This is a genomic window from Rothia sp. HMSC078H08 (assembly GCF_001808955.1).
Taxonomy (GTDB): domain Bacteria; phylum Actinomycetota; class Actinomycetes; order Actinomycetales; family Micrococcaceae; genus Rothia.
This window is the reverse complement of sequence record NZ_KV795257.1, coordinates 1-115,343: the sequence shown is the minus strand read 5'-3', so window position 1 is coordinate 115,343 and position 115,343 is coordinate 1. Positions and strand designations below refer to the sequence as shown.

General features: G+C 59.6%; 86 protein-coding genes and 1 tRNA gene (1 of these 87 running past the window's edge). 40 read left to right on the top strand and 47 right to left on the bottom strand.

The features are described from left to right. From HMPREF2528_RS07320 to HMPREF2528_RS07225, 20 genes are all read left to right on the top strand, one after another. Positions 1-457, top strand: the 3' end of a protein-coding gene (locus tag HMPREF2528_RS07320; RefSeq protein ID WP_210397112.1) for a GTPase Era. The gene continues 701 nt to the left of window position 1, outside the view; the window shows 457 of its 1,158 coding nt (coding positions 702-1,158); its start codon lies off the left edge, out of view; it ends in the stop codon at positions 455-457. Between the two features lie 82 nt (positions 458-539). Next, entirely contained in the window at positions 540-1,979 is a 1,440-nt protein-coding gene (locus HMPREF2528_RS07315) for an LCP family protein (RefSeq protein WP_070543527.1), read from the top strand. A 404-nt stretch (positions 1,980-2,383) separates the two neighbouring features. Further along, a complete protein-coding gene (gene leuA, locus HMPREF2528_RS07310; protein ID WP_070543524.1) occupies positions 2,384-4,132 on the top strand; it encodes a 2-isopropylmalate synthase in 1,749 nt (582 codons plus the stop codon). Positions 4,133-4,343: 211 nt separating this feature from the next. Next, positions 4,344-4,877: a hypothetical protein gene (locus tag HMPREF2528_RS07305; protein ID WP_246823911.1), complete on the top strand. Its 534-nt coding sequence runs from the start codon at positions 4,344-4,346 to the stop codon at positions 4,875-4,877. 232 nt (positions 4,878-5,109) lie between these two features. Continuing rightward, positions 5,110-5,958 (top strand): undecaprenyl-diphosphate phosphatase, encoded by an 849-nt coding sequence (locus HMPREF2528_RS07300; RefSeq protein ID WP_070543522.1) that lies wholly within the window; start codon positions 5,110-5,112, stop codon positions 5,956-5,958. A gap of 158 nt (positions 5,959-6,116) precedes the next feature. Then, a complete protein-coding gene (gene mshC, locus HMPREF2528_RS07295) occupies positions 6,117-7,424 on the top strand; it encodes a cysteine--1-D-myo-inosityl 2-amino-2-deoxy-alpha-D-glucopyranoside ligase (RefSeq protein WP_070543520.1) in 1,308 nt (435 codons plus the stop codon). Between the two features lies 1 nt (position 7,425). Continuing rightward, a complete protein-coding gene (locus tag HMPREF2528_RS09305; protein ID WP_256370683.1) occupies positions 7,426-7,548 on the top strand; it encodes a hypothetical protein in 123 nt (40 codons plus the stop codon). A 230-nt stretch (positions 7,549-7,778) separates the two neighbouring features. Continuing rightward, positions 7,779-8,855: a tRNA (adenine-N1)-methyltransferase gene (locus HMPREF2528_RS07290; protein WP_070543518.1), complete on the top strand. Its 1,077-nt coding sequence runs from the start codon at positions 7,779-7,781 to the stop codon at positions 8,853-8,855. A gap of 140 nt (positions 8,856-8,995) precedes the next feature. Continuing rightward, complete coding sequence (gene arc / locus HMPREF2528_RS07285; RefSeq protein WP_070543516.1) at positions 8,996-10,822, top strand: proteasome ATPase; 1,827 nt, start codon at positions 8,996-8,998, stop codon at positions 10,820-10,822. A 138-nt stretch (positions 10,823-10,960) separates the two neighbouring features. After that, positions 10,961-12,784: a depupylase/deamidase Dop gene (gene dop / locus HMPREF2528_RS07280; protein WP_070543514.1), complete on the top strand. Its 1,824-nt coding sequence runs from the start codon at positions 10,961-10,963 to the stop codon at positions 12,782-12,784. A gap of 190 nt (positions 12,785-12,974) precedes the next feature. Continuing rightward, on the top strand, positions 12,975-13,169 hold the full coding sequence (locus HMPREF2528_RS07275) for a ubiquitin-like protein Pup (RefSeq protein WP_005506016.1): 195 nt from the start codon (positions 12,975-12,977) through the stop codon (positions 13,167-13,169). 29 nt (positions 13,170-13,198) lie between these two features. Next, on the top strand, positions 13,199-14,671 hold the full coding sequence (pafA, locus tag HMPREF2528_RS07270; RefSeq protein ID WP_070543511.1) for a Pup--protein ligase: 1,473 nt from the start codon (positions 13,199-13,201) through the stop codon (positions 14,669-14,671). Between the two features lie 204 nt (positions 14,672-14,875). Further along, positions 14,876-15,934 (top strand): FKBP-type peptidyl-prolyl cis-trans isomerase, encoded by a 1,059-nt coding sequence (locus HMPREF2528_RS07265; protein WP_070543509.1) that lies wholly within the window; start codon positions 14,876-14,878, stop codon positions 15,932-15,934. A 114-nt stretch (positions 15,935-16,048) separates the two neighbouring features. Next, a complete protein-coding gene (locus HMPREF2528_RS07260; RefSeq protein WP_005508667.1) occupies positions 16,049-16,444 on the top strand; it encodes an FKBP-type peptidyl-prolyl cis-trans isomerase in 396 nt (131 codons plus the stop codon). A gap of 129 nt (positions 16,445-16,573) precedes the next feature. Then, positions 16,574-18,859: a WYL domain-containing transcriptional regulator gene (locus HMPREF2528_RS07255; protein WP_070543507.1), complete on the top strand. Its 2,286-nt coding sequence runs from the start codon at positions 16,574-16,576 to the stop codon at positions 18,857-18,859. 437 nt (positions 18,860-19,296) lie between these two features. After that, the gene (gene tatA, locus HMPREF2528_RS07245) at positions 19,297-19,542 is read left to right on the top strand and encodes a Sec-independent protein translocase subunit TatA (RefSeq protein ID WP_005506024.1); all 246 of its coding nucleotides are present in this window, start codon (positions 19,297-19,299) and stop codon (positions 19,540-19,542) included. A gap of 133 nt (positions 19,543-19,675) precedes the next feature. After that, positions 19,676-20,557 (top strand): twin-arginine translocase subunit TatC, encoded by an 882-nt coding sequence (tatC, locus tag HMPREF2528_RS07240; RefSeq protein WP_070543505.1) that lies wholly within the window; start codon positions 19,676-19,678, stop codon positions 20,555-20,557. Positions 20,558-20,835: 278 nt separating this feature from the next. Next, positions 20,836-23,892, top strand: coding sequence for a DEAD/DEAH box helicase (locus HMPREF2528_RS07235; RefSeq protein WP_070543502.1), 3,057 nt, complete (start codon positions 20,836-20,838; stop codon positions 23,890-23,892). Between the two features lie 243 nt (positions 23,893-24,135). Continuing rightward, positions 24,136-25,314 (top strand): hypothetical protein, encoded by a 1,179-nt coding sequence (locus HMPREF2528_RS07230; protein WP_005506030.1) that lies wholly within the window; start codon positions 24,136-24,138, stop codon positions 25,312-25,314. 134 nt (positions 25,315-25,448) lie between these two features. Beyond that, complete coding sequence (locus tag HMPREF2528_RS07225) at positions 25,449-26,183, top strand: polyprenol monophosphomannose synthase (protein WP_005506032.1); 735 nt, start codon at positions 25,449-25,451, stop codon at positions 26,181-26,183. A 200-nt stretch (positions 26,184-26,383) separates the two neighbouring features. On the opposite strand, the gene HMPREF2528_RS07220 is transcribed toward HMPREF2528_RS07225, so the two are convergent. The 6 genes from HMPREF2528_RS07220 to HMPREF2528_RS07195 form a co-directional block, all read right to left on the bottom strand. Further along, on the bottom strand, positions 26,384-26,722 hold the full coding sequence (locus HMPREF2528_RS07220; protein WP_005506034.1) for an RNA polymerase-binding protein RbpA: 339 nt from the start codon (positions 26,720-26,722) through the stop codon (positions 26,384-26,386). Between the two features lie 189 nt (positions 26,723-26,911). Next, on the bottom strand, positions 26,912-27,907 hold the full coding sequence (locus HMPREF2528_RS07215; protein ID WP_005506035.1) for an SPFH domain-containing protein: 996 nt from the start codon (positions 27,905-27,907) through the stop codon (positions 26,912-26,914). A 78-nt stretch (positions 27,908-27,985) separates the two neighbouring features. Further along, positions 27,986-28,435 carry an NfeD family protein gene (locus tag HMPREF2528_RS07210; protein WP_070543500.1) on the bottom strand — a complete coding sequence of 150 codons (450 nt, stop codon included), beginning with the start codon at positions 28,433-28,435 and terminating at the stop codon, positions 27,986-27,988. Positions 28,436-29,048: 613 nt separating this feature from the next. Next, positions 29,049-30,122, bottom strand: coding sequence for an anthranilate phosphoribosyltransferase (gene trpD, locus HMPREF2528_RS07205; RefSeq protein WP_070506294.1), 1,074 nt, complete (start codon positions 30,120-30,122; stop codon positions 29,049-29,051). 103 nt (positions 30,123-30,225) lie between these two features. Further along, positions 30,226-30,579, bottom strand: a complete 354-nt coding sequence (locus HMPREF2528_RS07200; RefSeq protein ID WP_044150446.1) for a HesB/IscA family protein — start codon at positions 30,577-30,579, stop codon at positions 30,226-30,228. 291 nt (positions 30,580-30,870) lie between these two features. Further along, positions 30,871-32,265: a M20/M25/M40 family metallo-hydrolase gene (locus HMPREF2528_RS07195; RefSeq protein ID WP_070543498.1), complete on the bottom strand. Its 1,395-nt coding sequence runs from the start codon at positions 32,263-32,265 to the stop codon at positions 30,871-30,873. A 136-nt stretch (positions 32,266-32,401) separates the two neighbouring features. Between HMPREF2528_RS07195 and HMPREF2528_RS07190 the strand changes: the two genes are divergently transcribed. Further along, the gene (locus HMPREF2528_RS07190; protein ID WP_070543496.1) at positions 32,402-33,061 is read left to right on the top strand and encodes a DUF3043 domain-containing protein; all 660 of its coding nucleotides are present in this window, start codon (positions 32,402-32,404) and stop codon (positions 33,059-33,061) included. A 128-nt stretch (positions 33,062-33,189) separates the two neighbouring features. Here the strand turns inward: HMPREF2528_RS07190 and HMPREF2528_RS07185 are convergent, their stop codons facing one another. The 7 genes from HMPREF2528_RS07185 to HMPREF2528_RS07155 form a co-directional block, all read right to left on the bottom strand. Continuing rightward, positions 33,190-33,834 carry a DUF6318 family protein gene (locus HMPREF2528_RS07185; RefSeq protein ID WP_070543493.1) on the bottom strand — a complete coding sequence of 215 codons (645 nt, stop codon included), beginning with the start codon at positions 33,832-33,834 and terminating at the stop codon, positions 33,190-33,192. A gap of 277 nt (positions 33,835-34,111) precedes the next feature. Continuing rightward, positions 34,112-35,200 carry a quinone-dependent dihydroorotate dehydrogenase gene (locus HMPREF2528_RS07180; protein WP_070543491.1) on the bottom strand — a complete coding sequence of 363 codons (1,089 nt, stop codon included), beginning with the start codon at positions 35,198-35,200 and terminating at the stop codon, positions 34,112-34,114. 93 nt (positions 35,201-35,293) lie between these two features. Next, positions 35,294-36,082 carry an isoprenyl transferase gene (locus HMPREF2528_RS07175; protein WP_070543488.1) on the bottom strand — a complete coding sequence of 263 codons (789 nt, stop codon included), beginning with the start codon at positions 36,080-36,082 and terminating at the stop codon, positions 35,294-35,296. A 106-nt stretch (positions 36,083-36,188) separates the two neighbouring features. After that, positions 36,189-37,016 carry a DNA repair protein RecO gene (recO, locus tag HMPREF2528_RS07170; RefSeq protein ID WP_070543486.1) on the bottom strand — a complete coding sequence of 276 codons (828 nt, stop codon included), beginning with the start codon at positions 37,014-37,016 and terminating at the stop codon, positions 36,189-36,191. Between the two features lie 169 nt (positions 37,017-37,185). Continuing rightward, positions 37,186-37,461: a hypothetical protein gene (locus HMPREF2528_RS07165; RefSeq protein ID WP_005509088.1), complete on the bottom strand. Its 276-nt coding sequence runs from the start codon at positions 37,459-37,461 to the stop codon at positions 37,186-37,188. A 386-nt stretch (positions 37,462-37,847) separates the two neighbouring features. Further along, a complete protein-coding gene (locus HMPREF2528_RS07160; protein WP_012903553.1) occupies positions 37,848-38,807 on the bottom strand; it encodes an L-lactate dehydrogenase in 960 nt (319 codons plus the stop codon). A 276-nt stretch (positions 38,808-39,083) separates the two neighbouring features. Beyond that, positions 39,084-40,703, bottom strand: a complete 1,620-nt coding sequence (locus HMPREF2528_RS07155; RefSeq protein ID WP_070543485.1) for an amidohydrolase — start codon at positions 40,701-40,703, stop codon at positions 39,084-39,086. A gap of 340 nt (positions 40,704-41,043) precedes the next feature. On the opposite strand from HMPREF2528_RS07155, the gene HMPREF2528_RS07150 reads away from it, so the two are divergent. Then, entirely contained in the window at positions 41,044-42,129 is a 1,086-nt protein-coding gene (locus tag HMPREF2528_RS07150) for a 2,3-butanediol dehydrogenase (RefSeq protein WP_049362194.1), read from the top strand. Between the two features lie 202 nt (positions 42,130-42,331). On the opposite strand, the gene HMPREF2528_RS07145 is transcribed toward HMPREF2528_RS07150, so the two are convergent. Further along, positions 42,332-42,417, bottom strand: a tRNA-Leu gene (locus HMPREF2528_RS07145). A 222-nt stretch (positions 42,418-42,639) separates the two neighbouring features. Here HMPREF2528_RS07145 and pepN point away from each other — a divergent pair. Beyond that, positions 42,640-45,312, top strand: a complete 2,673-nt coding sequence (gene pepN / locus HMPREF2528_RS07140) for an aminopeptidase N (RefSeq protein WP_070506310.1) — start codon at positions 42,640-42,642, stop codon at positions 45,310-45,312. Between the two features lie 388 nt (positions 45,313-45,700). Then, the gene (locus HMPREF2528_RS07135) at positions 45,701-46,954 is read left to right on the top strand and encodes an HIRAN domain-containing protein (protein ID WP_012903558.1); all 1,254 of its coding nucleotides are present in this window, start codon (positions 45,701-45,703) and stop codon (positions 46,952-46,954) included. 165 nt (positions 46,955-47,119) lie between these two features. On the opposite strand, the gene HMPREF2528_RS07130 is transcribed toward HMPREF2528_RS07135, so the two are convergent. From HMPREF2528_RS07130 to HMPREF2528_RS07105, 6 genes are all read right to left on the bottom strand, one after another. After that, a complete protein-coding gene (locus HMPREF2528_RS07130; RefSeq protein WP_070506312.1) occupies positions 47,120-48,310 on the bottom strand; it encodes an LCP family protein in 1,191 nt (396 codons plus the stop codon). A gap of 326 nt (positions 48,311-48,636) precedes the next feature. After that, positions 48,637-48,891: a type B 50S ribosomal protein L31 gene (locus tag HMPREF2528_RS07125; protein ID WP_005506069.1), complete on the bottom strand. Its 255-nt coding sequence runs from the start codon at positions 48,889-48,891 to the stop codon at positions 48,637-48,639. A 252-nt stretch (positions 48,892-49,143) separates the two neighbouring features. Continuing rightward, entirely contained in the window at positions 49,144-50,022 is an 879-nt protein-coding gene (locus HMPREF2528_RS07120) for a TrmH family RNA methyltransferase (RefSeq protein ID WP_070543483.1), read from the bottom strand. Continuing rightward, positions 50,019-50,807 (bottom strand): ABC transporter ATP-binding protein, encoded by a 789-nt coding sequence (locus HMPREF2528_RS07115; RefSeq protein ID WP_070543481.1) that lies wholly within the window; start codon positions 50,805-50,807, stop codon positions 50,019-50,021. The genes HMPREF2528_RS07120 and HMPREF2528_RS07115 overlap by 4 nt, the downstream gene beginning before the upstream one ends. Positions 50,808-51,053: 246 nt before the next feature. Beyond that, the gene (locus HMPREF2528_RS07110; RefSeq protein WP_005506073.1) at positions 51,054-51,797 is read right to left on the bottom strand and encodes an SDR family oxidoreductase; all 744 of its coding nucleotides are present in this window, start codon (positions 51,795-51,797) and stop codon (positions 51,054-51,056) included. 72 nt (positions 51,798-51,869) lie between these two features. Continuing rightward, positions 51,870-52,586: a beta-ketoacyl-ACP reductase gene (locus HMPREF2528_RS07105; RefSeq protein ID WP_005509097.1), complete on the bottom strand. Its 717-nt coding sequence runs from the start codon at positions 52,584-52,586 to the stop codon at positions 51,870-51,872. Between the two features lie 286 nt (positions 52,587-52,872). Here HMPREF2528_RS07105 and HMPREF2528_RS07100 point away from each other — a divergent pair, with 286 nt between their 5' ends. Next, positions 52,873-53,100: a hypothetical protein gene (locus HMPREF2528_RS07100; RefSeq protein ID WP_005506080.1), complete on the top strand. Its 228-nt coding sequence runs from the start codon at positions 52,873-52,875 to the stop codon at positions 53,098-53,100. Positions 53,101-53,286: 186 nt separating this feature from the next. Further along, on the top strand, positions 53,287-54,015 hold the full coding sequence (locus tag HMPREF2528_RS07095) for a metal-dependent hydrolase (protein ID WP_070506316.1): 729 nt from the start codon (positions 53,287-53,289) through the stop codon (positions 54,013-54,015). Positions 54,016-54,801: 786 nt separating this feature from the next. On the opposite strand, the gene abc-f is transcribed toward HMPREF2528_RS07095, so the two are convergent. Beyond that, positions 54,802-56,400, bottom strand: coding sequence for a ribosomal protection-like ABC-F family protein (abc-f, locus tag HMPREF2528_RS07090; RefSeq protein ID WP_070543479.1), 1,599 nt, complete (start codon positions 56,398-56,400; stop codon positions 54,802-54,804). Between the two features lie 291 nt (positions 56,401-56,691). Between abc-f and HMPREF2528_RS07085 the strand changes: the two genes are divergently transcribed. The 3 genes from HMPREF2528_RS07085 to HMPREF2528_RS07075 are packed head-to-tail and all read left to right on the top strand — an operon-like array spanning position 56,692 to position 58,917. Further along, the gene (locus HMPREF2528_RS07085; RefSeq protein ID WP_049347599.1) at positions 56,692-57,333 is read left to right on the top strand and encodes a biotin transporter BioY; all 642 of its coding nucleotides are present in this window, start codon (positions 56,692-56,694) and stop codon (positions 57,331-57,333) included. A gap of 32 nt (positions 57,334-57,365) precedes the next feature. Beyond that, positions 57,366-58,253: an energy-coupling factor ABC transporter ATP-binding protein gene (locus tag HMPREF2528_RS07080; RefSeq protein ID WP_070543477.1), complete on the top strand. Its 888-nt coding sequence runs from the start codon at positions 57,366-57,368 to the stop codon at positions 58,251-58,253. Then, positions 58,243-58,917 carry an energy-coupling factor transporter transmembrane component T family protein gene (locus tag HMPREF2528_RS07075; protein WP_070543475.1) on the top strand — a complete coding sequence of 225 codons (675 nt, stop codon included), beginning with the start codon at positions 58,243-58,245 and terminating at the stop codon, positions 58,915-58,917. Before HMPREF2528_RS07080 ends, HMPREF2528_RS07075 begins: the two co-directional genes overlap by 11 nt. Before the next feature lie 79 nt (positions 58,918-58,996). Here the strand turns inward: HMPREF2528_RS07075 and HMPREF2528_RS07070 are convergent, their stop codons facing one another. After that, on the bottom strand, positions 58,997-59,851 hold the full coding sequence (locus tag HMPREF2528_RS07070; protein ID WP_049341268.1) for a DUF4253 domain-containing protein: 855 nt from the start codon (positions 59,849-59,851) through the stop codon (positions 58,997-58,999). Positions 59,852-60,392: 541 nt separating this feature from the next. Between HMPREF2528_RS07070 and HMPREF2528_RS07065 the strand changes: the two genes are divergently transcribed. Next, positions 60,393-60,893 carry an HD domain-containing protein gene (locus HMPREF2528_RS07065; RefSeq protein ID WP_049356986.1) on the top strand — a complete coding sequence of 167 codons (501 nt, stop codon included), beginning with the start codon at positions 60,393-60,395 and terminating at the stop codon, positions 60,891-60,893. An 81-nt stretch (positions 60,894-60,974) separates the two neighbouring features. On the opposite strand, the gene HMPREF2528_RS07060 is transcribed toward HMPREF2528_RS07065, so the two are convergent. The 6 genes from HMPREF2528_RS07060 to HMPREF2528_RS07035 all read right to left on the bottom strand — a co-directional run bounded on the left by HMPREF2528_RS07060 (position 60,975) and on the right by HMPREF2528_RS07035 (position 66,735). Continuing rightward, a complete protein-coding gene (locus HMPREF2528_RS07060) occupies positions 60,975-61,553 on the bottom strand; it encodes an Ltp family lipoprotein (protein ID WP_049347590.1) in 579 nt (192 codons plus the stop codon). Between the two features lie 233 nt (positions 61,554-61,786). Next, complete coding sequence (locus HMPREF2528_RS07055; protein WP_012903572.1) at positions 61,787-62,116, bottom strand: metal-sulfur cluster assembly factor; 330 nt, start codon at positions 62,114-62,116, stop codon at positions 61,787-61,789. 40 nt (positions 62,117-62,156) lie between these two features. Then, positions 62,157-62,915, bottom strand: coding sequence for a Fe-S cluster assembly ATPase SufC (sufC, locus tag HMPREF2528_RS07050; RefSeq protein WP_005509109.1), 759 nt, complete (start codon positions 62,913-62,915; stop codon positions 62,157-62,159). 19 nt (positions 62,916-62,934) lie between these two features. Further along, positions 62,935-64,209: a Fe-S cluster assembly protein SufD gene (gene sufD, locus HMPREF2528_RS07045; RefSeq protein WP_070506326.1), complete on the bottom strand. Its 1,275-nt coding sequence runs from the start codon at positions 64,207-64,209 to the stop codon at positions 62,935-62,937. Next, entirely contained in the window at positions 64,209-65,666 is a 1,458-nt protein-coding gene (sufB, locus tag HMPREF2528_RS07040) for a Fe-S cluster assembly protein SufB (protein WP_070543473.1), read from the bottom strand. The genes sufD and sufB overlap by 1 nt, the downstream gene beginning before the upstream one ends. A gap of 220 nt (positions 65,667-65,886) precedes the next feature. Continuing rightward, positions 65,887-66,735, bottom strand: coding sequence for a helix-turn-helix transcriptional regulator (locus HMPREF2528_RS07035; protein ID WP_005506111.1), 849 nt, complete (start codon positions 66,733-66,735; stop codon positions 65,887-65,889). A gap of 177 nt (positions 66,736-66,912) precedes the next feature. Here HMPREF2528_RS07035 and HMPREF2528_RS07030 point away from each other — a divergent pair, with 177 nt between their 5' ends. From HMPREF2528_RS07030 to HMPREF2528_RS06995, 8 genes are all read left to right on the top strand, one after another. After that, positions 66,913-68,046, top strand: a complete 1,134-nt coding sequence (locus HMPREF2528_RS07030; protein WP_070543471.1) for an ABC transporter ATP-binding protein — start codon at positions 66,913-66,915, stop codon at positions 68,044-68,046. Beyond that, positions 68,043-68,993, top strand: a complete 951-nt coding sequence (locus tag HMPREF2528_RS07025) for an ABC transporter permease (RefSeq protein ID WP_070543469.1) — start codon at positions 68,043-68,045, stop codon at positions 68,991-68,993. Before HMPREF2528_RS07030 ends, HMPREF2528_RS07025 begins: the two co-directional genes overlap by 4 nt. A 703-nt stretch (positions 68,994-69,696) precedes the next feature. After that, positions 69,697-71,799 (top strand): transketolase, encoded by a 2,103-nt coding sequence (gene tkt, locus HMPREF2528_RS07020; protein ID WP_070543466.1) that lies wholly within the window; start codon positions 69,697-69,699, stop codon positions 71,797-71,799. Between the two features lie 172 nt (positions 71,800-71,971). Beyond that, positions 71,972-73,075, top strand: coding sequence for a transaldolase (gene tal / locus HMPREF2528_RS07015; RefSeq protein ID WP_070543464.1), 1,104 nt, complete (start codon positions 71,972-71,974; stop codon positions 73,073-73,075). Between the two features lie 277 nt (positions 73,076-73,352). Beyond that, on the top strand, positions 73,353-74,900 hold the full coding sequence (gene zwf / locus HMPREF2528_RS07010) for a glucose-6-phosphate dehydrogenase (protein ID WP_070506339.1): 1,548 nt from the start codon (positions 73,353-73,355) through the stop codon (positions 74,898-74,900). Beyond that, complete coding sequence (locus HMPREF2528_RS07005) at positions 74,897-75,883, top strand: glucose-6-phosphate dehydrogenase assembly protein OpcA (protein WP_070506340.1); 987 nt, start codon at positions 74,897-74,899, stop codon at positions 75,881-75,883. The genes zwf and HMPREF2528_RS07005 overlap by 4 nt, the downstream gene beginning before the upstream one ends. Further along, complete coding sequence (locus tag HMPREF2528_RS07000) at positions 75,876-76,970, top strand: 6-phosphogluconolactonase (protein ID WP_070506343.1); 1,095 nt, start codon at positions 75,876-75,878, stop codon at positions 76,968-76,970. Before HMPREF2528_RS07005 ends, HMPREF2528_RS07000 begins: the two co-directional genes overlap by 8 nt. Before the next feature lie 117 nt (positions 76,971-77,087). Then, positions 77,088-77,435: a type II toxin-antitoxin system HicB family antitoxin gene (locus HMPREF2528_RS06995; RefSeq protein WP_012903584.1), complete on the top strand. Its 348-nt coding sequence runs from the start codon at positions 77,088-77,090 to the stop codon at positions 77,433-77,435. A gap of 147 nt (positions 77,436-77,582) precedes the next feature. On the opposite strand, the gene HMPREF2528_RS06990 is transcribed toward HMPREF2528_RS06995, so the two are convergent. The 18 genes from HMPREF2528_RS06990 to leuS form a co-directional block, all read right to left on the bottom strand. Then, complete coding sequence (locus tag HMPREF2528_RS06990; protein ID WP_070543462.1) at positions 77,583-80,216, bottom strand: hypothetical protein; 2,634 nt, start codon at positions 80,214-80,216, stop codon at positions 77,583-77,585. 447 nt (positions 80,217-80,663) lie between these two features. After that, a complete protein-coding gene (locus HMPREF2528_RS06985; protein ID WP_070543772.1) occupies positions 80,664-83,027 on the bottom strand; it encodes a DUF6493 family protein in 2,364 nt (787 codons plus the stop codon). Next, on the bottom strand, positions 83,020-85,935 hold the full coding sequence (locus HMPREF2528_RS06980; protein ID WP_070543460.1) for an endonuclease: 2,916 nt from the start codon (positions 85,933-85,935) through the stop codon (positions 83,020-83,022). The genes HMPREF2528_RS06985 and HMPREF2528_RS06980 overlap by 8 nt, the downstream gene beginning before the upstream one ends. Before the next feature lie 78 nt (positions 85,936-86,013). Beyond that, on the bottom strand, positions 86,014-88,785 hold the full coding sequence (locus HMPREF2528_RS06975; protein WP_070543458.1) for a DUF6493 family protein: 2,772 nt from the start codon (positions 88,783-88,785) through the stop codon (positions 86,014-86,016). A 96-nt stretch (positions 88,786-88,881) separates the two neighbouring features. Beyond that, entirely contained in the window at positions 88,882-90,291 is a 1,410-nt protein-coding gene (locus HMPREF2528_RS06970; protein WP_070543456.1) for an SWIM zinc finger family protein, read from the bottom strand. Between the two features lie 187 nt (positions 90,292-90,478). Next, positions 90,479-90,736: a preprotein translocase subunit SecG gene (gene secG / locus HMPREF2528_RS06965; RefSeq protein ID WP_005506130.1), complete on the bottom strand. Its 258-nt coding sequence runs from the start codon at positions 90,734-90,736 to the stop codon at positions 90,479-90,481. A gap of 108 nt (positions 90,737-90,844) precedes the next feature. Further along, on the bottom strand, positions 90,845-91,309 hold the full coding sequence (locus tag HMPREF2528_RS06960; RefSeq protein ID WP_044143857.1) for a hypothetical protein: 465 nt from the start codon (positions 91,307-91,309) through the stop codon (positions 90,845-90,847). A 198-nt stretch (positions 91,310-91,507) separates the two neighbouring features. Further along, positions 91,508-92,284, bottom strand: coding sequence for a triose-phosphate isomerase (gene tpiA / locus HMPREF2528_RS06955; RefSeq protein WP_005509126.1), 777 nt, complete (start codon positions 92,282-92,284; stop codon positions 91,508-91,510). A 244-nt stretch (positions 92,285-92,528) separates the two neighbouring features. Then, on the bottom strand, positions 92,529-93,119 hold the full coding sequence (locus HMPREF2528_RS06950; protein ID WP_070543454.1) for a G-protein coupled receptor family protein: 591 nt from the start codon (positions 93,117-93,119) through the stop codon (positions 92,529-92,531). A 69-nt stretch (positions 93,120-93,188) separates the two neighbouring features. After that, positions 93,189-94,070 (bottom strand): DUF6318 family protein, encoded by an 882-nt coding sequence (locus HMPREF2528_RS06945; protein WP_070543451.1) that lies wholly within the window; start codon positions 94,068-94,070, stop codon positions 93,189-93,191. Positions 94,071-94,072: 2 nt separating this feature from the next. After that, positions 94,073-94,672 carry a DUF6318 family protein gene (locus HMPREF2528_RS06940; protein ID WP_070543449.1) on the bottom strand — a complete coding sequence of 200 codons (600 nt, stop codon included), beginning with the start codon at positions 94,670-94,672 and terminating at the stop codon, positions 94,073-94,075. Between the two features lie 12 nt (positions 94,673-94,684). After that, positions 94,685-101,581, bottom strand: coding sequence for a DUF6531 domain-containing protein (locus HMPREF2528_RS06935; protein WP_246823910.1), 6,897 nt, complete (start codon positions 101,579-101,581; stop codon positions 94,685-94,687). Between the two features lie 281 nt (positions 101,582-101,862). Next, positions 101,863-102,714: a DUF6318 family protein gene (locus HMPREF2528_RS06930; RefSeq protein WP_070543447.1), complete on the bottom strand. Its 852-nt coding sequence runs from the start codon at positions 102,712-102,714 to the stop codon at positions 101,863-101,865. 16 nt (positions 102,715-102,730) lie between these two features. Beyond that, positions 102,731-103,321: a DUF6318 family protein gene (locus tag HMPREF2528_RS06925; RefSeq protein ID WP_049341307.1), complete on the bottom strand. Its 591-nt coding sequence runs from the start codon at positions 103,319-103,321 to the stop codon at positions 102,731-102,733. A 424-nt stretch (positions 103,322-103,745) separates the two neighbouring features. Next, positions 103,746-104,969: a phosphoglycerate kinase gene (pgk, locus tag HMPREF2528_RS06920; protein ID WP_005506145.1), complete on the bottom strand. Its 1,224-nt coding sequence runs from the start codon at positions 104,967-104,969 to the stop codon at positions 103,746-103,748. 342 nt (positions 104,970-105,311) lie between these two features. Beyond that, on the bottom strand, positions 105,312-106,316 hold the full coding sequence (gap, locus tag HMPREF2528_RS06915; protein ID WP_012903599.1) for a type I glyceraldehyde-3-phosphate dehydrogenase: 1,005 nt from the start codon (positions 106,314-106,316) through the stop codon (positions 105,312-105,314). A gap of 609 nt (positions 106,317-106,925) precedes the next feature. Next, positions 106,926-108,044 carry a DegV family protein gene (locus tag HMPREF2528_RS06910; RefSeq protein WP_210397108.1) on the bottom strand — a complete coding sequence of 373 codons (1,119 nt, stop codon included), beginning with the start codon at positions 108,042-108,044 and terminating at the stop codon, positions 106,926-106,928. 228 nt (positions 108,045-108,272) lie between these two features. Continuing rightward, positions 108,273-110,768, bottom strand: a complete 2,496-nt coding sequence (leuS, locus tag HMPREF2528_RS06905; protein WP_070543445.1) for a leucine--tRNA ligase — start codon at positions 110,766-110,768, stop codon at positions 108,273-108,275. A gap of 233 nt (positions 110,769-111,001) precedes the next feature. Here leuS and HMPREF2528_RS06900 point away from each other — a divergent pair, with 233 nt between their 5' ends. Beyond that, entirely contained in the window at positions 111,002-112,042 is a 1,041-nt protein-coding gene (locus HMPREF2528_RS06900) for an alpha/beta fold hydrolase (protein WP_070543443.1), read from the top strand. Between the two features lie 9 nt (positions 112,043-112,051). Further along, the gene (locus tag HMPREF2528_RS06895) at positions 112,052-113,179 is read left to right on the top strand and encodes a glycosyltransferase family 4 protein (protein ID WP_070543440.1); all 1,128 of its coding nucleotides are present in this window, start codon (positions 112,052-112,054) and stop codon (positions 113,177-113,179) included. A gap of 192 nt (positions 113,180-113,371) precedes the next feature. On the opposite strand, the gene HMPREF2528_RS06890 is transcribed toward HMPREF2528_RS06895, so the two are convergent. Beyond that, positions 113,372-115,343, bottom strand: a 1,972-nt coding sequence (locus HMPREF2528_RS06890) for a hypothetical protein (protein WP_168160861.1), incomplete at its 5' end; no start/stop codon positions are given.

Here is a 115,343-nt window from a genome sequence, read left to right as displayed (position 1 = left end):
TATCCCGGTGTCTGCTGTGAAGCATTTCCAGGTGGATGCGGTCGCTGACCTGCTGGCGCAGTACACTCCGCTGTCGCCGCCGCTGTACCCGGACGGTGAGCTGACCGATGAGCCGGAGGCAACCCTCATTGCGGAGCTGGTGCGTGAGGCAGCTCTGGAGGGTGCCCGCGAGGAGCTGCCCCACTCGATTGCTGTGACGGTTGAGGAGATGCAGTTCCGTGAGGGCCGCCCGGCGGATAACCCGCTGCTGGATGTGCACGTGAACCTGTTTGTGGAGCGTGAGTCGCAGAAGTACATCATTATCGGTAAGGGCGGCTCGAATCTGCGCAAGATTGGTACGAAGGCTCGTGAGCAGATTGAGGCGATGCTCGGTACCCGCATTTACCTGAATATTCATGTGAAGGTTGCGAAGGAATGGCAGTCTGACGCGCGTGCGTTGAATCGCCTGGGATTCTAGTAGTTTTCCTACTCATTCGGCGCTCATAGGGAAGAGTGTTACTCTGAGAAAGCACTTGCTCACCGGCAGAAAGAGAAAAGGTATGCCCCAGGCACCTCGTTTACGAAGCACCGGTCGTCATATGCGCACGACGGTGATGACTTCAAATCGCAATAAGTGGATTGCTCTGCTTACTGCTTGCATGCTCGTCATTGTTGTTGGCTTTGGTGGCGTGTTGGCTCTGCGTATGCGCAATAATCTGCATACTCAGGAGCTGAACATCAGCAATTACAAGGACGGCCTGGAGAACGGCGCTTTGGACATTCTCGTGATTGGTTCCGATACCCGTAAGGGCAATAACGGCGCGTACGGTAATGAGGATGACCGCAATTCTGAGGCTCGCGCGGACGTGATGATGCTTCTGCAGATCAGCAAGGACCGCAAGAACGTGAGCGTGCTGTCGTTCCCGCGTGACTTGATGGTTGATGTGCCGCAGTGTACTGACCCTGAGAGCGGCACCGTGTACCCGGCTGAGGAGAACGTTCAGATTAACGAGTCTCTGTCTCGCGGTGGTGCCGGTTGTACTGTGGCGACCATTAGCAAGCTGACCGGCGTGAATATTGACCACTTTATGCTGGTGGACTTTAACGCTGTGAAGGAGCTGTCGAAGGTTGTTGGTGGCGTTCAGGTCTGTGTGGACGCTCCGATTGATGACGAGTACAGCGGTCTGAAGCTTCCTGCGGGTACTTCCACTGTTGAGGGTGAGCAGGCTCTTGCGTTTTTGCGTAGCCGCCACGGCTTCTCGGATGGTTCCGATATTGGTCGTATTCAGGCTCAGCAGGGCTTCTTGTCTTCGCTGCTACGTAAGGTGAAGAGCGAGGGTACTCTGTCGAATCCAGGCCGTCTGATTAACATTGCTGAGGCGATTACTCAGAACGTGACGGTGGATAAGAACCTGGGCAATATCAGCACTCTGGTGGGTGTTGGTGCGGCTCTCGGCGGCGTGGACCTGTCGAATGTTGTGTTTGCGACGGTGCCGACTGAGCCGTGGAGCCAGGATGAGAACCGCCTGCAGGTTTCTGCGGATGCTGCGAACGTGTTCCAGCGTCTGCGTGATGATAAGTCGCTGAAGGAAGAGAAGGCTCCGGAGGCACCGGCTACTTCTGCCGCTCCGGTTCAGCTCGATCGTACGGTTCCGGTGAACGTGTACAACGCGACCGGTCTGGATGGTCGCTCGGCTACAATCGCTTCGGTGATTGAGGGCCTAGGCTACACGAATGTTACTCCCGGTACTTCCGCTAACCCGACGAACTTCACCACGGTGTTCTACTCGACCGGTTACGAGGCGGAAGCGAAGGAAATCGCCGCGAAGCTGAACGTAACCCGCGTGGTGGCTACTGAAGAGGTTCTGGGCGTGTCGGTGACGATTGGTACTGACTTCCCGTCCGGTGAGGCGATGGAGAAGCAGGAGGCTGCGATTGCGGGTAACGCGACCGGTCAGACTGCTGATCAGCACAAGTGCCAGACTGCTTTCGCCTACTAGGTTGTAGCTAGTAGAACATAGCGCAGATACGTGAATATTGAGTGAAGGGGCGTAGCGCCAGAAATGGTGGCTGCGCCCCTTTGTCGTTGATTCTTTCCAGATGATGGACGGCTTCCCGGGTGCCCTGCCACCGCCTCCGACCCCTGTGATAGCGTGGAGGCATGACTATTGACGGTGAGAGCAAGCGCGGGGTTACCCGCCAGGCAGTGAACCTGCTGCTTATTCGCCGGAACGGGGCACGCTAGAATCTGCCGCAACCGTTCCGGCTTTTTGACGCGGCATCTCACCTTCGCATCCTTTCTGATGCACCGCCTTGACCACGGCTGCCGGGGACCGATACCCGGCACGGTACGAGCCCCACAAGTGGGGTAGAGCGAGACGGACCAACCAACAGGAAATTCATCATGAAAAACCACCAGAAGCCCAGCCCCATGCCGGTACACAAGTACCGCCCTTTCCACGAGCAGATTGTTGTTGACCTGCCGGACCGCACTTGGCCGGATAAGGTCATTGAGAAGGCTCCGCGCTGGTGCGCAGTGGATCTGCGTGACGGCAACCAGGCGCTGATTGACCCCATGGACACCGACCGTAAGCTTGCGATGTTCAAGCTGCTGGTGAAGATGGGTTACAAGGAAATTGAGGTTGGTTTCCCTTCGGCGTCGCAGACTGACTTTGATTTTGTGCGCACTCTCGTTGAGGACGGCCACATTCCTTCGGATGTGACCATTCAGGTTCTGGTGCAGGCGCGTGAGCACCTGATTGCCCGCACTTTTGAGGCGATTGAGGGCGCACCGCAGGCGATTGTGCACTTCTACAACTCGACCTCCGTTCTGCAGCGTCGCGTGGTGTTCAACCAGGATCAGGAGGGCGTGCTGGATATCGCCCTGCAGGGTGCGCGCCTGTGCCGCAAGTACGAAGAGCAGATGATCTCTGACACTAAGGTCATCTATGAGTACTCGCCCGAGTCTTTCACCGGCACTGAGCTGGAGTACGCGGCTCGCGTGGTGAACGCTGTGGCTGAGGAACTGGAGGTCGGTCAGAACGGCCGCGAGCTGATTGTGAACCTGCCCGCTACCGTTGAGATGGCTACCCCGAACGTTTACGCCGACTCTGTCGAGTGGATGGACCGCAACCTGAACCACCGCGAGCACATTGTGCTGTCGCTGCACCCGCATAATGACCGCGGTACCGGCGTGGCTGCTGCTGAGCTGGGTTACCTGGCGGGCGCTGACCGTATTGAGGGTTGCCTCTTCGGTAATGGCGAGCGCACCGGTAACGTTGACCTGGTGACGTTGGGCCTGAACATGTACACCCAGGGTGTGGATCCGCAGATTGATTTCTCTGATATTGACGGTATCCGTAAGACTGTTGAGTACTGCAACCAGCTGAAGGTGCACGAGCGTTCGCCGTATGGTGGTGACCTGGTGTTCACCGCGTTCTCTGGTTCTCACCAGGACGCTATTAAGAAGGGCTTTGAGGCTCTGGAGCGTACCGCTGCTGAGGCTGGTAAGACCGTGGATGAGGTTTACTGGGAGGTTCCGTACCTGCCGATTGATCCTCGCGACCTGGGTCGTACCTATGAGGCGATTATTCGTGTGAACTCGCAGTCCGGTAAGGGCGGTATGGCGTACCTGCTGAAGCAGGATCACGGTCTGGATTTGCCGCGTCGTGCTCAGGTTGAGTTCTCAAAGATTGTTCAGGCTCGTACTGACGCTGAGGGCGGCGAGATGACCAGCGAGAAGCTGTGGAACATCTTCGCGGATGAGTACCTGCCTGCTGCTGATCCGCAGAACCGTTGGGGTAAGTACCGTATTGAGTCGATTAACATTGATTCGGCTGATACTGGTGCGACCAATCTGCGTGTTGGTCTGAACATTGATGGCCACACCTACACCCGTACTGCTTCGGGTACCGGTCCGGTGGATGCTCTGCAGAACATCCTGTCGGGCGAGGGCGTGGATATTCGCGTGATGGATTATTCGGAGCACACCATGTCGTCTTCGTCGACTGCTAACGCGGCTTGCTACGTTGAGGCTGCTGTTGGTTCTCGCGTGCTGTGGGGTATTGGTGTGGACAGCTCGACGACTCGTGCGGCTTTGAAGGCGATGATTTCGGCTGTGAACCGTGCGCTGCGTGATGAGCGCCAGGCGTAGGCGATAGCGTACATGCTTTGTGCAAGGTTTTCGGGTGACCGTTAGCCGCGCATGAAGCGGGGGCGGGACGCATACTGGGAGTATGTATCCCGCCCCTTACGCGTTTAATGTGCGCAGGTGTTGTGTGCATCGGCGTGCTGTGGGGCGAATAGTCTGCAGAGAGGAACTCTCATGAAAAGCTACGAATGCTGCTAGTGATGACCCGTTTGAGGTGCAGTATGCGCAGGCGCGGGTGCATCCGTACCAGTTGTTGTTGCGCGATATTTTGGATGCCGAGTTTGCGGTGCTGTACCTGAGTGAGGAGGAGTTCTCGTCCCGTACGGAGCCGCCGCAGGATGTGCGCCGGCCCGGTGAGCATCGTGGTGAGGAGGAGAGCTTCAGCGCCTGGGCTTTGGCGGATCAGCAGCAGCCGCTGGCTCGTAAGCCTGCTCTGGTGGGGTGGGTTCCGACGGATGACCCGAATGCCGGTAAGGTCCCCAGTGATGTGTTTGAGAATGTTGACCCGCAGACTGGTTATCTGAGTCCTTTCGATTGGGATGCGGATGATTCGGCGTGGTTTGAGTGGGCTAAGCCGCTGATTGCGGTGGGTACTCACCTGGGTGGCACTCATTTTTATGCGCAGGCTCTGCCGGAGGGTCTGACGGCTCGTTATATTGAGTTCGATGAGTTTGATGTGCTGAATTTTGGGTGCGGTAGCGCTGTTTTTGATTTTGAGACTGGTGTTTTTGACTGGTCGTGCGGCTAGTACGCTTGCGCCGGTGACGCACCTTTGACGCGCCGGAGAGCGCGCATTTGAGGTGTTTGCGCGGCCTCCTTGAACCGTGGAGGGGCCGTGGATAAGCCCCGGATGTACCGCGGTGTACCCCCTGAAACGGTACCCTGAGCGTTTCACAGTGTGGACGGGGCGGTTTGCGGAAGTTCCACATCACCTTCGGCGAACCGCCCCGGGCGGGTGCGCCTCCTGTATCCTTGAATGCGTGGAATGGATTCAAGCAATTATTTTGGGCTTCGTTCAGGGCCTTACCGAATTTCTGCCGATTTCATCATCGGCGCATCTGAACATTGTTGGTCAGATCCTGCCGGAGAGGGCTGACCCGGGCGCCGCGTTTACCGCAATCACCCAGCTGGGTACTGAGACTGCGGTTCTGATTTTCTTCTGGCGCGATATTGTTCGCATCCTGAAGTCCTGGTTCGGGTCCTTGACCGGCCGCGTACCACGTAACGACCCGGATGCCCGCATGGGTTGGCTGATTATTATCGGCTCCCTGCCCATCGGCGTTCTGGGCCTGCTGCTGGAAGACTACATTGACACCCAGTTCCGCAGCCTGTGGATTGTGGCGACCATGCTGATTGTCTTCGCGGTGTTCCTGGGTCTTGCGGACCGTTTCGGCCGTGAGCAGCGTGAGCTGAAGGACCTGACTGTCCGTCACGGTATTCTGTATGGTTTCGCACAGGCGTTGGCGCTGATCCCGGGTGTTTCCCGTTCGGGCGGTACGATTACTGCGGGTCTGTTCATGGGTTACACCCGTGAGGCTGCGGCTCGTTACTCGTTCCTTCTGGCTCTGCCGGCAGTGTTCATGTCTGGCCTGTACAAGACGTTCAAGGTGTTCACTGGTGCTGAGGCGACTGGCTACTACGGTATCCCCTCGACTATCGTTGCGACTCTGGTCGCGTTCGTGGTGGGTTACCTGATGATTGGCTGGTTCTTGAAGTACGTGTCTTCGAAGTCCTACGGCATTTTCATTTGGTACCGCATTGCGCTCGGTATCCTGATTTTCGTTGGCCTGGGCACTGGCGTTCTGAACGCTACTTCTTCGGCGTTCTAAGGCTTTAGCCCTCAGCGTGATATGACATACCCGTCCGTGAGTTTCTCACGGGCGGGTATTCTTATTGGAGTAGATTTTTTGGCATCCGCATGCCCTGAGGTTGGGCGGCGGGTGTGGCGCGTCCACCGGTTGTGGGCGTTTTTACAGAAAGGAAACCCATGCGAGCTTGGGATGCCCCCGCCTCTGTGACTCTGCCCGGTCAGGCTGCGCTGCCGCGCATTTTTGATACTTCTGCCGGTGAGATTGTTCAGGTTCAGGAGGATAAGGCGGCGAGCCTGTACGTCTGCGGTATCACCCCGTACGACGCGACGCATATGGGTCACGCCTCCACCTATGTTGCTTTTGACTTGCTGCACCGCGCCTGGCTGGATGCGGGCGTGCCGGTCACCTACGTGCAGAACGTGACCGATGTGGATGACCCGCTGCTTGAGCGTGCGACCGCCACGAACGTGGATTGGCGTGAGCTGGCTGAGGATCAGACGGAGCTGTTCCGCACCGATATGAAGGCGCTGAACGTGATTCCGCCGGCGCACTATGTGGGTGTGGTGGAGTCCATTGAGTGGCTGTTCCCGCTGATTGAGGACCTGTTCCGCCGCGGTCTGGCGTACCGCGTGCCCGGTTTCACGGACGAGCAGGGTGTGGTGCATCCTGACGGTGACGTGTACCTGGATCTGAAGGCCGTGCGTGAGCTGCCCGCGAATGCCGAGGGCTACTCGTGGGCGCCCGGCGAGGTCTGCCACTTGAGCCGTGATGAGATGCTGGAGATTTTCGCTGAGCGCGGCGGCGACCCGAACCGTGCCGGTAAGCGTGACGCACTGGATCCGCTGCTGTGGCGTGTTGAGCGTGAGGGCGAGCCGAGCTGGGATGCCGGCGAGCTGGGCGCGGGCCGCCCCGGCTGGCACATCGAGTGCACGATGATTGCCCGCCGTTTTGTGGATGGTTCGCTGACCGTTCAGGCTGGCGGTAACGACCTGACTTTCCCGCACCACGACCTGGGTGCGGGCCATTCGTGGGCTGTGTCTGCACGCCCGCACGCTAAGCATTACGCGCACACCGGCATGGTCGGTTTGGATGGCCACAAGATGAGCAAGTCCCGCGGCAACCTGGTGCTGGTTTCGCGCCTGCGCGCCGCCGGTGAGGACGCGAACGCGATTCGCCTGGCGATTATGGGTCAGCACTACCGTTCGGATTGGTTCTGGACCGACGAGCTGCTCGAGCACGCGAAGGCCCGCCTGGATACCTACCGTCACGCGGTGTCGGTGGCCGAGGGCCGCGAGGGTTCGAGCGATGAGGCGGCGGTTGAGCTACTGACCGCTGTGCGTGAGGCGCTCGGCGAGGACCTGAACGCTCCGGCGGCGCTGGCTGCTGTGGATGCGTGGGCTGTGAAGGCTCTGGCGGACACCACCGTCGGTGGTGGCGCGCTGGTGCGTGACATCCTGGCGGCACGCCTGGGCGTGGTCCTCTAAGATGGCTTCGTCGGTTATGGAGGAGCTGTACGCTCTTCGCCCGTATGACCGTGAGACGGTCGATGCGCTTGCCGCAGAGATGTTAGCTGAGGTTCGCGCGTACGAGGCGCAGAAGGAAGCGTAGGGCTTCTGAGGGCAACAAAAGGGGTGGGTGACTCTGGAATAACTCCAGGGTCACCCCCCCCTTTTGCGTTTAACCGGTTGTAGAACCCGATGACTGGTTATCACGCCCGCGGGGTAATGCGCCACAGCCGATTTGCAGACTCCGCTAAAATAGAAAAGGATTTTTTCCGTCCACAGTTCGCCGCGACGGCGAACAGCACAGACTGACCCAAACCCGAGGAGAACCACCCCGTGAGCAGCGGCACCCACACCCCTACCGGCGCAATCAACCGCCGCGGCCCCTTCCGCCCCGGCGAGCGCGTCCAAATCACTGACGAACGCGGCCGCATCACCACCATCACCCTCGCCGAAGGCGGCGAATACCACTCCCACAAGGGCTTCCTCAAGCACGACGACCTCATCGGCGCACCCGAAGGCACCGTCATCGCCAACACTCACGGCATCCTCTACCAGGCGCTGCGCCCCCTCTACAAGGACTTCGTGCTCTCCATGCCGCGCGGCGCAGCCGTCGTCTACCCCAAGGACGCCGCCCAGATCATCGTCAAGGCAGACATCTTCCCCGGCGCACGCGTCGTCGAGGCCGGCGTCGGCTCCGGTGCACTGTCCATCGCGCTGCTGCGTGCAGTCGGCGACTACGGTTGCGTGCACTCCTTCGAACGTCGTGAAGAGTTCGCAGACGTCGCCCGCGGCAACATCGAAACCATGTTCGGTGGACCCCACCCGGCGTGGAAGCTGAGCATCGGCGACCTGCAGGACACCCTTCCGCAGGTTGAAGAGCCCGGCAGCGTCGACCGCGTCGTACTCGACATGCTCGCACCCTGGGAATGCCTGGACGCTGTAGCGGAGGCGCTCGCACCCGGCGGCGTGCTCATCTGCTACGTTGCGACCGTGACCCAGATGTCCCGCCTGGTTGAGGGCATGCGCCTGGACGGCCGCTTCACCGAACCCGAATGCGACGAAACCATTGTGCGCGGCTGGCACGTGGAGGGCCTGGCGGTCCGCCCCGACCACCGCATGGTTGCACACACCGCGTTCCTGGTCGTGGCTCGTCGCCTGGCTGACGGTGCGGTGCGTCTGGCACCGAAGCGTCGCGCGTCCAAGACTGATTTCTCTGAAGAGGATATGAACGCGTGGATTCCCATGAACGTGGGTGAGCGTGAGGTGACCGATAAGAAGATTCGCCGCGCAGCCCGCGATGCGAAGAACCTTGCCGCTCACGCCGCACGCGCGAACGAGATTGCGCTCGAACAGAACGGTACCGCGCAAAACGACAGCGCAGCAGCTGAGGCGACTGAATCCGCCGAATAATTTGAACCACCTTTGACCTGCGGGGGCACGGGCGTTGCCTGGAGCCCCCGCGGTGCACTCACCGGGCTACTCGCCTTACCTAATACCCCGTATCCGCAGCGAGTAGCCACCGATTAGGACGAACAGCTAAAGGAGCTACCGTGTCCACCCACGAATCTGCAGATCAGGCAGGAACCCCCCAATACGGCACCGCCCACAGTGCAGCCAGCGCGGCACCGCACTACTCGGCTGCTTTCGGGTCGACCTCCCTGCCCGGCAGTCAGCCCGTCAGCGCGCAGGAGTATGACGCCGTGCTGCGCCGACTCTCCGCGGCGGAGGCAACCCGCGACAATATGAGCCGACAGATTCGTGGTGCGGGGGAGAAGAACCGCAAGCTCGTCGAGGCCATCACCAGCATGCGCTACCAGGTGGAGCGTCTGCGCGCGTCCCTGTCGCAGAACGTTATGCCGCCGCTGAATTCGGCGATTGTGCTGGCGGTGCATGAGGGTCAGACCATGACCTACGAGCAGGTCGCTGATGATAAGACCCCCGCCGAGATTGATACGTACCTGGATGTTCAGGTGAGCGGCCGCATGATGCGTATTCCCGTGTCCCCGCTCATTGACCTGTCGACGCTGACCCCCGGCATGACCGTGCTGCTCAACGACAAGACCGAGGCGGTGCTCGCCCTGGACACCGAGCCCTTCGGTGACGTGGTGACCGTGCGTGAGGTGCTGGATGAGCAGCGCGTGCTGGTTGATACGTCCTCGGGTGCTCAGCAGGTGGCGCGCGTGGCTGGTTCCCTCGACATTGAGCAGCTGCGCACCGGCGACGCGGTCACCCTCGACACCCGCACCCGCATGCTGACCTCGCAGGTTCCCGCCTCCCGCTCGCAGGAGCTGGTCCTGGAAGAGATTCCGGACGTCACCTACGAGCAGATTGGTGGCCTGGGCGCGCAGATTGAGCAGATTCGCGACGCGGTGGAGCTGCCCTACCTGCACCCCGAGATTTTTGAGCGCTACCACCTGGCACCGCCCAAGGGTATTCTGCTCTACGGTCCTCCCGGTAACGGTAAGACCATGATTGCTAAGGCTGTGGCGAATTCCCTGGCGGCTCGTGCGGCTGCGCTGAACCCGGGTTCGGCTACTCGCGGCTACTTCTTGAACATTAAGGGCCCCGAGCTGCTCGATAAGTTCGTCGGTGAGACGGAGCGTCAGATCCGCGATATTTTTGTTGCCGCCCGTGAGAAGGCGGAGGCGGGCCACCCGGTCGTCGTGTTCTTTGACGAGATGGAGTCGCTGTTCCGTATGCGCGGTTCGGGTCGTTCCTCCGATATTGAGACGACCATCGTGCCGCAGCTGCTTGCCGAAATTGACGGTGTGGAGTCGCTGCAGAACGTCATTGTTATTGGCGCGACCAACCGTGAAGACCTGATTGATGCCGCCGTGATGCGCCCGGGCCGACTCGACCTGAAAATCCGCATTAACCGCCCGGACGCCGCCGGTGCGGCAGAGATTTTCGGCCTGTACCTGACCGAGGACCTGCCCCTGGACGTTGCGGAGGTGGCAGCCGCCGGCTCGACCCGCGCCGCCCTGACCGCGATGATTGCGGCGGCGGCAGGTCAGCTGTACGCGCGCACCCCCTCCACGGCGTACGCTGTGGCGACTGTGGATTCTTCCATGGTCGTTGGTTCTGGTGCGAGCGCGAACCTGTCCACTCACACGCTGTACCGCGGCGATTTCGCTTCGGGCGCGGTGATTCGCAATATTGTGGATCGCGCAAAGAAGGCGGCGATTAAGGAGCAACTGCAGGCGCTGACTGCCGGCGATAACGCAGCGGGTGTGGGTATTGGTACCCGCCACCTGCTGGAGGCGGTACGCGCCGAGTTTGAGGATCAGGTGGACTTGCCGCCGCTGCCCGATATTGAGGACGCGCTCACCGTTGCCGGTGTACGTGGCCGTCTGGTGTCGGTGGAGCCGCCGCGCTAAACCGAGCGCCCGCGCCATGAGTCGGACGGCGCGCACCCGCTAACCTGCGCGCTCAGCCCACACCTCGCGCTTACCCCGCTATACAACCGGCATTACCGCAGGTCCAGACTTTATATAGGAACCCTTCAGGAGAAACCCATGAACTCCACCCCCAGCTACGGCGTGCACCGCATTATGGGTGCCGAAACCGAGTACGGCGTCATCGCGCCCTCCGCACCGGGCACCAACCCGACCGTGCTGTCCGCACTGGTGGTCAACACCTACGCCAAGCTCGCCTTCCGCCGCGGCGCCGCCTTCCGCGAGCAGCTGCAGCGCCGCGCCCTGGCGGATGAGCTAACCGCCGAGCAGGCACGCCAGGCAGAGAACTACTCGACCGAACCCGCACCCGCCGCCCCCGAGGGTCAGTGGCTGGGCGAGTCCGAGTCGCCGCTGCGTGATGCGTTCGGTCAGGTTCAGGACGCCTCCACCGCCCACTCAAGCCAGATGACGCACACCCGTACCGAGCTGACCAGCGAAGACATCGCCCTGGAGATTATGCGTGAGGCGGGCGTTCAGGCACCGGGTGAGCCCGCTGAGCCGCGGAGCGCCCTGGATGCGCTCGCCGGTGTACACGGCCGCGGTGGTTTCCCGGAGCGTCTGGATTGGGACCGCGTGACCATGAACGCGATTCTGCCTAATGGTGCGCGCCTGTATGTGGATCATGCGCATCCGGAGTATTCCTCGCCGGAGGTTCTGACCCCCGCCGACGCGGTGCTCTATGACGCTGCCGGTGACGCGCTGGCGTACGAGTCGCTGGTGGAGCTGGGCAACCACGCGCAGGATTTGCCGCAGGTGAAGCTGTACAAGAACAACACCGACTCGAAGGGCCAGTCGTACGGCGCCCACGAAAACTACCTGATTAGCCGTTATGTTCCGTTTGAGCAGGTTGCGGATGCGCTCCTGCCCTTCTTTGCGACCCGCGCGATTTTTACGGGTGCGGGCCGTGTGGGTATTGGTACACACGGTGAGGTTCCGGGTTTTCAGATTAGTTCGCGTGCTGATTTCTTTGAGCGCACGATTGGCCTGGAGACCACGATTCGCCGCCCGATTGTGAATACGCGCGATGAGCCGCATGCGGATGAGTCGAAGTACCGCCGCCTGCACGTGATTCCGGCGGACGCGAACCTCTCGCACTACTCGAACCTGTTGAAGTTCGGCACGGCGGCGCTGGTCATGAACCTGATTGAGTCGCACAGCGAGCAGCACCCGGTGCTGCCGGGTGTGCGTCTGTCCGATCCGGTGGCGGCGATGCACGCGGTCAGCCACGACCTATCGCTGTCGGTTCAGCTGCCGTTGGCGCCGTCTTCGGCGACCCTGCCGAACCCGGTGTCCACGAGTGGTTCGGCGAGTGCCCTGCAGATTCAGCGCGCCTACTATGAGGCATCCCGCGCGCACGAGGAGTCGAACCCGGCAGGTGTGGATGCTGCGACCGCGCAGATCCTCAACCTGTGGGGTGAGGTTCTGGATGCCCTGGAAACCAACCCGCTCTCGCTGGCGGATCGTCTGGATTGGGTGGCGAAGTATGCGCTGGTGCGCGGTTATGTCGCTCAGGGCGTAGATTATGCGAATCCGAAGTTGAAGGCTTTGGATTTGCAGTACGCTGATATTGACCCGTCGAAGAGCCTGTATCACCGTCTGGTGGCGCGTGGCCGTATGCGCACGCTGTTCTCTGCGGAGCAGATTGAGCGTGCGACGACCGAGCCGCCGCGTGAGACGCGCGCGTTTTTACGTGGCACGCTGATGTCCCGCTGGCCGGAGGAGATTCTGGGTATTAACTGGGATACGGTCTCGTGCCGCGGCAGGTATTCGAAGGATCTGACTCGTTTTACGATGATGGAGCCGACCCGCTACGGTGCCGCCCAGGTGGAGCCGCTGCTGGATGAGGTAAACCATTCGGATGCGTTGCTGAACCGCCTGCGCTAGCAGCACACCCCCTAAACCCACATAAACTCACATTCTTCCCCGGGGCGAATACCCCCATTCAGAAGAGTAAAAACCACATAACCCACAGGCGGGGTGCAGTAAGGTCCGGGTACCAAAACCCTTATACCCCGCACCCAACCCCACTAAAAACTTATTTGTCCACAACCGAAAACCCCTTGAGGAGAGAACCATGAGCCGCGAACGCATCAGCGCACAGCAGACCGAAACCACCGCAGCCGAGCAGGAGCAGGAACTGACCCTCGCCGCCTCCCACGTTGTCTCTGACGTGAGCGAGGTCGACGACCTGCTCGACGAAATTGACGGCCTGCTCGCTGAGAACGCTGAAGATTTCGTCACCGGCTTCGTCCAGAAGGGCGGCGAGTAACCGGCGCACCTGCGCGCCGGGTCAGCATCATGGAACACCGTATTTTCGGCATTGAAAGCGAATTCGGGCTCAGCTACGTCCCGCACGGGCTCGGTCGGCTGAGCATCGAAGAGTCCGCCGCCGCCCTTTTCAAGCCCGTCCTGGATCAGTGGCGTTCAACGAACGTCTTCCTGCCCAACGGCGGTAGGCTCTACCTTGACGTGGGTTCGCACCCCGAGTACGCCTCCGCCGAATGCGGCAGCATTGACGAACTGCTCGCGCAGGAACGCGCCGGTGAGCTGCTTTTCGCTGATCTGGCGCGTACCGCCCGCAAGCGCCTGCTCGCAGGCTCGGAGGGCCGCCCTCTCGACGGTGAACTGTACCTGTTCAAGAACAATGTGGATTCGGCGGGCAACTCCTACGGCAGCCACGAGAACTACCTGATCAGCCGCAAACTGCAGTTCAACGACCTGATTGCCCAGCTCGTGCCGTTCCTGGTGACCCGCCAGATTCTGGTCGGTGCCGGTAAGACCCACCCGAACGGCGGCCCGGTGCCCGGTTCGACCGACCCGGCGTCCAGCACGGGTGTGCCTTCGTATTCGTTCTCGCAGCGTGCCGACCATATTTGGGAGGCGGCGTCCACCTCAACTTCGCGCGCTCGCCCGCTCATTAACACCCGCGATGAGCCGCACGCGGACGCTTCGAAGTTCCGTCGCATGCACGTCATTAATGGCGATTCGAACATGGCGGAGCCGACGACCCTGCTGAAGATTGCCAGCACCGACCTGGTGCTACGCATGCTGGAAGACCGCTTCCCGGTCACCAGCCTGGATATTGTGTCTGTTCCGGCGGCTCTGCGCGCTATCAGCCACGACCTGACCGGCACCGCAACCTTCGAAACCACCGACGGTAAGCACTACACGGCGTTGAGCGTTCAGCGTCACTACCTGGATGCGGCACGCCAGTACGTGCAGCAGTACGGCGCGCACCACCACCACGTGGAATACGCCCTGGACCTGTGGCAGCGCACCCTGGACGCTATCGAGTCCGGCGACTACAGCAGCATTGACACTGAGATTGACTGGGCGATTAAGAAGAAGCTTCTGGATGCGTATATTGCCCGTGCCCGCGCGGCTGGTCAGCCTGCCGATTATGCGAGCGCCCGCATCCGTCAGCTGGATTTGGCGTACCACGACATCGACCCGGAGCGTAGCGTCTTCCACGCGCTGGTTCGTCGCGGTGCGGTCAAGCGCATCCTGCCTGAGGGTGCCGCGGAGGCGGCGAAGACTCAGCCGCCGAACACTCGCGCTCTGCAGCGTTCGCGTTTCATTAATGCGGCGGTTGCGGCGGGGGAGCAGTTCACCGTGGATTGGGTGCATTTAAAGCTCAACGCCTACCCGCAGCACACGCTGGTGTGTAAGGACCCGTTTGCTACCGGCAGCGAGGAGCTGGAGGAGGTGCTGAGCCTGTTGGCGTCTAAGGCGCGTCAGCATCAGGAGGCGGCATTTCCGCCGCCCTGCTAAACAGCATTGCTAGAAACTCTCTGATGAGGGGAAACCCGCCGGCGGTCAGGGTTGTCAACCTTCGGGAACGCCTCGGCCGCGACACAGCCTGAACACAGCTACGTGCCGTAGCATAAAACAGCTAAACCTATACCTGTAAACTGTTCTGTGGCACACGGGCACTCACACGCCCCACTCTCACAGAAAACCCCAGAGGATAACACTATGACCAAACGCTCTAAGCTCACTATTTTCGGTGCCAGCGCGGCTGCTCTCGCGCTTGCACTGTCTGCATGTGGCGCGCAGTCCAGCGGCGACCTGTCTAAGGTGAAGTACACCTTGAAGAACGCGACCGCTGAGCCTGAGGCGTCCTTCGCGACCCCCTTTGCCGCTTCTAGCCCCTCCGCGTACGTGATTGAGGAAGGTAACGGCGAGTCCATCAACGATGGTGACTACGTGCTCGTTGAGGCTGCCGTGTTCAACGGCACCGACGGCAAGCTTAACGGTTCCACTTACTCCAGCGAGCCGATTCTGCTGCCGATTAACGATCAGCTGAAGCAGGCTGCACCGCAGGTGTACGAAACCCTGAAGAAGATTAAGGTTGGCGGTTCTTTCTCGTACACTACCAACGTTCTGCAGCAGCGCAGCACCGCGGGTGTGACCACTACGACCGCTTCGCCCGGCGCCGCAACCAACGTTGAGGTGTACACCGTGAAGACGAAGCTGCCCAAGTACGCAACCGGTAAGGCTGTTGAGGCTGACCCGTCGCTGCCGTCCTTCACCCTGGATGAGTCCACCGGCAAGGCTGAAATTAAGCTGCCCGATAACAAGCCGGAGGTCACCGAGCTGACCGCTAAGACCCTCATCGAGGGCGAGGGCGCCGAGGTCAAGGAAACCGACACCGTGTACGTGCGCTACATTGGCGTGCAGTACTCCGACGGTAAGGTCGTTGACGGCAACTACGCCGCCGCCACCCCGATGGGCATCTCCCTGCAGGGCGTTATCAAGGGCTGGACTCAGGGCCTGAAGGGCAAGAAGGTCGGCTCCCGCGTTGAGCTGGTCATCCCGGCGGACCTGGCGTACGGTAACGACACCGGCGGTTCCAAGCCTTCGGGCACTCTGGTGTTCGTTGTTGATATTCTGGGTGCGGAGGAGAACCCGCAGACCCTGCAGCGTGCTCAGGCGGCTTCTAGCGCAGCTGCTGCGGAGGCGTCCGCTTCGGCAACCGCTGAGGCTTCTGCGACCGCAACCCCGGCAGCGTCCGCTTCGGCAACCGCACAGTAGCCCGGCGCCCACATTTTTATATAGTGTTTTATACAGCGCTCGCCGCTTATCCTGTATGGGCGGCGAGCGCACCCACTATTTCGATTCATTTCGAACCAATCAAAGGAGACACCCATGTCTTTCGGTCAGCGTAACCTCGACCGCGAAAAGCCTGAAATCGATTTCCCCGAGGGCGACGCCCCCACCGAGCTGGTCATCACCGACCTGATTGAGGGCGCAGGCGCTGAGGTTGTTCCCGGCTCCCGCGTGCTCACCCACTACGTTGGTGTGGCATTCTCCACCGGTGAAGAGTTTGACGCGTCCTGGAACCGCGGCGAGCCGCTGCCGTTCCAGGTGGGCGTTGGCCAGGTTATCCGCGGCTGGGATGAGGGCCTGCTCGGCATGAAGGTCGGCGGCCGTCGTCGCCTGGAGATTCCCGCCGACATGGCGTACGGTGACCGCGGCGCTGGCTCGGTCATTAAGCCCGGCGAGTCCCTGATTTTCGTGGTGGACCTGCTGGACGTCCGCTAAGGACTAGCCAGGTTCTCGCGTAAGAGACGTGTAGCCCGGTGCTTTCTCCCGTTTGTGGGAGGGGCACCGGGCTTTTGCGTACCCGCACGCAAAGTAAGTGCCGCGGAACACACACGGTATGATTGAACCATGTCCACCGCAGCTCAGCTTTACATGACTCTTCACCGCCTCGCCACCGCCGCCGAGGCACCCGACACCGCAACCCGAACCCAGGGCATCAGCCGCAACGAGCTACTGACCCTGCTCGGTGTCAAGACGCGCGCGAACGGCTCCCTCAGCGAGTCGCAGGAACGCGCCTTTGAGCGAGCCAAGCAGACCCTGCGTGATGCCGGCGCGCGCATCACCCACGTGACCACGGACCTGGGGGAGCGCTACCGCCTCGAAACCAGCGACGCCGCACAGCTGCCCGCCTGGAACCCTACCGCTGAGGAATTCCGCCTCATCAACACCATCCTGCGCGGTTGGGAAGGCACCGAACTGCAGGATGACGCCTACCGCATCCTGCGCAAGATTGCGCTCACGAGCGAGCACCTCACCGATGAGGCGCTCGCCGCCGCAAAGATTCAGGACCCGAAGACCGGTAAGCGTCAGCGCGCGAAGAACCTGTACAGCTACCGTGAGCCCCTTCAGCGCATTTACTTTAGCGATAACCCGCACCTGAACGAGCTGTTTACCGCCTATGCGGAGCGTAAGACGGTCACGTTCACCTACCAGACTGCCGCCGGTGCGACCCGCACGCAGGAGAAGGTCAGTGTTGCCGGTATTGGTTACCGTTACGGCACCTGGTACTTTGTCGGCTACTACACTGAGAGCGCGGCGCGTAAGGAGTACACGTTCCGCGCCAGCCGTATTCAGAAGCTCACGATGCTTTCGCGTATTGATTCGACCCCCATTAACGCGACGTTCAATGCCAAGAACTGGCTTGAAGACATTAAGGGCTACGAAGAAAGCCTGATTGTTGCCGAGGTCAACGCCGATTCCACGCTGTCGGCGCCCTTCACCGTGCCCTCGTACGGCACGATTGATAGCGCCGTGGCGGCGACGAGCTACAGCTGCGTTATCGAGCCGCCCGCCGAATCTGAGGACGCGCCCACCCGCCAGCGTGATAGCTACGCCGCCCAGCAGCAGCTCTTGCGCACCCTCACCGACCTGCACAGCGGAGCGGTCGAGGACCCCGGCACGTGGAGCAAGATTGACCAGCGTAACCGCAATAATGTCCTCGATGCCCTCGTCGACCTGATTTTGGGTCTGCACCGTGCCGACCGCTGGGCGAGCGCCCACGGTGAAGAGCCCATGCCATTGAACCAGCTCAACGCCCTCTACAGCGTGGACACCGACAAAAACCGCGACCTCGGCAAGACCATCATTCCCGAGATTTTCGCGCAGGTAGACACCGTACCTTTCGACGCCGACCCCAAGGACCCGGACGCCCTCAAGCCCAGCTACATTAATCTGCTGCCGGACTTTGGCGGCGCGACCCCGCACACGCTGCTGAACTACGCCCGCCTCACCGACACTGAGCTCGCTATCCTCGTTTTCACCCTGTCCGCCGCAGATATTCTGCACCCGGCGGATGCGCGCCTGGGCAGTATCCGCCAGGCGCTCGCCGCCGCGTACCCGAACGCGCCCGTTTATGCGCAGCACCTGTGCTTCGCCCCGGAGGAGCCTCTGCTGCAGGAGGCGACTGCCGCCCTGAGCAGCGGCAACGCCGTGACCATTGGTTACGGTACCTCTGAGCGTGCCGCGGATCGTCTGGTGGATCCGTATGCGCTGGTGTTGCACCGCGACCACATGTACCTGCATGCGTGGTGCCGTACCGCTGAGGAACGCTACTATGCCGCGCGTGGTGAGCAAGTCCCCGAGTACGTACCCGAGGCTTTTGCTCACGCAGCCACCGGCGAGGCAGGAAACAGTGAGACTGCCGACAGCCAGGCGGGAAACAGCGAGGTGGCGGATTATGAGGCAGGGGAGAAGACCCCCACTTTCTGGCGTAACTTCCGCCTCACCCGCATCAACCACATCCACGAGGCGGGTGCGGGTCGTGCCCACCCGGTCACCGGTGACACCGTCCCGCATTGGCACGCGCAGCAGCACAGTACTCAGACCAACCCCTTTGCTGAGTTGCGTATTCACCCGACCGAGCATATTCCCAGCGGCGAGCCGCTCGATACTCTCACCGCAACGTACATGCGTCGAAGCACCCACCACGTGAAGAAGGCTTCACGCACCCAGTACGTGCGTATTCACTACTACAACAACGCCCACGGCGCTGGCGATAAGAACATCCTCGACACCGTCATCGCGCACCGAGGTGCCCTCGAACTGGTCGGTCCTGCGCACCTGCGCGCGGCGTTGCTTGACCAGTTGCAAACCCTCAACGCGAGCAGCCGCAGGGGTGTGCCCGCAGAAAAATAGAACTTCACCCACAAGCAAAAACACCCTAAAAACCCATCTAAGGCGCCAAAACATTAACCTAAAACTTGTATAATGGTGCTCATGTCTTGGTGGTTCTGGATTTTGCTATGGGGCGCGCTCATCATCTGCTCGCTCCTCTATTTGGCATGGTTCACCTACAAAGCACTCACTCGCGGTTTCACACTCCTTGACGAAACCGTAACCTGGGTCGAGTCAATCGAGGGACAATTCGACGCAGCGCAAGCGAACGCAAGCCGAAAACTCCCACGAGACACCACCCTCGGGGTATTCACACCCATCACCGAGGCATACAATAACTACGAACAAGGTAAGCAGACACGCAGGTCTGAGCGGATCAAGCGACGGGTCTCCCGACGAGATCGACTCGGCCAACCTCAAAACATCGGAGACCTGCTCTAACAGAAAGGCACACCACCATGGGCCAGATTTTCAGCCACCCCGCGACCATCATCGTCGTTATCCTCCTCATCGTCCTGCTCTTCGGCGCACCCAAGCTGCCCGGCATGGCACGCAGCCTCGGCCAGTCCATGCGCATCTTCAAGACCGAAGTTGAGGGTCTGAAGAACGACTCCAAGAAGGACCCCCGCGAGAAGGACGGCGAAGAGGTCGTCACCGCTGAGGTCGTAGACAACGGCAAGGACGGCAAGACCGAAACCAAGTAACGGTCCCGCCACCGATGCACCAAACCCGTGCCAGCCCACCGGCCGGCACGGGTTTTGCGGCACCACCCCATAAACACCCCACCAGACCCCCTCAGCCGAATCACACACGGCACCGACACCCAGAGGACACCACGTGGCAACACCCGACCAGGACGTGCGCAACCGCAAAATCAATCCTGAAGCACGCATGGAACTCAAGGAACACCTGCGCGAATTCCGCGACCGCCTCATCAAAGCGGCTATCGCAACCATCATCGCAGCCATCATCGGTACGGTCTTCCTCTACCAGCCTTTCATCGAAATGATCTCTGCACCCCTGCAGCAGATCAACGCAGAAACCGGCCGCAACGCAAACCTGAACTACGGTAGCGTCGCATCTCCTTTCGACCAGCTGCTGAAGGTCGGTATGTACATCGGCCTGGTGATCGCCTCTCCCGTCTGGCTCTACCAGGCGCTGCGATTCCTGCTTCCGGCACTGCACACCAAGGAGAAGAAGTATCTCTTCGGCTTCCTCACCGCATCTATTTTCGCGTTTGCCTGCGGTGTCGCCATTTCGTACTTCACCCTCCCCGGCGTGGTCTACGCACTGCTGAAGTTCACCCCCGTCAACGAAAGTAACTACATTGACGCGGGCGTGTACATCTCCTTCATCCTGAAGTTCGTTGTGACGTTCTCCTGCGCGTTCATCATCCCGGTGATTCTGGTTGGCATTAACATGCTCGGCCTCATCCGAGGCAAGACCATCCTGAAGTCCTGGCGTTGGGTTGTCGTGCTCGTTGCAGTGATTGCAGCGCTGACCGCACCCGGTAGCGACATCATGATGATGTTCGTGCTCATGGCGCCGCTGCTGATTTTCTTCTTCGCAGCGATCGGCATCTGCATGATCAACGACAAGCGCCGCGACCGCAAGCTTGCCAAGCTGGCACAGGGGTCGGATGAAGCAAGCCTGAACACCGCAACCAGCAGTGAAGACCTGGCGAAGATGGGTTACTTCGAGGAAGAGAAGACTTCCTAACTAAATAGTTCGCATTGAGCGACGTAGCCGCAAGGGGCGGGGTACAGAGAACCTGTATCCCGCCCCTTTCGCATGCCCAGACATACCCAGATTAGAGTGCCCAGATTCGCATGCCGGGAAAGCTTCTAACGTCGGCTCGCACGGCACCTCCATAGCGAGATTCACAGGGAGCGTTATACCGCGCCGGATGCGCTCGCTGTTCGCCCATACCGGATTAGTGCCCGTGCAGGATGCTTTCTGGAGGCTCGCGGCGGGCGAACCGTTACACTGGACATACTATGAGCAAGCACCACGCACAGTCCGACGCACACACTTCTAACGCTTCTAACGCACAGACCCCGGCGGAGCGCACCGACTACGCTGCCGCCTACACCGCATCCCGAGAGCGCGCCGCCTACGCAAAGACCGCCCTCGGCGCTTTTGAGGCGTCCCTTGAATTTCCGCTGGATGATTTTCAGCGTCAGGCGTGTGCCGCCGTGGAGGCGGACCGCTCCGTCCTCGTTGCCGCGCCCACCGGTGCCGGTAAGACCATTGTGGGTGAGTTCGGTATCTACCTGGCGTTGCGCCGCGGCATGAAGGCGTTCTACACGACCCCCATTAAGGCGCTGAGCAACCAGAAGTACCACGACTTTGTGTGCGCGTACGGTGAGGATTACGTGGGTCTGCTCACCGGCGATACGAGCATTAACACGGAAGCACCCGTGGTCGTGATGACCACCGAGGTGCTGCGCAACATGCTCTACGCCAACTCGACCACGCTGACCGGCCTGGGCTATGTGGTCATGGATGAGGTGCACTACCTGGCGGACCGTTTCCGTGGTGCAGTGTGGGAAGAGGCGATTATTCACCTTCCCGAGCATGTGAACGTCATTTCCCTGTCGGCTACGGTGTCGAACGTTGAGGAGTTCGGCGCGTGGCTGGATACGGTGCGCGGCGGCACGGACATTATTGTTTCGGAGCACCGCCCGGTGCCGCTGTGGCAGCACATGATGGTCGGTCACCGCGTGGTGGACCTGTTCGTACCCGAGGACAACTCCGCACAGGGCAAAAACCACACCCAGGGCAAGAACCAGGAGCCGGAGGAGAAGCTCTCCCGCAAGCAGGCGAAGAAGGCACAGAAGGCTAAGCAACGCGGCGCATCCGTGGAGGCGGGCGCTAACCCGCTGCTTGCCGGTCTGCGCCTGAACCCGCAGCTGAAGGCGCTACGCCCCGGCTTCCGTTCGAGCCCGGGCCGCGGACGCTACGGCGGCAAGCGTGAACGTTTCCGTCACCGCCGTGAAGGCTGGCTCAATGAGACGTTCAGCAGCGGCGAGCGCGGCGGCTCGAACCGTCGTGACCGTTTCAGTAACAACCGAGATTTTGATGCGCGCGGTGAGCAGAAGCCTCTGCGTCCGCAGCGCATTACCCGCCCGGAGATGGTGCGCGCCCTCGACAAGCAGGGCCTGCTGCCCGCAATCTGCTTTATCTTCTCCCGTGCCGGTTGCGACGGCGCGGTCAGCCACTGCGTATCCGCCGATATTACGCTGACCACCCCCGAACAGCAGCAGACCATCCGCGCCTACATTGCGGAAGCGACCGCTCACCTGGACACCCGCGACCTGAACACCCTCGGCTACTACGAGTGGCGTGACGGCCTGATTCGCGGTATCGCCGCACACCACGCCGGCCTGCTACCCCTATTCAAGGAGGTCGTCGAAACCCTCTTCGCCCAGGGCCTGATTAAGCTGGTCTTCGCCACCGAAACCCTCGCACTGGGCATCAACATGCCCGCACGCACCGTGATCTTGGAGAAGCTCACCAAATACAACGGTGAATCCCACGTAGACATCACCCCCGGCGAGTACACCCAGCTAACCGGACGCGCAGGCCGCCGCGGCATCGACATCGAAGGCCACGCCGTGGTCATGTGGCGCCCCGGCATGTCCCCAGAACACGTGGCAACCCTCGCCTCAACCCGCACCTACCCGCTGAACTCCTCATTCCGCCCCACCTACAACATGGCGGCAAACCTCATCGCCTCCTACGGCGCCGAACGCACCCGCAAAATCCTAGAATCCTCCTTCGCACAGTTCCAGGCAGACAAATCGGTCGTGGGCGTCGCCTCCCGAGTACGCAAAAACGAAAGCGCCCTAGAAGGCTACCGCGAAGCAATGGCATGCCACCTGGGCGACTTCACCGAATACGTCCAGCTCAGCCGCCACATCGCTGAACTGGAAAAGAAGGCATCCAAGAGCAACGAACGCCACGCCCGCGCGCAGGCACACCACAGCATCCAACAGCTACTGCCCGGCGACATCATCTACATTCCGCACGGCCGCTCCCGCGGCTACGCAGTCGTCATCACCCGCTCCGATTCTCACGCCGACCCGCGCATCGGCATCGTCACCGAGGACGCGCACCAGCGCACCGCCTCAACCCGCGACTTTGAGGGTGCCGTCGAACCGGTCTCACGCATCAAGATTCCCAAGCGCCTGAGCCTCAAGACCCCCAAGGAACGCCGCGACACCGCAAGCCGCATGCGCCAGGCGCTCTACGACGGCCGCGCCCCGCGTGCGCTCGCGCAGCAGAACATTCCGGCTCGTCAGAACAGCATTGACGCGCAGCTGGAGGCTCTGCAGGCTCAGCTACGTAACCATCCGTGCCACGGCTGTTCCGACCGCGCGAACCATATGCGCTGGGCCGAACGCTGGCAGAAGCTCAACTCCGAAACCGAAGGGTTGCGCCGTCAGATTGCGCGTCGCACCAACACGATTGCGCAGGTCTTCAACCGCATTTCGCGCCTTCTGGAGAGCTACGGCTACGTGGAACGCACCGAGGACGGCGAACTGTCGCTGACCACCGGCGGCCAGGCTCTGCGCCGCATCTACGGCGAGCGCGATCTGCTGACCGCCCTGTGCCTGGATGCGCACTTCCTCGACGGCCTGGAGCCCGCCGCCATCGCTGCAACCGTTGCCGCGCTAACCTACCAGGGCAAGCGCGACGCGGTGGAGTACCTGGCGCACTACCCGCACCCGTCCCTGCGCGCACCCATTGCGACGATTACGCAGCGCCTCGCCGACCTGAACGCAGCCGAGGAACAGTTCAAGGTCAACCCGACCCCCGCATGCGACTTCGGCCTGGTCGAGCCCATGTACGCCTGGGCGAACGGCGCGCACCTCGCAAAGGCAATCGAGGACACCGGCCTTGCCGCCGGCGACTTCGTACGTTGGGCAAAGCAGGTACTGGACGCCCTGGACCAAATCGCGCACATCCGCTCACTGGACCCGGTCATTCGAGCCCGCTGTGAAGAAGCGATTGAGGCGGTACGCCGCGGCGTAGTCGCCCTGGACGTCTAGCCCGCGCCTTAGCTACACCGTACATAGTGCTACACCGCGCCCGACCAGTTCGGGCCACCACCCCCGCTACTGTGCATTGTTCTACATCATCTAAGTTCCGCCTCATCTAAGGACGAACGAACTACCACAGGCAGCGGGGGTGCTTCTATACTCAAATGAGACGCTCAGCTAAGCTACGCGAGCACAATCGACGTGCCCGCCCTCGTGTGCGCTCCGGCGCGCCTCAATGGTGAAAGGATTCTAATGTCTACCCGTATTTTCGTAGATGGTAGCGTGTACAGCCCCGTCGACCCGTACGCAACCGCAATGCTGGTCGAGGACGGCTTCGTCCGCTGGGTTGGTTCCGACTCCGGGGCACGTTCTATTGCTGACGAGTCCGCCACCATCACCGAACTCGACGGCGCCCTGCTGACCCCCGCCTTTGCACGCGCACTGGCACCGGTCGCAGGCAAAGAAGCACCCGAAATCCTCGACTACCTGCAGGCATACCGCGCAGCCGGCTACCACACCCACACCCTGCTCGCCGGCATGGAAGACGTACCCGACCTCGTCTCCGCACTCAGCTACTACAGCGCCGAACACGGTACCCCCGACATCCGCCTCATCCTCAACGCCACCGGCATTGAAACCGACGAGCTCATCAGCGCTATCAAGGCACTACGCCCCCTCACCGAAGGCGAACGCGCCGTCAAGGGCCTGCAGCTGGTCGGTATCTCTGTCGCACCCGACGAGGCACCCGCAGCAGCACAGGTAGCCGAAGACGCCGCACTCCTGCTCTCCATCGACGCATCCACCGGATTCACCACCGCAGCCGACGCAGCGCTCGCCGTACGCGAAACCCGCCCCTGGCTCTCCATCCGCCTCGACGCAGCAATCAGCACCCCGCAAGACCCCATCACCGACGAATACCTCACCCAGCTGGCAGAAGCACGCATCAACCTCGGCCTCAGCGTCTGCGAACCCGAAGAAGACGAAACCGCCAACGACACCGTCCAAGCACTCCTCGCACACGCCGGGGGAGAGGTACGTGAGTCGGTAGCTTCCGTAGCCCGCCGCGCAAACGCAGCAGGCACCTCCATCGCGCTGGGTTCTGATGCTCAGCTGTACGCACCCGGCGCCTGGTCCCTCATCCGCGAACTCGTCAACGACGAACACGGCATCTCCGCACGTAGCGCCTTCGCCGCCCTCACCCGCGGCGTATACCGCCTCGCCCACGAAGACAACCCCTTCACCGGCCAGCTCACCCCCGATACCCCCGCATACGTCGCACAATGGCGCGTCGAAGCCCTCATGGTCCAGGCACCCGACTCCCGCGTCGCGTCGTGGAGCACCGACCCCCGCGCTCGCATTCCGTTGCTTCCGGTGCTGGATGAGGATTCGCCTCTGCCCATCCTGGAATCTATTTACACTGAAAGTAACTAATTTTTTAGCTTATCAGCACCTTTTTAGGCAGTTTAGGGGCAGTGGAAGCCCCCGCTGGTTCAGCTGCCCACATGTTTACCCGGTATACTGGATATCTACACTGCCTGTTTTATATGCACCTGTGAGGGAGTAATATGCGCGTTCTAACTGTCATCCCGACGTATAACGAGAAGGAGAACCTGCCCGTCGTGGTAGAGCGTCTTCGCAAGGCAGCTCCCGAGGTGGACATTCTCGTGGTGGATGATAACAGCCCCGACGGCACCGGCCAGATTGCTGATGAGCTGTCGGCTAAGGATTCCCAGATTCACGTTCTGCACCGCACCGTTAAGGACGGTCTGGGGGGCGCATACCTCGCCGGCTTCGATTGGGGCCTTGAGGCAGGCTACGACATTCTGATTGAAATGGACGCTGACTGCTCGCACCAGCCTGAGCAGCTTCCTTCCCTGGTTCGTGCAGTGGAGGCGGGCGCTGACCTGGCTATTGGTTCGCGTTACGTGCCCGGCGGCAAGACCAAGAACTGGCCGGCTCACCGCCAGATTCTCTCTCGCGGCGCTAACCTGTACACCCGCCTGATTCTGGGCACCTCCATCAAGGACATTACCGCTGGTTTCCGTGCGTACCGTCGTGACGCTCTGCAGCGCCTGAACCTTGACGGTATTGACTCGAAGGGCTACGTGTTCCAGGTGGATTTGGCGTGGCGTTCTGAGCAGGCTGGTCTGAATATTGTTGAGGTTCCGATTACTTTCGTTGAGCGTGAGATTGGCGCTTCGAAGATGGACGGCAACATTATCTTCGATTCCATGTCTAAGGTGACTCGCTGGGGTCTGACCAACCGTGTTCAGAAGCTCAAGAAGGCTCTGGGCAAGTAAAACATCCCTCGTTCTGAGACTTATACGAAAGGCCGGGGCGGATACATAACGTATCCGCCCCGGCCTTTTTCTGTTTTCTCTGGCACTCTTTCCTGGCTCACGTATCGACGAAGCCACCACCAAAAGAAGAAAGCCCGCTCAGAGCGCAAATGGCTCTTAGCGGGCTTCTACAGCCTTTCTACGGCGTGTCTACAGCGCTTTTAGAGCGCGTAGTGCTTGCGGTAGTATTCCAGGCGGTCTTCCAGGGTCTTTTCCAGCTCTTCGATGCTGCGACGTTCCATGAGCATGTCCCAGTGGGTACGTGCGGGCTTCTCTTCTTCGGCGTCTGCGGTGGAGTCGCCGTTGACGAGGTATGCTTCCTTGCCGGACTTTGCGGTCCATACCGAGGGGATTTCTGCCTCTGCCGCGAAGGTCACGAAAACGCGGTCACCGTCTGCGGTACGGTATTCGACGCGCTGGCGGGGCGCGGGCTGTACGTTCGATTCGGTTTCCATCGACTGGGAACCCAGGCGCATACCGCGCAGGCTACGATCGCTCATTTTTCCTCCAGTGTCGTCGGGTGCGCCTTGTGGCGCTTTAGGCATAACGTTGGGCGGGGGAGAGCTATTCCCTCGAACGTTTACAAAACATCCATTATATCGGTAATAGTCTCCACCCGCCCAGCGTGGTGGTGTTTATTCGGCGTGATTTTTGGTGATTCGCGCCTTTTTATGCGTTAGATTCCGCGTTTAGCCGTTGATGCCGTAGCTTCCGGGGGCCTGCGGTGCGCTCTTGGGAGCCTCTGCTGCGGGCTTCTTCGGTGCGTCCGCAAGGTCGGATGCGGGCAGGGTGCCGAATGCGTTGCCCAGGCCGCGCAGTGCATCGCCCAGTTCGGTCGGGATGAACCAGAGCTTGTTGGCGTCGCCTTCGGCGAGCTTGGGCAGGGTCTGCAGGTACTGGTAGGTGAGCAACTGCTGGCTGGGGTTGGATTCGTGGATTGCGGCGAAGACCTTCTGCACGGCTTCGGCTTCACCGTTTGCGCGCAGGATTGCGGACTGTGCGTCACCTTCCGCACGAAGGATCTGTGCCTGCTTTTCGCCCTCTGCACGCAGGATGGCTGCGCGGGATTCACCTTCTGCGGTCAGAATGTCGGACTGCTTCTGGCCTTCTGCGGTGAGGATTGCGGCGCGGCGGTCACGCTCTGCACGCATCTGCTTCTCCATGGAGTCCTGGATGGACACCGGGGGCTGGATTTCCTTGATGTCCACGCGGGAGACGCGCAGGCCCCAGCGGCCGGTGGTGGAGTCGAGTACACCTCGCAGTTCCGCGTTGATCTGGTCGCGGGAGGTGAGGGTCTGCTCCAGGTTCAGGCCACCAACGACGTTACGCAGGGTTGCGCTGGTCAGCTCGTCCACGGCGCGAATGTAGTTGGTGATTTCGTAGGTTGCCGAGCGGGGGTCGGTGACCTGGAAGTACACGACGGTGTCGATACCAACCACGAGGTTGTCTTCGGTAATCACGGACTGCGAGGGGAAGGAAACCACCTGTTCGCGCAGGTCAATCAGGGGCAGCACGCGGTCAACTACGGGGATGACGATGTGCAGGCCGGGGTTGAGAACGGCGTGGAACTTACCCAGTCGTTCAACGATGCCGGCTCGTCCCTGCGGGATGACGCGCACGGTCTTTGCGAGCATCGTCAGTACGAAGAGGATGAGTAGGACCGTCAAAATAAGGCTGATAGGCATTGTTTCTCCTTATCGGTGAGTTATATGGTGTGTTTTTGGTATCTGAACCTGCTTCTAGAGCCGGTATTCAGATGGGTCTTAGGTGTGGGGGAGAGGCTCTACGATTGCGGTAGCGCCCTCAATGGCTCGTACCCTCGCGTGTGATCCGGCAGGGAGCGTTCCGGAGGCGGTGCGCGCCGTCCAGGTATCGCCGGCCAGTACCACCAAACCGGTTTCACCAGTCACATCTTGAGTGACGCGCACCTCAGCGCCAATGAGTGCTTCGGCATTAGTGACAGCTCCGGTAGCTGATTTATTGAGTTTCTTCAGCAGCGGCGGGCGCAGGCCAAGAACCAGAATCAGGCAGATAACCACGAAAATAACGGTTCGAATCAGCATGTTATCCACGAAGGGCGATATTGCTGCGGTGACGCCTGCGCTGATCGCCAGCATGAGAAAGAACAGGTCGAGGCTGAGCATTTCTATGACGGCGAAAACGAGGGCGAGTGCAACCCAGAGTGTCCAGGGTGTCTCAAAGAGCCAATCCACGAGTTTTCTCCTTTGATGTACATCAACCGGCGTGGTTGACATTGAATCTGCATACGAGGCGACAGCACCTTCGTGATGCGGGGTATATCCATTATTTCAGGTGGATTGAGTACTGGCGACGGTTATGGTGACTGAGTGAGGTTAATACATGAACTGTTAAGACTTTATTTAGATACGGGGAATCTTTGGTTCATTCTAGACCTCCCTAAAAAGCCGATAATATACATTATGTAAAGTAGACCTATTTTTCACTACCCCACCGACGGTTCACCGGTGCTTTCGATACTCTGGCTGGCACGGGTCGGTCGAGCCTGCGCTCCTCGTGGTGCGACTACGCTGTCCTCGTCCGCTGTTCTACGTTCCGGGCACCTCGGCTTTCTCGACGCTCAGCTACACGCTCGAACTCTCTACGCCGCTCACATCTCCTCGTCGTTCCGTTAAGCGACAGGCACCCGAGACCCCGCACCCTTCGGTGCACTCTGTTCGTCTCGGGTGCCTGCTATCTATCGATTTCTAGAGGATTTCTAGAGCTTTCGACCCCCAGAGCTCCTAGCCCTTCTCAGCTCGGCTTCTGAAATCAGCCCCGAGGCTCTCGCCTCTGGCTACTGATTCCCTAGCCCTCCGCGTGCTTTTCGCTGAACTCTACCCAGGCGTTGAGCACTCGCTCCGCTGCACCGGATGCAATGGACTCGCGCGCATCGGCCAGGGCCTGAGTGAAGCGCGTCTCAAAGCTCTCACCGTTGGTCGGGCGGTAGGCCACCAGGCCTGCGGCCGCGTTGATGAGCACGGCGTCGTGAATAGCGCGCAGCGGGCTCTTCGGGGACTCCCCCTCCCCCGCCAAAATGGCGCGGAACACACCCGCGTTGTACTCGGCGTCGCCGCCTCGCAGCTGCTCCAGCGGTGCGTTCTGCAGGCCGTACTCGGTCGGGTCAAAACGGTACTCGGTCAGTTTGCCGTCTACAGCCTCCCACAGGCGGCTCGTGGTGGCGATGGTCAGCTCGTCCAGGCCGTCGTCTCCGCGGAAAATCAGGGCGTGATCGCCGCGCTCGGCGAAGACGTGAGCCATCTTCTCAGCCATGACCGGGTTTGCCACGCCAATTGCCGAGGACTTCACGCGGGCCGGGTTGGTCATGGGGCCCAGGTAGTTGAACGCGGTCGGAATACCCAGCAGGCGGCGGGTCGGGCCCACGTGGCGCATGGCCGGGTGGAAGGTCATGGCAAACAGGAACGTGATGCCGGTCTCGCGAGCGCACTCGGCGACGGCGGGAATGGGCATGTCGAGGCGGATTCCGAGGGCTTCGAGGACGTCTGCGGAGCCGGATTTGGAGGTGGAGGCGCGGTTGCCGTGCTTGACGACGGTTGCACCGGCTCCTGCGATGACGAGGGCGGCCATGGTGGAGATGTTGACGGTGTTTTGCTGGTCGCCGCCGGTGCCGACGATGTCTACGGCGTGGGGGTCGATGTCGACGGTCTCGGCTTTGGCGATCATGCCGGCTGCGAGCGCGCCGAGTTCTTCGGGGGTTTCGCCCTTGGAGTGGAGGGCGGTGAGGAAGGATGCGAGGATTGGCTGTTCGGTTTGGCCGGTCATGATTTGGTCCATGGCCCAGGCGACTTCGGTGTCGCTGAGGTTCTGGTGCTTAATCAGTTGGTTGAGGATGTATTTCCAGGTGATTTCGTGCGTAGTCATGTTTTAAGTGTAAAACCCCCGTCGCGTATCTGCACGGTTGGGTGCAGTATGCGAGACGGGGGTTTGTTAGGCGTGTTGCGCTTTAGTGGTGGGTGTCTTCGGTTTAGTGGAAGGAGTCACCGCATGCGCAGGAGCCTGCTGCGTTGGGGTTGTCGATGGAGAAGCCCTGCTTTTCGATGGTGTCTTCGAAGTCGATGGTGGAGCCGTCGAGGTAGGGTGCGCTCATCTTGTCGACGATAACCTCTACGCCGTCGAAGTCGCGGACTGCGTCGCCGTCGAGGACGCGCTCGTCGAAGTAGAGCTGGTAGATGAGGCCGGAGCAGCCGCCGGGCTGGACGGCGATGCGCAGGCGCAGGTCGGTGCGGCCTTCCTGTTCGAGGAGGGTGCGGACCTTGGTCTGTGCTACTTCGGTGAGGTTGACGCCGTGGGTCGGCAGTTCGATGGTGGTTGCACTCATTGGTGTTGTCCTTTTGTTTTGTTGGTTGCCCGTGTGCGTCGCGTGTGCGTCGCGTGTGGGTGTTTTAGCCTTCACGATACGCGCCCGGGTGTTTGATGTACAACCTAGGGTGTGCATAGTTCGCCGGGGGCGTGAGTGTTGATGTGGGGGCTTGACAAATAATTCTGCTTCTAGGATACCGAAAAAGTGGGGGTTGGGGTTTGTGACCCTTCTCCCCCACTTTTTGTGGATGTTTCTCCCCCGCGCTTCTTGAAGCTTTCTAGCCGAGTGGGTGCTGGTCAGCGAGCGCGTTTAGCGAGCGCCGAGTGCGCTGAGCAGCAGTGCCTCCGCCAGGATTGCGTTCTTGAAGTCCGGGATGTACAGGGACTCGTTGGCGCTGTGGGCGCGGGTGTCGGGGTCTTCCACACCGGTGACCAGAATCTGTGCCTGCGGGAAGGTCTGCTTCAGGTCGGCGATGAACGGAATGGAGCCGCCCATGCCGGTCTGCACGGGTTCCAGGTCCCAGGCGGCGCGCATGGCGTCCAGAGCGGTCTGCGCACCGTCTGCGTCCACCTCGGTCGAGAAGGGCATGCCGGAATCCACGGCGGTGTAGCTGACCTCGGCGCCGTGGGGTGCGTGGGCCTTGATGTGCTCGGCGAGCGCGCGGTGTGCGTTTTCGGGGGTGTCGCCGGGTGCGAGACGGGTGCTGATGCGTGCTCGGGAGAGGACTGCCAGGGTGTTGGAGGAGGTTGCGATGGAGGGGATGTCCATGCCGATGACGGAGATGGCCGGCTGGGTCCACAGACGGGAGGCGACGGTTCCGGTGCCTGCGAGGGGTACGGAGTCGAGGATTCCGGAGTCGTTGCGGAAGTCCGCTTCGGCGTATTCGAGTTCGGGTTCGGGGGCTCGGTGTAGGCCTTCGACGGCTACGGCGCCGGTGGCGTCGTGCAGGGTTGCGAGGAGCTGTGCCATGAGGGTGTGTGCGTCGAGCATGGGGCCGCCGAACATGCCGGAGTGGATGGCGTGGCTGCCGACGCGTACTTCGATGTCGCCGGATGCGACGCCGCGCAGGCTGGTGGTGAGTGCGGGTACGCCGGCGCGCCAGTTGGCGGAGTCTGCGACGATGATGTAGTCGGCGGATAGTTCGTCGCGGTAGGTGTTGAGGAAGGAGACGAAGGAGGGTGAGCCTGCTTCTTCTTCGCCTTCGATGAAGAGTTTCACGCCGAGTTTGAAGTCATCGCCGAGGGTTTCGTTGATGGCTGCGAGCGCGGCGAGGTGTACGAGGATGCCTGCTTTGTCGTCTGCTGCGCCGCGGCCGTAGAGGCGGTCGCCCTTGCGGGTGGCGACGAAGGGTTCGATGTTCCAGAGGTCGAGGTTGCCGGCGGGCTGTACGTCGTGGTGGGCGTAGAGCAGGATGGTCGGGTAGCCTTCGGCGGCGGGGCGCTGGGCGATGACGGCGGGCATGCCCTGCTTTTCGGTGCCGTCGGCGGTGGTGTAGGTGGCGCGTTCGATGCGTGCGTTGTCGAAGCCTGCCTTGCGGGCGAGTGCGGCGGCTGCTTCTGCACTGCGGTCGACCTGGGTGAGGTCGTGGGATTCCCAGGCGATGGAGGGAATGGCGACGAGGTCGGTGAGGGTTTGTAGGGTGGCTTCGAATCGTTCGTTGATTGCGTCGTTGAGGGCGCTGTGGTGGGTGAATTCAGTAGTCATGTTTCTACCTTACATCGCGGGGTGTGGGGGTGTGTTATTCGGGGTCTTGCGGTGGGGTGGGGCTGTGGTGTTTCAGGCTCTGACGTGGTTTTGTTGTGGAGGGGGTGTATCTGTGTGTGTCGGGTATGATGGGAGGGTGTTTGGTCGTAAGAATAAGAAGGCTGAGACTGAAGCTGCTCAGCCGCAGGTTGTAGAGGAGCCGCAGGCTCCGGTTGATCCGAAGTTTACCCCGAAGAAGGGCCGTCCGACTCCTTCGCGTAAGGAGCGGGAGGCGGCTCGTCATAGGCCTCTGGTGGGCGGCGGTGATCATGCGCTTGCGAATGATCGTGAGGCGCGTGCTGAGCTTCGTCGTCGTGAGCGTGAGGATAACGCTAAGCTTCGTGCTCGTCAGAATGAGGCGTTGCGTGGCGGTGATCAGCGTTTCTTGCCTCTTGTGGATCAGGGTCCGCAGCGTCGTTACATCCGTGATTATGTGGATGCGCGCCGTAACCTGGGCGATTTCATGCTGATTGTTCTGTTGGTTCTGCTGGTTGGCGGCTGGATTGCTCAGGGTGTGGCTGGTACGTCTACTGCGGCGGCACCGATTTATTACGGTTCCGTGTACGCAATGTATGCGCTGATGATTCTGTGGGTTGTTGACTACTTCATTTTGTGGCGCAGCCTGAAGAAGAAGCTGATTGCTAAGTTTGGCGAGGTTCAGCGTGGTTCTGGCATGTATGCGTTTAACCGTGTGATGATGATTCGTCGTATGCGCCGCCCGGTTCCGATGGTGAAGTACGGCGAGTACCCGCGCTAGTTGTTAGTGCCCTGTGGCGCGGTCCCGTGTTGGGGGTTGTGTTTGTGGGGTGTGGGGAGAGGTCCTGATTGTTTGGGCCTCTCCCCTAGTTTTATGCCCGCTACCCTCTTATGCGGCGAATGTAACGCTTAGACGTCGATTTGGGAGTAGAGAATCTGCCACCTGCCGTCGCGGTGTTCGAGGGCGAAGATGTAGATTTCTTCTTCCTTGTCGCTGCTCCAGGTTTCTTGGCGACCATCTGGTTCCACGTCGGTTTCTTTGTCCCATTCGTGGCGGGTTTTCAGGCGGTAGGTTTGGTCGTCCTCGGTCCAGGGCTCGCCGACGGGCTTGAAGTATTGGATGCCGTCGATGACCCAGCCGCCGCGCCGGTAGAGTGCTTCTATTTCCCGGTAGATTTTGAGTTCTCCGTCGTTTGTCGAGGAGAGGAATTCGCGTGCTTTGCTGTAGTCGCCGGTTTGGATGCCGTAGTTAATCCACTGGTTCCAGGCGTCCATGGTTTTGCGGATGCCGGCGGCGGTCTTTTCGCGGTAGCCGTCTTCGGGGGCGTTGGGTTTGGGAACGTTTTGGGCGGGGCCTTTGGCGTCTGCTTTGCGGTATTCGCCGGCGCTGTTGCCGGTGCTTGAGCTACTGTTGGTGGCGGCCCTGCCGGAGGCGGTGGATCCGTCTCCTGCAGTTGTGATGTCGTGCGGCACGCAGGCGGTGAGTAGGGTGCCGAGGCCGAGGAGCGAGCCTCCGGTCAGCATCGAGCGGCGGTTCAGCGCGTTGGGGGTCATGGGTGGTCCTCCACATCGTTGTAGTGCATGATTTCCCGTCTATCTCCATTATGCGGGGGTGCGCGCCTAGAACCCGTTATTGGTCTATTCCCATCGTCCGGTTGTTGCCCGGTTGTTGCCCGGTTGTTGTTCGTCCAATTACGCGAGCTGTTTGCCCGCGCAGAAACGCAAAAGGGGGCACCGCATCCACCCCAACGGGTAGAGAACGGTGCCCCCTCAGCACGCCGGGAGCGTGAGGCTCCCTCCCCCGCCAGTTACCCGGCGAGGCGTAAACCTTTTAGCGGCGAGCGCGGCGCAGCTTCACCAGGCCGCGGTTAATGTGTGCCGCCCAGAGCGGGCCCTCGTACAGGAAGGCGGTGTAGCCCTGCACCAGGTCGGCGCCAGCGTCCAGGCGTTCCTGCACGTCCTCGGCGGTGGTCACGCCGCCGACGGAGATGATGGCCAGGTCGTCGCCGATTTCGCGCTTGAGCAGGCGCAGCACCTCGAGGGAGCGGGGCTTCAGCGGCGCGCCGGAGAGGCCGCCGGCACCGATTTCCTTGACCTTGGTCATATCGCTGGTCAGGCCCAGGCCTTCGCGGGCGATGGTGGTGTTGGTGGCGATGATGCCGTCCAGCTTCAGCTCCTTGGCCAGGGCCGCCACCTCGATGATGTCCTCGTCGACCAGGTCGGGTGCGATCTTGACGGTGAGGGGTACGTGGCGGTTGGGGCTGACGCGGTCTGCCTCCTCGCGCACGGCGGTGAGCAGCGGGCGCAGCGACTCGATAGCCTGCAGGGTGCGCAGGCCGGGGGTGTTCGGGGAGGAGACGTTGACAACCAGGTAATCTGCCTGCGGTGCCAGGGTGCGGGTAGAAATCAGGTAGTCGTCGATAGCGTTCTCGAGCTCAACGACCTTGGTCTTGCCGATGTTCACGCCGATAACCGGGCGTACGGCGCCGCGGTATTCGGTTTCGAGGTCTGCGCGGGCGGCGGCTACGCGCGGGCCTGCCGCTGCGGCGCCGTCATTGTTGAAGCCCATGCGGTTGATGACGGCCTTATCTTCGACGAGGCGGAAGAGGCGCGGCTGCGGGTTGCCGGGCTGCGCCTGACCGGTGATGGTGCCGATCTCGACGTGGCCGAAGCCGATACCAGCCAGCGCGGCAATGCCCTTACCGCCCTTGTCGAAGCCCGCGGCCAGGCCGAAGGGCGAGGGGAAGGTGATGCCCATGACGGTGGTTGCCAGTTCGGGGGCGGGCTGGAAGTACTTGCGCAGCGCGCGGGTGATGCCGACGTTGCGCAGGGTCTGAACGCCCCAGAAGCCGACGTGGTGTGCCTTCTCGGGGTCCATGCCCTTGAAGAAGATGTTGAAGAAGGTCGGGTAGATGCGCATTTGTTCTCCCTAGTGTTGGAGGGTATGGGTGGTTTGTGGGCGGCGAACCGGGTCGTCGCGTTGGGGCGCTAACGCCTGGGCTTAGTGGTCGGCCTACTCGGCGGCGATGGCGTCGACTGCGCCCCCGTAGCGGCGGTCGCGGCGCGCGTACTCTTCGACGGCTTCCCAGAGGGTGCGGCGGTCGACGTCGGGCCAGAGCACGTTCATGAAAATCATCTCAGCGTAGGCGCTCTGCCACAGCAGGAAGTTCGAGATGCGCTGCTCACCGGAGGAACGCAGGAACAGGTCAACGTCGGGTAGGTCGGGTTCGTCCAGGTACTTCTGGATGGTCTTTTCGGTGATGCTGCCGGGCTTGAGCTTGCCCGCGGCTGCGTCTGCCGCGATGGCTGCGGCCGCGTCAGCAATTTCTGCGCGGCCGCCGTAGTTCACGCACATGGTGAGGGTGCAGACGGTGTTGTCGATGGTTTCGCGCTCGCAGAGCTCGAGCTCTTCGATGACGCTCTTCCATAGCTTGGGTCGGCGACCGGCCCAGCGGATGCGCACACCCCAGGTCTTGAGGGTTTCGAGCTGGCGCTGCAGCACCTCGGTGGAGAAACGCATGATGAACGCGACTTCGCTGGGTGAGCGCTTCCAGTTTTCGGTGGAGAACGCATAGGCGGTCACGTACGGGATGCCCATTTCGATAGCGCCCGCAACAACGTCCAGCAGTGCCGCCTCGCCGGCGCGGTGGCCCTCGGTGCGGGGCAGGCCGCGTTCGTTGGCCCAGCGCCCGTTGCCGTCCATGACGACGGCGACGTGCTGGGGGATGAACTTCTTCGGGATGGGAGGCGGGGTTGCCCCGGTGGGGTGCGGGGGCGGGGGTACGGGCTGGGTGCGTGCCATGTGTGCCTTTCTTCCCTGGCGGGGGTTCTCCCCCGGGGTTGTCTGCCGAGTTATGCTGTTAGCTATTTTACCGTGGCACGGCACGCATGGGCGGGCGCTTCGGGTGTTATTTTGCGGGGGTTTCCGCCTCGAGCGCCCCGAAGGTTTTGAGAGGGTGCTCCAGCAGATTTTGGGTGGTGGCGAGGTAGAGTTTGAGGATTTTATCGGCGGTTCCGCGGGGTGCGGCGTCGATGGTTTCCCAGGCGCTCGGGTTGGGGCTGGCGGCGGCGAGCGCGTAGGCCAGGTCTTCGGCCGTGAGAGCGGTGAGGGGCGCATCAGTGGCGGGGGCGCACTTCGGGCAGAGGACGGTGTACTGGCCGTAGGTGTGGGCAGTGTGGAAGGCAAGGTATCGGCCCGGGGCTTCCGCCGTGCCCTCCCGAGCCGTGGCTTCGGGCGTAAGTGGGGTGCCGCATCGGGTGCATCGCTCGCCGATGAGGGGCCAGCCGGAGCGGTCCATGGCGCGGGCCAGGTAGCGGGTGAGCACGCGCTGGGGGGTGTGCTGCGCGTGGGCTAGGGTTGCGAATGCCCCGTGGGTGAGCGTGTACAGTTCGGTGGTTCCGGCGTTGTTTTGGGTGAGGTCTTCGGCGAGTTCGGCGATGGTGGAGGCGCACGTGTACGCATCGTAGTTCGCCATGATGGGTGCGGTGTAGGCGTGCAGGGTCGCCGCCTGGGTGATGGTGTGCAGATTAGTACGACCGCGGCTGAAGGACAGGTCGGTGTGCATGAACGGTTCGAGTCGTCCACCGAATTTGGAGGTGGGTTTGCGTACGGCTTTGGCGACGGCGTGGGTGATTCCGCCGTCGCGGGTGAGCATGATGATGATGCGGTCGGTTTCGCCGAGTTTTTGGGTGCGGAGGATGAGGGCGGCGTCGCGCCAGGTGCGGGGTTCGCTCACGGGTGTCTCCGTTCTCGGTACATGCTCGGTAGGTGCGTGGTGGATGCTCAGTAGATGCTGAGGGCAAGATCTACGCGGGTGTTGTGGGTACGGTTCGACCCCTGCCGTATTACCCCGCGTAGGGGGTACCGGTCAGGGGTCGGTTCGTAACGTATGGGCGAGGCGCTATTTAGTCCTCGTACTCAATATCGTCGTCGATGTCGTCTTCATCGTCGAGGATTTCTTCAAGGTCATCCTCGTCTTCATCACCGTAGACGCTCAAGGGAGTGACCTCGTTGTACGCCTCGAAGAGGGCATCTTCGTAGGCTTCGAAGGCGTTGGCGATTTCTACGTATGCCTCATCGACGGCAGAGTCGTGCTCGCCGGTTCGGTTGACGACGGCGGTCAGGTGCGCCTCCAGCGCGTCAAGGAGGCGGGTGAGTTCGGTGCGAGGATCAATGCTCATGCCATTTATTCTACTACCTACAGGCCGATGGTGTGCGCCGGGCGGTCATGCGGCGGTTTAAACGCGGAACTATGAACGGGTGCGGCAGGTAAATCAGCGGGTAAATTCGGTGGCGTGAAGAGAACACCAAAGCCAGAGCGGTAAGCCCAGGTTGGTCGAGTCAGGCTCGGCAAGCCAGATTGGTCAAGCCAAGCAGCACGCGGCGCATCAAACCCCGCATAAAAACCTTACAGACACAGCGAACCCGCCGTCCCCAGGTCCCCTACCCCTCAAGAGGCGGGTGCCGGGTGCGGCGGGTTCTTCTGTCGGTTAGCTCAGCTTGACGCTGCACCTACTGAATGTTTGCTTCTTACGGGTTGAGCCCGAGAGAATGAGAAGCCGGGGTTTTAGAAGCCCAGGGATGCTGCGGATGCGCGGATTGCCTCAGCGGATGCCTTCAGCTGTGCCAGCTCAGCCTCGTTCATGGGAACCTCGAGCACGCGCTGGATGCCCTCACGGTTGACGATGGTGGGCAGGGACAGTGCAACGTCCTTGAAGCCGTACAGCTCGCCTGCAATGGTGGTGGAGACGGGCAGCACTGCGTTCTGGCCGCCGAGGAATGCCTCAGCGATACGTGCGCCGGAGATACCGATTGCGTAGTTGGTGGAACCCTTGCCCTCGATGACCTTGTATGCTGCGCGCATAGCTTCGGTTGCCAGTTCTGCACGGACCTCTTCGGTGAAGACGGGCTTGCCGTCCTGCTCCCACTCGGTCAGGGGAACCATACCGATGTTTGCTGCGGACCAGACGGGGAACTCGGAGTCGCCGTGCTCGCCAACAACGTTTGCGTGAACGCTCTTGATGGAGACGCCAGCCTTGTTAGCAATCAGCCAACGCAGGCGGGAGGAGTCCAGAACGGTACCGGAGGACAGCACGCGGTTTGCGGGCAGGCCGGTAATCTTCTGGGCCACAACGGTGAGAACGTCACAGGGGTTGGTGACGAGCATGATAATCGCGTTGGGTGCTACGGACAGAATGTTCGGCAGCAGCTTCTCGAGGATTGCGACGTTTGCGCCTGCCAGTTCGAGGCGGGGCTGACCCGGCTTCTGGCGAGCACCAGCGGTGATGATGACCATGTCGCAGTCGCGCAACAGCTCGATGTCGTCGCCACCGGTTACGGTTGCTTCGTGTGCGAACATTGCACCGTGTGCGATGTCCAGTGCTTCAGCGTGTGCGCGCTTGCCGTCGATGTCGTACAGGACGATTTCGTCTGCGGAGCCGCGGACCATAGCTGCGTATGCGGTTGCGCTACCGACGCCGCCTGCACCGATGACGCCGAGCTTGGTGGGGTTGTTGACACCGTTCATTGCTGTATGCCCTCTTTTCGTGAGAGTTATCCGTGTGGTGCGAGAGGATTCTCGCGTGGTCTATAAGGAAGCGGGTGTGTGCCTCGGGGTTGAATTTCCTTGGGCGGGCGTCCTTCCCCGGTGAGCTTGCTTCGTTATGTTCTATTATGCCGCAGATTTTGCGTTTTGTGTTGGGTTATTTTGCTTTTTTCGATGGGTGCTGGTGACTTTATGGGCTATGAGGGGTGTTTTTCACTCACAAAACCAAATAATGACGTTCTGACCTTTTGAGCAAGCTCACATGCCGCTAAAGTAGCCCTCCACATCCACGGCGCCGCCGGAAGCCTCAAAATCAGCACGAACCGCATCCGCCAGCTCGTCGTCGACCAGGAAGTCCAAAGCCACAGACGCCAGACCGAACGCCGCATCCAGAGCAGCATCCACCGCCGCCGGAGTGTCAGCACAGTGCGCGAACTCCACCGTGTGCATACCGGTACCCTCGGGCGCAATCTGAATCAGCGGGTGAATACCGGGCACGCGCAGGCTCACATTACCGAAATCAGTAGAAGCCGCCAGGGTGTCACTGACCGTTCCGGGCGGGTACGGGTGGCGACCCACCGAACGCTGAGCCGAAACCCAACGCTTCAACAGCGGACGGTTCGTACGCACCGGCATGGTCATCGGCGAAGAATCCCACGTCACCTCCGCACTCACGCCAGCCATGAGCGCCGCACCGCGCAGCACCTCCTCAACCCGTCGCGACAGCGCACGCAAAGTCGGCGCGTACTTAGAACGGATATTAATATGCAGGCTCGCGGAGGCAGGAATCAGATTCGGGGCGTCCCCGCCGTGGTCAATAATCGCGTGAATACGGTCAGAACCGGGAATCTGCTGACGCAACAAACCCAAACCCTGATACGCCAGATTCGCCGCGTCCAGGGCGTTACGACCCATAAACGGGTGCGAGGAAGCATGCGCGCTCACGCCCGTGTAGGTCACGCGACATTCACGGCGACCCAACCACGCCTGATCAGCCACATCGATAAAGTAGGGGTGCACCATAATGGCGGCATCCACCTGCTCGAACGCGCCGGCACGCGCCATCAGCTCCTTACCGGCATCGGACTCTTCGGCAGGAGTGCCGTAATAGAGGACCCTACCGCTAAACGCCTCGGGGCCGGTGGCGAGCGCATCCGCCAGGGCAAGGAAAGCGCCCAGGCCGGATACCGCAATGACGTTGTGACCGCAGCCGTGACCGATGCCCGGCAGCGCGTCATATTCGGAGAGAATCGCGATGGTGCGGTGCTTGGCAGGGTCATAGTCGGCGCTGGTGAGCTCCACTTTGAACGCGGTATCCAGACCGAAGGCGGGGTACTCGATCTTGAGGTTCGGGTTACTGAGGTTCGGGTAGGCCTCGCGGACCGCATCAACGAGCGTGCGGGAGGCGAAATACTCCTCGTAGGCAGTCTCAGGGTGCGTGTGAATCGCCTTGAGAATTGCGGTCAAAGAATCCGCGCGGGTGGCTACGGAATCGGCGAGGTCGCGGCGAATATGCGCCAGCCCGCTATCTTCATCGAGGCGGTGACCGTGATGCGCGCCGTGCCCCTTTCCATGACCGTGCCCCTTTCCATGACCGTGGCGCTCGCCGTGGCTACGTTCCTGCTCGGGCTGACCATGGTCGGCATGTTCCCGCTCGGGATGCGCGTGCCCGCGCTTGCGGCGGTGCTCAGCGGCACGCTTACGCCGCTCGGTTTCGAGGGCAAGAATCTCGGAGTACTCGCTACCGCGCACGCAATCAGCGTCGGGCGCGTCGTAGTGGCGGGTTATTGCGGCGGGTCGGTTCGGTGCCGTTCGACCGGAGCCGTCAGAAGTGGGCTGGGTGTGGGCGGCGGTGCCCTGTGCGTTCGCGTCAGTCATGCTTCTACGCTACCGTCTGCGCTCGCCGGGCGCTAGATGCTCGGGCGTGATGGAGTCGAAAACACCCAAAAAGAAATATCTGTCACATAAAAGAAATTTTGTATATATCCTAGGAATCTTTGATTTATAGGAGTAGCGTTAAGCACATGGGAGCGACAATCCAGCCGCACCCGTCACCATCCGGCGCTAGCGATGCGAATGCCGGCAGGACAGTTCACAACCGGTCCAAACCATGTCGTTTGGGCCTCTGTCAATACAGTGACAGACCCAAGGACGCGAACCGTACCGGCAAGCACACACCGCAGTGAGCGCCACAACCACGCTAAGGAGCTCCAATCCCATGAAGGCAGCACGCTTCTACGACCGTAACGACATCCGCATTGAAGACATCCCCGCACCCGAAGCAGCTGCGGGCGAGGTTCTGATTAAGGTCGCCTGGTGCGGCATTTGCGGTACCGACCTGCACGAATACCTGGACGGCCCCATCTTCTGCCCCCAGCACGGTCACCCCCACCCCATTTCTGGCGAGGACTCCCCCGTCACCCTCGGTCACGAATTCTCCGGTGTTGTTGAGGCACTGGGCGAAGGCGTAGACGACCTTGAGGTTGGCGACCACGTTGTCGTCGAGCCCTACATCATTCGTGATGACGTCTACACCGGCCCCGACTCCAAGGACTACCACCTGTCTAAGGACATGAACTTCATTGGTCTGGCAGGTCGCGGTGGCGGTCTGTCCGAGAAGGTTGCCGTCAAGCGCCGCTGGGTTCACAAGATTCCTAACAACATTCCCCTGGACGAGGCTGCACTGATTGAGCCCCTGAGCGTTGGCTACCACGCTGTTGAGCGTGCAGGCGAGTTCGAAGAGGGCGCATTCGCACTGGTGACCGGTGCTGGCCCCATCGGTCTGCTGACCTCCGCAGTTCTGAAGGCTAAGGGCGCTAAGGTTATCATCTCTGAGCTGTCCCCGCTGCGCCGCCAGAAGGCTCTGGACTCCGGCGTTGCTGACTACGCTTTCTCCCCCGCAGAGGTTGACGTTCTGGCTGAGATTCACAAGCTGACCGACGGCCGTGGCGCTGATATCGCGTTCGAGTGCACCTCCGTTCAGCCCGCACTGGACCTGATTCTGGATGCTCTCAAGCCCACCGGTAAGGTCGTCATCGTCTCCATTTGGGGCAAGCCCGCTTCCCTGGATGTTCAGAAGGTTGTGCTCAAGGAGCTCGATATCCGCGGCACCATCGCATACGTGAACTCCCACCCGGAGACCATCAAGCTCGTTGAGTCCGGCAAGATTGACCTCAAGCCCTTCATCACCGGCAAGATCGCTGTGGAAGACCTGATTGACAAGGGCTTCGACACCCTGATCAACCACAACGAGACCGCTGTGAAGATTCTGGTCACCACCGACCCGGAGCGTCTGGCTGAGTAATCTCTCTGAGTGCTGAGTAATTCAGTTTCAGCTGATGCAGCTACTCTTCTAGCTTCCTTAGCGTAGCTAGTGTGGGGTGAGGTTCCTTTCGAGGAGCCCCACCCCACTACTTTTTTGTGCGCTTTTTACCGGGTGCACAAAACCGGGAATACAAAACCGAGCATACAAAAATCCCCGGTTCCGAAGAACCGGGGATTATCTGTGCGCGAGGGGGGACTTGAACCCCCACCCTCTAATACGAGGACTAGCACCTCAAGCTAGCGCGTCTGCCTATTCCGCCACCCGCGCAGGTGACTTTCGAACGTTTTCCTTTCGGTGCCGTTCGAAGCAACACGTAATACTATACGGGCTTTCTGGATACTCCGCAAATCGAAAGAGCATGTTCTGCGTCACACATTCGAGGTTGGTTAGTTCCCCACACCCCGGGTGATCTTCTCGCACCTTGAGTAATATGACCGGCACGCCCACTCAACTGCCATATTTTCGGTCATAACGACTAGAATAAAAAGCATGAATAATGAGAACCTCTCCCGCGAAGAAGCCGCAGAACGTTCGGCTCTCATCAGTGTCGACACCTACGACGTGCATGTCGACCTGACTAACGCCAAGGACCCCGAATTCGAGTCCTACCCCACCGTCACCACCGTCCGATTCTCCTGCAACACCCCCGGTGCAGAAACCTTCATCGACTACATCCACCACAGCGTCGACTCCGTTAAGCTCAACGGCACCGAACTGACCCTGGCTGATGTCGTCAACGGCGCACGCATCACCCTGTCCAACCTGCAGGCAGAAAACGTACTCACCATCCACGGTCGCTCCTACTACTCCCGCTCCGGCGAAGGTATGCACCGCTACTTCGACCCCTCCGACGGTCGCGTCTACCTGTACACCCAGTACGAGCCCTCCGACTGCCGCCGAGTCTTCCCGAACTTCGAGCAGCCCGACCTGAAGGCAGTCTTCAACTTCCGCATCACCGCGCCCAAGGACTGGGTCGTCAGCTCCAACGGCGTACTCGAAAGCCAGGTCGTAGACCCCACCGACGACTCCATCACCAAGCGAGTCTTCTCCCCCACCGCCAAGATCTCCACCTACATCACCGCAATCGTTGCCGGCGAATACTTCACCGCAACCACCACCTACAAGCCCAAGAGCAAGGTCAACAGCGGTGACATCCCCCTGGTCGCATACTGCCGCCAGTCCCTCAAGCCGCACTTCGACTACGACCACATCTTCATGGTCACCAAAAACGGCCTGGACTTCTTCCAGGACCTCTTCGACTACCCCTACCCGTACCCCAAGTACGAGCAGGCATTCGTGCCCGAATACAACATCGGCGCAATGGAGAACCCCGGCCTGGTTACCTTCACCGAAGACTACATCTTCGTCTCCGGCGCAACCGAGGACGACCTCGAAGGCCGCACCAACACCATCTGTCACGAAATGGCACACATGTGGTTCGGCGACCTCGTCACCATGAAGTGGTGGGACGACCTGTGGCTCAAGGAATCCTTCGCAGACTTCATGGGCACCCTCGGCGCTAAGGAAGCCAACAACTTCAACGACGCATGGGTCACCTTCGCGAACAATCGCAAGGCATGGGCATACATGCAGGACCAGCTGCCCACCACCCACCCCATCGTCGCTGACATCCCCCACCTGGAAGCAGCATCGCAGAACTTCGACGGCATCACCTACGCAAAGGGCGCATCCGTGCTCAAGCAGCTGGTCGCCTACGTCGGCTTCGACACCTTCATCGAGGCAGCACGCGTGTACTTCAAGCGCTTCGAGTGGGGCAACACCTCCCTGAACGACTTCCTGCAGGTACTCAACGAGGTGTCCGGCCGCGACATGCAGGCATGGGCTAACGCATGGCTGCAGACCTCCGGCGTGTCCGCACTGGGCACCAAGCGCGTCTACGGCGAAGACGGCCAGCTCACCGACCTGATCCTCACTCAGGAACTGCCCGCACAGCAGCCCGCAGGTCTGGGCCGCCCCCACGTTGCAAAGCTGGAAACCTTCGCGCTGACCGACGGCAAGCTCGTCTCCACCGGCCTGCTCTCCCTCGAGTACCCGGCAGAGCCCGTCTCCGAGCACCGCGTGGAGCTCACCGACGAGCAGAAGAAGCTCGTTGGCGAAGCTGACCTGCTCATGCTTAACGCAGAAGACCACACCTACGCCAAGGTTGCTCTGACCGACGAAGACGGCCTGCAGGCAGCTATCGAAGGTGTCTCCACCCTCGAATCCGCGCTCTCCCGCGGCCTCATCTGGGGCTCCCTCTGGGAGAACGTGCGCGATGCACGCCTGCCCGTCACCACCTACGTCGACGCAGTCGTACGCAACGTCTCCAAGGAACCGAGCGCATCCCTGCTGGGCACCATGGTCAACAACGCACAGGTCGCTATCGCAACCTTCTCCGCACCCACCGGCCGCGAGCGCCTCTACGACGCTCTCTACGACGCATTCGCAGCCGCACTGGCGCAGGCTAAGCCCGGCTCCGACGAACAGCTGATTCTGCTGCGCGCCCTGATTTCGGTCTCCACCAACGCGACCAAGGGTGAAGAGCTCTGCCGCGATATTGCCCGCGGTGCTTTCGAAGACACCACCGGCGATATTGCTGACGCAACCGGCATTCCTTACGACCAGAACCTGGGTTGGAGTGCACTGGGTGCGCTCGCAAGCCGCGACCTGGTGACCGTTGAGGATCTGGACCGTGCGGCGAAGTACAGCCCCTCCTCGATCTCTTCGAATGGTTACGCGTACGCGATTGCTGCCCTGCCCTCTGCTGAGCGTAAGGCTGCCGCGTACAAGACCATCATGGAAGACGAGTCGCTGTCGAACGACGCTCTGGCCTCGACCATTAACGGTTTTGCTCGTGGCCCGGTTGAGCTGCGTGAGTCCTACTACGACTCCTACTTTGAGGCTCTGTTGCCTCTCTGGGCGTCTCGTTCGATTGGTATGGCGACCCGCATTGTACGTGGCCTGTACCCGAAGGCTCCGTACAACACCGGCTCCACCGAGGGTCTGGGTGTTGAGGGCAACCCCTCCGTGGCGCTGGCTCAGCGTTGGCTGGAGGCGAACCCCGAGGCTCCTTCGGCTCTGCGTCGTCTGGTTCTGGAGGCTCAGGACCACGGCCACCGTTCGATTGTGGCTCAGAAGTTCAACGCTTCCCTGCAGAACTAAGCTGCATGGTTTGAGTAGCTGAGGCGGGGTGTGGACCGGTGCCTAGACTAGGTTCCGATCTCCCCCGCCAGGTTCTCAAACTGATTGATGTAGACCGCCGCTTGGCACTTACCCGGTTGTGAACCGGGTGGTGTCGAGCGGTGGTCTTTTTCGCGGCTTTCTCAGCCGAAATTTTTGTTTCGGGAGGCTCCACGCGGAGGGTTCGCGGCCCTTTAGTGCGGCGACGTGAGCCATCGTTACCGGGGCTGATTCCCCCAAACGCAAAACTATATGCACCCGGTGCTAAAAGACAGATAAATGTCACCCGTTTTTGTGAGCTGTCCGCTCTGAAAGCATGAGAGAATAGACTAGGTATCCGCTCGCTTAGACATATCAGAAGGAGTTTTCAGTGGTCGATTACGCACTCGGTGACCGCGGTAGCGTTGACATCGTCACCGATGATTACTACGAAGCAGAAACCCTCCAAATTTTCGAGGAACTGCACATCGACCGTGAACGGATCTGGTACGGTGAAGCGCGCCTGGTTCCCGAACCGGATAACCCCTACGAGCCCAATAGCATCGCCGTCTACATTGACGAATTCAAGGTAGGCCGCATGAGCGTGGAGGACTCCGCCGCGTACTGGGATTCCATTACCCGCGTGGTCGCCTCCGGCTACGAACCTATCGCGCATCTGCAGCTCTCCGCTGTTGCCGTACGCGCTGAAGGCGGCAGCATGCACGTGAAGAGCACCGGTGTGCTCTCCCTGTCCGCACCCGGTTCTCTCTTCCCCCTCAACGACGCACCGACCCGCGCAACCCTGCTGCCCCAGGGCCCGTCCATGAAGGTGCTCGACGAGAAGGAACACTCCGAATACCTGCACAGCATCCTGCCGCCCAGCGGTGAAGGCCGCGTGATCCTGACCCTGGAAGCGAACCAGCTCAAGACCTCCGACGGCCGCGTTGTTGACAGCGTGGAGGTGCGCCACGACCGTAAGCTCGTGGGCCGCCTGAGCACCCAGATGTCTGAGCAGCTCGCACCCGTGATTCGCTACGCGTTCGAGAACGACCGCCTCACCAGCGCATGGGGCACTATTCGCGGTAACACCCTCGAGCTGTCCCTGACCGTTCAGGCTGCACGCCCTGCCGATATTCCGCAGGAATGGTACGAGACCCTGCCCAACAACGTTCCGGCTCTACTGCCCGTTGGTGAAGACTACGAGGTGCCCCCGGCATTCGTGCCCACCGAAGGCGAACGCCACTACCTGGAGTCCTCTGCACAGCAGGCGCCGAAGAAGCGTCGCGGTTTCATGAGCTCCCTGACCGGTGGTTCCTCCGCCCCCGAGTCGACCCGCAGTGAACCCGCCGCAGAGAAGCCTGCCATCGAATACAGCCTGGAAGAAGAGGAGTACTACGAGCCGAACGAGCGTGACCGCCTGCTGAACCTGATCAAGGGTGCAGGCCTCGCCGTTCTGGTCGCCGGCCTGATCTCGATACTGTGGACCCCGATGCTCGGCATCCTCATCGCTATCCTGGGTGGCGCTGTCGCGGCTGTAGCATTCTACTTTGGTCGTCAGCCCTACTACGATGACTACGAAGCCTACGACGAATACGAGGACGAAGAGGCTACCGAGGAAGAGGAAGAGCCCGAATCGAAGGCATAAGCCTCTCCCCTCAGAACATACGCACAAAGGGCGGCTACCCACCATTACGGTGAGGTAGCCGCCCTTTCACGTACCCTGTTTTCCCAGGAACGGTTAACTAGGAACGGTTAAACACAGCGGGGGTGAAAGCGCATACAAGCGTTCACCCCCGCAAGGAGTTAGATCTTAGTCCTGACCGTAAGTAGCCATGAACTGATCCATCGTGTCATTCTGCAGTGCGCTTGCCAGGTGGGCATTTGCAGCCTGGTTAACCAGAATGATTGACTGACCGTCATAGGACCAACCCGGGCCAGCGTTCGGCAGAGTGGTCATGCGCATCGTAGTGTCACCGCTGGTCAACACCGGAGCCGCAATCTGAGCAATCTGCGCCGCATTCAGACCGGAGTCCACACGCATGTAATCAGTCAGAGACTCGATAGAAGACTGGAAAGAAGCAACATTGCTCAGCGCGCCCTTAGCCTTCATCGTGTTGTATAGGCCGCGCAGGAATGCACGCTGGTTACGAACACGCTGGTAGTCACCATCAGCGAAAGAGTAACGTTCACGAACAAAGCTCAGAGCGCCACTGCCGTTGAGGTGCATCAGACCCGGGGTAAAGGTCCAGACATTACTGGTGAATGCGAAGGGAACCTGGACGTCCACGCCACCAATGGCATTCACGAGAGACTTGAATCCTTCAAACTCAATTTCAGCCACATGGTCGATCTTGACGCCCACCAGGTTTTCGATGGTAGCAACCTGTAGGGAAACACCGCCGTAGTTTAGCGCCGCGTTCACCTTAGCCGTACCGTAACCGGGAATATCAACCCAGGTGTCACGCATAATCGAGATGATGTACACACCCTTGCCGTCAGCCGGGATGTGCATCAGCATGATGGTGTCCGCACGGGAACCGCTCACCAGAGCTGCATCAGCACCAGTACGGGTATCGCTACCGAGCAGCAGAATGTTCTTGCCGGGTCCCTTAATAACGCCGTAATTGTATCCGTTGTCCAAGATACCGTCGCCGTCCTTATCGTGTTCGCTGGCGTTCGCTGCAAGAGCCGCAGCGGCATCGGCGGTGCCGTTAGCGTTGGTACCGTTCTTGCCGGTATCCGAGTTGGTGACGGTCGGAGCCTTCAGCTCCGTCACGTTGAGCTTCTTAGCCTCGCCAAGCTGCTCCTTAATTTTGCTGAGGTCTTCATCCACCTTAGTGATGGAATCAAACTTCTCGGTCTTGCTATCCCAGGTGTGGCCAGCACGCCAAATAAAGAAACCAATACCGAGGGTAATAACCAGCAGAAGAATCAGCAGGATCAGCAGAATACGCTTGACCCATTTCTTCTTCTGCGACGGTTCAGAGTGAGCGTCGCTCATTAAGTTGTCCTTTGTTTGAGGTGGTGATACGCGAGACGCGCAGCGCATCCAGCGAAGTCTCTAGAATACAGAGAACCGGAAAATAACCCGCCGATATGGGGCTGTGCTGGATGGCACAGAAAATGCACAGCTCGCAAAATACTTTCCCATTGTAACGCCGTCAGCGGGTCTACGCACCGGTGAACGAAAGGTTTTACATTACAACTTTCCTCACGTTCACGCGAACCATTCTGCTACCCGCATAGAACGCGCAATGCCCCGCCTCCCTGAAAACCAAGGAGAACGGGGCATTGATCTCGCTAAAAAGCAAAACTGGGAAAGAAGATTTACTTCTTGCCGAAGTTGCCGAAGCGTGCGTTGAAGCGCTCGACGCGACCTGCGGAGTCCATGATGCGCTGCTTACCGGTGTAGAACGGGTGCGACTCGGACGAGATTTCAACCTCGACGATCGGGTACTCGTTGCCGTCTTCCCACTTCTCGGTCTTGTCCGAGGTCATGGTGGAACGGGTCAGGAAGACCTTGCCGGATGCGAGGTCGCGGAACAGAACCAGGTTGTAGTCCGGGTGGATTTCTGCCTTCATTGATTACCTTCTTCTGCTACTGGATTTTGCCAGTAGCCCTTATATAGATGGAGTAGGTTTTTCGATGTGCAGCTATCGAGAAAATCTCAGAGCGCATCACCATTGTGCCCGCATAGGGCGTGCACAACCCATTAAGGGTACCACCTTCACGGATTAAATCCCAGTACGTTCCCTCACAGGCACCAACCCACACACCGCGAGGGCACCCGAAGAAGGCACTCACGCGGGTTAGGAACCAGGTTAGAAGTCAGTTTATGAACGTGGGCGGGTCTCCCAGAATGCCACAGCGCTCGCCGCCGCAACGTTCAAAGAATCCACACCGTGCGACATCGGAATCATCACCGTATCATCACACGCCGCCAAGGTGCGGGGCGACAGTCCGTGCCCCTCCGTGCCCAGAATCAGCGCAAGCTTCTCATCCCGGCGAGCAGACAGCTCCTCCAGGGTCAGCGAGTCCTCCTCCAAAGCCAACGCCGCGCTCTTAAAGCCCAGATCGTGCAGGGTCTGCAAGTCAGCAGGCCACGACTCCAGGCGAGCCCACGGCACCTGAAAAACGGTACCCATCGACACTCGAATCGAGCGGCGGTACAGCGGATCAGCGCACCGCGGAGTCACCAGCACAGCATCCACGTTCAGCGCGGCAGCCGAACGGAAAATAGCGCCCACATTCGTGTGGTCCACGATATCTTCCAAAATCGCCACGCGAGAGGCACCCTGCAGCAACTGCTCCAGAGGCTGCGGCGCCGGGCGAGCCATCGCCGCCAACGCGCCACGATGCAGATGAAAACCGGTCACCTGCTCCAGCTGCTCCTCACTGCCCACATATGCGGGAGTTTCAGGATGGGCGCGCAGAACATCCGCCAAATCATCAGCCCACTTCTCACTCATCAGGAAAGAAACGGGCTGATGACCGGCAGCGAGCGCACGACGAATCACCTTCGAAGACTCCGCAATGTAAATACCCCACTGCGGCTCCATGGCGCTACGGAGCTTCACGTCGGTCAGCTGCGTGTAGTAGCGCAAAGCCTGCTCGGGTGCCTGCGCCAGAGCCGTGACCGACTCAATGGCGTAGACACGCTCGGCACGCTCAGCAATCTGTTCGGCGCTCAGCTGCTTCGGGGCACGGCTCATGCGCGCTTGAACGCGGAGTAACGACCCGCGGAGGTGACGGTCAGAGCCAGATCCATGTCGTAGGTTGCTGCGAGGTTCGCCTCGGTAATGGTGGACAGGATCGGGCCGGCGGCGACCACGCCACCGTCACGGACCAGTAGAGCGTGGGTGAAGCCCGCCGGGATTTCCTCGAGGTGGTGGGTGATGAGCACGGTAGCCGGTGCGTAGGGGTCGGCGGCAAGTGCGGTCAGACGCTCGACCAGGTCCTCACGGCCGGAGATGTCCATGCCTGCGCCGGGCTCGTCCAGCAGCAGCAGTTCGGGGTCGGTCATGAGGGCGCGGGCAATCAGTGCACGCTTACGCTCGCCGTCGGAGAGGGAGCCGAAGGTGCGGTCAGCGAGGGTGTCGACACCCCATTCAGCCAGCAGCTCGGTGGCGCGCTCGTCGTCCATGACGTCGTATTCTTCCTTCCAGCGGCCGGACACAGCGTACGCTGCGGTCACGACAACGTCGGAAACCTTCTCGTTGGCGGGAATCTGGTTTGCCGAAGCACCGGAGGACAGACCAATGCGCGGGCGCAGGTCGAACACGTCAACAGCGCCGAGGGTCTCGTCAAGGATTTCAACCTCGCCGCTGGTCGGGTGCAGGCGGGCTGCCGCAACCGACAGCAGAGTGGACTTACCGGCGCCGTTGGGGCCCAGAACAACCCAGCGTTCACCTTCGTTCACAGTCCACGAAACGTTGTTAAGGATGGGGCGGCCGCCGCGAATCACGGAGACATTCTGAAGGTTGAGTACGGTGCTCATGGTTCTTCTTCCAGTGAGTTAGATGGATGGGATGCGCCCCTCACCCCGCAACCCGTGCCGGGTTATCGGAGCGGTTGGCGCATAGTGCGCGGGTACCCCACATTGGGTTTCTCGCGCAAAATCTTAGAAGCTATAGGAGCCTTAGGGGCTATAGGTGCCGCCGCGTCAGGGGCGGCGCGCCTCATCAAATGTACCTTGTCAGAGGGGCGGGCGCATCCGCAACGGCACCTATAGCGGCTGAAGTTATTAGTCGATGAAGCCGCGTGCGCCGCCGACCAGCTCAACGTGGCCGGTCTCAACGTCTGCGGTGACCATCTTCGCGATTTCCTGCGCGAACTCGTTGACGGTGTAGAGCTTGCCGGCGGTCTCGCGGCGCTGCTCGATAGCGCCGGGGTGCAGGCGGTTCAGCAGGGTCGCGGTGACGGTGCCTTCAATCATGTCAGCGGACACGACGACCAGGGAGATACCCTTCTCGGAAAGTGCGGGGATCTCGGCGATCAGTGCGTCTTCGCCTGCGCGCTTGGACTCTGCGACGGGCTTGTACTCGTCCATGGTCTCAACCTCGCGGATGAAGTGCGCCTGGTGGCTGGTCACGAACACGATGCGTGCGCCTTCGGGCATCTTCTCTGCAGCCAGGCGTGCCAGGTTCAGCTGTGCGTCACGGTTCAGGCGCATTGCGTAGTCTTCGCCCATGCCGGTTTCCATGCCGCCCGACGCGTTCAGGATCAGGTAGTCCAGGGAACCGAAGGTCTCCACGGCGGTGTTGACGAGATTCTGCAGGTCCTCATTGTTGGTCACGTCAGCCTGCACTGCGATTGCCTTGCCGCCAGCCTCTTCAATAGCCTTGACGATCTTGTTCGCGCGCGGTGCCTTGGAGCGGTAGTTCACCACAATGTTCGCGCCCTCAGCGGCAAGAATCTGTGCGGTGTCTGCGCCAACGCCGCGGGAGGAGCCGGTAATGATAATGGTCTTGCCGGTCAGCTGTGCCATAGTTTTATGTCCTTAAAGTCTAGAAAGGGTGCGCCCACGCTCAGGCGCTTCGTGCAGTCCGTACGGGTGGGGTTAGTGACCCATACCCAGGCCGCCATCAACGGGGATGACAGCGCCAGAAATGTAGCTAGCCTCATCGGATGCGAGCCAGCGAATCACGCGAGCGACCTCTTCTGCCTCCGCGAAACGACCAGCCGGGATGGACGCGAGGTAGTTCTTCTTGGTCTCTTCGGGCAGAACCTCGGTCATTGCGGTGTTAATGAAGCCCGGTGCCACCACGTTAGCGGTGATGTTACGGCCGCCCAGCTCACGGGTGATGGAGCGTGCCATACCGACCAGTGCAGCCTTAGATGCGGAGTAGTTGACCTGGCCGGGGGAACCGTACAGACCCACCACGGAGGAAACCAGGATGATGCGGCCGCGCTTGAGCTTCAGCATGCCCTTGATGGCGCGCTGAACCACACGGAAAGAACCGGTGAGGTTGGTGTCGACCACGTCGGTGAAGTCGGATTCCTTCATGCGCATCAGCAGCATGTCGCGGGTGATACCTGCGTTGGCGACCAGCACCTCCACGGGGCCGAATTCTGCTTCAATTTCCTTGAAAGCTTCGTTAATGCTGTCGGCATCGCGTACATCTGCCTTGACGGCGAAAAATTCTTCGGGGGCTTCACCGCTGCGGTAGGTGATGCAGACGTTGTGGCCTGCTGCCTGGAATTCCTTGGCAATTTCGTAGCCGATGCCTCGGTTGCCGCCGGTGACCAGCACGGTCTTGGGAGTGTTCTCGCTCATGAGCTTCCTTGATGAGTCGACCCCTCACGATTGGAGCCGATGCAGCGACTCCGCGGTTGGGGTGTGGACGGATGGACAGACAAACCCTATTTTACCGCGTTTTAGCGCAAAGGTGCCGCAGGCTACACTCCACTCTTGAACACTGAACACCTGCTCCCCTTCTTTTACATGCCTCATCGGGCGCGTACACTAGCTGAAGCGGAACAGCCCGCACCCCTTTTCTGCCCGGTCGCGCGGGCACGGAATAACACCGCACGTCGAGGCGCAATAGTAAGGATAAGAAGACATGGATCTGCTCGGTTCACTTTCTCAGGATGCACAGCCCGAGTACGCCAAGTGCTCCCGCAAGGGCTGCCAGCAGGCGGCAGAATTTCAGCTGCTCTGGAACAACCCAAAGGTGCACACCCCCGAGCGTCGCAAGATCTGGTTGGCGTGCTCCGAGCACGTGGGCTGGCTGGAGAATTACCTGCGCGAGCGTGAGTTCTGGAAGCAGACTCTTCCGTTTGAGGGGTAGTGCCACTTGAGAGGTGATGTCGCTTGAGGTGGCGCCGTTTGAGGGATAACCCCGCTTATCGAAAGTAATTTCGATATATGCTATATTTGTTCTAATTAGTTCGAGTGAATATCCCGGCACCCAGGCAACCACACTCGCAGGGCAATCACACTCGCTGAGCAATCGCATTCAAGGAGGCACCTCCCCATGATGGGCTATTCGCACACCGTCAGCGCCGCAGCTGGCTGGCTAGTGCTCGTCGAGACGGGAGTAGTGCAGGTTCCAGATACCCCCACCCTCATCGTGACCACCCTGGCGTGCGCCGGTGCGGGTATGCTACCGGATATTGACCACCACAACGGCAGTATCGCCAACTCCATTCCGCCCATTTCACGCTGGGTAGCACGCATTGTCGGGGCGGTCAGCGGCGGACACCGCAAGGGAACGCACTCCATTTTGGGTCTGATAGCTTTCTGGGCGGTTGCCTATTTCAGTGCCAACCTGAGCTACAACGGAATCCCCTGGGCCTCACTGCTTCTTGCCGCATTCTCGGGCGGTCTAGCCTTGCGCGTGCTCGGCGCACCGGGTGGATGGATCGGCGCCGTTGCCCTCGGGTACGCAGCCTACACAACCGATTCGCTGGCACTGCTCCCCTGGGCTATTTCGGTCGGCGCGACCATTCACCTCATTGGCGATCTACTGACAACCCGCGGACTGCTGCCCCTCTACCCCATCGTCATCAAGCCCCTGGTGGCGTCCCCCCTATGGAAAAAGAGCGGCTACATGGCACTGCCAATCCTGGGTGATGCCGGCAGCGTACGCGAGAAGGCACTCGTTCTAGCACTGACCGGGTACGTCGCCTGGTACGCGGCAGCCATGATGGGCTTTACCGAATACCCTCTGCAAATGTTCGGACTGGGTATTCACGCCGCATAACGTGCCGCATAACTAAATTCTCACCAAGGACAGCAAAGCGCCCCGTCACTTCCCTACGGAAGCGGCGGGGCGCTTTTCTAATCCTTATCCCGACCTATCGGGGCGAGAGATTAAGCGTCCTGGATGGGCCAGAAGACGTCAACCTCAACGTTCTCTTCACCAGAGGTGGGGTACTTCTCGAACTCAGTGTTGTGCATTGGTAGTTCTCCTTCGTGAGCGGGCGGGAATCTCTTCTCCCCCGCGTTAGCTCACCATCGGTAGTGAGCCCTAATGTTTCGCGTTTGCGTCCTCGCAGTGGCGGGAACAGTTACAAGTCTACGCCCCATGCATGTTGTGTTTCTACCATTTTTCCCACAATGTATGTAGAGACACATGAAAAATTTAAAAAGCCCACACAGACCCCCTGAAATATCGCCCGAGAGCTTTTCTTTCCCTCAGAAAAACCCACAAGACAACATTATTTCCCGTCAAATACGCCGCGAGTTTGGTGTGTCAGAACCCACAGTTCCCATGCACAGGAACGCAATAACAGCACACACGCTCAGAAAACAATACAACCCCACGGCTCAGGTCACATTTTTCCGCACTATTCACGAGAAAAATACCGGCAATATCTCCGCAACACATTTTCAGAACACAAAAATACGCCCTGGACAATACACCCCAGACAATACGCCACAAACAATACCCACCAGACAATAAAACAACGCGCAATACACGCAAAGAGGCCCCGGCACCACACGGTACCGGAGCCTCCTCCATGCTTTGATGTCAGCGGATATTGCTTTAAGCCAGCGAAATCAGATCCTGGTAATCCTTCGACCATAGGTCCTCCACCGCATCCGGTAGAAGCAGCACACGCTCAGGATCCAGCGCCTCCACGGCACCCTCATCGTGAGAAACCATCACGATAGCGCCCTGGTACGCCTTCAACGCGTTCAGAATCTCCTCACGCGAGGCGGGGTCCAGGTTGTTGGTCGGCTCATCGAGCAGTAGCACATTCGCACTCGACGCCACCAGGGTCGCCAGGGACAGACGGGTCTTCTCACCGCCGGAAAGCACACCGGCAGGCTTATCCACGTCATCACCGGAGAACAGGAACGAACCCAGAATCGTGCGCACGCGGGTGTCATCCAGATCCGGCGCGGCAGACTTCATGTTCTCAAAGACAGTGCGGTCGCCATCAAGAATTTCGTGTTCCTGCGCAAAATAGCCCAGCTTCGCGCCGTGACCGTACACAACCTCACCCGTATCAGGCTCGGTGGAACCAGCCAGCATGCGCAGCAGAGTGGTCTTACCGGCACCGTTCAGGCCCAGCACCACCACTCGCGAACCGCGGTCAATCGCCAAATCAACGTCCGTGAAAATCTCCAGAGAGCCATAGGACTTCGACAGGCCCTGCGCAGAGAGCGGAGTCTTACCGCACGGCGCCGGATCCGGGAAGCGAATCGCCGCAACCTTATCGCTCTGACGCTCCTCCTCCAGGCCGCGCAGAAGCTTCTCAGCACGCTTAATCATCTGCTGAGCGGCAACAGCCTTCGTCGCCTTCGCGCGCATCTTATTCGCCTGCTCCATCAGAGCATTCGCCTTCTTCTGCGCATTCGCACGCTCACGCTTGCGGCGGTGCTCATCCTGCTCACGCTGAAGCAAGTAGTTCTTCCAGCCCATGTTGTACTGGTCAATCACGCAGCGGTTCGCGTCCAGGTAGAAGACGCGGTTGACGACCAGCTCCATCAGGTCAACATCGTGGCTAATGACCATCAGGCCGCCCGAGAAGTTCTTCAAGAAGTCACGCAGCCACATGATGGAGTCAGCATCCAGGTGGTTGGTCGGCTCGTCCAGCAGCATGGTGTCTGCATTGGAGAAGAGAATACGCGCCAGCTCCACGCGGCGACGCTGACCGCCCGACAGAGTGGACAGCGGTTGGGCGAGCACACGCTCCGGCAGGTCCAGGTTGGAGGTGATGACCGCCGCCTCCGACTCAGCCGCGTAGCCGCCGCCGGCAATGAACTCAGCCTCAAGACGGTCGTAGCGGCGCATACCCTTAGCGCGCACCGCCGGGTCCTCACTCGCCATATCGTCCTGCGCCTGACGCATCTTGCGCGCCACACCATCCAGGCCACGCGCCGAAAGGATGCGGTCACGCGCCAGCTGGCTCATGTCATCCACCTTCGGGTCCTGCGGAAGGTAGCCGATAGTGCCACTGCGGGTCACCGTGCCGTCAGCGGGCAGGGTCAGACCGGCAAGCACCTTAGTCATAGTGGTCTTACCAGCACCGTTGCGGCCCACCAGACCAATCTTGTCGCCCTTATCGATGCGGAAGGTGACCTCTTCCATGAGCAGGCGCGCGCCTGCACGCAATTCGAGGTTCTGTACAGCAATCATGGGTGCCTTTCCGGATGGCGGTCTGGTGTGTGGGTTGATAGTGCTCGGTAGGCGGGATTCGCTGGGTTAGAAGCGGCGAGCGCGCAGAGCACCTCATCAATTTTAGTGCAGGTGTGCCGAGTGCGCATGTGGGGCACCTTTTGTTTTTGTGGTGTGCGGTGTACTATACATACCGGACACCATTCATAGAACATTGTTCAAAACTGGGTTGTGACAAGCAGTCAACCACCGCCACCCTCAACTCTGTAGAAAAATCTGCAGAGCAATACGTATCAAAGGAGTACCACCCCAATGACCGATTCCGTGCGCGAATCAGCCCAGGAACCCCAGGCAACTCAGGCACCGCGCCGTAACGTAGCGGCAAAGACCTCCCTCGCCACCGATCTCTCCCTCATCGCAGTGTTCGCGGGCTTCATCGCCGCGCTCGCCATCATGCCCGCCGTCAGCTTGGGCGGCGTTGCGGTTCCCTTCACCTTCCAGACCCTCGGCATTTACATCACCGCACAGGTGCTCGGCGGCAAGCGTGCCACCGCCTCCGTGGCGCTGTACCTGCTGGTTGGTTTCGCTGGCCTGCCCATCTTCGCTAAGGGCGGCGCCGGTTTGGGTACGCTCGCCTCCCCGAGTGCCGGCTACCTGCTCGGCTTCCTGCCCTTCGCCGCTATTGCCGGTACCCTCGCATACCTGCTCACCCGCAACACCCGTTCGGTTGGCGCGACCTTCCTTATGGCTCTGGTCGCGAACTTCTGCGGTTTTGTGGTTCTGACCGCCTGCGGTATCGCCGGTATGATGGTGAACGCCCACATGACTTTTGACGCCGCGTTCAGCGCGGCAATGGTATTCGTTCCCTGGGATCTGGTGAAGTCCACAATCGCGGTTCTGGTTGGTTTGTCGGTACGCCGCGCCTTCCCGTCCCTGGCTTCTGCCCAGCGTTAAAAGCACACAATGTGCCACACGAGAGGATAGCTATGTTTTTTCGCCGCTCCACGCGCCAGCCTGCACCGCAGCAGGTGCAAGGCGAGCAGGCGGTGAGCGCCTCTACCAGCATGCCCGCCCTTGAGCTTGAATCGGTGAGTGTTTTCACCGAGCTGCCCGAAGGCGGGCATCGCCGTATCCTCAAGGATGTGAGCCTGCAGTTCACGGCGAAGCGCACCGCAGTGCTGGGTCTGAACGGTAGCGGCAAGTCCACCCTACTGGGGCTTTTCAATGGGCTCACCCACCCGGATGAAGGTATTGTGCGCGTGAACGGTGTCGACACTCTGGAGACACCGAGCCGCGGCTCGATGGGCGCTCGCGGTCATTCGCAGGGCGCTTTTGAGGGCGTGGGCATGCTCTTCGCCCAGCCGGAGGCGCAGCTGATTATGCCCACCGTTGCCGAAGATATTGACCTGAGTCTGCGCCGTGCCGCCACCGTTGAAGGTAGTGCCCTCAGCGGTGAGCAGCGCCTCGAACGAATTCGTGAACTGCTCCGCGAGCGCGGCCTCGAACATCTTGAAAACCAGAGCGTTTTCACCCTCTCAGGAGGCGAAAAGCAGCTGGTCGCTCTCACCAGCGTGCTGGCGGCGCGCCCGCAGATTCTTCTGCTCGATGAGCCGACCACCCTGCTGGATTTGCGCAATCGCGCGCGGCTACTCAAGCATTTGGAGTCGCTGGATCAGATGCTGGTGCTCAGCACGCACGACCTGGATTTGGCGGCGTCCTGCGATGAAGCCGTGATTATTCATGACGGGCATATGCTTGCTCAGGGGGATGCTGCGCAGCTGGTGCAGCAGTACCGCACGTGGTGTGCCGAGGGGTTCCCCAACGAGGGTGCGACCGAAGGTCTGGATTCGGCAGGAGGCGCGCATGGGCGCTAACACGCCGCGCGTGAATCCTCGCCCCGCCGGCCAGGGCTCGGATTTCATCCCCGGTACTCTGCTGGTGGGTTTCTACCAGCCGTTGAACACGCCGGTGCATCGGGCGCCGCTATGGTTCAAGGGCACGCTCTTCTTTGGGCTGTTTCTGCTGTTGGCGGTGACCGGCTGGCAGGTGGCGCTGGTGGCTTTGGTTGCCTCCACGTTCTGCGCGTTGTGGGCTGGTGTGCCCGCCTCCCAGCTGTGGCTGGTGGTTCGTACGCTGTCTCTGCTGCTACTGATTATGGTCGGCTATTACGTGTTTACGGGCCAGTACGCCTCCGGCGCGGATGCTATCGCGACTATGCTGACGGCTTTTTATGCGTCCCGCGCTCTGCTGGTGAGCACTCCCCTGCCGGTTCTGATTGATGGCTTTGTGAGGCTGTGTTCGCCGTTGCGTTTCGTGGGTCTTTCCCCAGAGCGTCTGGGTCTGCTGATTGCGTTGATGGTCCGGTCGATTCCGGCGCTCATGGACCGTTGGGGTGCGTTGCGCAGGGCGGCAGTGGCGCGTAACCTGCCCAAGCGCATGTATTGGCGGTTGCTGATTCCGTGGGTGGTGCAGGCGGTTGATTACGCGACGGCGACCGCTCGTGCTTTGCGGGCGCGACACGTGGACGAGCTGAAATAGCGCAGATACGCGAGAGGGGCGGAGTGAACCGTGTAGGTTCATCCCGCCCCTTCGTTTTAACTCGCCTAGCTAGGCTGGTTTAGGGCGTTTCAATGAGGAGCACCGCCGGGAGCTGCTCCCACCACAGGTACCAGTCGTGCTGACCGTAGAGCGCCTCCACGAGCTTGTCGAAGCCGCGGTAGACACGCACCGGCATCGCCGAGGAAACCATCGTGTGCTCGACCGCCAGGATTTCGGCGTCGCGGCGGGTTGTGACCGGCACCGGCGTGTAGAACTCGATAAAGTCTGAGGCGATAACAGCCGGGTAGGCGTCGTCGCGTTCAAACCAGTAGCGGGCAATGGACAGCATCGCCTCGGGGCTGGGACTGGAATCCCACCCGCCAAAGGGCAGGTAGGCGAACACCCCGGATGCGTCCCGCAGCGGCAGGTCCATGATGAGCAGTTCCGCGGCGCTGTCAATGTCGGTGGCCTTAACCTTCTCATTGATGATGCCGGCGGTCAGTTCGAAGGGGTACTCCGCTTTCAGGGGCGTGCCAATATCGTCTTCGCCGAGTTCGCCGTTCTCCATGAGGCGGCGGTAGGTCTGCAGGTAGGTGCTCTCGTTCAGGTGCCGGAACGCCTCGTGCGCGGCGACTTCTACACCGACTTGATCCAGGTAACGATGCTGGTCGGTGATGAGCTCGTGTGCGTACCGCTTGACGGTGTCGGCGGTGATGTCCTGTACTGGGGTTGAGGTACGTAGGGAGACGTTATTCTCAATGGTCCCGAGCAGGGTCGGGTCGAGGGCAACCACGATGGGGGTTGTTCCCCGGTTCTTGCCCTCGTAGAGGTGTTCGAGGTATCGCCGGTTAAGTTCGGCTCGTGGGGCGCCGTGGCGGATTCGCTCGTGTGGGTAGGGATACAAAGCGACGAAGCGCTCGTAGAGCTCTGCCATGGTGTTCTCCGATGTTTGGTTGCCCCCAGTTTATCGCGTATTTTCGCACAAAAATACGGGTTTTTGGATGTTTTATCAGGCCGCGGAGGGCGAGCATTTTTTTCGTTTGATGAGTGTGTATTGGTGTGTGCTAAACACGCTTAAACTGCCTTTGTGTTGGGCGGTTTGAGCACCTGTTTTCGCCAGAAAAAGTTAGAAATTTTTTTGCCACCATATGAGATTTTGGGCGAGTTACACCGGGCGGCGCCAAAGGGTACGGCAGACACTTTCGCGGTGGTGCGGGGCGCCTCCTGCGGGTCGGTATCCGCTGCAGAACTCTGGTAGAACAGGCACCAAGTTTATGATTTGCAGACATAAAGCACCCTATTTTCTTCTTCGGCGCGTCATATTTGACGTATTAAGGGTGTTTCGGGCGAGTTCCGCCACCGCAGCCCCACAGCTGGCGTAGAGTGTTGGTACCAGCTACCACCCGTGCCGCGTTGGTGCGGAAAACGTCGCTGAGACCATCAACTCGCAGGAGTTCAAACCAACGGAGGTTCTCATGTCGAATAACTACTACAAAGAGATGGTTCGCCTGGCAGACAGCATCGCTGATAAGGCGCATGAGGGGCAGACTGACCGTAACGGCTGGCCCTACATCTCCCACCCTCGCCGTGTGGCTCTTGGGGTACGTAAGCTTGCGTGTGAGTTGGCTGCCGCGACTCACCCTGATATTTCTTTGGAGGAGCTGAAGGCTGAAGCGCAGATCGTGGCGTTGCTGCATGACACGGTGGAGGATACCGGCGTTTCCCTCGCATATCTGGCTCGTCACTTCTCGGCGCGTATTGTGGATGCGATTGAGGCCTTGACCCGCCGCCCGGGTGAGTCGCGTGAGTCGTATCTGAGCCGGGTGCGTGTGAATGATTTGGCTCGTCTGGTGAAGCTTGCCGATATTGCGGATAATACTGACCCGCAGCGTTTGGCACTTCTGGAGGAACCGACTCGTACCTGCCTCATGATCAAGTATGAGCACTCGCTGAAGCTGCTACACCTGAACGACTAGGTTCAGCGCTAACCGAAAATAGAAGCCGCCCGGTATGGATTGTGTTCCATGCCGGGCGGCTTCTATGAATCATCTATTGAATTAGCTCAGGTGAGAGACTGCGTAATCAGCTTCTTCCTCGGTGAAACCTTCAACGGAAGAAGTCAGCTGAGAACGGATTGCTTCAGGAGACATGTTCATCGTCTTCTGGTAGCTCTTTGCGCTCTCCAGGGCATTTGCGTTCCAGTCAGCCTTCATATTGTCCACAGCATACTGAGCAGCTTCAGGAGTGAACTTTTCGAATTCACTGGTGAGCTGGTCGTAGATACGCTGCTTGGACATGTGCATGGTGCGAGAATAAGACTCCGCCTTCTTCAAAGCAGACTTATATTCAGTGGGAACGCTGTTATCATTCTGCTTTGCGTTGGATTCCGCCCCAGCTACGGGAGAGGATTCAGTACCAGTTTTCTGAGAAGCCTCAGTAGTAGCAGCAGAAGAATCAGCAGCTGCAGAAGATGAAGAAGCGCTCGCACTCGTAGACTTGCTGGAGCCGCCGCCCATCATCGAAGCGCAACCGCCAAGAAGAACAAGAATAACGAGAGTGATAAACCACCAACGGAGGTAGAAAGGCTTCTTCTTAACGTAGACAGAACCGTCAGCGGCAATAATCTTTTGTGCCATGATTTCCTTTCGGCATCCTCAAGCAGCCATTGCATAAGGAGCCTAAATATGATGTGAGTGTATGATTCACAAGGAAATATACTTGACCCCCCATTGTCAAAGTGGCAAAAATTGGCGTTGCTCAGAACAAGCATCCACTGCTCACATATCTGATATCGCACAAAAATACCCGCCCGGTGCCGAAGGCATACACCTTCCGCACCGGGCGGGTACCTTATCTGCGAGTCAGGAGCTTAGATGTTGAAGCCCAGCGCGCGCATCATATCGCGGCCGTCCTCAGTAATACGCTCCGGGCCCCACGGCGGCATCCAAACCCAGTTCACACGCCAAGAATCAACCAGGTTCTCCAGGTTGCTCTGAACCTGCTCCTCAATAACCTCCTGCAGCGGGCACGCCGCGGTGGTCAGAGTCAGGTCCAGAATGAGGGTTCCATCCTCATCCCAGCGCAGACCGTAGAGCAGACCAAGGTCAACAATATTGACGCCGAGCTCCGGGTCAATGACCTCCTTGAGGGCTTCCTCAATTTCTTCCTGAGGAACACGAACCTGCACAGTCTCAGTCATAGTTCTATCTTTCTATCAGAATCCGATAAGGAGAAGAAGCTTACTTCTTACCCACGTAAGAAACGTAGCCCTCTTCTTCCAGGCGGTCAGCCAGCTCGGGGCCGCCCTGGTCAACCATCTTGCCGTCCACGAACACGTGCACGAACTGCGGCTTGATGTAGCGCAGAATGCGGGTGTAGTGGGTAATCAGCATGACGCCCATGTCGTTAGCCTCGTGCGCACGGTTCACGCCCTCAGACACAATCTTCAGTGCGTCAACGTCCAGACCGGAGTCGGTCTCGTCCAGGATGCCGAACTTGGGCTTGAGCAGCTCCAGCTGAAGAATCTCGTGGCGCTTCTTCTCACCACCGGAGAAGCCCTCGTTCACGTTACGTGCGATGAAGTCGGGGTCAATCTCCAGGTTCTTCATGGCTTCCTTAACGTCCTTGGTCCAGGTACGCAGGGAGGGAGCCTTGCCGTCCACAGCGGTCTTAGCAGAACGCAGGAAGTTGGACATGGTCACACCGGGAATCTCAACCGGGTACTGCATAGCCAGGAACAGGCCTGCGCGTGCACGCTCGTCCACGCTCATCTCGGTGATGTCCTCACCGTCGAGCAGGATCTGACCGGAATCAACCTGGTACTTGGGGTGGCCAGCAATGGTGGAAGCCAGAGTGGACTTACCGGAACCGTTCGGGCCCATGATTGCGTGAATCTCGCCCGAGTTGATGGTCAGGTTAACGCCCTTCAGGATGGGCTTGGTGGTTTCGTCGTCGAGGATAACCGAGACGTGAAGGTCCTTGATTTCAAGAGTAGACATTGATTTCTCCTGGTAAAGCTTAGTTGTTGCTGAGGGCGAGCTCTGCCTCAAGGGCCTCGGTGAGCTGCTCTTCAAGTTCGGGGACACGGATCTGCTGAATGATCTCATTCAGGAAGCCGCGCACGACCAGACGGCGTGCCTCAGCCTCCGGAATACCGCGAGCCTGCAGGTACCACAGGTGCTGCTCATCGAGCTGGCCGGTGGTGGATGCGTGGCCGGCGCCCTCAATCAGGCCGGTCTCAATCTCCAGGTTCGGCACGGAGTCAGCGCGGGGGCCAACTTCCAGCAGCAGGTTACGGTTCAGCTCGTAGGTGTCGGTGCCTTCTGCATCCTTACCAATCAGAACGTCACCAACCCATACGGAGTGCGCACCCTTACCCTGCAGCGCACCCTTGTAGGTCACGCGGGACTTGCAGTTGGGTACGGAGTGGTCCACGAACAGGCGGGACTCAATGTGCTGACCTGCGTCTACGAAGTACAGGCCGTACATTTCAGTCTCAGCGCCGGGAGCGGTGAACTTGGTGGAGGGGGTCACGCGCACCAGATCGCCACCGAGGGACACCACAACGTGCTTGAAGCGTGCGTTACGGCCCAGCTTAGCGTAGTGTGCGGAGGCGTGGATTGCGTCGTCAGCCCACTGCTGCACGGAAACAACGTTCAGCTCAGCCTCGTCGTTCACCACGAACTCAACGTTCTGTGCCAGGACGGTGGAGCCGGTGTGGCGCAGAACCACGACAGCCTTCGAGAAGGGCTTAGCCTCAATCACGATGTGCTGCGCGGCTGCCTCGTTGCCGGTGCCGGTGATGTCGATTTCCACGTGCTCAGCCAGTTCAGCTTCGGCGGGGATGGTCACCACGGTTGCTTCGGTGAAGCTGGACCATGCGTTTGCTGCCACACGGTCCTCGGGGATACCTGCGGAGCCGATGCGTGCATCCTCGCGGGAGACGGTCTCAACCTGAACCTGCTCGGGTGCGGTCACCTTCGGTGCCGGTGCGGTGCCGGTCAGCTTCTCCAGGTGCAGGCCGCCCAGACGCTTCAGCGGGGTGAAGCGCCAGTCCTCTTCACGACCGGTCAGGGGTGCGAAGTCCTCCACGTTGTAGGAGGTCTTACGCTCTGCACGGGATGCTTCGAGTACCTTCTGGACGTTGTTCGGGTTGGAGCCCTGGTGGTGTGCCTCGGTGGCACGGTACAGGGTGTCATCGTGGGCGAACTCGGTGGCGAGCTTCTCGCCCTCCTGGTCCATGCCGGGGATGATCGGGGAGTGGTAACCCAGGGTTTCTTCGTTGGTCGGCATTAGCCCACAGATCCTTCCATCTGAAGTTCGATCAGGCGGTTCAGTTCGAGTGCGTACTCCATCGGCAGCTCACGTGCGATGGGCTCAACGAAGCCGCGGACAATCATCGCCATTGCTTCTTCTTCGCTCAGGCCGCGCTGCATCAGGTAGAACAGCTGGTCCTCGGAGACGCGGGAAACGGTCGCCTCGTGACCCATGGTCACATCGTCCTCGCGCACATCCACGTAGGGGTAGGTGTCGGAGCGGGAGATGGTGTCCACCAGCAGTGCGTCACAGACCACGGAGGACTTGGAGTGCTTAGCACCCTCACGAACCTGAACCAGGCCGCGGTATGCGCTACGGCCACCGTTACGTGCCACGGACTTGGACACAATGGTCGAGGAGGTGTTCGGTGCAATGTGAACCATCTTCGAGCCGGTGTCCTGGTGCTGACCCTCACCCGCGAATGCGATGGACAGGGTCTCACCCTTAGCGTGCTCGCCGACCATGTAAACAGCCGGGTACTTCTGGGTGACCTTGGAGCCGATGTTGCCGTCCACCCATTCCATGGTGGCGCCCTCGTGCGCAACCGCACGCTTGGTCACCAGGTTGTAGACGTTGTTCGACCAGTTCTGGATGGTGGTGTAGCGAACGCGTGCGTTCTTCTTCAGCACAATCTCAACCACTGCGGAGTGCAGGGAGTCGGACTTGTAGATGGGGGCGGTGCAGCCCTCAATGTAGTGAACGTAGGAGCCTTCGTCCGCGATGATCAGGGTGCGTTCGAACTGGCCCATGTTCTCGGTGTTAATGCGGAAGTACGCCTGCAGCGGGATCTCCACGTGGACTCCCGGGGGAACGTACACGAAGGAGCCACCGGACCATACGGCGGTGTTCAGCGCGGAGAACTTGTTGTCACCAATCGGGATGATGGAGCCGAAGTATTCCTTGAACAGTTCGGGGTATTCGCGCAGACCGGTGTCGGTGTCGACAAAGATCACGCCCTGCTGCTCCAGGTCCTCACGGATCTGGTGGTACACGACCTCAGACTCGTACTGTGCAGCCACACCCGCGACGAGGGAGTTACGCTCCGCCTCGGGAATGCCCAGACGCTCGTAGGTGGTGCGGATGTCCTCGGGCAGTTCCTCCCAAGAAGCCGCCTGACCCTCGGTCGAGCGCACGAAGTACTTGATGTTGTCGAAGTCAATTTCGGAAAGATCCGCGCCCCAGGTGGGCATGGGCTTACGCTCGAAGAACTTCAGCGCCTTCAGACGCATATCCAGCATCCACTGGGGTTCGTTCTTCTTCGCAGAGATGTCGCGCACGACGTTCTCGTCCAGGCCGCGCTTTGCTACCTGGCCTGCTTCGTCGGAGTCTGCCCAACCGTACTCGTAGTTGCCAATGCCCTCGAGTTCGGGGTTCATCTCCAGGATCTCTGAAATGACGGTGTCGTTGGCGTTCTGCCCAACTTTCTCAGTCATTACGGCCTTTCTTCGATGGTTATTACATTTCTCGCCGCCACCTGCCGGTTGCAGGCGCGGTAGTTGAGGGGGCTGATGCCGCGCTCGACCACGGCGTTTAACGCAGCGTGGGGCGGGCGGGTTCCAGCGTGCGGGTCGCATCCTTGAGGGGTTCATCGGGGTGCGCCGCGGGGTACTGCGGTAAGTGTTACGCGGAAGGTTTCTCTAGGAATAGGTTTCTCTAGGATTCTTCTGCGTTCTTCTCACCCTCGGCGGTGACACGGTTCAGGGGCACGTGCGTGGTACACACGTGAGCACCCGAAGCCATGGTTGAAAGCCTACGGACATCAACGCCGAGCAGGTCAGAAATAATCCCGGTTTCCTGCTCACAGAACACTTGGAAGTCTCCAGCGAGGTCACGTACCGGGCAGTGCCCCTGACAGAGCTGAATACTTGCCAGAAAATGCTCGGGAACGGTTCGTCCTGCAGGAGGCGCGGTGACCTGAGCGGTCGCCACGAAACCGTCCTTGCTCATTGCCTCTGCGAGCGCCTGCGCTCGGGCTGCCACATCGTCACCGGCGGCTTCTACGACGGGGCGGTAGCGGGCTTCCATGTCTGCGGCGCGGGCGGAGGCGAAAGCTTCGAGGGCTTCCTGGCCGACCGTGTCGCGGAGCATTTGCAGGGCATTGCGGGCAATGATTAGGTAGTCGTTGCCGAGGCGTTCGTGGCCCTGGGGGGCGATCACGTAGCGGCGGGCGGGTCGTCCAGCTCCGGCGCCGTGCTTTTTGATGGGTGCGACCTCGATCATGTTGTTGGATTCGAGGGCGTCGAGGTGGCGGCGTACCGCTGCGGGGGTGAGGCTGAGGAGCTCACCGAGGGTTGCTGCAGATACGGGGCCATTGTTAAGGACTTCGCGTAGGACGCGGTCCCTGGTGCGTTCTTCTGCCTCGGCTTTGCGCTTGGATGTGCGTGCCGCGGAGGACTTTGTACTGGAAGCACCAGTAGAGCCCGAGGCGGCAGTTCGGGTGCCGTTTCGGGTCTGCGCCTCGTTCATTGAGGCGCGCTGAGGGGTCTTATTCACGGAATACACAAATAAAGTATGTCCTAATTAGTTTTTCTTTGGCTAGTTAGGTACCCCTACTTGCTAGCTTTTCTACCTTAAAGCGAACTTTTGGGTCGTAACGAGCGTGCCTTAGACGTGAGTTAGGGCATAAGATGAAGGGGGCACACACACGCTCATCATCGAAAAAATCGAAAGTGACTGTCTATGGAGACCACCACCGCGGGCCAGCAGGACCACCCGGGGCGTGCATCCGCCGTGTCAACGGCACACGCTGAGCACCACACGGAGCCCAGCGCCTCCCCCACCGCACGACGACGCATCATCGCCGAAGAACCGGCGCTCAGCATTAAAGACCTCATCAAAGAGTTCAAGCCCTCACGCGCCTTCCGCACCAAATACCCCGAACGGCTCACCGCCAGCGGGCTCTACCGCGCCGTCAACAAGGTCAACCTGCGCGTCTTCCCCGGTGAAGTGGTCGTCCTGCTCGGTGCTAATGGCGCTGGCAAAACCACGACCCTCGCCTGCGCTCAGGGCCTGCTCAAGCCAACCCGCGGTACCGTGCGCCTGCTCGGAGAAAACCCGCTGCAGGCGGACCCGGAGCTACGCGCCAAGGTCGGCATTATGCTCCAGGACGGCGGCCTGCCCAACGCCATGCACCCCATCCCGCTGCTCGAGCATATTTCGACCATGTACACCGACCCGTACCCGGTCGAAGAGCTCGCAGAACGCCTGGGCATTGACGCTTTCAACGGCACCACGATTCGCCGCCTCTCGGGTGGTCAGAAGCAGCGCGTCTCTCTCGCCGCCGCCCTCATTGGCCGCCCGGACGTGCTCTTCCTCGACGAGCCCTCCGCAGGTCTGGATCCGCAATCCCGCAACGTTGTCTTCGACATTATTCGTGAACAGCGTGAACTCGGAACCGCAATCGTGCTCACCACGCACCTGATTGACGACGCGCAGAAGCTCGCCGACTACGTCTACATCATTGAAAACGGCACCACGGTTCAAGAAGGTACCGTCTCCGAGCTCATCGCCAGCGACGGCACGAACCGCCTGCAGTACACCCTGGATGCACCCACCCCCACCCGTGAGCAGCTGCTGCCCGCGCATCTGCGTGCCGGTGTGGAGCTCATCGAGAAGGTGCCCTACACCCCGGCTCGTGACGGTGCACCCTCCGTACCCGGCGCGTATGAGCTGGTCGGCGCACTGCGTCCCGAGCATCTGGCGGCATTCACCTCAGCGCTCGCCGAGCGTTACCTCATGCCGATTTCCCTCACCATGGAACCGAAGACTCTTGAGGATGTCTTCCTCGACATTTCAGGACGTGATATCCGATGAGCAACACCGCACGCACTAACAATAACCGGGCAGCAGAAAACCAAGTAAAAGAAAAGCCTGCAGAAGAGAGCCGAGCAAAAGAGAACCAAGCGGAAGGGAACCGAATGGAAGAACGCACCGCGAACACCCGCTCCGCCGTAGACACTCGCCCCAGGGTCTCTTCTATTGACGAAGACGAGGAGTACATTCCCCCGCGCGCGAACTACCCGCTCGTGCGCGTGATCGAGCAGGGCCGCTACGAGACCATGGCGATGCTCCGCAACGGCGAGCAGCTGATGCTCAACATTATTTTTCCCGTCATGGCGCTTATTGCGTTGCGGTTCACCGGTCTGATTGATGAGTACGCGAACTCGGTCGGGGTCTCCCGCATGGACGCGGCGGTCCCCGGCGTTCTGGCGCTCTGCGTGATTTCTACGGCGCTGTCCGGCCAGGGCATTGCCACCGGTTTTGATCGCCGCTACGGCGTGCTGCGGTTCCTGGCGACCACTCCCCTGGGCCGTAACGGCCTGATTATGGGCAAGTGCATTGCGGTGCTGGTGGTCGTGGCGATTCAGTTCACCCTGGTGGCGGTTCTGGGGTACGGCCTGGGGTGGCGCCCGGACGCTATCGCCGTCTCCCGCTCCATCATCACGATGATCATGGGTGCTGGCGCATTTACGGCGCTGGGCCTGCTCATCGCCGGTACGGTGCGTGCGGAGGCGACCCTCGCCATCGTGAATATCGCCTGGGTGATTCTTGCCGGTGCCGGCGGCGTGGTGTTCCCGCTGAAGTCCTTCCCTGACTGGTACGCCGGGGTTGTGGCGTGGTCGCCCTCGGCGGCTCTGGGCGACGCGCTGCGCGGCAACTTCATTCAGCATCAGTGGCTTGCCGAACCGCACTGGGTCCTCATTGTGTGGACCGTGGTCATTGGGTTTGTTGCCTCACGTAAGTTCAAGTGGTCCGACTAGAGGCAGCGCAAATACAGACAGCGCAAGCGCAGACAGTGCAAGAGCAGACAGAGCTTCTTCTCATCGCAAATTAAAAGACGGGCGCCGGATATGTTCCGATCATATCCGGCGCCCATACATATAACACAAACCTTTAGTCTCAACCACGCACAAAGTGCACGGTCCGAGACTAAAAGAAAGCACCCTCCTCCAGAACCTTTTATCTCACCACCACAGTAAGATAATCAACGGTTCTTACGCGGAGGAGGGGCTTCAATCACCGAGATGCAGACCGACCCAACCACTGTTTCGGTCTACAACCTTCCTGCTCAACCTTAACATGAGCTTCACCACTTACACAAAAATTGTTACGTTACTGAACAATATTCAGCGCATAGCTCAGAAACACAGCTCAAACGTGCACCGCGAAATCCGCGGAGCCCGCGTTGTAGCGTCGCTTTTTTCTCCATCTCAGCCCCGTATCACCCTGTGAATGTCTGCATTCACACACCGGATACTTCCGCCCAGTGAACTATCCTGTTAAAACGAAAGGGTCGAAACAAACCTCCAGGCTCCCCGCACCTACCGGGTACTTACCAAGGCACCTACCCGGGTACCTACCGGCGCGGGAATAAGCGCCCCCGAAGGCACGTTACACCCGATGAACAGCGCGCTAGCACACGCCTGCTGGCGCATCCACTCACGTTGTGAAAGGACACCCCACGTGGCAGAAAACCTCCAGTGGACAGAAACCGATCAGCGAGCCGTTGACACCGCCCGCATCCTTGCCGCCGACGCCGTGGAGAAGGTCGGCTCCGGCCACCCCGGCACCGCGATGAGCCTGGCCCCGGTCGCCTACCTGCTGTTCCAGAAGGTCATGAACCAGGACCCGGCCGACGACCGCTGGGAAGGCCGCGACCGCTTCATCCTGTCCCCCGGCCACACCTCCCTCACCCTGTACACTCAGCTGTTCCTCGGCGGCTACGGCCTCGAAATGAGCGACCTGGAAGCCCTGCGCACCTGGGGTGCCCTCACCCCCGGCCACCCCGAATACAAGCACACCAAGGGCGTAGAAATCACCACCGGCCCGCTCGGCCAGGGTCTGGCATCCGCCGTTGGCTTCGCCTACGCACAGCGTCGTATGCGCGGCATGTTCGACCCCGAGGCTGCCCCGGGCACCTCCCCCTTCGACCACCACGTCTACGTCATCGCCTCCGAGGGTGACGTGCAGGAGGGCGTGACCGCCGAGGCGTGCGCGCTCGCAGGTCACCAGGAGCTCGGCAACCTGATTGTCGTCTGGGACCGCAACCACATCTCCATTGAGGAAGACACCGACGTTGCCTTCACCGAGGACGTAGCAAAGCGCTACGAGTCCTACGGTTGGGATGTTCAGCGCGTGGACTGGACCCGCACCGGCGACTACGTTGAGGACGTCGCAGAACTGTACGCCGCTATTGAGCGCGCGAAGGCTGTCACCGACAAGCCTTCCTTCATTGAGCTGCGCACCATCATCGGCTACCCCGCCCCCACCAAGCAGAACACCGGCGCAGTACACGGCTCCAAGCTCGGCGCCGATGAGGTAGCCGCAACCAAGGAACTGCTCGGCTTCGACCCCGCCAAGAGCTTCTTCATCGAGGAGAACGTGCTGGCACACACCCGTCAGCTGCGCGAGCGCGGCGCTGCGGCACACAAGGCATGGGACGAGAAGTTCGAGGCATGGGCTAAGGCTAACCCCGAGCGCGCCGAACTGTACAAGCGCCTCGTTGCAGGCGAACTGCCCGCGGACTACAAGGCTGCCTTCCCCGTGTTCGAGGCTGGCACCTCCGTGGCAACCCGCGCGGCATCCGGCACCGTCATCAACGCTATTGCTGACACCTTCCCCGAACTGTGGGGCGGCTCCGCTGACCTCGCCGGCTCGAACCTGACCACCATCAAGGGGGCAGAGTCCTTCAACCCGGCATCGCGAACCACCGAAGACTGGACCGGTAACCCCTACGGCCGCGTGCTGCACTTCGGTATTCGTGAGCATGCTGCCGCAGCAATCGTTAACGGTATTGTGCTCTCCTCCCCGACCCGCGCATTCTCGGGCACCTTCTTCGTGTTCTCCGACTACCAGCGCCCGGCCGTTCGCCTCTCCGCACTGATGGGCGTTCCCTCAGTGTACGTGTGGACCCACGACTCCATCGGCGTGGGCGAAGACGGCCCCACCCACCAGCCGATCGAGCACCTCTCCGCCCTGCGCGCCATCCCCGGCTTCGACGTGGTTCGCCCCGCGGACGCTAACGAAACCGCCGTCGCATGGCGCACCATCCTGGAGAAGTCCGACCGCCCCGCAGGTATCGTGCTCTCCCGCCAGAACCTGCCCGTCTGGGCTCGTGAAGACGTGCACGCAGACGCTGAGGGCGAGAAGTTCGCTTCCGCTGAGGGCACCGCACGCGGCGGCTACATCATGGCTGACACCGAGGGCACCCCGGACGTCATCCTGATCGCTACCGGTTCCGAGGTTGAGCTCGCTGTTCAGGCTCGCGCAACCCTCGCAGAGCAGGGCATCGCGGCTCGCGTGGTTTCCATGCCTTCACGTGAGTGGTTCGCTGAGCAGGACGCAGAGTACCGCGAGTCGGTTCTGCCCTCCTCGGTTGCAGCCCGCGTCTCCGTCGAGGCTGGCCTGGCAATGAGCTGGTACGACCTGCTCGGCACCGCAGGCCGCGCCGTATCCATCGAGCACTTCGGTGCATCCGCCGATGCGAAGACCCTGTACCGCGAATTCGGTATCACCGCGGAGGCTGTCGTGGCTGCCGCTAAGGATTCCATCGCCGCCGCTAAGTAGGCAGTAACAACGCCGCGGTAACTGCCGCGCACACTGCACTCCCCCTTGTACGGGTGGGGTGCGGACGCAACGGGTAGGCTCCGGCTGACCGCTCAGCCGGAGCCTCCCGCCGCCCAGTAGTTTTCACTGTTATCTCAAGTTTCAATTTCGACAAAGAATCGAAGGTTTTCACATGTCTGAGTCCACTCAGAAGCTTTCCGACGCCGGTGTCTCCATCTGGCTTGACGACCTCTCCCGTGAGCGTCTGACCAGCGGCAACCTCGCCGAACTCATCAAGACCCACAACGTCGTCGGTGTGACCACCAACCCCACCATCTTCGCTGGCGCGCTCTCCAAGGGTGCCGCATACGCTGAGCAGATGCGTGAACTTGCCGCCGCTGGCGCAAGCGTTGAAGAGGCAGTCTTCGCCGCAACCTGCGACGACGTACGCGCAGCCTGCGATGTGTTCGCACCCGTTTACAAGGCATCCAACGGTTTTGACGGCCGCGTCTCCATCGAGGTTGACCCCCGCCTGGCACGCGACGCCGAAGGCACCGCCAAGATGGCACGTGAACTCTACGAGCGTGTAGGCCGCGAAAACGTCATGATTAAGATCCCCGCAACCCAGGAAGGTCTGCGCCCTATCGCAGAGACCCTGGCTGCTGGCATCAGCGTGAACGTGACCCTGATCTTCTCCCTGACCCGCTACCGCGAGGTCATCAACGCCTACATGCTCGGCCTGGAGCAGGCGCTGGAGAACGGCAAGGACCTGTCCACCATCCACTCGGTCGCATCCTTCTTCGTCTCCCGCGTAGACACCGAAATCGATGCACGCCTCGAAGCTGCCGGCGGCGACGCTGTGCAGCTCAAGGGCAAGGCAGGCCTGGCAAACGCACGCCTCGCCTACGAGGTGTTCGAGGAAATGTTCTCCTCCCAGCGTTGGGCACGCCTGCAGGCACACGGCGCGAACGTACAGCGCCCGCTGTGGGCATCCACCGGCGTGAAGGATCCTTCGCTGCCGGATACCCTGTACGTCACCGGCCTGGTCGCACCCAATACCGTGAACACCATGCCCGAGGCAACCCTGAACGCTGTTGCTGACCACGGCGAAATCACCGGCAACACTATCGTTCCGAACTACTCCGAATCCAACAAGGTTCTGGACGCTATCGGTGCCGCAGGTGTCTCCTACACCGAGGTCGTGGAGAAGCTCGAGGTTGAGGGTCTGTCCAAGTTCGACGTCTCCTGGGAAGAGCTGCTGCAGACCGTCCGCGAGGCACTCGAGCAGGCCAAGTAGCCGCACCCCAGTAGCCATCGAAAATATAGCGTGGCACTAAACACTGTCGGTGTGCACCGCCCGATGCGCACCGCGGCACCGCATCCTAATCCGCCGGGGTTCCCGCCAGAGCTTCACCGTTCGGGGAATCTCGGTGAATTAGGGTGCCACTGAGACAATCCCGTCAAAACCGGTACAATACAGGGTACACACCTTCCAGAATGCGGCATCGCCTCCGCGCGACAAGGTACGAACCGCGCGCCGCACGAACCAACCAAGGCAATCAAAGGAATATATTGTGACTAACGGTCATGAAGCGAACCCCCTCAGGGACACTCGCGACCGCCGCATTACCCGCATTGCGGGGCCGTCCGCGCTCGTCTTCTTTGGCGTAACCGGTGACCTGGCCCGCAAGAAGCTGCTTCCGGCAGTGTATGACCTCATGAACCGCGGTTTGCTCCCGCCGAGCTTCGGCCTTGTCGGCTTCGGCCGCCGCCCCTGGAGCGATGACGACTTCCGCGCCTACGTGCGTGAATCTGTTGAGGCAAACGCCCGCACCCCCTTCCGCGAGGACGTATGGAACCAGTTCCAGCAGGGCATGCGATTCGTTGAAGGTGCCTTCAACGACGACGCAGCCTATGAACAACTCAAGAGCACCCTTGCCGAACTCGACGAGCGTGGCGCTCACGGCAACCACGCCTTCTACCTCTCCATCCCCCCGAAGGCATTCGAGCAGGTCCTCACCAAGCTCGCCGAACACGACCTCGCATCCCGCGATAACGACACCATCAACCCCGTCGACGGTTGGCGCCGCGTGGTCATTGAGAAGCCCTTCGGCCACAACCTTGAGAGCGCACGCGAGCTGAACTCCATCGTGGAGGCAGTCTTCCCGCCCGACGCCGTGTTCCGCATCGACCACTACCTGGGCAAGGAAACCGTTCAGAACATCCTGGCGATGCGTTTCTCCAACCAGATGTTCGAGCCCCTCTGGAACTCCCACTACGTGGATCACGTCCAGATCACCATGGCTGAAGACATCGGCATCGGCTCCCGCGCAGGCTACTACGACGGCGTGGGTGCGGCCCGCGACGTCATCCAGAACCACCTGCTGCAGCTGCTCGCTCTCACCGCCATGGAAGAGCCCCTCAGCCTCGACGCTAAGCACCTGCGCGCCGAGAAGGCGAAGGTCCTCGAAGCAGTCCGTATCGACGACCTGCCGAACTCCTTTGCACTCGGCCAGTACGCCGCAGGCTACCAGGGCGGCGAGCACGTCAACGGCTTCTTCGACGAGAACGACATCCCCGCAGACTCCCGCACCGAAACCTTCGCAGCGCTGAAGGTGTCCATCGCAAACCGCCGCTGGGAAGGCACCCCCTTCTACCTGCGCGCCGGCAAGCGCCTGGGCCGCCGAGTCACCGAAATCGCCGTGGTCTTGAAGAAGTCCTCCGACCGTCTCTTCGGCGAACGTGAAAACCCGCAGGTCGGCCAGAACGCCATCGTCATCCGCGTGCAGCCCGATGAAGGCATGACCATCCGATTCTCCGCGAAGGTGCCCGGCACCCAGATGGAAATCCGCGACGTCAACATGGACTTCGGCTACGGCCACTCCTTCACCGAAGAGTCCCCCGAAGCCTACGAACGCCTCATCCTGGACGTTCTGCTCGGCGAGCCGCCGCTGTTCCCCCGCCACGAAGAAGTTGAGCTCTCCTGGAAGATCCTCGACCCCTTCGAAGAGTACTGGGAAGAAAACCGCATTAAGCCTGAACCCTACGAGTCCGGTTCGTGGGGTCCGCGTTCAGCACACGAGATGCTTGAGCGTGACAACCGCGCTTGGAGGCGCCCGTGATCTCGCACCTGCATAACACCACCGTTTCCGCTATCAACAAGGAACTGAGCAACCTGGCTGCAGCCAACGGTAGCCTCAGCAGCGGACGAGTACTCACCCTCGTTGTCCTCGCGGAAAAGGGCCACTCCCGCGAAGCGATGCGCGCCGCAATTCGTGCCTCCCACGAACACCCGAGCCGCATTATCATGCACATCTCCCACGACCCGCTCGACCCTGACCAGCTGGATGCAGAAATCCACCTGGGCGGCGACACCGGCGCATCCGAGATGATTGTTCTGCGCGGCTGGGGTAGCGCATCCCGCCCGACTGAGGCACTGATTTCCGGTCTGCTACTGCCTGACTCCCCGATTGTGGTCTGGTGGCCGCACTCGGTTCCGGAGAACCCAGCACAGCACTCCATCGGTCGTATCGCTCAGCGTCGTATCACCGACTCTGCGCGCGCTGAGGACCCGAAAGAGGCTCTCAAGCACCTCGCCGAGGTGTACCGCGCCGGCGATACCGACCTGGCGTGGACCCGCCTCACCCTGTGGCGCACCCAACTGGCTGCGCTCCTGGAGCAGATGCCCTCCTCCCCCGTACGCCGCGTGGTTGTGTGGGGTTCGAGCAAGTCCCCGTCCGTGGTGCTGCTCGGTACGTGGCTCGGCTGGAAGCTTGAAGCGCCCGTACACCTCGCCACCATCGGCGCGGCAAACCGCGGCCTGTACCGCGTCAGCATTGAGCGTGAAGACGGTTCCGTGACGATGTTCCGCCCCGGCATTTCCGTGGCGACCATCTCCACCCCGTACGCACCCGACCAGCAGATTGCGTTGCCGGTGCGTACCCTTGCCGAGTGCATCTCTGAGGAGCTGCGCCGCCTCGACCCGGACGACACCTACGGTGACGTGCTGAAACAGGCGCTGTGCACCGTCACCCTCGTCGATGACACCTGCCAGCCTGAAGACATGCTGGATCTCGAAGAATACCCGGAGGTTTTCGATGCCTAAGATTCAGAACATGGGCGCATCCACCCCCACCCTGGTGGCGCACCCGACCCGCGACGCTCTCGCAGCGGACGCGGTGACCCGCATCCTCGACATCATTGAGCATGTGCTCTCTGAGCGCACCATCGCCCACATTTCGCTGACCGGCGGCACGATGGGTATCGCCACCTTGAAGGCGTGGGCTGAGAACGAGCGCGTGAAGGATATCGACTGGTCCCGCGTGCACTTCTGGTTCTCCGATGAGCGTTACGTGCCCGAACGCAGCCCCGAACGTAATGACGGCCAGGCTATTGAGGCACTGCTCGCTCCCCTGCTCTCGCACGGCCTGGTTGTGGGCAATGTGCACCGCATGGGCCCGTCCGATATTTTCACCGGCCTTGAGGCTGCCGCCGAGCACTACGCTTTTGAGATGCGTGACTACGCCGGTTCTGCACCGGCTGTGACCGTGCAGATGCCCGAGGGCGCGACCGAACTTCCGTTGACTGGCGGTCACGGTGGCGGCGCGGGTCACGAGCATGGCGGCTCCGGCGGCTGTGGTTGCGGTGGCGGCGGCTGCGGTTCGTCCGCTCCCGAGCAGTCCATCGAAGAGACCACCCTGGACGAATTTGATGCTGAGGCTGCTGAGCCCGCAGGTGGTTGCGGATGCGGCGGCGGAGGCTGCGGTGGTGGCGGTGGCGGCCAGTGGCCCGCACCGGTCTTTGACATCACCCTGCTGGGCATGGGCCCGGACGGTCACATTGCGTCCCTGTTCCCGGGCCGTAAGCAGGTTCTGCTGGGTACCGGTCTGCCGGAGGATCCGGTTGAGGGCGGTAAGGCTGTAACCGTGATGGTTTCTGATTCGCCGAAGCCGCCGGCTGAGCGTGTGTCGGTGACCCTGCCGATTATCAATAATTCGCGTCACGTGTTCTTCCTCATCACCGGTGAGGATAAGCAGGATGCGACCGGCCGCCTTCTGGCTGGCGCGAAGCTGGACGCTGAGGATCTGAACGCGGAGCTGCTGCTGGAGACCCCGGCGGTGGGTGCGCGCGGTAAGAAGCAGACCTTGATTTTTGCAACCGAGGAGTCGCTGGCTCCTGAGAACCGCCCGTAAGGTTCGGTTCTGAACTGCATTGGATAAAGGGTGGAGCCCCGGATAGACATCTATCCGGGGCTTTTCTCTATGGTTTTAAGTCACCCCGAAATGGTACTAGAAGTGGTACCATGAAGTATGCCGAGTCACACTCTCCCCCGCCAGGAGCTCTACACCTACCGCGTCGAGTGGTCTGAAGACGACCAGGAATTCGTCGGAACCGTAGCCGAATTCCCCAGCCTCTCATACCTGGCCCCAACCTCTACCGAGGCATTCGCGGGTATTCGAGAAGTCGTCGCCGATACCCTTGAGATTCTTGAAGAAGATGGCCGCGAGGCACCCGAACCGTTCTCTCTGCGTTCCTTCTCAGGACGATTCAACTTGCGTGTTTCACCGCAATTGCATCGTCGTCTGGTTCAGCAGGCAGCGCTTTCTCACCAGAGCCTGAACCAGTACGTGAGCCAACAGCTCGAAGCGGTCGCCTAAGTAAGCCTGTACATCTTCATCATCCAACGAAGATTCCAAAATGTTATGACATGACAAAAGAGTGGAGCCCCGGATAGTTTCGACTATCCGGGGCTCCACTCTTGCTACGCCCGCCTACTGTTCAGCAGCGGCAGGATTCTGCGGTTTCTAATTCTTCAGCTGCTGTGCCTGCGGCTGGGCTTCCTCCGCTTCGCTCTCAAAGCCCACGTACAGTGCCGCCAGCGACGGAACCGTCGCCTCCAGCACCTCCTGCGCCTCCTCAGCGGTCGAGGTGAGCTTCGCGCCGGTCAGCTGCAGGTACTCGCGCACCGTCATGGGCTGCGCCCAGTCAAAGTGCTCACGCACGGCGGTGATGTTCGCGCCAGACTGCAACACGTTAATGCCGTGGGCAAGACCAATATCCGTCACCTTCACGATGGCGTCGGTCTCCTCCGGGATGTCGTACGGGTCGCGGTTCTGCAGGTCCACGATGAACGGAAGCACGCCGCGGCTCTCAGCGCGCAAGGTGAACTTGGTGTGCACCTGGCTCACCTCGTGCACCTCGCCCACACCCACGGCGGGCACCACCATGAAGCCCGCCTGCAGGTCGTTCACCGCGGCCAGGGTGTGTGCCTCCCCGAAGCCGGAGTACAGCTGCACCACCGGCACGAGGTAGCACACCTCCGCCTTGAGCGCCTTGCGAGCCTCAATGTCGATGTACTCCCAGGCGCCGCCGGTACCGTCCGTAATGTCGCCGGAGTGGTGCGCGTAAATGGCGCCCTGGCTGTTTTTCACGGTCTGCGACCAGTAGCTGATCTTGTCCATGTAGTTGCCTTCGGCATCGAACATCATCAGCGACAGGTCAATGTCCACGCCCTCATCCCAGAAGCAGAAGAGGCGAATCACGCCGGTGGGCGGCAGGTGCACCGTCGAGGTGTTGTAGCGGCCCATACCGTCCAGGGAGGGGCGGGCACTGCGTGTGTTCAGCGGCATAATCGTATCACCCACCTGCTCGGGCAGGTAGATGCTGGTCTCGGCAAGACGGCCGGACAGGCCAATCTCGACCAGGCGCTCCAGCAGGTCCAGCACGACCGGGCTGTACTCGCGCGCCGGAATCATGGTGGCGATACCGGTCTTGGACAGGTTCATGCGCTGCGGGGCGGCAGGCTGAGTCTTCTGAGCGGACGCCGCGCGGCGCTCCTCGCGCTGGCTCGCGGCAGGTTCGGAACCGACCGGGATAGAAGGCAGCGGGTTCTCCGGGCCGGAATTATCCCCAAAGAACGAGCCCAACGGGTTCGGGATGCCCGCGTTCTGCATGAGGTTCTGAACCCTCGCGACGCCCTCCGGGTTGCGGCGCGCATAGTCAGCCATCTCCCGGTCCTCCTGCACCGCCACCGGGTTGGCGGGGCGCTCCTTGGGCGGGTTCGCGAGCGCGTTACGCTGCAGGGTCACCAGGTTGCGGATTTGCACCAGGATGGGCGCGGAAACGCGCGGCGCCACGGCGGCGAACGCGTCAAAGATGATCTGCTGGCCGGGGCTCGGCGCGGTGTCGATGCCGTAGCGGGGCGCTTCGAAAGCATCCAGGGCGCGCACCAGCTGGCGTGCAAACACGCCGGGGCGGGTCGAGAGCAGACGTGCCACGTTCTGCGCATCCCGGGTGGCGTAGGCGCGGTCCACCAGCGACTCGAAGCTGTACACCTCACCGCGGTACAGGTCGTCAGCCCAGCGGCTCAGCGCGGTCAGTGACGGGTAGTCACCGGGGTGAATCGCCTTGACGAGGCGCTTGTACATTTCGGCGGCAGGCGCGCTGTCGTAGCGGGCACCGACCGGGTCAGCCTCCAGCACCCGGTTGAGCAAGTGTGCGATGCGAGTGCGTTCGCTGCGGCGCAGCTTCAGGCGCGGCGCGATGCTCAGGCTCAGGTCCCCCACCGTGCCGTTGAAACGCAGACGCGAGTAGGCGGCGGCGAGGGCGAGCGCCTCCTTCATGGTGCGCAGGTGCTCAGCGTCTTCGGGGTGCAGGCAGGCGGCGATGAACACGCGGTTTTCGCGGCTGGTGTTCTCCGGTCGGGCAGCCGGCAGGGCGTCATGCTGGGCGAGGAAACGGCGCAGCGCCACCAGGTCGCGCTGGTCGGTCTGGTTGTACGCCTGCTGCTGACCGAGTAGCTGCCGGTAGAGTGCACCCGCCATAATCAGGGCGTTCTGCACGCCGCTGACCATCTGCAGGGGTCGGCGGTTGCGTTCCATGCTCGTGAAGTTGGCGCGGCTCATCGGCTGCTGCCACTCGTAGGGCACATAGTTCTCGGGCAGGCCGCCAACGATGCGCTCGGTGCCGTCCGGGTTGTAGTACGGGTTGGAGAGGTAGTGCATGATCTGCTCGGTGTAGCGCTGCTCTTCGGGGAGCGCCAGGGCGCGCAGATCAAAGTCGCGGCGGAACACGCGGCCGGGACGGTACCCGTACTCGTAGGACCAGATGGTCAAGAACAGGGCAAATTCGTTGGCGCTGACCTTCAGCGCCTGGGCGAGGGATTCCTCGCTGAGGGTCAGGCCGCAATTGCTCAGGGCGGACACTCGCCCCAGGTCGGTGTCGAATGCGCCGGAGTGGTGCAGGTCGTTAATGCTCGAGTAGTTCGAGCGGTAGTAGGGGCCGTACAGGTCGGTGAAGACGTACACGCCGTAGCGGCGCATCAGGATGAGGCGCACGAGGGGGCTGAGGCCCTCGGGCGCTTCGCCGTGAAGGTAGGCGGATTCGTTGAGGTAGGGTGATTCCTGCAGGTAGGGGGATGCGTCGTAGGGAGTGGTCACGGGTCGTCCTTTCCGTTGGTCTCACCCGGCTGTCACCGTCGGTGGTGTGTCTATGTTCTTATCGTAGCGGCGTGGGTGCGGGTTGTCGCTGGGTTTGGTCATCGGTGACCTGCGGGGGTGTGTATTCGCGGGGGCAACAGGCGGTTACGTAAGCGGAGCCTGGGCGGTGTTTATCCGTCGCCTGCTTATCCGCCGAGTGCTTGTCCATCAGCCGCGTGGGAACGGGGGTTAAAAGAAAAATGGCGGGAAGCGAAGAATCCGACAAATATAAGAAAAAGATATTTCAGAAAGTAGGACTCTTCATGATCCGCCATTACCTATAGAGTACTCCCGCCCCGCGACGGTGGTCAAGCCGTTTCGTCACCGAAGCATGCTCGGGGGTTTTTACCCGCCGGTGAGGCTCTAGCTAAGGGGCAAGTAGCCTCACCGGCAGGTAGGTTTTTCGGGCTAGGACTCGCCCGATAGCGCGAGCGCGGCCTCGCGGGCGGCAAGCGCCTCCTCCGTCTCGCGGGCAGGCACGGCAGCCAGGGCACGCAGGCTCTTCGCCAGCACGGTAGAGCCCTTCATTTTCGGTTCCAGCTCGGCGGGAATCTCAACCGGCGTACCGTACAGTTCGGCAAGCTCCACCGCAAGCTTCACAACGGACGCACCCTGACCCACCTGCGGAGCCAACGGAAGAATCCGGCGCACCGTCTGGAAGACGGACCACCCCGCCAAGGGGCTCAGCGAAGCGGCATCGTTCAACGTCTGCACCAGGCGATTCGCCCCGAACCAGCCGTGCTCCAGGAGGTACCCGAGCTCACTGGCGAAAAGGTGCGCATCCCAGTTGCCGCGGTCAATGAGGGAGGCAATCGTCTCCGCCGTCAACGCGCGACGCTCCGGGGCGTACACTACAGAAGCCCACGCCAGGAAGTTATACGACGGCACACCCAGAGTACGCTCCGCCGCACCGAGCGTCTGCATAACCTCCTCAAAACCGTGAAGACGAGAGAACTGATACACGCTCAGCAGCGGCTTATACTGCGCCGCCAGAAGGTCCGGGTTGTGGCGCATCACCCAGGCGTACCAGCCGCATACTAGGGCAACAGACGGCACCTCGGCATGTTCCAGGGAACGCCCCGGATACTCCACACAGGCACCAGCCACCGTGTATGCCGCCGCCGTGAACGTGCTCCGCTCCGTGGCTAGCTCCTCCCCCGGCACCTGCCACAGCTCATAGGTGGAATCATTCACCTCATACTCGCCGTGCAGAACCTTCGGAAACGCCTCACGGTACGACTTGAAACGAATCACCGTGCGCTCAAAAGAACGCTCCACCGCAGGCAGCGGCTCAGCCAGCAGAGGCGCAAAGCCCTGCCCAGCCGCACCCTCGCTACTATAGGGCTGATCCCCGAACGCAACGCGAAGCTGCTCATGGAATAGTGCCGTGGGCGAACGGTACGCCCAATATTCGCTACCCTTGCGCGGGTACCCCTTGAAATGAAAATCAGCACCCTGAAAACGACCCGTGTGCTCGGTGAGTGCTGCCTGCGGGTCAGGGTCTGGGGCGTACGCATGCTGAATCAGCAGACGGTACGCCAGATACCGCAATTGGTCGCGACCGTCATGCCAGGCACGGCTCAGGTAGCGGCGCAGATGCTTCTGAAAAGCGGGGCTGAACTCAATGACTCGCCCCTCCTGATGCGCCCGATGCAGATAGTTCAGCAGCGCCGGGATGCGGCGGACAGACTGCTCCCTCTCGTTGAGGTGGTAGAGGGCGAACAGCAGCTCTTCGCAGTCCCGGTCGTTACGATTAGCATCCCGGGTAGCTTCGGAGGCGCGCCCAGCCTGGGGCGCCGCGTTGAGGGCGGCGTTCACCTCCGAGGCTGAGAGCCCAAGGGCAGGGACATCCGGGATCTGCACGCTACGGGGCGGCTGATCTGAGGCAGACTGGGTGCAGGCGAGCTGAGCCGAGCCAGACTGAATCGAACTAGGCTGTGCAGGCACAGTGTCAGGGCACAGCTTCTGGGCACGATCGCGCAGCTCCAGAGGAAGAACCTCCACAGCATCCTGCGCGTAAACAGACACCTCCCCGGCACGTTCCGGTACCGCCCGGACACTCAACTCAAGCACCTTCAAACCGGCAGTCATCAGCTTCTTCTCACGCCGGAACAGCAACTGCGCGACGGCAGGTAGAGCCTCCGCCACCAGGGTTTGAAGCTCACCAGCAGTCAGTGGCAGCAGACCGGCAGGGGCAGAACCGCCAGACGGCGCGCAGATCTGCAGAACACTCTGCAGCATCTGCGCGCCCACGGCAGCCGTGGTCGCCACCGGCGAAGCCAACAACGCCGGAATCAGCGCACCGTGCCGAGCATAGGATTGCGCCTGACCCACCAAAGCCTGCTTACGTTCAGCACCGCGCAGCCCCTTCGGAACCGCCGTCAGAGCCTCAAAGGCACGCGAGAAAACGCGGGCGTTCTGCGGTGCATAATCACGTAGCAATGCCTGAACGCACTCCTGCTCAATCCGGGCTCGATACTGCGGAAAACGCTCCGCCAAATACACCAGCAAATCATGACCGCAAATAGTTAGCTGCGCATCATAAATAAACCAGAGTGCTAGACCATTCGAGGGTATGGCGCCCTCCACGGTAAACAGCGCCCAGATTTTTTCCCAGTGTTCCGGATGCTCCCTGAAAAACTCGGCAATCACCTCATCATCCATAGAGCGCATGGAACGACCCGGCACAATACGCCACAGGAACTCCTGCAGGTATTCGGCGCTCCACGCAGGCGCCGCAGGATGCACGCTTTCAGGCACAGTATTAGGCACCGCTCTCACCCAGTAGCGCGAGCGTAGCTTCGCGGGCAGCAAGCGCCTCCTCAGTCACGCGCGGGGTCACCGCAACCAGGGCGCGCAGGCTCTTCGCCAGCACCGTGGAGCCCTTCATTTTCGGCTCCAGTTCGGCGGGGATTTCAACCGGCGTGCCGTACAGTTCGGCAAGCTCCACCGCCAGGCGCACATAGTCGCCGCCCTTCGTCAACCCGCCAACCATCGGCAGCAGCAGGCGCAGAACCTGCAGCACACGCCAACCCGCCAGAACACCGATAGACGACACCTCACGCAGGGTCGCCACCAGGCGGTTAGGAAGAACCATCCCGTCCTCCAGAGCCCACTTCAGGGTCTCTGCGAAGGTGGATGTATCCAGCAAGCCCGCCTCAAAGAGCGCCGCGATGGCTTCTGCCGCCGCCAGACGGTACTCGGGGTTCTTCGCGCTCGCCACGTAACCGAGCAGGGTGCAGGAGGGGGCGCCCACCTGCACGGTGGACTCCCTCAGCGCGCGCATGAGCACGGGGACGGGGTTTACGGTCTTCTCCTCAACGCACTGCGAAGCGGCAAACAGGAAGTATGCCGAAAGCAGGTCCGGGTTGTTCTGAAGCAGCCAGGACGCCCACTCGGTGAGCGCCGGGAGGAAGTCACCCAGCCAGCTGTCAACCCTGTCGAGATTCAGCAGATACACGAAGGGGATCAAGGCGGTGTTAAGAGCTTCGTAGGCGATGGCTTCCTTGGGGCTCATGCCAGCGGTTGCGTGGCTCAGCGCCTCGCGAGCCTCATCCGCGGTATCCGCAATGTCGCCCTTGACCTGCCACATGGGCTGGTACTTCACGAATTCCTCAACGTTAAAGTTTTCGAAGCCTGCCTCGCGGAGACGACCCGACCTGCTGGCCTCCTGGTATTCCCAGACTCGATCATTGTCGAGACCGCGGTTGAAGCCGCTCCAGGGCATATCCATGCCAGAAACAGTGCGATAAGTCCAGTCACTGTAGGTCAGCTGGCGGGCGGGTAGTGGTGCGCTCAGCAGGCGCACTGTACGACCATCCGTGTGGTACTCTCCCCCGGCGGCGACGGCACGCATCTGCTCGCGGAAGATCTCGTAGAGGTCACGGTAACCCTTCAACGGCTTGTAGTCAGCATTCCAGAGATGGTGTTTATTCTGAATAGTCAGACGTATCATCTCTTCCTTGCCCAGGAGCGCGTTACTCGGGCGGGCTCGTGCAACCATCTCACTACGGTCGGAATACTGCAGGAGCGGCGTCAGCTCGGGTAGCTCCCACGACTCGTATCCCGCGGCCTCGGCGTTAGCTTCCAACACGGCGCAGAGCGCAGGCATGTACGCGACGTTGTTGTAGCTGTAATGGTCAGCAATTTTGCGCAGGGTACGAAGCTGCTGCTGATCTGCCGGTGCCAGTTGTCCGGTTGCGGCAAAGTGGTAAAGACGAGCCAGGTTCTCTCCCCGAGTGCTGGGAGATTCGTCCCCGGTCATTCGACTGGAGTTTGTGTTCGACTCCTCCGTAATGAGGGTGCAGAACTCTTCCAAATTTGCCATGGATGCAACAGGTTCTCGGTGCTCAACGCCGGGCAACAGCACCGGCGGTACCTCTATGGAAGCGCCCGCCGCCTCCGCCGCCTCCGCCTGGGGCAGGCGGTCTTCGGGCAGGCAGGCTTCCGCGGCACCGCGCAGTTCCAGGGGTAGCACCTCGTAGGCTTCGAGGATGCGGTCAGCAACATAGTTGGCGAGCGCCACCTGCTCGGCGGTTTGCGCCTTCTTACGCTTGGCTTTACTCAAACCAGCGTACTGGGTGGCGATGAGCTTGAGCAGGCGCAGGGCGCCGCGCTGAATCTTCTTTTCGGTGCGGTAGAGGTTCGCGCCGAGTGCGTCGATGAGCTGTTCCAGGTCGACCTGTTCGAGGGGCTGCAGATCGGGGGTCTTCTGCAGGGCGGCGGGTGCGCAGGCTTTGAGCACGTTCTGCAGCATGGTCTGAGCGAATCCGACGGAGGCACTGGGCTCTGCGGTGAGGACAGCCATGAGCTGCCCGAAGCGTGCCCGGTTTTCTGCGTCGGTGGGCTGCAGATCGGTGTAGACGGAGTGGAACGCAGCCGAGTTGAATGCGCTGAAATCGCTGGTCAGGCCACGTAGCAGGGCGTCCAGAATCTCGTCGCGAATGTCGAAGTATTCGCCCATGAGGCGGCACAGTTCCGCGCTTTCACCCATGTAGTTGCCGTAGCCCTTGAAGAGCACCCCCTCGGTGCGGAAGACCGCCCAGAACTCCTGGTCGAGCAGGGTCATGTCACGGGTGAAGAAGGTTTTGAGCTGGGCGTGGTTGCTGGCGCTGTCCTTCTTCACGCAGGGCAGGGCCTCGTGCAGGAAAAGGACCAGGTATTCGGGGGCATCGCAGCTCAGATTGCGGGCGCGAAGCAGCGTGTAGCAGGTTTCCCAAATTTTCTTCGAGCGCGCCCAAGAGTTCGGGAGGCCCTCAATAAAACGCAGAATCCACTCCTCGGGGCGTTCAGAAGCGCCGAGCAGGAACGCGTCAATCAGCCGCTGGTCGGGTTTACCTTCCCAGAGAAGGGTGCGCATGGTTCGTCCGGCGGAGCGGTGGTATTCCCACGGGTCACCGTCGGGGGTGCGCACGAGCGCCCCAGCAACGTAGGCGGCAAGCGGGGTGCGGTTAATGTGGTCGCTACCGATCACGCTCTTGGGGGTGAGGGTTCGGGCGAGGGAGGCGCGCTCCTCCTCGGTGGAGCCGCTGATGACGGCGTGGTATTCCTGCACGTCAGTTGATTCTGCCGCCATGAGTGCTTTGAGGGCGGCGCGGCGCTCTTCGAGGGTGCGCTCACCTGCGTTGTGCTCACCGGCGCTGCATTCGTTAGGGTTATGCGGCTGGGCGGTATCAGTCATTGGTACCTGCTTTCAGAGTTGATGGTGAATGGTCGTGAAAAGTTGAACGGAAGTGTCGAATGAGGGCTGGTTGAGCGGTTAGCCCTGCACCTGGTTGAGGATATTCCGGGCGTACCGCGCCTTCTGCGAAGAACCAGTCAGCGTACCCAACCAGGCACGCAGCGACTCATCCACGAGCTCCGCACGGGTGGCAGGGTCGAGAGTCGCCAGCGCCTGGCTGAAAGCACCCAGTAGCTTGCCGAGCGAGTTCGCCCCGGTATCCAGGTGCGGTATGAGGCGCGCGAAGAAGCGCACCGCCGCCCGTGCATCCAGCTGAGCGAAGTCGGTGAGGGCAAGCGCCCAACGGTTCAGCATCGCCAGCGGCACAAAGTTCACGAAGCCTGCGGTGGCATCCTCGAGGCTGAGCTGGTCGTCCAGCACGCGGTGCATGATTTCCACAGCGAGGGAACGAATCTCAACGCGCTGCTCCGAGAAGCCCGCGGCAAACACGAAGGCGCAAGCGGGACCCCACACGCCGGGGTGCGCCGCCAACGCCAGGTAGAGTTCACGGTCGAAGGTGGAGTGATCCAAGATGTACCAGTTGCTGCCGGCGCAATAGTACGCCAGCGGTTCTGCCCGCGAGGGGTAGAGCAGGGCGTATTGTCCTTCTTCGTCGTGGTGGGCGGTGGCGAGGCCGCGGAAAGCATTCAGCTCGGGGGTAGAGGCGCCGTCCATCACCCCGTTCAGCTGAAGGCCCCAGCTTGTTTCTCTCTGGGATACCGTGATGGATTCCAGGTAGGGGTTGACGCGCCCGGTGGCGAGGGTGCCGTCGAGGGCGGAGCGGAGCACGCGAATCTGTGTAGGCGCAGAGCGCGGAGCGTCCTCTTGAGCGTTCTTCACGTATTGCTCTTCAAGGCTTTCAAGCAGGGTCAGCGCCTCAGCACGGCGGCTCTGTGCATCCTGCCGCTGCTCGTCGGTAGCGTATGGAGGCAGCACCTCCGGCACACGCACACGCAACAGCGCCGCCGTGAAATCCTGGCGCAGGATGGGGGCTCCATCAGCCAGGTTCTTGGCGTACCGGCGTACCAGGGTATCCGGATGCACCCACCCGCCGAGCAGTTCAGGGGTGGCGAGCGGCGTGTAGCTCTGCCTGCTCTTCAGCGCGCCGAGGGCATCCTTGAAGCCGGTGCTGAAGAACGCGGCGTGGCGGGAGTACATGTAGTGCAGGTTCGGCACCGTACCGGGGTCTTCCCTCGGGGTCATCTCCGATGCCTTCGGGCGCTCACGCAGCTTCCCGGCGGCGGCAAGAACCGTCAAATGCGCGCGCATGTCGAACCATTCCAGGCCCCAGTGGTTCAGCTTTTTCAGGCAGATAGGAACAAGCTGTTCGAGCAGGTTGGGGCTCTGCGCGATGCCGTCGGCGCTGAGCAGGTAGGCGGTGAGCAGTTCCAGCTCCAGCTCGCATCCGGCGTGCGTTTCGGGCTGGTCCACTTCGTTGAGAGTGTCGGGGGTGGCGCAGGGCGCGACCTGGTGGTGCAGCAGCGCACGGGCGCGTTCTTGCACGTCAGATGCGGTAACGGGGCGCACGGGGGTGTCCCAGTACCGGTGGATTACGGCGCGGGAGGCGGCGAGCGCCTCCGCGGCGGCGGCCTCAATATCAGCGGCTTCAGTGAGGGCGGTGCTTTCGGTACCGCTCCCCTGGCTATTCTCCGGGCTGTACCCATCTTCGAGGAGCGGCGAGCCCTCTTCCTGAATCTGCGCCACAACCAGCGGATCGAGCTGGGGTCGGTAGTCGCGGTAGAGTTCGCGGGCACGCTCGGCGAACACGATAGTCTCGGCGCTCGCGTTGTCTGCAGCGCCCGCCTGCACCCATTCTTCGAGGTGGTTGAGGGCGGCGGCTTGAACCTGCGCGTGGGTGTGGCTGAGCGCCATGACCACAGCGTCTTCGCAAGCGGCAGCATCGAGGGTGCCCGCCCGGTACAGCGCCTGGAGCATGGTCAGGATTTTGAGTGCGTTTGCTTTAGTTCCGGCGCATACGGCGGGTGCCGCGTAGGCGAAGGCGGTGGCGTCCAGCGCCTGCGGGTTTTTGCTCCAGAGGCGGTGAATATGCTGCACACCAAGGGTTACGCTCGGGCCGATGGGCGAGGAGAAAAGCGTCAGAAATTCGCTCTGACGTGCCGCAATTTCTTCGGCGGTGAGTTTGAGCCCGGTGACCAGTCGCGAGAACCAGCCGACCCGGTACGCCGGGAAGTCACTCATGAGGGAGCTCAGGAGCGCATCAATCAGGCGGTCACGGCTAATCAGCCCGGTTTCGCTGGCTTCGATGAGGGCGCAGGACCAGCCGGGGTTGTTGACCTTCTGCCCGGGCTTGTAAGAGTCACGCTGGGTGAGGGATACGTCCCGGTTACCTTCGACGGCGAGCATGCCCCAGATGAGTTCTTCGCGGAGCTGTTCGTCCTCGCGCAGCAACGGGAGGATCAGCTCACGGTCGCAGTTGATGAGGGCAGTGTAGTATTCCTCGTTGTGTTCGAGGCACGCCCCACCGTAGAGCTCAGCTAGGCGCATGGCAACGCCTCCGGTGAACCAGCCGAACTCTGCGTAGGCTTTGACGCGGTCCTGCGTGACGGTTCCGGGCTTATTTTTGCCGACCTCAGAGCCGAACGGGGTGCTAATAATGTCGAAGTACTGCCAGCGGCGGTAAATCTGTTCGAGGGTGCCGCCGACCGCCAAAATGTTGGCGAGGTTGCGGTTGAAGTGCATGATGTCGCTCCAGGTTTTCTGTTGCCTGAGGAGCGGGTAAATGACTTCACCGGGGAGCGGCTCGGTGATAACACCTTCGGGGAAGGTGTGCGTTTCGGGGCGTTTGCTCATGGTGGTCTTTCGGAAGGAAGCTGAAAGGAACTCTCGCGGCAGAAATTGTGCGGCTCAGATTTTCGCCGCAAGAGTTTAGTGCGGTGCGTGGTGTGTCTAGCCGGCGGCGTGTTCGCGGTAGAGAATACTGACCGCCAGCGCGTGTTTGCAGGGGCCGCGCGTACCGCGGTACTTCAACCACCAGGGGCAGGAGCAGAGGTACCCCTCCACGGCGTACGGGTCGGCGGGTAGCGTCACGGTGTACGTGTTCTCGCCGCTGCGCACACTGTACTCGCCGGTGCCGTGCTCGCCCGCACCGACCCGCTCAATGGCGCCGGAGTCGGCAAGCTTTTTCGCGCCGACCAGGCGCGGGTGCATGGCGGTCAGCGCCTCCGGATGCACGGGCAGCGGGCGGTGGAAATACTCACCAGCGTGCGCGTCAAAACCAACCTGACCGGAGGAAGCCAGCAGGGCGAGGGCGTCGCGGGTTGCTGCCTCGTCCAGGCCGGCGCGGGCAGACATGACGGGCACGTCAATGCGCGGCTCGAAGGAAAGCAGCACGCTGAGCATGTCAGCGTTCTGGGCGGTGTTCGGGTTAGACAGCGCCTGCAGCACGGACCCCTCACCTGAGAATCCGCGTGACTTTTCGGGGCTCAGACCAATACTCAGGCGTGCGCCGGGCAGGTGCGCCACCCACACGCTGGGCACGGGCGCGTTACCGGCGCTCACGGGCTCACTGTACGCGTCCAGGCGCTGAATGTGGCGGATGAGCGGCTCAAGCACACGCAGACGCTCGGGGCCCGCCACGCATACAGATCCGGCGGTGGCGCGGGTGGCAAGGCGCAGGGAACGCACCGCGCGGGTCGCCCACAGGACCGCCTTGGTGCTGGAGTTACGCGGCAGGGAGTGGATGAAGGTTCGGGCGGCGGCAGCGTCCAGGCTGTGCACGGGGCTCATGCGGGATGAGAGCATCTGCGTTTCTGCAAAGCCCTTGAGCCAGCGGATGGGCAGCGGCACTTTTTCTTCCATGACGGAGCCGTCAAGGGTGGTGGTGAGTAGCCCATCATCGCCAACGTTCAGGTGGATGGGCTCCCCTGCCCTGAGGGAGGCGAGCGCGGCGCGCAGGGGCGGGTTGACGTCTACGTTGGTGACGCCTACGGCGCTGTGGCTGGCGTCGAGTGCGCTGGAGTCAACGTCGAGGCGCGCGTACACTCCGCAGCAGGCGCTGAAGGATTCGAAGCGCAGGCCTTCGGCGGTGCTGGTGACGACGGGGTCTGCGGCGCGTAGGGCTCCGGCGAGGGAGCTGGGCGGCACGTAGAAGCGGGTGCGGGCGACCCTGGCGACGACCAGTAATGCGGTGGCGTAGACGTCTGCTCGTTCGAGGAACCCGGAGAAGAAGTACGGGTGGGAGGCGGCACCTTCAGGGGTGCTGCCGCCGCTGGTGGCGAGGCTGAGCGCGCGGGAGTCGGCGCCGTCGATGAGGGCTGACGGTGCGGTGTACGTGTAGTCGAGGGTGTAGGCGCTCATGGCTTCTTTGCCTTTCGTATGTGGTGTATACGTCCTATCATGCCGTAAAGATTTGCGCCCCGCTACCGCTTTCGTCATTGCCGTTTGGTGCATAAAAAATCCCCGGCATTCTCGGTTGAGAAGTGCCGGGGAGAAGCTCTATTGGCTCACCCTCGGTGGGGTGGGCGTGGGCTCTGATGAGAGGCGACTAGACGACGATCTGGCCGTTGAAGCGCATTGCCAGGCCGTACAGGACCACTGCGATAACCCAGATGACGATCACGGTGACGGTCAGGCGGATCAGGTTCTTGGATGCCATACCGGAGGAGTTCAGGGAGTTGGTCATACCGCCGCCGAACATGTCGGAGAGGCCGCCGCCCTGACCGCGGTTGAGCAGCACAAGCATCACTGCGATCACGCTGGTGATGGCGATGATGACCATGAGTACGTTCATGATGACGTCCATGGGGACCTTCCTTCGTTGTCTTCTGGTGGAGTGCCTGGGCTGCGGGGTGCAGACAGACGGGTTTAACTATACGCTACAGCCGCCATTCGGTCACGTTGAGGCGGCTTTTTACGCGGCGCGGTTGCTGCGGCGCTGGTATTCGCTGGGGGTCAGCTGCAGTGCTGCGGGGCGGTCGGTGAGCACACGCTGGGCGGTGAGTTCGTCGCCTTCGGTGTCGTAGGCGCGCACGTATCCGCCGTCGATGAGGTAGTAGGTGAACTGCTGCGCGGCTGCCCAGTAGGCGCCTCCTTCAGCGTAGAAGCCCTGGTCTACCCAGTCGCGCAGGGTGAGGGTGACGGGGATTTCCGGTGAGGAAGTGCGGCTGTAGAGCTGGTCGAGGAATGCTTCTCGGCGGCTCTCGAAGTACTGGTATTCGGGCGAGGGTTCCTGGTATTCTGCGCCGCCTGCGTAGCCGATGTTGCCGCCGTCATTGCCGGGTAGGCGCGGGGCACTCACTTTGCGGTTGCGCAGGTAGCTGTAGAGGATCATGCCGACGAGGGCTGCGATGACCAGGGAAAAACCAAAGCTGAACATGCCGTTAAGTGTACGGGGCGAACCGCGGGGTCGGCGTATTCTGGGCGGGTTTTGCGGTTAGGGGCGAACGCGCCTGCCTCATACACCCGGCTCTTACGCCCACCGCTATCTCGGTGGCGGTTAAATGGTCCAGCGCCCGGTCGGGTGGGTACCCGCCGGGCGCTGTAACGCTATGAGACGCTGTGGTGCGTCGGGGTTTTATGCGTCGAAGCGTGCGATTGCTGCGAACTCGTCAGCCTGCAGGGATGCGCCGCCGACGAGCACGCCGTCCACGTCTTCCTTGCCCATGATGGAGGGTGCGGAGGAGGACTTGACGGAGCCGCCGTAGAGAACGCGGACCTTCTCTGCAACGTCTGCGGAGTAGAGCTTAGCGATTTCTGCGCGGATTGCTGCGGACATTTCCTGTGCGTCGTCTGCGGTTGCGACCTTGCCGGTGCCGATTGCCCAGACGGGCTCGTATGCGATGACGAGGGTTTCTGCCTGCTCTGCGGTCAGACCTGCGATGGAGCCGCGCAGCTGCTCGAGGGTGTACTCGACGTGGGTGCCTGCTTCGCGGATTTCGAGGGGCTCACCGACGCAGAGGACGGGGGTCAGGCCGTGCTTGTATGCTGCCTGAACCTTTGCTGCGCACAGCTCGTCGCTTTCGTGGTGGTAGGTGCGGCGCTCGGAGTGGCCGACGAGCACGAAGGTTGCGCCGAGCTTGGAGAGGAATGCGCCGGAGATTTCGCCGGTGTATGCGCCGGAGTCGTGGACGGAGAGGTCCTGGCCGCCGTAGAGGATGTCCAGCTTGTCGCCTTCGACGAGGGTCTGCACGGAGCGGATGTCGGTGAAGGGCGGGAAGACGGCTACTTCGGTTGCGGAGAAGTTGAAGTTTGCGTCGTCGAGGGTCCATGCGAGCTTCTGGACGAGGGTGACTGCCTCTGCGTGGTTGAGGTTCATCTTCCAGTTGCCTGCGATGAGGGGCTTACGCGACATAGTTCGCTCCTTAGCTTTCCCGCGCGGTATGCCGGGCGGGGTTGTTGTTCGGAATTTTCCTTTTCTATTTTAGAGGGTTGGCGGCATATTTTCACTGGTTCGGCGCGGTTTTATGCTGTGCCTTGACTATTCTCACCCCGCGTTCGCTGATTGCGCGGAACCCCGGATACGAAGTACCGGCAGGGTGGAGCTTAGGGGGCTCTACCCTGCCGGTATTCTGCCGGTGATGTTTGTCTACGGTGTGTTAGTAGCCGCCTCGGAGAAGGTACGAGGTGTAGCAGAAAAAGACAATCGTCAAAACAATCACAAGAAGCGCGGTAGCGCGCGCACTTATGGCGAGGGAACGACCCCAAGGCAGCTTTCGGGTAGCGATCTTCTCAACGATGAGCGCCGCAAGAGCACAGTAGGTGAAGCAGACACACAGCAAAACAACAAACGAAATGATGAGAGTAGCCGTTGCTACCGAGGAAGATTCCCAATAGGCGTAATACATCCAGAGGTAGGGACTATTTGCAATGAAGAAGGCCGTGAATCCGCCGGTGGGGAGGCAGATAAGCGAGTACAGGCCCATGCGCTTAGGCTCTGCGGGCGCGGGTGCTACCGCCTCAGCAGGAGCCGCGGATGCGGCACCATCTACGGCGGGGTCTTGCGCGGGACTCTGGAGGGCGGTTGCGGTAGGTACTGCAGTAGCTTCTACCGTGGTGCTTTCTGCAGCGTTGTTCTGCACGGTGTTTTCCTGTACAGCATTGCTCTGCGCCGTATTCTCCGGCAAGGGGCTGCCCTGCACGGCGCTGTCCTGTGCGGGCGCGCCGGGGTTCTGGGGCGACTGTTCCATATGTCTCCTAGGGTGGTTGGTGTGGTGTGGTTATCGATGATGTCGTGCGGCTACCGGGAAGATGGGATCTTATACCTCTAGCCCTTCAAGGGAGAATCCCGGAGGGTATAGCGGCGTGGCGTCCTTATCGTCTTCCACCAGCACCCAGCGGCCGCGCAGGTGCTCCGCACAGAGGAAAGCGTACTCTTCCTCACCGGTCTTCAAGAACTTATCGATGGGTAACTTCTCCCCCGTTTCGGGCACGTAGAAGACAGCCTCATCACGAATACGTCGCCTTGCCTGGTATCTCAATATCTGCCGACCATTCTTACTGCGGTCATTAATACCGGCGGTGGTAACCTGCAGGCGGTACACATCCTGACCGGCGATAAGCCAGCCGCGATTTTCCCGGTACAGCCGAAGAAGCTCAGGAGAAATAATCTCTTCGGGGTTGATCACTTCAGAGAGCGGTTTGGTATCTCCGGTGTAGTAGAAATAGTTCAGGGCGGCATAAAAGTACGCCTGAAAAATATAGAAACCACCGCGGTTATACTCATTCATTCCCGGCTGCAGAACGGGGTAGGGCACATTCTGGGCTGCATGCTCTTCAGTGGCGGGTACGTACCTGCCGTTGCGTTCGTAGGCGGTGTAGACCATAAACCCCGCTGCGCTTCCACGGTCTACGTAACCAGCATCAAACTTCTCATCAGGTTCTAGAGCGATTAGTGCCCTATCCCATTTAAGAAGACGCATTTTCTGCTTTTCCTCATCATTGGCGAGGATACCGGCCTGTCGACCGACGAAGAGAGCGCCGAGGACTCCCACGCCCCCTATTGCGAGGGTACGACGAGAAAAACGGGGCTTTCGCGGCTCCGACTGATGAGCAAGTAGCTGACCAGAAGATACCGGATGAGCTTCCTCGGAGGAGTTCTGCTGGATGCTCGTCTCCTGTTCCTTACGTTGGGGTCCCATGGTTATACCTCCTTTTCGGGGATGAAGTGAATATCCCATCCGGGATCGAGGAAACGCGAGCGCAGGGTACCGTAGATTGCTCCGTCGCGAAGGAGTCCGCGCGTGTCGAATTCGGTGATGGGCTGTAGCTGCCCGGTGTCTTTCCGGAAGACTTTTGCTTCGGGAAGGATGTCGAATTTGACGTTCCAGTCGAAGATTTTTTGTTCTTCGTTGTGGATGCGCGGTTGTGCTTCGAGAATGTGCATGGTCAAGATTTGTTGGTTGGGGGTAATAACCCACCCTTTTCCGTCGTCAAAGATATCTTGGATGGCGGGAAAGAATAGTTCTTCGGCGGTCATTGCATATTCGAGGCGGCGCGAATCGGATGCCAAAAGCATATAGTTTTGGCATTGATAATAGTAGCTATTATAGAATTTCAAATCAGCGGACGTTAGAAATTTAGTAAACGTATAGCTGTAGTCTGGCGGCGGCGCAGAATATGCAGGGTGCTGCCGGTCTGCTGGGGTATAAATTCCAATCATGTCAGTATCGACAAGATGGTATGCTCCCCTATAGTCCTCTTGATTGAAGAATTTTTTAGTCCACTCAGGGTCGACACTCATTTCCTCTCCTTCCTAAAACGTATTTCCCCGAAGGGCTTCTCGTAACGCACGATTGTAATAAGTAGTCTTAGAAGTATTTCTACCGGTATATAGCCCAGTTCCTTCTTCTACTCCTTGCACTTCTTGTTGCGCGCTGTACGCCTGTGCATCGATATCAACGCCTTCATCATCACCGTAGCCACTAGCAACATAACGCTGAGTAGCATCGACATAAATATTCATACCGTGAGAATCCATGCCCCCCCTAGCTTTATCACTTTCGACGACATGTACACGATTAGCGGGCTCGCCGTATTGCTTTCCAGGTGTTAGGCCAGGAACCACGTCATTCTCGTTCACAACAGCCACATAGTTAAAGTGATGGTCAAGATCATCTCGTTGTCCCTCAAGATTGCTGGTCGGTGCACCATAGGTTACAACATTAGATACCTTATATTTACTATTAAATTCCTTATTATTAGCAAGTGAATACGCCACGGCACCGCCCTGAGAGTGACCAACCATTACTACTCGGTCTACGTCTTGTAGCTTAGCATCCTTCATTGCCTTTTCCACCATTCGGTGGTAGGGCGACAAATCATCAACAGGTTTATCAGAGGTATTACCAGCCAGACCAAGATTATTTCCTATAGAGCCAATCTCACCATCTTTTCCACCTTTTATCGAAAAATCAAAATCAGTGCCGGGAATATAAACATATGCAACCTTCTCCTTCGAATCATCAGGCTTCTTCCCTTCATAAACGTCAATTTGAACGGCTGAGTACCCTGCGTTTCCTTGCGATTTCTCCATGTCTTTAACATGTTGATTGTCATTAACTGAATTCATGCGTTGCGCCACTTGATGAATATTTTGCGGAGGAACAGGAGGAATATCCCCACCATACCCATGCTGCCGCTGAACATTCAAATCCTCAATCTTTGGATCTTTATTAAAGTAATTATATATTCCAAAGGGGGAAAGTGGTGAATAATCAATTATCCCCATTATAAACAACAGTATTTGGGCACCAGGACTATACTTTATCTCGTTAATAATCTCAGATGTATCATGATTTTTCTTCTCTGTTTTTCGAACCTGATAGTCCCTAAATTCCTGCACTGACATCGGGCGCAAACCCCACGGGTCAGCTAGGGAAATAGGGTTCCAGCCTACAAAAGAGTTCGTATCCATACCGTGCACAATACCCGGCACCGAGCTCAAAGCATCAGTGGACACAAAACGGCGCACGCCAGCATCAGCCACACGGAAACCCATGAAATCAAGACCAGCAATATTGACTGAGGAAGCTGCCGGACCAGCACTAACCATGCCAAGACCAGGAACAGCAGCAACAGTAACTACGTCACTTTCCCACGGGTTAGAAGACATAGACCAGCCCAAGCCATAGCCCAGTTCCTCTTCAGAAGAGATATTCTCCAGCACAGATCCAGCACTCATTCCGCCCACACCCAGCACCATAGGTACGGATGAGACAGCGTCCCACACCAAAGGCATAGATGCATTGGGGACATCAACCGTAGTATTAGCGTGCACTGAGGCAAGCTCACCAGTCATGTCATGGTGTAGCTCCCACTCTTCGCTGTCCAGGCGAATAGCATTCACCTGCCCCATGTTGCCCCACCCAAGGGTACGCTCACGGTGCTGTCCAGTCAGCTCGTCCGTGGTCGCCTCACGGACGCGTTCACCGGCAGCGTTATAGAAATACTCAGTTCGAGAACGATTCTGGACAGTACCATCGGCACCATACTGCACCTCAGAAACAGCGCTGAGAAGGCCAATTGAATTGTGGCTGAAGGCGCGTTCCAGCAGCAGGGCGTTATCTCCCTGCTCACAATTGCGCTTATACAATGCCTCGGCGACCATCATGCCGTTTTCGTAGGTCCAAGTTCGTTCCTGAATACCATCAGATACAGAGATAAGAGCACCAGAAGCATCATAACGATACTTCATAGTGCGCGCCTCAGAGTTATTTTCTGCATCTTCAAGAGTGCAGACAGCAACCCGAGAAGAAGTATCACGTTCCACATGAGCAGCAAACGTACTGACAGGTGCAGTCCCAGTTCCCAACTCACGGGTACCGGTACGCTCTACCTTGTAGCCCACGGGAACATTCTTAACAGGATTGAGTTTCCACACGGCGCGAGTGTCTTCTGTACTCATCGAGGTCAAAGCACCACATGAAGCATGGGTAAATTCCATCTCCCTGGTGCGAGCAAAAACGTCCTTAGACTGAGTATGGCGCACTCGACCCGCACCATCACGCATCCAGCGCACTGAGCCGTACGGGTTGCTACTCATTACCAGAACACCATCTGCATCGTAGGTATAGTTCAGCGTATATTCACCACGCTGCTTAAACGCTTGCAAGGCATGGAGAGTACGCTGGTTCACGTCTGGGGCGCGAAGAATACCCGTGATGTGATCAGCAATAGACACCGTACTTGAGATGCGCATCATGTTCATATCACCATGGGGTACGCGAGTACGGCTCAGCAACCTGCCAGATGCAGAGTACTCATAAATGTGCTCTGCCTTTGCATCATTTACCGAAATCTTCAACATGCCCTGCTGAGAGCCACGTCCATTCATCAAGGAATATTCAAAAGTTCCCTGGAGTTCACCATTAACAGTGACCGAACGGAGCACACCACCGCGAGCATAGTCGTACTCAAACGAACGGATACGTTCACCGTCATTCACCGTAAGAAGACGCCCTGCAGCATCGTAAGAGAAAGTACGTACGAGAGAGTCTGCCGCATTTTCAACCGTAAAACTTGTGCCTGAGCGTTCTTCACGCAGAAGGCGACCTGCCGCATCCCATCCGTAGCTCGTTACGATACCCGCAGGCGTAATCCAGCGCAGAGGACGTGCGAGGGCATCATACTCACAGCGGGAGGTGCCGCCCAAAGCGTCTTCAACATTTACAAGGCGACCTGCCGCATCGTATGAGAAAGAACGGGCACCTTCAACGCTATCTTCAATACGCGCAATAAGTCCACGTGAAGTGTAGCTGTAGCAGGTAACCTTCTCTCCCGTATCTTCTTTAATGCGTCGGCCAGCAGCATCATAGGTGTACTGCACAAGACGCGACGGGGTTGCTGAAGCATCTGCAGAGTCCCGAATGGTCTTCTCCAACAGACGACCTGCAGCATCATAGGTAAAGATAGTTTCCAGGTAATCTTCGTCAGTGTCGAGCTCACTCGTCTTCTTGAGAACCTTCTGACTGATACAACGACCTGCAGCATCATATTCAAAGATGGTCTCTCGACCAGCTGCGCTAACGCTACGACTCATGCGCCCCTGAGAATCATACTCGAAGCTAACTACCGCTCCATTTGCAGAGATAATCTGAGCAACCTGGCTCTGAGCGTTATACCCAGCCTGTGCAGAACTATCAGAGGAAGAGTTGAGAAGGATAGAGGCATCCGGAATATTCAACTTAGGAACGGGCACGCCAAAGAGAGCCGCCATATCCTGACGGTTCTCAAACATCGTAATAACAGACGGAAGATGAGCAGCAGTAAGGGCGCTATCGCCTCGCGATACGTTATCGCGGGAACCCAAAATAGTGGGAACACGAAGTTCCGGCTGCACCAAGCTCCACGACGCCCAAGGACCCGCAGGACGCTCAGAAAGCTGCTTACCTGCTGAAGCAAAAGCAAGCCCCGCAAGAGAAGAGTTAGAGCGCAAAGACCCACCGGGACCCAGACCCGGCACCATAGTCATCAGAGAATTTGATGCAGAAACAACTCGTCCCAGGGCATCAGTTACAACGGCGTAGTTACCGGACGCGCCCTCAACTCGCATTGAATACTCACCGTGAGAGCGCGAGTGGGTGATGCTCAAAGCTACACCAGTAGCATCCACAATGCGGCTCAAGTCGCCAGTTAGAGAATACTCATACTCGGTACGAGCCCCACAGGGGTCAATGATAGCGACGAGCTGCGAAAGTTCGTCGTATTCATAATGGGTCTTGGCTTCTGCGGCATCAGTCATGGAGATAACGTTGCCCCAGGTGTCGCGTTCGACGCTGGTTCGGTTACCCATAGGATCAATCACAGCGCTTAGGTGACCAGCTGAGTATTCAAAAGTAGTGACGTTACCTTCAGGGTCGGTCAGCGCTGTCAAGAGCTGCTCGGAGGTCGGCGTAGCGTTCTGAGCTGCTTCTGCATAAGACAAACCCCAACGAGCACCCATCGCGTCGACCACCGTGCTGAGTCGCCCACTCGCATCCCACTCAAAATACTGGGTATTGCCGAGAGGATTAGTTACTGAGCTCAGGTTACCAGCAGCATCATACGAATACTGCGTTTGCGCACCACTAGAGTCCGTGGAGCTCAGAAGCTGCCCACGGTTATTGTAGGTAAAGTGCTGCTTGAATCCTGATTCATCAGCGACGGCGGTGCAATGGCCGGCGTTGTCCCATTCAAGATAAGTTGTATTGCCTCCGTTACGGGTAATAGTCAGGGGATTAGGGTCCAGCGGGTTCTGGGAGTAGGTATAGCGCGTTTCGGTGAGGGTGCCTGCACGCCGATTCTTATTCATAATTCGGTGGGCAATCATACGGTCGTACTCATCCCACGTATAACGGTGGACTGCACCTTCCGGAGTATTTTCCGAGACAAGGCGAGCGCGTTCATCGTAGCTACGATGAGTCACAGATCCGTCACGCTCGCAGATATAGGTGCGGTAACCGTAGGAGTTGTATCGCATGGACTGGCGGCTTCCGTCACCAGCCACAAGGGAAACAAGCTGACCGTGTTCGTTTGAGCGCCAAATATTAGCGTGCTCACCGGTTCCGGAATCTTCAATCACGGTCATTAGACCATGCTCATAGCGGTAGCTAATATTTCGACCGTGCTCAGTTTTCTGAGCTACGATGCGGCCGTCAGCGTCATAGCTATTCTCAACCTCGCAATATCCCGTTTCATTCCAGACACGGTGGATGAGGTGATCCTCCGTCTGTTCATAACGGCGGGTACCATCAGGTCGCTGAACTTCACAAAGTACGCCAGCAGAATTGTAAATATAGCGCGCATCGTTCAGCTGGCTTTCGACTTGTCCTGATGATTGTTCTTCAGAGGAGCCTCCACCGAAGTTGACGAGAGATGCTCCAGATACAAAATCATGTGCATCATAGCTGACAACAATGCCCTGCGCGCTAAGGGGCTGAATCAAAGCACTCGGTCGCTGAGCTACGGATTCCCCATCAGCATTAGCCTTTGGGCCACGGTTGTAAAGAGCAACTATAGCTGAGCTGGGGTGCCCCTCCATGAAAGCAACCAATTCACCCGAAGGAGCATAGAAATAACGGCTACCAGAATGGTTAGTAACAGACCAGTAGTAACTGGGTTCAGACGATTCCGTTACTTCAAAGGATGACGGCAGTAGACGATGGGCGGACTTGACCGCTTTATTCACAGCAGAGTATAGGGCGCGATAAAGCGCCTCTTGTCCTTCGGTATCTTCTTCGAAGGGCGCAGAGACTGAATCCACATTATACGTAGGTGCCGCGTCTAGAGCAGACTCGGATACCTTCTCCAGCCAGTAGGGGGCGTTGGGAGTTCGTGCATACCCGCTAGCCGAGTTCGTATCACGTTCAAAGACGAGTTCACGACCGTCGGCAGTGTGCCATGAGATGCTATCGGAGTTTTGCTCAAGTCGGCTATCCAGCATGCTTGACCAGCCCTTGCCAAAAGCACCGTGAGGGGTATTCGGGAGGGCAGCGAGAACACTGTTGTAGGTGCGCTCAAGACGCAACACAGGGTTTACATGAGAGCGAAGGTCAACTTCACTTTCAATGAAGTTACCGGTTGCAACGTTGACGGGGTCATTTGCGTAGCCGGATGAGATATTTACACCGGTAATGCTCATGCCAGGAACCTGCAGTAGGTGATGCATGGGAATATCATCATGCATCAGCTCATTCAGAAGGTTCATGTCGAGGCTAACTTGAGCCTTTGCCCCAGGCCCGGAAAGATCAACAGAACCCTCCACCGAAGCACTAGTGAGATTGCCATAAGTTGCAGCATCAAGCATTACCTGAGCAACTTTTCCTAGCCAGGTAGCATCTTCATACACATCTTCAATCCAGGTGTGCAACGCAGCAATCAAAGAATCAGCGTTAAAAGTTCCCCACGAAGTATTCGAACGGAACTGAGCATAGGTGGACGCGACGCGATGTTGTGCCTGGCCAAGTTCAGCATTCATAGAAAAAGTAATCTGACCATACTGATACACATTATGTGGAATGATAGAAACAGTGGAACCACCAGAGGCAATTGCAGCTCGGGTATTCACACGTTGAGTACCCTGTGCGGAAGAGTTTGCCTCGGCAAACTGTCCGAGAGCACTTTGAGAAACTCCTGAAGAAACTGAGTTACCCTGAGCACCAGTGAAGGGGTCAGCTACAGGTCGTGGCGTGTAGACCTCAAAATGCGGGGGGCGGGAAGGCATAGGACGAGGGGGAACCTCAAGATTGAGGTCAGGGTTATCAACGCTATACGCACCTTGATTCCGAAGGTCATACTCAAGCTTCTCAAGATCACGAGCTCTTTGCTTACGTTCGTTGAGCTTCTCCCATTCAGTAATCTCTCGGCGAATACGCTCTTCCTCGCGGGCAGCTTTAATATAAGTCTCCATATTACGAGCTGCGTTGCTAAAGCATTCCTTAAACTCTCGCAACAGCGCAAATGACGAAGCAAGCTTTGCTCTATACACTCGTGCATAGCCACCGGTGAACCCCTCCAGAGCGAGCTGAGCGGCACCACAAGTACCATCGGCGCCATAGCGGGCAGGGAGCTGATGCTCAATTACCTGAGTTAGATGCGTCAAATGCGTTTTGAGAGCCTCAGCGCTCTCAAAGTCAAAAGGAACAGCTTCAGTATTAGCGTGGACGTTACCCATATATTTACTTCCGGAAGTTGATGTGACAGTGAACGAGCTTCCTCGCCCACATTCGTTGCATGTGTGTTCCCTCTCGGTGACAGTGAGAATCACACACCCTTCAAGGTAACACACGCACGTTCTGCACACGAACTCAGCAGGACGGATTCCGCCTCCCTTGCTTCCACCTCCCATAGCCAGCCGCGAAGCATCCACCTCAAAAGTCCAGCAAGAAACCCCCGCCAGCACAGTACCGAAAGTGCTGCCCGGCGGGGGTTCCGAAAGAAGCCACATAGAGAAAGCTATAGCTGCCCGAATCCTTGCGGGTAGATCGGCTCGTAGGTGTTGCGGTTGCTGTAGCCGTCGCGGTCAACCACAATCACCCACTGCCCACGCAGATGCTCCACAGCCAGCGAGAAACGCCCCAGATACTTCAAATATTTGCGGATATCCTGCTTCTCACCCGTCTCTTTAACGTAAAACGCAAGGTCCTTAGCCTTAGTCGTGTACAGGGTACTCACCAGGATTTTTCGGCTCGTATTTTTAGCCTTTTCACCGGCGATAAGATCATCAGCAACATTGGCGCTCAGAACATTCTTATCAGCCGAAATAACCCACCCGTGCTTCTCCCTGTACAGGCGAAGAATTTCGGGGTGCAGCACCTTTTCCGGGTCCGTAACCTTAGAAAGAGGCTCAGTATCGCCCGTGTGGTAGAAGTAATTCATCGACGCAAAGAAGTACGCCAAGAATGCGTACAAGCCGGCGCGGTCGTAGTTATCCATTCCGGGCTGCTGAATAGGGTACGGCACGTTTTGCGCCGCCTGCGCCTCGGTAGCAGGAATGAAGCGCCCCTTACGTTCGAATGCCGTATAAACCAGCGGCCCGGAGGAAGGCCCCAAGGTACGGAGCTCATCGTACTTTTCCGTGGGTTCCAGGCGCACAAATTCCTGGTCACGCTTCTTATCGGCTTGAGACTCCGAACCCGTCCCGTTGAGCAGTTTAGTACCCCAACCAAAAGCCACCGCAACGAGGGCGGCACCAGCGAACACGCCAGCTCGTATAAACTTGGCGCGAGAAATCATAGACCTCATGAGCGCTCGTTGCTCGTTGTATCCGGGTCCGTTGTATCCGGGTCCACCAAAGTTATTCGTCATGTTGCTCTCCCCTCCCCTAGCTCAAACTATTTTCTGGGATGAATTGGACGGGCCTCCACTCATTCGTGAATTGTGTGCGTAGAGTCCCGTGTATTGCACCGTCTCGGATCAGGCCGCGCGTATCAAAATCGGTGATGGGGTACACCTGGTTTGTGTCTTTGCGGTACACCTGAACTTCGGGAAGAATATCGAACCGCACGTTCCATTCCACAATTTTTAGCGTCTCGTCGACGAGGCGCGGCTGCCCCTCCAGAAGGTTCATGGTCAGAATCTTAGAGGCAGGCGTGATGACCCAGCCCCTACCTTCTTCGTAGAGGTCCTGAATGGCGGGGAAGAACATTTCTTCACTGATATTGTCGATCCGCAGAACTGCCGGTTCCGAGGCGAGAATCATGTAGTTTTGGCAGGCGTAGTAGTAGCCCAGGTAGGGGCGCAGGTTTGACACCTTGTAAGTATTCGGCGTGTACCTCACGCCTGGGGCGGGTGCCGAGTAGGCGGGGTGGTCCCGGTTTGCGGGTGTGTAGGGCCCAATCACGCCATCGGCAACGTACGGGTATGTTCCGGTGTAGTCTTTTTCGTCAAAGAGCATTTGAGCGTTGACGATCATTCTTTCCCTCCTTGGATTCGATGTTCACTAGTTGCCGTTTTTATGAGCTGCCGAGGTGGTCCTGGACTGCTCGGGCGGCTGGGTTCAGCACCTGGGCGTCTTCGCCCGCCTGTATTTGCTTGCCTGTGGAGGTGCGTGCGCTCCCTGCCGTACTCCCCCGCGGCAACCGTATGGGTACCGCCCGGTGAGCGCCGGGAACCTCTACATTTCCAGTCTAGTAAAGCCGCCTCTACCCCTCCCAGGTACAAGCCGCATACCCAGGGAATCCACAGCATATAGCCAGGAAACGGCGCCGCCCATCTGCCCGCGCAGGATTATCCGGGCATGAGCGGGCATGCAGAAACCCCCGCCGGAACGGTACCGAAATACCGCCCCAGCGGGGGTTCCTTACACTAAAACCGTGTACTAAATCTGTGCACCCAGATTAGGCGCCCAGTGCCTCCAGGCCGGGCAGGGTCTTACCCTCAATGTACTCGAGGGAAGCGCCACCACCGGTGGAGATGTGGCCGAACTGCTCATCCTTGAAGCCCAGGTTACGGACTGCAGATGCGGAGTCGCCACCACCAATGATGGAGAACGAGTCAGACTCGACGATAGCCTGAGCCACTGCGCGGGTACCCTCAGCGAAGGGAGCAATCTCGAACACGCCAACGGGGCCGTTCCAGAAGATGGTCTTTGCACCCTTGATCTTCTCAGCGAAAATCTCGCGGGTCTTGGGGCCAATGTCCAGGCCCTCAGCCTCTGCGCCCAGCTTGCCGCCGGTCAGGTCCTCAATCGGGCGAATCTCGGTGTTAGCGTCAGCGGAGAATGCGTCAGACCAGACAACGTCCACTGCGGTGATGATCTCGGTGCCCTTCTCGGGAGCTTCCTTCAGGTAACGCAGAACGTTGTCGACCTGGTCCTTCTCCAGCAGCGACTGGCCAACCTCGTAGCCCTGTGCGTATGCGAAGGTGTAGCCCATACCGCCACCAATGAGGATGGTGTCAGCCTTACCAATCAGGTTGTCAATCACGGCGAGCTTATCGGAAACCTTAGCGCCACCCATGACCACGACGAAGGGACGCTCGGGGTCGTTCAGGGTCTTAGCCAGAACGTCAACTTCCTTCTTCACCAGGTCACCCAGGTATGCGGGCAGGCGCTTAGCAACGTCGTAGACGGAAGCGTGCTTGCGGTGAACTGCACCGAATGCGTCGTTCACGTATGCGCCGTTCTCACCGGTCAGTGCGACCAGCTCGTCAGCGAATTCGCCGCGCTCTGCGTCGTCCTTGGAGGTCTCGCGTGCGTCGTAGCGGACGTTCTCAACGACCAGAACTTCGCCGTCAGCCAGGGCTGCTGCCTTAGCCTTTGCGTCCTCGCCTACCAGGTCGGTTGCAACCTTCACGGGCACGGATGCCAGCTCAGCCAGGCGTGCAGCTGCCGGTGCGATGGAGTACTGGGGGTCAACCTTGCCCTTGGGGCGGCCCAGGTGCGCGGTCACGATAACGCGTGCGCCAGCCTTGGCAAGCTTCTCAATGACGGGCAGGGATGCGCGGACGCGGCCGTCGTCGGTGACAACGCCGTCCTTCAGGGGTACGTTCAGGTCGGAACGGACGAGAACGTGGCGGCCTGCGACGCCTTCTTCGAGCAGTTCGGACAGTGCCTTAGCCATAGGAATTCCTCCTGGATAGGTGGGTTTATATACCGTTTCCATCATACCGAACATTAGGGTGATTGACAGCCTAGTAAATAGCTTTTATATGGTGTTTTTCCGCAGAATATCGCGGATATTCGCACTCTCTATCAGCTATTTTCTTACGGTATTTTTGACCCAAAAAGGGCGACGGAAAATAGTATGTTTATACATTTTGGGGTTTTATTAAGACCCTTTACACAGAGCCTTGGTACAGGAAACCCCGACTCCCCCGCTTAATGCGGTGGTGCCGGGGTTCACTATGCGTTAGTTACGCGGGGTGACGCTTACACTCAGTGAGCGTCGTAAGCCTATTGGGGCTTAGAGGGATGCCACAACCTTGTTGGTGAACATCACGAGGCGCGAAACGTAGCCGTACTCGTTGTCGTACCAAGCGATAACCTTCACCTGATCGCCGATGACCTTGGTCAGCGGTGCGTCGAAGACGGTGGAGATGGACTCACCCTCGATGTCCTTGGAGACGATGGGGTCCTCGTTGTACTTGATGATGCCCTTCATGGGGCCCTCAGCTGCTGCCTTGACTGCTGCGTTGACTTCCTCAACGGTGACCTCGCGCTCAGCGGTGAAGGTCAGGTCGGTGATGGAGCCGGTGATGGTGGGAACGCGGACTGCGAAGCCGTCCAGCTTACCCTTCAGCTCGGGCAGAACCAGGCCAACAGCTGCTGCTGCACCGGTGGAGGTGGGGACCATGTTCACAGCTGCTGCGCGTGCACGGCGCAGGTCGCGGTGGGGAGCATCCTGCAGACGCTGGTCAGCGGTGTATGCGTGGATGGTGGTCATCAGACCCTGCTTGATGCCGAATGCGTCGTTCAGAACCTTAGCCATCGGAGCGAGGCAGTTGGTGGTGCAGGATGCGTTGGAGACGATGTGGTGGTTAGCTGCATCGTACTGGTCGTCGTTCACGCCCATGACGAAGGTGCCGTCGATGTTCTTACCGGGAGCGGAGAGGATAACCTTCTTAGCGCCAGCCTCGATGTGTGCCTTTGCCTTGGTACCGTCGGTGAAGAAACCGGTGGACTCGAGGACTACGTCAACGCCCAGGTCCTTCCAGGGGAGGTTCTGGGGGTCACGCTCAGCGAGGATCTTGATTTCCTTGCCGTCAACAACCAGTGCGCCTTCCTTGACCTCAACCTCTGCGTTGAAGCGACCCATGATGGAGTCGTACTTGAGCAGGTGTGCCAGGGTCTCAACATCGGTGAGGTCGTTGATTGCGACGATTTCGAAGCCGACGCCCTCGGTCTGAGCTGCGCGGAAGAAGGTGCGGCCGATGCGGCCGAAGCCGTTGATTGCTACGCGTACGGTCACTGGAGTATCTCCTTGTCAGTGCGTTGGTGGCGGTGTACGAATCCGATGCCTTGTAGGCTCTGGTTTGTCGGATTCGTCCGTGCTCTATGTTGCCCGGTGTGTTCCGCCGTTGTTGGTAATAATCCTACCCTAGTTTGTGTGTGTTTTGGTGTGTTCTATCAAGAAATTTTTGTGAGTTGCGCCATAAAAATCGGCAAAAACCCGTTGTTTTCTGTTGTTTTACGTTGTGTTCGCCCCTAGAAAATGTTGCGATACGGTCACGGCAACATAAACACACACGAAACACACATTTGCTAAAAACCGCGCCATATCAAGGCAAAATATGAGGGTAAAAAATACCCTTTCACCTGCGAATGGGTTTCAATGACACCCAATACGCTCGCACACGGTGCAAATTCTCACCCAAAAACAGACGACCCCAAAGTAAGACACACCACAGCCTTAAAGAGGGCTAAATACGCTCCAGGCACACAGTTTTCGTGTCGCCCGCGGCGCATCATACGGGAACACCCCGCAGGAACACCGCATAAGCACATCCGCGGACACGCAGCACGAGCACACAGCACAGGGTCAACACGGGCACATCGGAAAGGCGGCTAGTACACGATCCTAATAAACGACCAGCGCCACAGCACCCAGCCCCGAATGAGCCGACAGCACCGGCGGCAACGCACTCACCAAAAACTCCGGCGCCGAAGAAGCGGCAGCATCATGAACTAGGGAGCTCTCCCCCAACATCTGCTGAACCTGCTCGTACAGTTGCACCGCCTGCGCCGCATTACCCACATGATGCACCGCAACTACCTCACCACGCGGGGTTGCTTTGAGAGAAAAACTGGTGCGGGAAAAACTGGCAAGAGAAGAATCCATGTCAGGTGCAGCCACAGAGGTGAGAGCCGCCGCATGCTGATGCTCACGGCAGGTCTGCACGGTCACCTCCACCAGACGCTCCAGGGCGCGCGCCGCAGTGCGGGGGCGCTCCACATACGCCAGCTTGCCCTCGGTAATCGTGCCAATCGGCTTGATCTGGAACATCTGGCCCACCATCGCCAACGCCGGGGAAACGCGACCACCGCGGCGCAAGGCATCCAGGGTCGGGATATAAAAGTAGAGCGTGGACTGCTCGCAGACCGACTGAATGTAGTCCACCAGCTGCGCCGCAGTCGGATAGTCAGAGCTCGGGTGGTCAGGGCTCGGAACAAAATCAGAGGAAGCAGAGTTCAGCACCTCCAGGGCACGCACCACCGCGTGTCCGTATGCACCCGCGACCGTGCGGCTATCCACCACGCTCACACCCTTAGAACCCAGGCGGCTCAGGCGGGCACCGGTGCGTGCCGCCTCCACCGTACCTGAGAGCTCGCCGGACAAATGCACAGACACCACATGCATAAAACCTCGCGACGCCAAATCGTCATACACATCAGCAAACACGCCCGGCGCAGGCCCGGAAGTGCTCACCGTCTGACCCATCACGTGCGCAAGCATAATCGCCTCATCCACCTCGGCGGCGGTCAAGTCCTGCAGTTGACGGTCCGGCTCACCGGGCGTGCGAATAGTCACCGGCATCGGAACCAGCACAAAATTACCGCAAGCGCTCAGGCGCCGCACGAGCTCCGGGTCAAGGGCGGCGGCGCTATCGGTTACCACGGCAATGCGGGGCGCATTATCCTGCTCGTGTGCAGGATGTGCCCGCTCAGCATGTTTCTGCTGAGTATCCTTCTGGCTCATTAGTCCCTCTCCCCTGCTGGTTATATTCACGACACAACTATTGTGTCTGGCGTCTCATTGTGGGCTTCTACCACCATAGCCCCGGCAGAGCAGAACGTCCAGGTTCAACGCGCTAAAGGCCGCGTTAACGGCGCAAGCCCCGCCGCGCCTCCGGGTTCGTTCCATAAAACGAACCGAAGCCACAGCGGGGCTTGTGCTTTATCTAAGAAGCTTAGTTAGCTACAAAGCTTAGATTACGATGTTCACGAGCTTAGGCGCACGCACAATCACCTTGCGGATCTCGGCGTCACCAATCGAACGCTGAACAGTAGCATCCGCCAGAGCCAGCTCCTGAAGCTCCTGCTCAGAAATATCCTTTGCAACCTCCAGGCGAGCCTTGACCTTGCCCTTAATCTGCACGATAGCGGTGACGGTGTCATCCACCAGCAGAGCCGGGTCAACCTCGGGGAAGCCCGCGGTCAGAACCGGGGTGTCGTGGCCGAGAGCGTGCCACATGTCCTCAGCGGTGTAGGGTGCGTACAGAGACAGCAGAATCGCGATAGTCTCAGCAGCCTTACGGACAGCCGGGTCAGCCGCACCAGCACCGGAGTCAATAGCCTTACGGGTAGCGTTCACAAGCTCCATGGTCTTAGCAACAACCACATTGAACTTGCCGTTATCCAGCAGGCCCTGAACCTCGTGCACGGTGCGAGCAATCAGCTTCTGCAGCTCCAGGTCACCGGTGGTTGCGTCAACGCCGGGTTCGCTGGTGACGTCCTGAGCCACACGCCATGCGCGAGCCAGGAACTTCTGCGAGCCGGCGGGAGAAACGTCGGCCCAGTCCACGTCATCCTCGGGCGGGGACGCGAAAATCATGGTGGTGCGGATAGCGTCCACACCGAACTTGTCGAGCTGCTCACCCAGGTTCACGCCGTTACCCAGCGACTTGGACATTGCCTTGCCGCCGTTGAGCACCTGGCCCTGGTTCATGAGCGCCTTGAACGGCTCATCGTGCTTGATCAGGCCCAGGTCGCGAACAACCTTGGTGAAGAAGCGTGCGTACAGCAGGTGCAGAATAGCGTGCTCCACACCGCCAACGTACATATCGACGGCGCCCCACTCGCTCATAGCCTGCGGGTCGAAAGGAGCCTTGTCGTAGTTCGGGGAAACGTAACGCAGGAAGTACCAGGAGGAATCCACGAAGGTGTCCATGGTGTCCGAGTCACGGCGAGCCTGCTTGCCGCACTCGGGGCAAGGCACAATCGCCCAGTCATCGGCAGCTGCAAGAGGCGACTGGCCCTTAGGAGCCAGCTGCTCACCGCGCAGGTTATCGGGCAGCAGCACCGGCAGCTGATCCTCAGGAACCAGAACCTCGCCACAATCCTCACAGTGAATCACGGGGATGGGGGTACCCCAGAAACGCTGGCGGGACAGCAGCCAGTCACGCAGACGGTAAATGACCTTGCCCTCACCGGTGCCGGCAGCCTCAACCAGCTCAATAGCCTTAGCGAGCGCCTCAGCCTTCGGCAGTCCGGTCAGCTCACCGGAGTTGATGAGCACGCCGTCACCAGCTGCGGCAACACCGCTGGTAGCCGGGTCCTCAGCACCCTCAACGTCCAGGACCTTCACGATGGGCAGGTCGAACTTCAGGGCGAACTCAAGGTCGCGCTGGTCGTGCGCGGGCACAGCCATAATCGCGCCGGTACCGTAATCGGCGAGCACGTAGTCAGAAGCCCAGACGGGCAGCTTCGCGCCGGTCAGCGGGTTAATCGCGTAGCGGCCGGTGAACACGCCGGTCTTCTCGCGGTCGGAGGACTGGCGGTCAATATCGCTCAGTGCCTTAATGTCTTCGCGGTACTGCTCCAGGGCAGCCTTGTGCTCGGGTGCCACGATCTGCTCGGCGAACGCCGCATCCGCAGCAACCACGATGAAGGTTGCGCCGTACAGGGTGTCCGGGCGGGTGGTGAACACGGTGAAGGATTCAGCGGCCTGGTCCTCGGTCGCCTCAATCTCGAAGCGCACCTCAGCGCCCTCAGAACGGCCAATCCAGTTGCGCTGCATGAGCAGAACACGGTCGGGCCACTTGCCCTCCAGCTGCTCCATGTCGTCCAGCAGCTGCTGTGCGTAATCAGTGATCTTGAAGTACCACTGGTTCAGCGACTTCTTAGTCACGGTAGTACCGCAACGCTCACACGCACCGTTGACAACCTGCTCGTTCGCGAGCACGGTCTGGTCCTTGGGGCACCAGTTGACCATGGAGTCCTTACGGTACGCCAGGCCCTTCTTGTAGAACTGCTCGAACAGCCACTGAGTCCACTTGTAGTACTCGGGGTCCGAGGTGTGCAGGCGGCGGCTCCAGTCAGCGGCAATAGCGTAGCGCTTGAAGGACTCAGCCTGAGTCTCAATGTTCTTGTACGTCCACTCCTTGGGGTGAGTGTCGTTCTTAATGGCTGCGTTCTCAGCGGGCAGGCCGAAGGAGTCCCAGCCAATCGGGTGCAGAACATCGTAGCCGCACTGCTTGAAGTAGCGGGCGTTCATGTCACCAATAGCGAATGCCTCCGCGTGACCCATGTGAAGGTCACCGGAGGGGTACGGGAACATATCCAGCACATACTTGCGGCCCTTGGGGGCGTCACCGGTGGGCTGGAAAACCTTCGTTTCGTCCCAGTAGGGGCGCCACTTGGCTTCCATAGCGCGGAAGTCGTACGCATTTTCGTTGCGTTCGGTCTCTACCTGAGCAGACACAGCGATTCCTTAAATAAAGACAGGTTGATAAAAACTTAACCCTCCAAGTGTAGCGCGAAACCAGCACCGCGCCAGAGTTGAGGCCGCCCCGACTACCAAATGGACGGCACCGCCCGCCCTACCACCCGCCCGACCACGATGCGGCAGGCGGGTTTCAGAGCCCTTTCAGGCTTCTCCCCTAGAATTAAGAACGGGACTTTGCCGTCCCAGTACCCAACCCGCGAAAGGTACCCATGACCTCCACCGTTACCCCGGACTCCCCCAACACCTCGATTCTTGAGGGTGTGCCCGGCCCGCTCATTCCCGGCACCCGCCACGACGCCCTCATCGGTGACGGCGCGCAGGCGGTCATGACCCGCTACTGGCAGTACGGCAAAGGCATGAACGACGGAGTCTTTCCCGAAGGCTCCTACCCCGTACTGCTCGTGCACGGCTTCCGCGGCGACCACCACGGTCTCGAAATCATCGCGAACTACCTGCTGAAGCTCATCCCGAACGTCAGCATCATCAGCCCCGATCTGCCCGGCTTCGGCCGCTCCGCAGACCTGCCCGAAAGCACCCTGGGTGAGGACAGCATCGACGCGTACGTGGCGTGGCTGAACGACTTCGTGGAACATATCAACCCCGCCCGCGAGGATGCACGCCCCCTGCCGCTGCACGTGGTCGGCCACTCCTTCGGTTCCATCGTCACCAGCGCCTTCGCCGCCGCACACCCGAACTCGCTCACGCTGCTCTCGCTCATCAACCCCATCAGCGAACCCGCCCTCGAAGGCAGTCAGCGCGTCGCCTCCCGCCTTGCCTCCCTCTACTACCGCACCGGCGCGGCACTACCCGAAAAAATCGGCTACCCGCTACTGCGTTCACAGCTGATTACCCGCGCCTCCAGCGAAGTCATGATGCGCACCAAAGACAAAGCAATGCGCCGCTTCATCAACGGCCAGCACGCCGCCTACTTCGGCTCCTTCGGCTCCCGCCGCGGAGTGCTCAGCGCCTACGAAGCGTCCATTACGCACACCGCCGCCGAATACGCCGCCGCCATCCGAGTACCCGTGCAGATGCTCGTTGCTGAAGACGACGACCTGGGCACCCCCGAAACAGCTCGCGCCATGTACGCGACGCTGACCTCCCGCGACCTCCCCGCTACTTCGACCGGTGCCCGCGAGCGCCTGGACATGATCCCCGAAGTCGGGCACCTCATCCACTACGAAACCCCTCGCCGCGCCGCGGAACTCATCGCCGATTTCGCCGCCGACCACTCAGGGAACGAGAAGTAAGGAACCAACATGAAACTCATGGTTGACGCCCGATACACCCGTATCGGCTTCCACGACGGCATCAGCCGCTACACTGCGTCCCTGCTGGGCGCGCTCAAAACCCTCATCGACACCGGCGACGAAGCCGCCACCGACCTCGACCTGACCATGATCATCAGCGATGAGCGTCAGCTGGAGATGCTGCCGGATTTGCCGCACGTGAAGATCTGCTCGCCCACCGGCCCGCTCGAACCGACCGCAGCCCTGCAGCTGAATAAGTACGCGCCGGACGTGGTGTTCTCCCCCATGCAGACTATCGGCTCCACCGGACGCAAATTCAAGCTGATTCTCACCCTGCACGACCTGATTTACTACTCGCACCCGACCCCTCCCGGGTTCCTGCCCGCACCGGTGCGCGTGGGCTGGCGACTCTTCCACAAGACCTACACCCCGCAGCGTTTTCTGCTCAACCACGGCGACGCGGTCGTGACGGTTTCTGAGTCGACCGCCTCGCTGATTCGTGAGCATGAGCTGACCACCAAGCCGCTGTTCGTGGTGCCCAACGCCCCGCAGCCCGGTAGCGTCGTCTCCCGCCAGACCGCGCTGGAGCGCGCCACCACCCGCGAAGAGCAGCCCGTCAAGCACCTGGTGTACATGGGTTCGTTCATGCCGTACAAGAACGTAGAAACCCTGCTGCTGGCGATGCGTTCCCTGCCGGATTACCGCCTGCACCTGCTGTCGAAGATGCCGCCGCAGCGCCTGGTGCAGCTCACCGACGAACGCCTCATCGGTGAGAACGTGGAGGTGCACAACGGCGTGAGCGACGAGGAGTATCAGCAGCTGCTCCGCCAGGCGCACGCCCTGGTGACTGCCTCCCGCGAGGAGGGTTACGGCCTACCCGTGGTTGAGGCTCAGGCTGCCGGTTGCCCCGCGGTGATTAGTGACATCCCGATTTTCCGTGAGATTGCGCCGCACGCCGTGTTCGCGCCGGTTGACGGTGCCCCGGAGGCGCACGCCGCCGACTGGGTGAAGGCTATCCGCTCGCTGGAGGACACCGCCGTTCGCGAGCGCGTGATTATTGACGGCCTGTCGGATGTGCGCCGCTACTCCTGGCGCGACTCGGCGCTCAAACTGCTAGAGGTCGTGCGCGGGCTCTAGGGCGCAGGTTCTAATGCGCGGGCTCTAGGGCTTGCAAGGCTTACAGAACGCGGCACTAAATTACGGCGCTAGGCGCAGAAATGCCGCCGCACTCCCCCGAAACTCGGGAGGGTGCGGCGGCATTCTCGCTAGTCGTATTTTAATGATTGAAAAATTTTATTCAAACAAAAATCAAAGACTCCCATTCCGAAATCACTTAATATCAATTGACAATATAGTATCAACAGCCAAAAGAACTATAATATCAGTCAAGAAACATATTAACATACATATCACTAGCCAAAAGAACTTATCCCACACGACCCCGGCATTCTTGGGATTCTGGGATGAATCTCGAGTAGTTTCAGCAACCGTTCTAATCCACACAAATATTTTCAGAGTTAAATAATTAAATATTGCGACCAGCGGAAAAAATGCAAAAAATAGTTCCATTTTCATATTCCCAAAAAATACGGTGATGATTACAGCAACTATGCAAGAAATAACCTCAATTATCACATCTATTAAAGAATGAGTTTTTTTCTGCAGAATATCTGGATTCTCATATGCAGTTGATACTATATGTTGAACAGCTCTCCTCCTCATATAGATATGCTTTGATATATGCCGATCCGCAGACTTTACACCAAATTCACCGGCTGTAAAATAGCTCCGAATCGAATGAGCAAACGAGCTATTCGGAGTAATTGCCTTATCTACTATCTTTCCGTAGTAAAATACAGCAGAGTTTCCCACCGGATCCAAAAAGTGAGAGTATTTAAAGAATTTCAGCCTATTATCACCAATAACATCAATGCTAATAATTTTCTCCGTAAAAAATCCGATAGCAAGAAATATAACAAAAAATACACCGTGATAGATTATATTAAAAACCCGGCTTGATGTTTCAAGTGGAATATAAGGATCTGGAATATCTGATCCAAAATAAAAATCCAGTGTTATATTTCCGGCAAGCAAGGGTAGAGACCTATAAATGTCAGATACTAAACCTAGGGCAGCGATAGTAAATCCACCCAAAATGATAAATACCTGAAGTGCTGCGCCCAAGGAAAGAAGCGCTGACTTTGCAATCGAGTACTCACCTTTCCCATTACTTGCTCTAAGAGAACCCATCAGGGAAACGAGCCCAAGACCTCCGCCAACCCCAATAAGCTGAACTTCTTCGCAGTCTATATTCGCGATATTCCTCTTAAGAGATTTATACGTAAGATATTCACCCATAGAATGAGCAACAACAATGACTTTATCACTCTCATTCATCAAGTTTTTAATGTCTGACTCTACAACCTGTAAATATTCAAATTCAGACCCTGTCCTAACATAATCAGCTGAATCGTTAATCTGTTCCCACAATGGCTCAATTCTTTCCCACTCAAGGAAAGGAAAAAGAATAGTGAGTGAAACAAATATACCCAGAATTACGATTGACACCCCTGCAGCTATCATCCATAAAATTTCCATATTTCGCACCATAAATAACAAAATAATGAATACAATCATGAAAATTGAGACCCATATTTTATGCTCCAACCACCTATCCCATCTTGACCATATAATAAAGAACAGAAATATTGGTGAAAACAATAATATAACACTAAAATAAAGGGAAACCCTATCTTCTGGGGTAATTTTTTGAAAATTTGAAAAAATGGAAATTAATTTATCTCCTAAAAATAAGAACAGAAAAAAGGCACTCAAAGAAAATATAAAGTTATAGACTCTAGACGAAACAATCCTCATTCCCAAAAAATACAGAAGCAATAAAAAACAATTTGCAACATTTAAGGCTAGGCGAATCAACCCAATCAGCAAAGCACCTATGCGAGTGCGGCCGACCTTGTTCGCAATCCACTCTTTTAGGAGAACTAAGTTTGTTCTTTTACTCACTATATTTACAGGACTTGGACACTTTTTATTCCAGTTTGATTCTCGGAAAATTACATTCTTAACTATATTTCCATAATATATTTCACCAACGGCTTCAGTTGACCCATTCGAAGGTCTTGAGACTTCCCTGTATTTAAGATAGCTATCAGAATTAAATTCATCTCTAATTGAAGGATATATTGCGCTAAAAGTATCCCCTGATTTCTGATTTCCAATTCCATGCACGAAAAGGACGCCTAAATCGGCTCTTCCGAGTTGAGTGTGGGTGACCGGGTGT

Bases quoted from the DNA above. Each gene is read 5' to 3' on its own strand.
- HMPREF2528_RS07315 (WP_070543527.1), top strand. From the start codon at position 540: ATGCCCCAGGCACCTCGTTTACGAAGCACCGGTCGTCATATGCGCACG.
- leuA (WP_070543524.1), top strand. From the start codon at position 2,384: ATGAAAAACCACCAGAAGCCCAGCCCCATGCCGGTACACAAGTACCGC.
- mshC (WP_070543520.1), top strand. From the start codon at position 6,117: ATGCGAGCTTGGGATGCCCCCGCCTCTGTGACTCTGCCCGGTCAGGCT.
- HMPREF2528_RS09305 (WP_256370683.1), top strand. From the start codon at position 7,426: ATGGCTTCGTCGGTTATGGAGGAGCTGTACGCTCTTCGCCCGTATGAC.
- dop (WP_070543514.1), top strand. From the start codon at position 10,961: ATGAACTCCACCCCCAGCTACGGCGTGCACCGCATTATGGGTGCCGAA.
- HMPREF2528_RS07275 (WP_005506016.1), top strand. From the start codon at position 12,975: ATGAGCCGCGAACGCATCAGCGCACAGCAGACCGAAACCACCGCAGCC.
- pafA (WP_070543511.1), top strand. From the start codon at position 13,199: ATGGAACACCGTATTTTCGGCATTGAAAGCGAATTCGGGCTCAGCTAC.
- HMPREF2528_RS07265 (WP_070543509.1), top strand. From the start codon at position 14,876: ATGACCAAACGCTCTAAGCTCACTATTTTCGGTGCCAGCGCGGCTGCT.
- HMPREF2528_RS07260 (WP_005508667.1), top strand. From the start codon at position 16,049: ATGTCTTTCGGTCAGCGTAACCTCGACCGCGAAAAGCCTGAAATCGAT.
- HMPREF2528_RS07255 (WP_070543507.1), top strand. From the start codon at position 16,574: ATGTCCACCGCAGCTCAGCTTTACATGACTCTTCACCGCCTCGCCACC.
- tatA (WP_005506024.1), top strand. From the start codon at position 19,297: ATGGGCCAGATTTTCAGCCACCCCGCGACCATCATCGTCGTTATCCTC.
- HMPREF2528_RS07235 (WP_070543502.1), top strand. From the start codon at position 20,836: ATGAGCAAGCACCACGCACAGTCCGACGCACACACTTCTAACGCTTCT.
- HMPREF2528_RS07230 (WP_005506030.1), top strand. From the start codon at position 24,136: ATGTCTACCCGTATTTTCGTAGATGGTAGCGTGTACAGCCCCGTCGAC.
- HMPREF2528_RS07225 (WP_005506032.1), top strand. From the start codon at position 25,449: ATGCGCGTTCTAACTGTCATCCCGACGTATAACGAGAAGGAGAACCTG.
- HMPREF2528_RS07220 (WP_005506034.1), bottom strand. From the start codon at position 26,722: ATGAGCGATCGTAGCCTGCGCGGTATGCGCCTGGGTTCCCAGTCGATG.
- HMPREF2528_RS07215 (WP_005506035.1), bottom strand. From the start codon at position 27,907: ATGCCTATCAGCCTTATTTTGACGGTCCTACTCATCCTCTTCGTACTG.
- trpD (WP_070506294.1), bottom strand. From the start codon at position 30,122: ATGACTACGCACGAAATCACCTGGAAATACATCCTCAACCAACTGATT.
- HMPREF2528_RS07200 (WP_044150446.1), bottom strand. From the start codon at position 30,579: ATGAGTGCAACCACCATCGAACTGCCGACCCACGGCGTCAACCTCACC.
- HMPREF2528_RS07195 (WP_070543498.1), bottom strand. From the start codon at position 32,265: ATGACTACTGAATTCACCCACCACAGCGCCCTCAACGACGCAATCAAC.
- HMPREF2528_RS07185 (WP_070543493.1), bottom strand. From the start codon at position 33,834: ATGACCCCCAACGCGCTGAACCGCCGCTCGATGCTGACCGGAGGCTCG.
- HMPREF2528_RS07180 (WP_070543491.1), bottom strand. From the start codon at position 35,200: ATGCGCATCTACCCGACCTTCTTCAACATCTTCTTCAAGGGCATGGAC.
- HMPREF2528_RS07175 (WP_070543488.1), bottom strand. From the start codon at position 36,082: ATGGCACGCACCCAGCCCGTACCCCCGCCCCCGCACCCCACCGGGGCA.
- HMPREF2528_RS07165 (WP_005509088.1), bottom strand. From the start codon at position 37,461: ATGAGCATTGATCCTCGCACCGAACTCACCCGCCTCCTTGACGCGCTG.
- HMPREF2528_RS07160 (WP_012903553.1), bottom strand. From the start codon at position 38,807: ATGAACGGTGTCAACAACCCCACCAAGCTCGGCGTCATCGGTGCAGGC.
- HMPREF2528_RS07155 (WP_070543485.1), bottom strand. From the start codon at position 40,703: ATGACTGACGCGAACGCACAGGGCACCGCCGCCCACACCCAGCCCACT.
- HMPREF2528_RS07150 (WP_049362194.1), top strand. From the start codon at position 41,044: ATGAAGGCAGCACGCTTCTACGACCGTAACGACATCCGCATTGAAGAC.
- pepN (WP_070506310.1), top strand. From the start codon at position 42,640: ATGAATAATGAGAACCTCTCCCGCGAAGAAGCCGCAGAACGTTCGGCT.
- HMPREF2528_RS07130 (WP_070506312.1), bottom strand. From the start codon at position 48,310: ATGAGCGACGCTCACTCTGAACCGTCGCAGAAGAAGAAATGGGTCAAG.
- HMPREF2528_RS07125 (WP_005506069.1), bottom strand. From the start codon at position 48,891: ATGAAGGCAGAAATCCACCCGGACTACAACCTGGTTCTGTTCCGCGAC.
- HMPREF2528_RS07120 (WP_070543483.1), bottom strand. From the start codon at position 50,022: ATGAGCCGTGCCCCGAAGCAGCTGAGCGCCGAACAGATTGCTGAGCGT.
- HMPREF2528_RS07115 (WP_070543481.1), bottom strand. From the start codon at position 50,807: ATGAGCACCGTACTCAACCTTCAGAATGTCTCCGTGATTCGCGGCGGC.
- HMPREF2528_RS07110 (WP_005506073.1), bottom strand. From the start codon at position 51,797: ATGGCACAGCTGACCGGCAAGACCATTATCATTACCGGCTCCTCCCGC.
- HMPREF2528_RS07105 (WP_005509097.1), bottom strand. From the start codon at position 52,586: ATGAGCGAGAACACTCCCAAGACCGTGCTGGTCACCGGCGGCAACCGA.
- HMPREF2528_RS07100 (WP_005506080.1), top strand. From the start codon at position 52,873: ATGGATCTGCTCGGTTCACTTTCTCAGGATGCACAGCCCGAGTACGCC.
- HMPREF2528_RS07095 (WP_070506316.1), top strand. From the start codon at position 53,287: ATGATGGGCTATTCGCACACCGTCAGCGCCGCAGCTGGCTGGCTAGTG.
- abc-f (WP_070543479.1), bottom strand. From the start codon at position 56,400: ATGATTGCTGTACAGAACCTCGAATTGCGTGCAGGCGCGCGCCTGCTC.
- HMPREF2528_RS07085 (WP_049347599.1), top strand. From the start codon at position 56,692: ATGACCGATTCCGTGCGCGAATCAGCCCAGGAACCCCAGGCAACTCAG.
- HMPREF2528_RS07080 (WP_070543477.1), top strand. From the start codon at position 57,366: ATGTTTTTTCGCCGCTCCACGCGCCAGCCTGCACCGCAGCAGGTGCAA.
- HMPREF2528_RS07075 (WP_070543475.1), top strand. From the start codon at position 58,243: ATGGGCGCTAACACGCCGCGCGTGAATCCTCGCCCCGCCGGCCAGGGC.
- HMPREF2528_RS07070 (WP_049341268.1), bottom strand. From the start codon at position 59,851: ATGGCAGAGCTCTACGAGCGCTTCGTCGCTTTGTATCCCTACCCACAC.
- HMPREF2528_RS07065 (WP_049356986.1), top strand. From the start codon at position 60,393: ATGTCGAATAACTACTACAAAGAGATGGTTCGCCTGGCAGACAGCATC.
- HMPREF2528_RS07060 (WP_049347590.1), bottom strand. From the start codon at position 61,553: ATGGCACAAAAGATTATTGCCGCTGACGGTTCTGTCTACGTTAAGAAG.
- HMPREF2528_RS07055 (WP_012903572.1), bottom strand. From the start codon at position 62,116: ATGACTGAGACTGTGCAGGTTCGTGTTCCTCAGGAAGAAATTGAGGAA.
- sufC (WP_005509109.1), bottom strand. From the start codon at position 62,915: ATGTCTACTCTTGAAATCAAGGACCTTCACGTCTCGGTTATCCTCGAC.
- sufD (WP_070506326.1), bottom strand. From the start codon at position 64,209: ATGCCGACCAACGAAGAAACCCTGGGTTACCACTCCCCGATCATCCCC.
- sufB (WP_070543473.1), bottom strand. From the start codon at position 65,666: ATGACTGAGAAAGTTGGGCAGAACGCCAACGACACCGTCATTTCAGAG.
- HMPREF2528_RS07030 (WP_070543471.1), top strand. From the start codon at position 66,913: ATGGAGACCACCACCGCGGGCCAGCAGGACCACCCGGGGCGTGCATCC.
- HMPREF2528_RS07025 (WP_070543469.1), top strand. From the start codon at position 68,043: ATGAGCAACACCGCACGCACTAACAATAACCGGGCAGCAGAAAACCAA.
- tal (WP_070543464.1), top strand. From the start codon at position 71,972: ATGTCTGAGTCCACTCAGAAGCTTTCCGACGCCGGTGTCTCCATCTGG.
- HMPREF2528_RS07000 (WP_070506343.1), top strand. From the start codon at position 75,876: ATGCCTAAGATTCAGAACATGGGCGCATCCACCCCCACCCTGGTGGCG.
- HMPREF2528_RS06995 (WP_012903584.1), top strand. From the start codon at position 77,088: ATGCCGAGTCACACTCTCCCCCGCCAGGAGCTCTACACCTACCGCGTC.
- HMPREF2528_RS06980 (WP_070543460.1), bottom strand. From the start codon at position 85,935: ATGACTGATACCGCCCAGCCGCATAACCCTAACGAATGCAGCGCCGGT.
- HMPREF2528_RS06975 (WP_070543458.1), bottom strand. From the start codon at position 88,785: ATGAGCAAACGCCCCGAAACGCACACCTTCCCCGAAGGTGTTATCACC.
- HMPREF2528_RS06970 (WP_070543456.1), bottom strand. From the start codon at position 90,291: ATGAGCGCCTACACCCTCGACTACACGTACACCGCACCGTCAGCCCTC.
- secG (WP_005506130.1), bottom strand. From the start codon at position 90,736: ATGGACGTCATCATGAACGTACTCATGGTCATCATCGCCATCACCAGC.
- HMPREF2528_RS06960 (WP_044143857.1), bottom strand. From the start codon at position 91,309: ATGTTCAGCTTTGGTTTTTCCCTGGTCATCGCAGCCCTCGTCGGCATG.
- tpiA (WP_005509126.1), bottom strand. From the start codon at position 92,284: ATGTCGCGTAAGCCCCTCATCGCAGGCAACTGGAAGATGAACCTCAAC.
- HMPREF2528_RS06950 (WP_070543454.1), bottom strand. From the start codon at position 93,119: ATGGAACAGTCGCCCCAGAACCCCGGCGCGCCCGCACAGGACAGCGCC.
- HMPREF2528_RS06945 (WP_070543451.1), bottom strand. From the start codon at position 94,070: ATGGGACCCCAACGTAAGGAACAGGAGACGAGCATCCAGCAGAACTCC.
- HMPREF2528_RS06940 (WP_070543449.1), bottom strand. From the start codon at position 94,672: ATGAGTGTCGACCCTGAGTGGACTAAAAAATTCTTCAATCAAGAGGAC.
- HMPREF2528_RS06935 (WP_246823910.1), bottom strand. From the start codon at position 101,581: ATGGGTAACGTCCACGCTAATACTGAAGCTGTTCCTTTTGACTTTGAG.
- HMPREF2528_RS06930 (WP_070543447.1), bottom strand. From the start codon at position 102,714: ATGACGAATAACTTTGGTGGACCCGGATACAACGGACCCGGATACAAC.
- HMPREF2528_RS06925 (WP_049341307.1), bottom strand. From the start codon at position 103,321: ATGATCGTCAACGCTCAAATGCTCTTTGACGAAAAAGACTACACCGGA.
- pgk (WP_005506145.1), bottom strand. From the start codon at position 104,969: ATGGCTAAGGCACTGTCCGAACTGCTCGAAGAAGGCGTCGCAGGCCGC.
- HMPREF2528_RS06910 (WP_210397108.1), bottom strand. From the start codon at position 108,044: ATGAGCCAGAAGGATACTCAGCAGAAACATGCTGAGCGGGCACATCCT.
- HMPREF2528_RS06900 (WP_070543443.1), top strand. From the start codon at position 111,002: ATGACCTCCACCGTTACCCCGGACTCCCCCAACACCTCGATTCTTGAG.
- HMPREF2528_RS06895 (WP_070543440.1), top strand. From the start codon at position 112,052: ATGAAACTCATGGTTGACGCCCGATACACCCGTATCGGCTTCCACGAC.